Annotated in this window: 109 protein-coding genes, 1 tRNA gene and 1 pseudogene (2 of these 111 cut by a window edge); 48 read left to right on the top strand and 63 right to left on the bottom strand. The window is 72.4% G+C overall.

Annotation, left to right across the window (positions count from 1 at the left end):
- On the top strand, nucleotides 1–18 hold the final stretch of the coding sequence (locus tag AB3388_RS05850) for a hypothetical protein (RefSeq protein ID WP_495411492.1). Its footprint begins 174 nt before the window's first position; the window shows 18 of its 192 coding nt (coding positions 175–192); its start codon lies off the left edge, out of view; its stop codon occupies nucleotides 16–18.
- 113 nt (nucleotides 19–131) lie between these two features.
- Complete coding sequence (locus tag AB3388_RS05845; RefSeq protein ID WP_495409818.1) at nucleotides 132–1709, top strand: GMC family oxidoreductase; 1578 nt, start codon at nucleotides 132–134, stop codon at nucleotides 1707–1709.
- A 26-nt stretch (nucleotides 1710–1735) separates the two neighbouring features.
- Here AB3388_RS05845 and AB3388_RS05840 read toward each other — a convergent pair whose 3' ends face one another.
- On the bottom strand, nucleotides 1736–3067 hold the full coding sequence (locus tag AB3388_RS05840; protein ID WP_495409817.1) for a chloride channel protein: 1332 nt from the start codon (nucleotides 3065–3067) through the stop codon (nucleotides 1736–1738).
- 244 nt (nucleotides 3068–3311) lie between these two features.
- Nucleotides 3312–4475: a DUF3500 domain-containing protein gene (locus tag AB3388_RS05835; protein ID WP_495409816.1), complete on the bottom strand. Its 1164-nt coding sequence runs from the start codon at nucleotides 4473–4475 to the stop codon at nucleotides 3312–3314.
- A 112-nt stretch (nucleotides 4476–4587) separates the two neighbouring features.
- Between AB3388_RS05835 and AB3388_RS05830 the strand changes: the two genes are divergently transcribed.
- On the top strand, nucleotides 4588–4908 hold the full coding sequence (locus AB3388_RS05830; RefSeq protein ID WP_495409815.1) for a putative quinol monooxygenase: 321 nt from the start codon (nucleotides 4588–4590) through the stop codon (nucleotides 4906–4908).
- A gap of 150 nt (nucleotides 4909–5058) precedes the next feature.
- Here AB3388_RS05830 and AB3388_RS05825 read toward each other — a convergent pair whose 3' ends face one another.
- From AB3388_RS05825 to AB3388_RS05775, 11 genes are all read right to left on the bottom strand, one after another.
- Nucleotides 5059–5508 carry an iron chaperone gene (locus AB3388_RS05825; RefSeq protein WP_495409814.1) on the bottom strand — a complete coding sequence of 150 codons (450 nt, stop codon included), beginning with the start codon at nucleotides 5506–5508 and terminating at the stop codon, nucleotides 5059–5061.
- Nucleotides 5509–5958: 450 nt separating this feature from the next.
- Nucleotides 5959–6138 (bottom strand): hypothetical protein, encoded by a 180-nt coding sequence (locus tag AB3388_RS05820; protein ID WP_495409813.1) that lies wholly within the window; start codon nucleotides 6136–6138, stop codon nucleotides 5959–5961.
- A gap of 242 nt (nucleotides 6139–6380) precedes the next feature.
- The gene (locus AB3388_RS05815) at nucleotides 6381–7802 is read right to left on the bottom strand and encodes a protein kinase domain-containing protein (RefSeq protein ID WP_495409812.1); all 1422 of its coding nucleotides are present in this window, start codon (nucleotides 7800–7802) and stop codon (nucleotides 6381–6383) included.
- Nucleotides 7803–7950: 148 nt separating this feature from the next.
- The gene (locus tag AB3388_RS05810; RefSeq protein ID WP_495409811.1) at nucleotides 7951–9717 is read right to left on the bottom strand and encodes a glycosyltransferase family 39 protein; all 1767 of its coding nucleotides are present in this window, start codon (nucleotides 9715–9717) and stop codon (nucleotides 7951–7953) included.
- Nucleotides 9714–11006 carry a glycosyltransferase family 87 protein gene (locus AB3388_RS05805; RefSeq protein ID WP_495409810.1) on the bottom strand — a complete coding sequence of 431 codons (1293 nt, stop codon included), beginning with the start codon at nucleotides 11004–11006 and terminating at the stop codon, nucleotides 9714–9716. Before AB3388_RS05805 ends, AB3388_RS05810 begins: the two co-directional genes overlap by 4 nt.
- Nucleotides 11007–11370: 364 nt before the next feature.
- Nucleotides 11371–11598 (bottom strand): DUF1345 domain-containing protein, encoded by a 228-nt coding sequence (locus AB3388_RS05800; protein ID WP_495409809.1) that lies wholly within the window; start codon nucleotides 11596–11598, stop codon nucleotides 11371–11373.
- 171 nt (nucleotides 11599–11769) lie between these two features.
- Nucleotides 11770–12936 (bottom strand): zinc-dependent alcohol dehydrogenase, encoded by a 1167-nt coding sequence (locus AB3388_RS05795; RefSeq protein WP_495409808.1) that lies wholly within the window; start codon nucleotides 12934–12936, stop codon nucleotides 11770–11772.
- Nucleotides 12937–12941: 5 nt separating this feature from the next.
- Nucleotides 12942–13427, bottom strand: a complete 486-nt coding sequence (locus AB3388_RS05790) for a hypothetical protein (RefSeq protein WP_495409807.1) — start codon at nucleotides 13425–13427, stop codon at nucleotides 12942–12944.
- On the bottom strand, nucleotides 13424–13996 hold the full coding sequence (locus AB3388_RS05785; RefSeq protein WP_495409806.1) for a type 1 glutamine amidotransferase domain-containing protein: 573 nt from the start codon (nucleotides 13994–13996) through the stop codon (nucleotides 13424–13426). The genes AB3388_RS05790 and AB3388_RS05785 overlap by 4 nt, the downstream gene beginning before the upstream one ends.
- A 1-nt stretch (nucleotide 13997) precedes the next feature.
- Nucleotides 13998–15152 (bottom strand): glutathione-independent formaldehyde dehydrogenase, encoded by a 1155-nt coding sequence (locus AB3388_RS05780; protein WP_495409805.1) that lies wholly within the window; start codon nucleotides 15150–15152, stop codon nucleotides 13998–14000.
- A 205-nt stretch (nucleotides 15153–15357) separates the two neighbouring features.
- Complete coding sequence (locus AB3388_RS05775; RefSeq protein ID WP_495409804.1) at nucleotides 15358–15597, bottom strand: hypothetical protein; 240 nt, start codon at nucleotides 15595–15597, stop codon at nucleotides 15358–15360.
- A gap of 187 nt (nucleotides 15598–15784) precedes the next feature.
- Here AB3388_RS05775 and AB3388_RS05770 point away from each other — a divergent pair, with 187 nt between their 5' ends.
- Both AB3388_RS05770 and AB3388_RS05765 read left to right on the top strand, forming a co-directional pair.
- Nucleotides 15785–16162, top strand: coding sequence for a DUF2267 domain-containing protein (locus AB3388_RS05770; protein ID WP_495409803.1), 378 nt, complete (start codon nucleotides 15785–15787; stop codon nucleotides 16160–16162).
- A 331-nt stretch (nucleotides 16163–16493) separates the two neighbouring features.
- The gene (locus AB3388_RS05765; protein ID WP_495409802.1) at nucleotides 16494–16712 is read left to right on the top strand and encodes a hypothetical protein; all 219 of its coding nucleotides are present in this window, start codon (nucleotides 16494–16496) and stop codon (nucleotides 16710–16712) included.
- An 88-nt stretch (nucleotides 16713–16800) separates the two neighbouring features.
- Here AB3388_RS05765 and AB3388_RS05760 read toward each other — a convergent pair whose 3' ends face one another.
- Nucleotides 16801–19320, bottom strand: coding sequence for an ATP-dependent Clp protease ATP-binding subunit (locus AB3388_RS05760; RefSeq protein WP_495409801.1), 2520 nt, complete (start codon nucleotides 19318–19320; stop codon nucleotides 16801–16803).
- Between the two features lie 222 nt (nucleotides 19321–19542).
- On the opposite strand from AB3388_RS05760, the gene AB3388_RS05755 reads away from it, so the two are divergent.
- Nucleotides 19543–21144, top strand: coding sequence for a methyl-accepting chemotaxis protein (locus AB3388_RS05755; RefSeq protein ID WP_495409800.1), 1602 nt, complete (start codon nucleotides 19543–19545; stop codon nucleotides 21142–21144).
- Between the two features lie 275 nt (nucleotides 21145–21419).
- On the opposite strand, the gene AB3388_RS05750 is transcribed toward AB3388_RS05755, so the two are convergent.
- Nucleotides 21420–22094 (bottom strand): TetR/AcrR family transcriptional regulator, encoded by a 675-nt coding sequence (locus AB3388_RS05750; protein ID WP_495409799.1) that lies wholly within the window; start codon nucleotides 22092–22094, stop codon nucleotides 21420–21422.
- Between the two features lie 207 nt (nucleotides 22095–22301).
- On the opposite strand from AB3388_RS05750, the gene AB3388_RS05745 reads away from it, so the two are divergent.
- Nucleotides 22302–23228, top strand: a complete 927-nt coding sequence (locus AB3388_RS05745; protein WP_495409798.1) for a LysR family transcriptional regulator — start codon at nucleotides 22302–22304, stop codon at nucleotides 23226–23228.
- Here the strand turns inward: AB3388_RS05745 and AB3388_RS05740 are convergent.
- Nucleotides 23212–24540: a sensor domain-containing phosphodiesterase gene (locus AB3388_RS05740; protein WP_495409797.1), complete on the bottom strand. Its 1329-nt coding sequence runs from the start codon at nucleotides 24538–24540 to the stop codon at nucleotides 23212–23214. The genes AB3388_RS05745 and AB3388_RS05740 overlap by 17 nt on opposite strands.
- 123 nt (nucleotides 24541–24663) lie before the next feature.
- On the opposite strand from AB3388_RS05740, the gene AB3388_RS05735 reads away from it, so the two are divergent.
- Entirely contained in the window at nucleotides 24664–25584 is a 921-nt protein-coding gene (locus AB3388_RS05735; protein WP_495409796.1) for a LysR family transcriptional regulator, read from the top strand.
- Nucleotides 25585–26510: 926 nt separating this feature from the next.
- The gene (locus AB3388_RS05730; protein ID WP_495409795.1) at nucleotides 26511–28643 is read left to right on the top strand and encodes a putative bifunctional diguanylate cyclase/phosphodiesterase; all 2133 of its coding nucleotides are present in this window, start codon (nucleotides 26511–26513) and stop codon (nucleotides 28641–28643) included.
- Nucleotides 28644–28754: 111 nt separating this feature from the next.
- Here the strand turns inward: AB3388_RS05730 and AB3388_RS05725 are convergent, their stop codons facing one another.
- Nucleotides 28755–29702: a hypothetical protein gene (locus tag AB3388_RS05725; RefSeq protein WP_495409794.1), complete on the bottom strand. Its 948-nt coding sequence runs from the start codon at nucleotides 29700–29702 to the stop codon at nucleotides 28755–28757.
- 159 nt (nucleotides 29703–29861) lie between these two features.
- On the bottom strand, nucleotides 29862–30575 hold the full coding sequence (locus tag AB3388_RS05720; protein ID WP_495409793.1) for a DUF1345 domain-containing protein: 714 nt from the start codon (nucleotides 30573–30575) through the stop codon (nucleotides 29862–29864).
- 234 nt (nucleotides 30576–30809) lie between these two features.
- On the opposite strand from AB3388_RS05720, the gene AB3388_RS05715 reads away from it, so the two are divergent.
- From AB3388_RS05715 to AB3388_RS05705, 3 genes are all read left to right on the top strand, one after another.
- Complete coding sequence (locus AB3388_RS05715; protein WP_495409792.1) at nucleotides 30810–31100, top strand: ANTAR domain-containing protein; 291 nt, start codon at nucleotides 30810–30812, stop codon at nucleotides 31098–31100.
- A 19-nt stretch (nucleotides 31101–31119) separates the two neighbouring features.
- Nucleotides 31120–32223 (top strand): GAF domain-containing protein, encoded by a 1104-nt coding sequence (locus AB3388_RS05710; RefSeq protein ID WP_495409791.1) that lies wholly within the window; start codon nucleotides 31120–31122, stop codon nucleotides 32221–32223.
- A 127-nt stretch (nucleotides 32224–32350) separates the two neighbouring features.
- Nucleotides 32351–33466: a glycosyltransferase gene (locus AB3388_RS05705; protein ID WP_495409790.1), complete on the top strand. Its 1116-nt coding sequence runs from the start codon at nucleotides 32351–32353 to the stop codon at nucleotides 33464–33466.
- On the opposite strand, the gene AB3388_RS05700 is transcribed toward AB3388_RS05705, so the two are convergent.
- A complete protein-coding gene (locus tag AB3388_RS05700; protein ID WP_495409789.1) occupies nucleotides 33410–35608 on the bottom strand; it encodes an amylo-alpha-1,6-glucosidase in 2199 nt (732 codons plus the stop codon). The genes AB3388_RS05705 and AB3388_RS05700 overlap by 57 nt on opposite strands.
- Nucleotides 35609–35932: 324 nt before the next feature.
- Here AB3388_RS05700 and AB3388_RS05695 point away from each other — a divergent pair, with 324 nt between their 5' ends.
- Complete coding sequence (locus tag AB3388_RS05695; protein WP_495409788.1) at nucleotides 35933–36472, top strand: SRPBCC family protein; 540 nt, start codon at nucleotides 35933–35935, stop codon at nucleotides 36470–36472.
- Nucleotides 36469–37644, top strand: a complete 1176-nt coding sequence (locus AB3388_RS05690; RefSeq protein WP_495409787.1) for a zinc-dependent alcohol dehydrogenase — start codon at nucleotides 36469–36471, stop codon at nucleotides 37642–37644. Before AB3388_RS05695 ends, AB3388_RS05690 begins: the two co-directional genes overlap by 4 nt.
- On the opposite strand, the gene AB3388_RS05685 is transcribed toward AB3388_RS05690, so the two are convergent.
- Nucleotides 37634–38593, bottom strand: a complete 960-nt coding sequence (locus AB3388_RS05685) for a LysR family transcriptional regulator (RefSeq protein ID WP_495409786.1) — start codon at nucleotides 38591–38593, stop codon at nucleotides 37634–37636. The genes AB3388_RS05690 and AB3388_RS05685 overlap by 11 nt on opposite strands.
- Nucleotides 38594–38819: 226 nt before the next feature.
- Between AB3388_RS05685 and AB3388_RS05680 the strand changes: the two genes are divergently transcribed.
- Nucleotides 38820–39836, top strand: a complete 1017-nt coding sequence (locus AB3388_RS05680) for a helix-turn-helix transcriptional regulator (protein WP_495409785.1) — start codon at nucleotides 38820–38822, stop codon at nucleotides 39834–39836.
- A gap of 15 nt (nucleotides 39837–39851) precedes the next feature.
- On the opposite strand, the gene AB3388_RS05675 is transcribed toward AB3388_RS05680, so the two are convergent.
- The 16 genes from AB3388_RS05675 to AB3388_RS05600 all read right to left on the bottom strand — a co-directional run bounded on the left by AB3388_RS05675 (nucleotide 39852) and on the right by AB3388_RS05600 (nucleotide 55430).
- Nucleotides 39852–40895, bottom strand: coding sequence for a hypothetical protein (locus tag AB3388_RS05675; protein WP_495409784.1), 1044 nt, complete (start codon nucleotides 40893–40895; stop codon nucleotides 39852–39854).
- Nucleotides 40896–40910: 15 nt separating this feature from the next.
- Nucleotides 40911–41690 (bottom strand): PrsW family glutamic-type intramembrane protease, encoded by a 780-nt coding sequence (locus tag AB3388_RS05670; RefSeq protein ID WP_495409783.1) that lies wholly within the window; start codon nucleotides 41688–41690, stop codon nucleotides 40911–40913.
- A 93-nt stretch (nucleotides 41691–41783) separates the two neighbouring features.
- Complete coding sequence (locus AB3388_RS05665; protein ID WP_495409782.1) at nucleotides 41784–42140, bottom strand: hypothetical protein; 357 nt, start codon at nucleotides 42138–42140, stop codon at nucleotides 41784–41786.
- Entirely contained in the window at nucleotides 42124–43362 is a 1239-nt protein-coding gene (locus AB3388_RS05660) for a hypothetical protein (RefSeq protein ID WP_495409781.1), read from the bottom strand. The genes AB3388_RS05665 and AB3388_RS05660 overlap by 17 nt, the downstream gene beginning before the upstream one ends.
- 13 nt (nucleotides 43363–43375) lie before the next feature.
- A complete protein-coding gene (locus tag AB3388_RS05655; RefSeq protein WP_495409780.1) occupies nucleotides 43376–43819 on the bottom strand; it encodes a DUF1931 family protein in 444 nt (147 codons plus the stop codon).
- Between the two features lie 22 nt (nucleotides 43820–43841).
- Complete coding sequence (locus AB3388_RS05650) at nucleotides 43842–45560, bottom strand: FAD-dependent oxidoreductase (RefSeq protein WP_495409779.1); 1719 nt, start codon at nucleotides 45558–45560, stop codon at nucleotides 43842–43844.
- Nucleotides 45557–45829: a UBP-type zinc finger domain-containing protein gene (locus tag AB3388_RS05645; RefSeq protein WP_495409778.1), complete on the bottom strand. Its 273-nt coding sequence runs from the start codon at nucleotides 45827–45829 to the stop codon at nucleotides 45557–45559. The genes AB3388_RS05650 and AB3388_RS05645 overlap by 4 nt, the downstream gene beginning before the upstream one ends.
- Nucleotides 45826–46290, bottom strand: a complete 465-nt coding sequence (gene trxA, locus AB3388_RS05640) for a thioredoxin (RefSeq protein ID WP_495409777.1) — start codon at nucleotides 46288–46290, stop codon at nucleotides 45826–45828. Before trxA ends, AB3388_RS05645 begins: the two co-directional genes overlap by 4 nt.
- Nucleotides 46287–48911: an ATP-dependent chaperone ClpB gene (gene clpB, locus AB3388_RS05635; protein ID WP_495409776.1), complete on the bottom strand. Its 2625-nt coding sequence runs from the start codon at nucleotides 48909–48911 to the stop codon at nucleotides 46287–46289. Before clpB ends, trxA begins: the two co-directional genes overlap by 4 nt.
- Nucleotides 48902–49282, bottom strand: a complete 381-nt coding sequence (locus AB3388_RS05630) for a chaperone modulator CbpM (RefSeq protein ID WP_495409775.1) — start codon at nucleotides 49280–49282, stop codon at nucleotides 48902–48904. Before AB3388_RS05630 ends, clpB begins: the two co-directional genes overlap by 10 nt.
- On the bottom strand, nucleotides 49279–50280 hold the full coding sequence (locus AB3388_RS05625; RefSeq protein WP_495409774.1) for a DnaJ C-terminal domain-containing protein: 1002 nt from the start codon (nucleotides 50278–50280) through the stop codon (nucleotides 49279–49281). The genes AB3388_RS05630 and AB3388_RS05625 overlap by 4 nt, the downstream gene beginning before the upstream one ends.
- A gap of 3 nt (nucleotides 50281–50283) precedes the next feature.
- Nucleotides 50284–50868: a nucleotide exchange factor GrpE gene (locus AB3388_RS05620; protein ID WP_495409773.1), complete on the bottom strand. Its 585-nt coding sequence runs from the start codon at nucleotides 50866–50868 to the stop codon at nucleotides 50284–50286.
- A gap of 9 nt (nucleotides 50869–50877) precedes the next feature.
- Nucleotides 50878–52761, bottom strand: coding sequence for a molecular chaperone DnaK (gene dnaK / locus AB3388_RS05615; protein ID WP_495409772.1), 1884 nt, complete (start codon nucleotides 52759–52761; stop codon nucleotides 50878–50880).
- A 202-nt stretch (nucleotides 52762–52963) separates the two neighbouring features.
- The gene (locus AB3388_RS05610) at nucleotides 52964–53314 is read right to left on the bottom strand and encodes an Hsp20/alpha crystallin family protein (protein WP_495409771.1); all 351 of its coding nucleotides are present in this window, start codon (nucleotides 53312–53314) and stop codon (nucleotides 52964–52966) included.
- 61 nt (nucleotides 53315–53375) lie between these two features.
- Nucleotides 53376–53981, bottom strand: a complete 606-nt coding sequence (locus tag AB3388_RS05605) for an HdeD family acid-resistance protein (RefSeq protein ID WP_495409770.1) — start codon at nucleotides 53979–53981, stop codon at nucleotides 53376–53378.
- Between the two features lie 510 nt (nucleotides 53982–54491).
- Complete coding sequence (locus AB3388_RS05600) at nucleotides 54492–55430, bottom strand: AraC family transcriptional regulator (RefSeq protein ID WP_495409769.1); 939 nt, start codon at nucleotides 55428–55430, stop codon at nucleotides 54492–54494.
- 337 nt (nucleotides 55431–55767) lie between these two features.
- On the opposite strand from AB3388_RS05600, the gene AB3388_RS05595 reads away from it, so the two are divergent.
- The 6 genes from AB3388_RS05595 to AB3388_RS05570 all read left to right on the top strand — a co-directional run bounded on the left by AB3388_RS05595 (nucleotide 55768) and on the right by AB3388_RS05570 (nucleotide 60129).
- The gene (locus AB3388_RS05595; protein ID WP_495409768.1) at nucleotides 55768–56706 is read left to right on the top strand and encodes a LuxR C-terminal-related transcriptional regulator; all 939 of its coding nucleotides are present in this window, start codon (nucleotides 55768–55770) and stop codon (nucleotides 56704–56706) included.
- A gap of 192 nt (nucleotides 56707–56898) precedes the next feature.
- Nucleotides 56899–57828, top strand: a complete 930-nt coding sequence (locus AB3388_RS05590) for a LysR family transcriptional regulator (protein ID WP_495409767.1) — start codon at nucleotides 56899–56901, stop codon at nucleotides 57826–57828.
- A 38-nt stretch (nucleotides 57829–57866) separates the two neighbouring features.
- Nucleotides 57867–58385 (top strand): ATP-binding protein, encoded by a 519-nt coding sequence (locus AB3388_RS05585; protein WP_495409766.1) that lies wholly within the window; start codon nucleotides 57867–57869, stop codon nucleotides 58383–58385.
- A gap of 268 nt (nucleotides 58386–58653) precedes the next feature.
- On the top strand, nucleotides 58654–59031 hold the full coding sequence (locus AB3388_RS05580; protein WP_495409765.1) for a DUF2267 domain-containing protein: 378 nt from the start codon (nucleotides 58654–58656) through the stop codon (nucleotides 59029–59031).
- 46 nt (nucleotides 59032–59077) lie between these two features.
- Entirely contained in the window at nucleotides 59078–59794 is a 717-nt protein-coding gene (locus AB3388_RS05575; RefSeq protein WP_495409764.1) for a 4a-hydroxytetrahydrobiopterin dehydratase, read from the top strand.
- Nucleotides 59795–59844: 50 nt separating this feature from the next.
- Entirely contained in the window at nucleotides 59845–60129 is a 285-nt protein-coding gene (locus AB3388_RS05570) for a DUF2795 domain-containing protein (RefSeq protein WP_495409763.1), read from the top strand.
- A gap of 23 nt (nucleotides 60130–60152) precedes the next feature.
- Here AB3388_RS05570 and AB3388_RS05565 read toward each other — a convergent pair whose 3' ends face one another.
- From AB3388_RS05565 to AB3388_RS05550, 4 genes are all read right to left on the bottom strand, one after another.
- Nucleotides 60153–61001, bottom strand: coding sequence for an aldo/keto reductase (locus AB3388_RS05565; protein WP_495409762.1), 849 nt, complete (start codon nucleotides 60999–61001; stop codon nucleotides 60153–60155).
- A 149-nt stretch (nucleotides 61002–61150) separates the two neighbouring features.
- Nucleotides 61151–62002: an SMP-30/gluconolactonase/LRE family protein gene (locus AB3388_RS05560; protein ID WP_495409761.1), complete on the bottom strand. Its 852-nt coding sequence runs from the start codon at nucleotides 62000–62002 to the stop codon at nucleotides 61151–61153.
- Between the two features lie 151 nt (nucleotides 62003–62153).
- The gene (locus tag AB3388_RS05555; protein WP_495409760.1) at nucleotides 62154–62756 is read right to left on the bottom strand and encodes a hypothetical protein; all 603 of its coding nucleotides are present in this window, start codon (nucleotides 62754–62756) and stop codon (nucleotides 62154–62156) included.
- Nucleotides 62757–62772: 16 nt separating this feature from the next.
- Nucleotides 62773–63882 (bottom strand): zinc-dependent alcohol dehydrogenase, encoded by a 1110-nt coding sequence (locus AB3388_RS05550; RefSeq protein ID WP_495409759.1) that lies wholly within the window; start codon nucleotides 63880–63882, stop codon nucleotides 62773–62775.
- A 280-nt stretch (nucleotides 63883–64162) separates the two neighbouring features.
- Between AB3388_RS05550 and AB3388_RS05545 the strand changes: the two genes are divergently transcribed.
- Nucleotides 64163–64369 carry a hypothetical protein gene (locus tag AB3388_RS05545; protein WP_495409758.1) on the top strand — a complete coding sequence of 69 codons (207 nt, stop codon included), beginning with the start codon at nucleotides 64163–64165 and terminating at the stop codon, nucleotides 64367–64369.
- A 98-nt stretch (nucleotides 64370–64467) separates the two neighbouring features.
- Here AB3388_RS05545 and AB3388_RS05540 read toward each other — a convergent pair whose 3' ends face one another.
- On the bottom strand, nucleotides 64468–65118 hold the full coding sequence (locus AB3388_RS05540; protein ID WP_495409757.1) for an alternative oxidase: 651 nt from the start codon (nucleotides 65116–65118) through the stop codon (nucleotides 64468–64470).
- 587 nt (nucleotides 65119–65705) lie between these two features.
- Here AB3388_RS05540 and AB3388_RS05535 point away from each other — a divergent pair.
- The 4 genes from AB3388_RS05535 (at nucleotide 65706) to AB3388_RS05520 (ending at nucleotide 71154) form a co-directional block, all read left to right on the top strand.
- Entirely contained in the window at nucleotides 65706–67436 is a 1731-nt protein-coding gene (locus AB3388_RS05535) for an MFS transporter (RefSeq protein WP_495409756.1), read from the top strand.
- Nucleotides 67437–67672: 236 nt separating this feature from the next.
- Nucleotides 67673–68425, top strand: a complete 753-nt coding sequence (locus tag AB3388_RS05530) for a type 1 glutamine amidotransferase domain-containing protein (protein ID WP_495409755.1) — start codon at nucleotides 67673–67675, stop codon at nucleotides 68423–68425.
- Nucleotides 68426–68640: 215 nt separating this feature from the next.
- Nucleotides 68641–69654 (top strand): helix-turn-helix transcriptional regulator, encoded by a 1014-nt coding sequence (locus tag AB3388_RS05525; RefSeq protein ID WP_495409754.1) that lies wholly within the window; start codon nucleotides 68641–68643, stop codon nucleotides 69652–69654.
- Between the two features lie 177 nt (nucleotides 69655–69831).
- Nucleotides 69832–71154, top strand: a complete 1323-nt coding sequence (locus AB3388_RS05520) for a DUF2254 domain-containing protein (RefSeq protein WP_495409753.1) — start codon at nucleotides 69832–69834, stop codon at nucleotides 71152–71154.
- Between the two features lie 97 nt (nucleotides 71155–71251).
- On the opposite strand, the gene AB3388_RS05515 is transcribed toward AB3388_RS05520, so the two are convergent.
- The 5 genes from AB3388_RS05515 to AB3388_RS05495 all read right to left on the bottom strand — a co-directional run bounded on the left by AB3388_RS05515 (nucleotide 71252) and on the right by AB3388_RS05495 (nucleotide 75545).
- Entirely contained in the window at nucleotides 71252–72136 is an 885-nt protein-coding gene (locus tag AB3388_RS05515; protein WP_495409752.1) for an SDR family oxidoreductase, read from the bottom strand.
- 64 nt (nucleotides 72137–72200) lie between these two features.
- Nucleotides 72201–73085, bottom strand: coding sequence for an SDR family oxidoreductase (locus tag AB3388_RS05510; RefSeq protein ID WP_495409751.1), 885 nt, complete (start codon nucleotides 73083–73085; stop codon nucleotides 72201–72203).
- Nucleotides 73082–73999 carry a sugar ABC transporter substrate-binding protein gene (locus AB3388_RS05505; RefSeq protein ID WP_495409750.1) on the bottom strand — a complete coding sequence of 306 codons (918 nt, stop codon included), beginning with the start codon at nucleotides 73997–73999 and terminating at the stop codon, nucleotides 73082–73084. The genes AB3388_RS05510 and AB3388_RS05505 overlap by 4 nt, the downstream gene beginning before the upstream one ends.
- Nucleotides 74000–74038: 39 nt before the next feature.
- A complete protein-coding gene (locus AB3388_RS05500; protein WP_495409749.1) occupies nucleotides 74039–74953 on the bottom strand; it encodes a sugar ABC transporter substrate-binding protein in 915 nt (304 codons plus the stop codon).
- A gap of 166 nt (nucleotides 74954–75119) precedes the next feature.
- Nucleotides 75120–75545, bottom strand: coding sequence for an organic hydroperoxide resistance protein (locus tag AB3388_RS05495; protein WP_495409748.1), 426 nt, complete (start codon nucleotides 75543–75545; stop codon nucleotides 75120–75122).
- A gap of 151 nt (nucleotides 75546–75696) precedes the next feature.
- Between AB3388_RS05495 and AB3388_RS05490 the strand changes: the two genes are divergently transcribed.
- The 6 genes from AB3388_RS05490 (at nucleotide 75697) to AB3388_RS05465 (ending at nucleotide 81864) form a co-directional block, all read left to right on the top strand.
- A complete protein-coding gene (locus tag AB3388_RS05490) occupies nucleotides 75697–76011 on the top strand; it encodes a DMT family transporter (protein ID WP_495409747.1) in 315 nt (104 codons plus the stop codon).
- A 252-nt stretch (nucleotides 76012–76263) separates the two neighbouring features.
- Nucleotides 76264–77511: a YlbE family protein gene (locus AB3388_RS05485; RefSeq protein ID WP_495409746.1), complete on the top strand. Its 1248-nt coding sequence runs from the start codon at nucleotides 76264–76266 to the stop codon at nucleotides 77509–77511.
- A 58-nt stretch (nucleotides 77512–77569) separates the two neighbouring features.
- On the top strand, nucleotides 77570–78928 hold the full coding sequence (locus AB3388_RS05480; protein ID WP_495409745.1) for a glutamine synthetase family protein: 1359 nt from the start codon (nucleotides 77570–77572) through the stop codon (nucleotides 78926–78928).
- 14 nt (nucleotides 78929–78942) lie between these two features.
- On the top strand, nucleotides 78943–79626 hold the full coding sequence (locus tag AB3388_RS05475) for a gamma-glutamyl-gamma-aminobutyrate hydrolase family protein (RefSeq protein ID WP_495409744.1): 684 nt from the start codon (nucleotides 78943–78945) through the stop codon (nucleotides 79624–79626).
- Nucleotides 79623–81155, top strand: coding sequence for a purine-cytosine permease family protein (locus tag AB3388_RS05470; RefSeq protein ID WP_495409743.1), 1533 nt, complete (start codon nucleotides 79623–79625; stop codon nucleotides 81153–81155). The genes AB3388_RS05475 and AB3388_RS05470 overlap by 4 nt, the downstream gene beginning before the upstream one ends.
- A gap of 73 nt (nucleotides 81156–81228) precedes the next feature.
- Nucleotides 81229–81864: a flavodoxin family protein gene (locus AB3388_RS05465; protein WP_495409742.1), complete on the top strand. Its 636-nt coding sequence runs from the start codon at nucleotides 81229–81231 to the stop codon at nucleotides 81862–81864.
- Here AB3388_RS05465 and AB3388_RS05460 read toward each other — a convergent pair.
- The 6 genes from AB3388_RS05460 to AB3388_RS05435 all read right to left on the bottom strand — a co-directional run bounded on the left by AB3388_RS05460 (nucleotide 81816) and on the right by AB3388_RS05435 (nucleotide 89050).
- Entirely contained in the window at nucleotides 81816–82871 is a 1056-nt protein-coding gene (locus AB3388_RS05460; protein ID WP_495409741.1) for a LacI family DNA-binding transcriptional regulator, read from the bottom strand. The genes AB3388_RS05465 and AB3388_RS05460 overlap by 49 nt on opposite strands.
- 95 nt (nucleotides 82872–82966) lie before the next feature.
- Nucleotides 82967–83494 carry an Lrp/AsnC family transcriptional regulator gene (locus AB3388_RS05455; protein WP_495409740.1) on the bottom strand — a complete coding sequence of 176 codons (528 nt, stop codon included), beginning with the start codon at nucleotides 83492–83494 and terminating at the stop codon, nucleotides 82967–82969.
- Nucleotides 83495–83551: 57 nt separating this feature from the next.
- The gene (locus AB3388_RS05450) at nucleotides 83552–85042 is read right to left on the bottom strand and encodes an APC family permease (protein WP_495409739.1); all 1491 of its coding nucleotides are present in this window, start codon (nucleotides 85040–85042) and stop codon (nucleotides 83552–83554) included.
- Nucleotides 85043–85192: 150 nt separating this feature from the next.
- Entirely contained in the window at nucleotides 85193–86491 is a 1299-nt protein-coding gene (locus AB3388_RS05445) for a YlbE family protein (RefSeq protein ID WP_495409738.1), read from the bottom strand.
- A gap of 9 nt (nucleotides 86492–86500) precedes the next feature.
- Nucleotides 86501–87847, bottom strand: coding sequence for a glutamine synthetase family protein (locus AB3388_RS05440; RefSeq protein ID WP_495409737.1), 1347 nt, complete (start codon nucleotides 87845–87847; stop codon nucleotides 86501–86503).
- A gap of 165 nt (nucleotides 87848–88012) precedes the next feature.
- Complete coding sequence (locus tag AB3388_RS05435) at nucleotides 88013–89050, bottom strand: NAD(P)-dependent alcohol dehydrogenase (protein WP_495409736.1); 1038 nt, start codon at nucleotides 89048–89050, stop codon at nucleotides 88013–88015.
- Nucleotides 89051–89235: 185 nt separating this feature from the next.
- Between AB3388_RS05435 and AB3388_RS05430 the strand changes: the two genes are divergently transcribed.
- From AB3388_RS05430 to AB3388_RS05405, 6 genes are all read left to right on the top strand, one after another.
- The gene (locus tag AB3388_RS05430) at nucleotides 89236–90477 is read left to right on the top strand and encodes an aromatic ring-hydroxylating oxygenase subunit alpha (RefSeq protein WP_495409735.1); all 1242 of its coding nucleotides are present in this window, start codon (nucleotides 89236–89238) and stop codon (nucleotides 90475–90477) included.
- Nucleotides 90478–90675: 198 nt separating this feature from the next.
- Nucleotides 90676–91689, top strand: coding sequence for a helix-turn-helix transcriptional regulator (locus AB3388_RS05425; RefSeq protein WP_495409734.1), 1014 nt, complete (start codon nucleotides 90676–90678; stop codon nucleotides 91687–91689).
- 115 nt (nucleotides 91690–91804) lie between these two features.
- A complete protein-coding gene (locus tag AB3388_RS05420) occupies nucleotides 91805–92269 on the top strand; it encodes a hypothetical protein (RefSeq protein ID WP_495409733.1) in 465 nt (154 codons plus the stop codon).
- A gap of 22 nt (nucleotides 92270–92291) precedes the next feature.
- A complete protein-coding gene (locus AB3388_RS05415; protein WP_495409732.1) occupies nucleotides 92292–93386 on the top strand; it encodes a 2Fe-2S iron-sulfur cluster-binding protein in 1095 nt (364 codons plus the stop codon).
- Nucleotides 93387–93409: 23 nt separating this feature from the next.
- The gene (locus tag AB3388_RS05410) at nucleotides 93410–93859 is read left to right on the top strand and encodes a nuclear transport factor 2 family protein (protein ID WP_495409731.1); all 450 of its coding nucleotides are present in this window, start codon (nucleotides 93410–93412) and stop codon (nucleotides 93857–93859) included.
- Between the two features lie 194 nt (nucleotides 93860–94053).
- On the top strand, nucleotides 94054–95529 hold the full coding sequence (locus AB3388_RS05405; protein ID WP_495409730.1) for a purine-cytosine permease family protein: 1476 nt from the start codon (nucleotides 94054–94056) through the stop codon (nucleotides 95527–95529).
- 328 nt (nucleotides 95530–95857) lie between these two features.
- Here the strand turns inward: AB3388_RS05405 and AB3388_RS05400 are convergent, their stop codons facing one another.
- Nucleotides 95858–97081: an ROK family protein gene (locus tag AB3388_RS05400; protein ID WP_495409729.1), complete on the bottom strand. Its 1224-nt coding sequence runs from the start codon at nucleotides 97079–97081 to the stop codon at nucleotides 95858–95860.
- Nucleotides 97082–97220: 139 nt separating this feature from the next.
- On the opposite strand from AB3388_RS05400, the gene AB3388_RS05395 reads away from it, so the two are divergent.
- The 8 genes from AB3388_RS05395 to AB3388_RS05360 all read left to right on the top strand — a co-directional run bounded on the left by AB3388_RS05395 (nucleotide 97221) and on the right by AB3388_RS05360 (nucleotide 105360).
- A complete protein-coding gene (locus AB3388_RS05395; RefSeq protein ID WP_495409728.1) occupies nucleotides 97221–98300 on the top strand; it encodes a substrate-binding domain-containing protein in 1080 nt (359 codons plus the stop codon).
- A 56-nt stretch (nucleotides 98301–98356) separates the two neighbouring features.
- Nucleotides 98357–99397, top strand: coding sequence for an ABC transporter permease (locus AB3388_RS05390; RefSeq protein ID WP_495409727.1), 1041 nt, complete (start codon nucleotides 98357–98359; stop codon nucleotides 99395–99397).
- Complete coding sequence (locus AB3388_RS05385) at nucleotides 99394–100218, top strand: ATP-binding cassette domain-containing protein (RefSeq protein ID WP_495409726.1); 825 nt, start codon at nucleotides 99394–99396, stop codon at nucleotides 100216–100218. The genes AB3388_RS05390 and AB3388_RS05385 overlap by 4 nt, the downstream gene beginning before the upstream one ends.
- Nucleotides 100215–101186, top strand: coding sequence for a nucleoside hydrolase (locus tag AB3388_RS05380; protein ID WP_495409725.1), 972 nt, complete (start codon nucleotides 100215–100217; stop codon nucleotides 101184–101186). The genes AB3388_RS05385 and AB3388_RS05380 overlap by 4 nt, the downstream gene beginning before the upstream one ends.
- A 39-nt stretch (nucleotides 101187–101225) precedes the next feature.
- Nucleotides 101226–102107 (top strand): sugar phosphate isomerase/epimerase family protein, encoded by an 882-nt coding sequence (locus AB3388_RS05375; protein WP_495409724.1) that lies wholly within the window; start codon nucleotides 101226–101228, stop codon nucleotides 102105–102107.
- Nucleotides 102094–102768, top strand: coding sequence for a nucleoside/nucleotide kinase family protein (locus AB3388_RS05370; RefSeq protein ID WP_495409723.1), 675 nt, complete (start codon nucleotides 102094–102096; stop codon nucleotides 102766–102768). Before AB3388_RS05375 ends, AB3388_RS05370 begins: the two co-directional genes overlap by 14 nt.
- A 68-nt stretch (nucleotides 102769–102836) precedes the next feature.
- Nucleotides 102837–104273, top strand: a complete 1437-nt coding sequence (locus AB3388_RS05365; protein WP_495409722.1) for a family 43 glycosylhydrolase — start codon at nucleotides 102837–102839, stop codon at nucleotides 104271–104273.
- Between the two features lie 322 nt (nucleotides 104274–104595).
- Nucleotides 104596–105360 (top strand): esterase/lipase family protein, encoded by a 765-nt coding sequence (locus tag AB3388_RS05360; RefSeq protein WP_495409721.1) that lies wholly within the window; start codon nucleotides 104596–104598, stop codon nucleotides 105358–105360.
- Between the two features lie 5 nt (nucleotides 105361–105365).
- Here the strand turns inward: AB3388_RS05360 and AB3388_RS05355 are convergent.
- Nucleotides 105366–105452, bottom strand: a pseudogene (locus AB3388_RS05355) (IS5/IS1182 family transposase); the annotation flags it as partial.
- Between AB3388_RS05355 and AB3388_RS05350 the strand changes: the two are divergent.
- Together AB3388_RS05350 and AB3388_RS05345 are read left to right on the top strand one after the other, a co-directional pair.
- Nucleotides 105423–105701, top strand: a complete 279-nt coding sequence (locus tag AB3388_RS05350; RefSeq protein ID WP_495411491.1) for a hypothetical protein — start codon at nucleotides 105423–105425, stop codon at nucleotides 105699–105701. The pseudogene AB3388_RS05355 and the gene AB3388_RS05350 overlap by 30 nt on opposite strands.
- Before the next feature lie 705 nt (nucleotides 105702–106406).
- Nucleotides 106407–106763, top strand: a complete 357-nt coding sequence (locus AB3388_RS05345) for a tyrosine-type recombinase/integrase (RefSeq protein ID WP_495411439.1) — start codon at nucleotides 106407–106409, stop codon at nucleotides 106761–106763.
- A 147-nt stretch (nucleotides 106764–106910) separates the two neighbouring features.
- On the opposite strand, the gene AB3388_RS05340 is transcribed toward AB3388_RS05345, so the two are convergent.
- The 9 genes from AB3388_RS05340 to AB3388_RS05300 all read right to left on the bottom strand — a co-directional run.
- Nucleotides 106911–106983: transfer RNA gene (locus AB3388_RS05340), tRNA-Ala, on the bottom strand.
- Between the two features lie 112 nt (nucleotides 106984–107095).
- On the bottom strand, nucleotides 107096–107506 hold the full coding sequence (locus AB3388_RS05335; RefSeq protein WP_495409720.1) for a VOC family protein: 411 nt from the start codon (nucleotides 107504–107506) through the stop codon (nucleotides 107096–107098).
- A 20-nt stretch (nucleotides 107507–107526) separates the two neighbouring features.
- Nucleotides 107527–107940, bottom strand: coding sequence for a helix-turn-helix domain-containing protein (locus AB3388_RS05330; protein ID WP_495409719.1), 414 nt, complete (start codon nucleotides 107938–107940; stop codon nucleotides 107527–107529).
- Nucleotides 107941–107958: 18 nt separating this feature from the next.
- Nucleotides 107959–108696 carry a M23 family metallopeptidase gene (locus tag AB3388_RS05325; protein WP_495409718.1) on the bottom strand — a complete coding sequence of 246 codons (738 nt, stop codon included), beginning with the start codon at nucleotides 108694–108696 and terminating at the stop codon, nucleotides 107959–107961.
- Between the two features lie 167 nt (nucleotides 108697–108863).
- Complete coding sequence (locus tag AB3388_RS05320) at nucleotides 108864–109781, bottom strand: nucleoside hydrolase (RefSeq protein ID WP_495409717.1); 918 nt, start codon at nucleotides 109779–109781, stop codon at nucleotides 108864–108866.
- A 43-nt stretch (nucleotides 109782–109824) separates the two neighbouring features.
- Nucleotides 109825–110880: a hypothetical protein gene (locus tag AB3388_RS05315; RefSeq protein WP_495409716.1), complete on the bottom strand. Its 1056-nt coding sequence runs from the start codon at nucleotides 110878–110880 to the stop codon at nucleotides 109825–109827.
- Complete coding sequence (locus tag AB3388_RS05310) at nucleotides 110877–111548, bottom strand: SCO family protein (protein WP_495409715.1); 672 nt, start codon at nucleotides 111546–111548, stop codon at nucleotides 110877–110879. The genes AB3388_RS05315 and AB3388_RS05310 overlap by 4 nt, the downstream gene beginning before the upstream one ends.
- Nucleotides 111545–112261, bottom strand: a complete 717-nt coding sequence (locus AB3388_RS05305; RefSeq protein ID WP_495409714.1) for a YcnI family protein — start codon at nucleotides 112259–112261, stop codon at nucleotides 111545–111547. The genes AB3388_RS05310 and AB3388_RS05305 overlap by 4 nt, the downstream gene beginning before the upstream one ends.
- A 30-nt stretch (nucleotides 112262–112291) precedes the next feature.
- Nucleotides 112292–113310: the 3' portion of a copper resistance CopC/CopD family protein gene (locus AB3388_RS05300; protein WP_495409713.1), read on the bottom strand. The gene runs 742 nt beyond the window's last position; the window shows 1019 of its 1761 coding nt (coding positions 743–1761); its start codon lies beyond the right edge, outside the window; it ends in the stop codon at nucleotides 112292–112294.

The raw sequence follows: 113310 nt of genomic DNA, 5'->3' as shown, positions 1-113310 counted from the left end.
CTGATCGCGGTGCTGTGACCCCACGGCTCACCCGTCGCGGGTGAGCCGGACCGTCGCCTCGCCGAACCAGATTGGCGCCCGCGGGGCCGGCCCCTGCACGGTCGCGCCCCGAACGGACTCAGGAGGACCCCATGCCAGAGACCACCGACTTCGACGTCATCGTCATCGGGTCGGGCGCCGGCGGCGGCACGCTCACGCACCGCCTCGCCCCGTCCGGGAAGCGGGTTCTGCTGCTGGAACGCGGTGACTACCTCCCGCGCGAGCTGGACAACTGGGACTCGTCCGCGGTCTTCGTCCAGGGCAAGTACCTGGCGGCGGAGCGCTGGCTCGACCGGCACGGCAACGAGTTCCCTCCTGAGGTGAACTACTACGTCGGCGGCAACACGAAGTTCTACGGCGCCGCGCTGTTCCGGCTGCGCCCCGAGGACTTCGGCGCCATCACCCACCACGGGGGCATCTCGCCGGCCTGGCCGATCGAGTACGAGGACCTCGAGCCGTACTACACGCAGGCCGAGCACCTGTACAAGGTGCACGGCCGGCACGGCGAGGACCCGACCGAGGGCTTCGCCAGCGCCGAATACCGGTATCCGCCGGTGGAGCACGAGGCGCGCATCCAGCAGCTGAGCGACGACCTGGGCAAGCTGGGCCTGCACCCGTTCCACCTGCCCATCGGGGTGGACCTCGACCAGGACACCGCGGGCCGCGCCACCCTCCACAGCGCCTGTATCCGCTGCAACCGGGTGGACGGCTTTCCCTGCCTGCTCAAGGCGAAGTCCGACGCCGAGGTGATCTGCGTCGAGCCGGCGCTGCGACACCCGAACGTCACGCTCAGGACCGGCGCCAACGTGCTGCGCCTGGAGACCGACCCGACCGGCCGGAGCGTCAACGGCGTGGTGACCGAGCTGCCGGACGGCTCGACGGTCACCTATCGGGCGCACGTCGTGGTGGTGGCCTGCGGCGCGGTCAACTCCGCCGTCCTGTTGCTGCGGTCGGCGAACGACCAGCACCCCAACGGCCTCGCGAACGGCTCGGACGTCGTCGGCCGCAACTACATGCGGCACAACAACCTGGCCATGATGGCCGTCTCGAAGGAGCCCAACCCGACGTCGTTCCAGAAGACGATGGCGATGAACGACTGGTACCTGGGATCGGACGACTGGGACTACCCGCTGGGTGGGATCCAGATGCTGGGCAAGTCCGACGCCGTGCAGATCAAGGGCGAGGCGCCGCGGTGGGCGGGCAGCGTGTCACCGAGGATGCCGTTCGAGGTGCTGGCGCACCATGCGGTGGACTTCTGGCTGTGCGGTGAGGACCTGCCGTCGCCGGACAACCGCGTCACCCTCGAGAAGGACGGCCGGGTCCGCCTCACGCTGGACGAGAAGAACAACATCGAAGGCGTCAAGCACCTCAAGCGCAAGTTCGAGCACATGCTCGGGGACCTGGGCATGGAGCACCACCTGCTCGACCACAGCCTCTACCTGCACAAGGCGATGCCGATCGGCGCGACGGCGCACCAGGCCGGGACCGTCCGGTTCGGCACCGACCCGGCGACCTCGGCGCTCGACCCGACCTGCAAGGCGCACGAACTGGACAACCTCTACGTCACGGACACGAGCTTCTTCCCGAGCATCGGCGCGGTGAACCCCTCGCTGACGGCGATCGCGAACGCGCTGCGGGTCGGTGACCACCTGCTCGAACGGCTCGGCTGAGCAGCGGTCCCCGGCGGCCGGGGCGGTCAGGCGGGGCCGGAAGCTCCGCCGTCGGCGATCTCCGGTTTCGTCCCGCCAGCTGGTGTCGCGGCTGCCCGGGCCTGATGCCGGCTGACCAGGAGGTATTTCACGCCTTCCATGGTGAGGAAGGCGGTGACGACGGCGATGAGGACGGGGGCGGTCTGCAGGGCCCCCACCTGGGTCAGGAACGCGGCCATCAGGACCATCGCGAACGGCGCCGCGACCAGCGCCCCCGGGACGGCGGCGAGCAGGCAGGTGAACGCCAGCCCCAGCGGCACGCCGGGGATGACCTGGTGGACGACGAGCCCGGCCGTTCCGCCGATGAACAGCGACGGGAAGATGGGACCGCCCACGAAGCCGCTGCCCTGGCTGACGCCGAAGGTGAGCATCTTCGCGATGAGCGTGGTGGCGAGCAGGCCCAGGCCGAGGGTCCCCGCGTCGCCGAGCAGGGTCTTGAGCTGGTCCCCGCCACTGAACATGGTCAGCGGCAGGGTCACACCGACGACCCCGAAGATCACCCCGCCCAGCACGGATTTGGCGATGTCCGGGACCTTCAGCTGGCCGAACAGCCGCGCCGCCCCCACCGTGACACCGACCAGCACCGTCACCACCACGGCCGCGAACACGCCCAGAGGAACCGCGGCGAGCAGTTGCCAGTCCTCGAACTCGAACTGCGGCACCCGGTAGTAGTCCAGGAACACCGATCCGGCGATGGCGAAGTAGACGCCGAACGAGACGCTCGATGCCACGATCTGCGCGGCGAGGGCCTTGGCGAAGCGCTGGCCGCCCGGCCGGGCGACCTCCATGATCAGCATCACCACGATCACGGTGCTGGAGAACAACCCGCCGTAAGCGCCGGCGAAGCCGGCCAGGGTGTTCACCTGGGCGTCCTCTGTCTTGAGGCGTCTGCGCTGAGCGATCCAGCTGCCCACCCCGCCACCCATCGTCCCCAGCGCCTTCTCCGGCCCGAGGCTGGCGCCGCCGATCAGCGACACCGCGGAGACGGCGGCGACCCCAGGGACGAGCCGTCCGTCGACGTGCTGGGTCTGCAGGTCGTCGAACAAGCCGGGGGTCTTCCAGGGCAGGCGGGTCAGGCGGCGCACCAGGCCGACCGCGAGACCCGCCGCCGCGGCGACCGCCACCCACCACCACTGCCCGCCGAACCAGCCCGGGTGGGAATCGCTGTACCACTTGCCCCCGATCGTGATCACTCCGACGAAGATCAGCCCGGCGACCGCGCCGAACACCCCGAGGACCCCCGCGAAGGCCATCAGGACCCAGAACTCCCGCTTCTGCGTGACCGGTCGTGCGAGGGCTTGATCGATCGGCGCGGTCATGACCGGGACCTCGACGGGGCCGGACCTGGGTCCAGGCGCCGGCTGCCCTCATGCATCCGGTGTTCCGGACGACGCTCGTCCATGCCTGACCAGCTCCCCTCGATGTTCGGTCGTTGGTCGGGCCCTCGGCCCTGCCTCGCTCAGGCCACGCATCCGGTTCCAGGACGCCACCCGACCGCGCGCGCCCGAGGGGCGGCATCCCCCCGACCGAGGTATTGGGACGCCGCGCAGTCGCGCTGCCGCGTCAGGCGTGCATCGCGGCCCGGTGCCGGGCCAGGACGTCGAGGCCGAAGTCCGCGCTGGGGTCCCGCCACACGGAGTGCGCGTGGTTCGCGCCCCGCTGCGTGTTGTCCCACTCGAGCAGCAACCGCGGCCCCTGCAGCCGGTAGTAGCTCGGCTCGCCGGGATCGGTCGATCCGGCCCAGGCGAGGTGGACGGCGTCGAGCGCGGCGTCGTCGTCGTAGCGGGAGAGCACCGACACCTCGGCGGGGGCGCGGTCGAGGTAGGTGCCGAGCAGCGCCCGCAGCATTCCCCGTTGTTCGGCGTCCAGTTCCGCCGCGGCGACGCCCTTGGGCTCCGCCGTGTACTCCAGGGCCGCGTGCTCGGGATCGCCGTAGCCGGCGGCCTGGTCGATCCGGTCGCTCGTGGCCTGCAACTTCGCCCACTCGGCCGCGTCCTGGAACCGCTCGTCGCGCCAGATGCCCACGAGCGGGATCACCCGGTCCCCCGGCGCGACCGTCGTGCGGTTGGCCGTGACCAGGTCCGACGGCGCCGTGGGCAGCAGCACCGCGCGGGCGGCCAGCTGCGGCGGCAGCGAGCGGACGAGGTCACGCGCGAGGTCCTCCACCCGGCCCAGCGGCCGGTTGACCGCCCCGCCGAGCAACGGCGACGTGGCCGGGTCGGCGCCGAGGAAGCAGGGCGTCGTGGCGACCAGCGCGCCGTCGACGACGAGGTTGTTCAGGGAGACGTGGTGACCGCCGAACCGCCACCCCCACGGCGCGTTGCCGCCCGGCTCGCCGAACACGCGCAGGTAGTACAGGCCCGGGTCGCGGCCGCGTTCCCGGTCGAACCGGGCGACGAACCCCTCGACCTGGTCGAGCACGTTCTCCAGGCCGATGATCGTCGCCACCGTGACGTAGGCGGCCGTGGACAGGCCGGAGGAGATCAGCCGCATCGCCGCCCGCTGCTGCGTGGGCCGCTGCTCGTGGAAGGTCAGGCCGCCGTGGTCGGTCGGCGTGTAGAACCAGCGCCGGCGCTCGGCGTCGGACCCGTCGTCCCCCGGGACCGCACCGACGGCGACCTGCCGCTGCTGCGCGTCGAGGATGTCCAGCCACGCGCCGGCCGCCTCGGCCATCCGCCCGGCCACCGCGCGCGCGGCGTCGTCCGCGGGCGTCTCCGCACCTGACATGGCCGCACCGTAGTGCTCCGGCGCGCGGATGCGCCTCCCGTCCGGCGTCCGTACGGTGACCGGCACCACACCTGGCCGGCCGCCCGGCCGCGTCCTTCGAACGGGAGCCCCCGTGCAGACCCCCACCGACGACCGTCCCGAACTGCTCACGGTCATCGCCTACATGCGCGTCGCGCCGGGGAAGCGCGAGGAGCTGCTGGCCGCCCTCGAGGCGCTGATCAAGCCGACGGGCCAGGAGGACGGCTACGTCAACGACGACGTGCACCAGAGCATCGAGGACACCGACCGCTTCTTCTTCTACGAGAACTGGGAGTCCGGGGACCACCTGGACGCCCACCTGTCGGCGCCGCACCTGCAGGAGTTCGCCGCGCGGATCCCCGACCTGCTCGACGAGAGCGGCCTGTCGGTCAACCGGGTGCGCCGCATCGCCTGACCGGCACCGGAGCCCGCCGGTGCCCACCGCGAGGCCGTGAGCACGGTCCTGCCCAGACGACTCAGGCCGCTCTCCGGAAGGAGAGCGGCCTGGTCGACGGGGTGGAGCCGAGGCAACTGACCAGCGGGTCCGACTCGACTCGGGCGGGATTCAGGAGACGGCGGCCCGCACGAGTGCCGCGACCTTGTCCTCCACTGCGGGGGTCCACGTGACGAGTGCGAACCCCACGGGCCAGACGTCGCCGTCGTCGAGGTGGGCCGAGTCCTGGAACTCCAGGGTCGAGTAGCGCTGGCCGAACTTGCCGGCGTTCTTGAACGAGAGAACGACCTTGCCGTCGGCGTTCGCGTAGGCCGGCATGCCGTACCAGGTCCTGGGCGCCAGGTCGGGAGCGTTGGCGCTCACCGTGACGTGGACACGCTCGGCGATCGCGCGGTCAGCCGGATCCATCTTCGCGATGCTCTCGAGCAGCGCCTGCAGCCCCTCGGCCTTCTTCGCGCCACTGCGTCCCTCGGCGCGCAGTTCGGCCGCACGCTGCTTCATCGCGGCCCGCTCGGCGGCGCTGAAGCCATCGGTCGTCGTCGTGCTGGTGTGGGTGGACATGCTGCTCTCCCCTGCGCCGGGCGGCCTCGTCACCGTGATCCGGCGCGAGGCTCGCGGTGACTGTCGACGGAGCGTTGTGCTCCTCGATGCATTGACACGTCCCGGCCCACGTGTGTGACACCGGATCGACCGACCACCCCGCGGACGCACCCGGTCGTCCGGCCGTACCACTCCGGAGGCGTGATGGGGCGCCGCCCGGGACGCCCGACGCGGCCACTGACGTGTGTTCCGCTCATCCCCAGCTGGTTCCTTCGCCCTGGCGCGGGTCAGCGATCACCCAGGCAGATGTGTTCGGTGGAAGCGAGGAGCCCTCCTACGGCGCCTCCAGAGAACAACCGTTCCGGGGGAAGGCGATGGCGTCGGACCCGGAATTCGTGACGACGTGCCACCCGTCAGGGCAGGCCAGGTGCAGCACCTCCTCGGCGGGAGCGTCCACTCGCTCGTGGCCGGTCAGACGATGCGCAGCTCGATGTGCACTTCCTCTGGAGCGATACGGATCGTCTCGACAACCAGACCGCGAGCCACCGCCTCGAGGTCTTCGATCGTGTCAGCCTGAGTGGAACCCACACCCTGCACGTCGATCACCCAGTGATCGCCCTCGCTGATCGCGGTCGCGGTGTAGTCGGCCATCCGTCCTCCCCAGTCATGCCGCGGCAGGAAGTTGCTGAGGTGACCCGAGCGTCCCGGCCGTGAGCCCCATCGTCTCGAACTTCTTCGGCGCCTCCACTGCCAGGGCGGCTGGAAGGGGTTGGCGGATGTAGTCGGTCGTCATGTCATCTGCAGGGACGACGGTGAACCGCGGGAGGGCGGCCTGAACGACGTCCTCGAGCCGGCCGGCACGACGACGGCTGGGGGCAGTGCCGGAGCGCCGGTCAGTCGTCCTCGCCGGCGCCGCGCCCATTCCCGCGGCCGTTCCCGCGTCCGTTCCGGTTGCCCTGTACGGCGCCGTCGTTCGCGTCGGTGTGCACCGTCGGCGCGACGGAGTAGGTGACCGTGACGCTTCCGCCCTGCGCGACCGGACCGACGGGATCCACGGCGACCACCTGCCCGGCCGGGACGTCGCCGGTCGCGATCGTCCGCGGCTGCACCTGTAGCCCCCGCGCGGCCAGCCCGGTCTGCACCTCGGCCAGCGGACGGCCGACGAGCTCCCCGGCCACGACCTGGACAGCGGTGGGCGTGGCCGGCGCCGAGGACGGCGCCGGGGACGTCGCCGGGGACGTCACCGCCGGCCGCTGCTCACCGCTGCCGAACGCGCCGAGCAGGACGACGAGGACGACCAGCGTCAGCAGCGCCGCCCCGGCCACGACGAGCCACGGCCGGGCGCCCGGCGCCCGCACCGCACCGGAGAGACCCGGCCCGGCGGGGGCGTCCGGCGCCGTAGCGACCTCGACGCGCGGTAGCACGGCGGTCGCCGGCGCGGCCGCGCTCGGCAGGACCATCGTCTCGTGGCGCGGCGCGATCGGCGCGCAGTCGAGCGCATCGACGGCGTCCCGGAAGGCGGCCCCGTCCGGGAAGCGCGCGGCGGGGTCCTTGGCCATCGCCCGTTCCACGAGCCGGCGGACGTCCTCGCCGAGGCCCACCGGCAGCGGCGGCGGGGCCTCGCGGATCTGCATCGCGGCGACCTGCACGGAGTTCTCCGCCTCGAACGGCCGCCGTCCGCTGAGGCACTCGTAGGCGAGGACCCCCAGCGCGTAGACGTCGCTCGCCGGCGTGGCCTCGGCTCCCTGCGCCTGCTCGGGGGCGAGGTAGTGCGGCGTGCCGAGGACCTCGCCGGTCCTGGTCAGCCGCAGGCTGGACGCCGACCGGGCGATGCCGAAGTCGGTGATCTTCACGTCGCCGTCCGGCGTGATGAGCAGGTTGCCCGGCTTGACGTCGCGATGCACCACCCCCGCCGCGTGGGCGGCGCCCAGGGCATCGGCCGTCTGCCGCACGATCCGCAGCGCCGCGGCGACGTCCAGGCGTCCCACCCGGGCCAGCAGGTCGGACAGCGACTCCCCCGGAACCAACTCCAGGACCAGGTAGGCCACCGGAGCGCCGCTGACGGGGTCGACCGTCTCCCCGTAGTCGTGGACGGCGGCGATCGACGAGTGGGTCAACCGGGCCGCGTGCTGCGCCTCCGCGCGGAACCGGCCCAGGAACGACGGGTCGACGGTGAGCTCGGCGCGCAGCACCTTCACCGCGACCGGCCGCTGCAGCAGCGTGTCCTGCGCCCGCCAGACCCGGCCCATGCCTCCGGTGGCCAGGACCGACGCCAGCCGGTACCGGCCACCGAGCAGTCGCCCCGTCGGGTCCATCAGCTCGCTCCGTCCGTGCGCGTCACCGGGATGTCCTCTCCTACCTCGGCGCCCGGAGCCGCAACGGTGACCGCGGAAGCACCCAACGTTGCGTTTCGCGCCCCGGGGGCCGCCCGCGACGGCGTCATCCCGGCGGACGAGATCAGGGCTAGGTCTTGTCCTCGTAGGACCCGGCAGCGAGACCGGCCAGGTCGTAGATCGTGGTCGAGCCGACCCGGACCGCCGGCGCGTGCTCGCGGACCCATCGGTCGATCTCGACGGCCGGGCCGCTGCCGACCAGGCCCGGCACGTACCAGTGGATGCGGTGTGCACGCACGTCCGCCTCGAACTGGTCGAGGGTCGGTGCCGGGTCTCGGCCGAAGAAGCCGCCGATCGGCATCACCGGGACTCCCGCGGCCAGCTGGAGGTCGGCGGCGCGGCGCCCGACGGTCGCCGCCGTCCAGGTCCAGTCGTCGGTGTCCCGGCGGAGCGAGCGCACCACGGCGGCGGGGACCGACGCGCCGAGGGCGCGGCGCCCGCCCGTGGGTCCGGCGCGCACGTCGCTGCCGGTGTGCGGCGCGGCTGCCGTCACCACCGACCAGGTCGCCGGGCCCAGCTGGGCCGCGACGAGGAGGACCGCGGCGCCCATCCGGGCGACCGGGCGATTGACCGTGCCTGCCGCGGCGAGCAGGAGCACGCCGACCAGGCCGCAGAACAGCACCAGGGCGGCGACGAGACCGCCCGCCGCCATCCGGCGGTCGACCAGCGACACGGCCCAGGCGGTCGTCACCAGCGAGCCCGTCGCCAGGACGGCGAAGGCTCGCGAGGTGTGCCGGCGCCAGAGCAGCGTCGCGGCCAGCGCGGTCAGGGCGGCCACCGCCGGGGCGATCTCGACGGTGTAGTAGGTGTGCCAGGTGCCCTGCATGAAGCTGAAGACGAGGGCCGTCGGCAGGGCCCAGCCGGCCCAGAGGACCAGGGCCGCCCGCACCGGGTCGGTGCGCGGCTGTCCCCGGCGGAGCAGGAAACCGGCGATGAGCCCGACGACGGCCGCCGGCAGCAGCCACCCGAACTGGTCGGCGGCGGAACCGAACAGCCGCCACGCCGACCGCGGCCCGAGCACCTGCACGCCCGCGCCGCTCTCGTTGCCGGTGAGCCGGCCCAGGCCGTTGTAGCCGAAGGCGAGGTCGAGGGGGCTGTCGGTCCGGCTGCCCCCGACCCACGGCCGGGACGACGGCGGGACCAGCTCGACGGCGAGCACCCACCAGCCGGCTGTTGCCAGGAGCGCGCCGCCCGCCGCCAGCAGGTGCCCGATCCGGCGACGCGGCGGCCCCGGGGCGGCGAGCAGGAAGGCCCCGCCGAGGCCTGGCAGCACGAGCAGCGCGGCCAGGGACTTGGTGAGGAAGCCGCACCCGAGCAGCACGCCGGTGAGCAGGGCCCAGCGCAGCCGCCCGTCGTCGAGCGCCCGGGTGGTGCTCCAGGCCGCGGCCACCACGAGCAGGGTCAGCAGTGCATCGGGATCGTCGACGCGGGCCATCAGCGTGAACACCGGCGTGAGCGCGAGCAGCAGGCCGGCGAGCAGGCCGGCCCACGGTCCCGCGACGCGGCGGACCGCGGCCATGAGCAGGGCGACCGCGGCCACGCCCATCAGTGCCTCGGGGACGAGCAGCGACCAACTGCTCAACCCGAACAGCCGGACCGACAGGCTCATCACCCAGATCGACGCCGGGGGCTTGTCGACGGTGATCGTGCCGGCGGCGTCGGAGGCGCCGAAGAAGAACGCCCTCCAGGTCTGCGCCCCCGCCTGCGCCGCGGCGCCGTAGAACGCGTTTCCCCAACCGCTGCGGTCCAGCCCGAGCAGGTACAGCGGCGCGGTGGCGGCCAGCAGGCTCGCCGTGAGCAGCCGCTCGCGGGCGGGCGAGCGGACAGGAGCGGTCACCACAGCTGCGCTCGCGGGTGGCGGCGACCCTGGTCGTCGACGAGACGATCCAGCAGGTCGAGGTGGCGGTGTGGTTCGTGCTGCGGCACGTCCGCCCCTGCCCTCGCCGGCAGGACGACGACCAGCGCGAGCACCAGCAGCACGTAGGCGTCCTCGCCGACGATCGTCAGCGGGCCTCCCCGCGCCCCCGCGAAGAACCAGATCAGCGAGCCGGTGAACACCCCGACGACGACGAGGGCGGCCGCCGCGGCCGCCGCGCGGGTGGCCCGGGGACGTCGCCGTGCCCACGCCGCGGTGACCGGCGTCCCGGCCGCGACGTCGACGAGCACGACGACCGCGGGCAGGACCCAGAACAGGTGGTGGACCCAGGAGATCGGGCTGACCAGGCAGGCCGTCAACCCCGTGACCGTGACGCCGGCGAGATCGTCCCCGCGGTGGTGCAGACGCACCGCCCGCGTGAGTCCGCCGACCAGCGCCAGGCCGGCGAGGACCAGCCACAGCACGTGGCTGGGCGCACCGGGCGCGGCCAGGCGGGCCAACAGCCCCAGCAGCGACTGGTCGTTGGGATCGGTGGGGGGTCCCACCCGGCCGGTCTGCCAGAGCAGACGGGTCCAGTACCGCACAGACGGGTCGACCGCGAAGCCGACGAGCACGGTCAGGGCGAAGGTGCCGGCCGCCACCGCGGCGGCGCGCCACCGCCGGGTGAGCACCAGGTAGACGACGAACAGCCCCGGCGTCACCTTGATCGCCGTCGCCAGGCCGATCCCGACGCCGGCGCACGGGCGCCCGCGGCGCAGTGCGACGACGTCGGCGAGCACGAGGGCGGCGATGACCAGGTCGATCTGCCCCCAGCCGAGCGTCTCGCGGACCGGCTCCATCGTGACGGCGACCGGTAGCGCGACGCCGAGCGCGACCCATCGGGGCCAGCCGTGCCGTACGGCGACCGGCGCGACGAGCCACCACGTGGTCAGGACGACGAGCGCAACCGACACCGTCGTCATGAGGACGGTCGCGGTGGTCTCCGTCCCCAGCGCGAGGGGCAGCAGGACCAGGACGGCGAACGGCGGATAGGTGAATCCCTTCTCCGTGTGCGGCCGCAGGAAGTCGTAGACGGGATGGCCGTCGAGCCACCACCGGACCGCGCCGCGGTAGACCCGCAGGTCGAAGGTGTGGTGCCAGACCGGCCGCGGCGAGACGCGGAACGCCAGCCACCACATGCCCACGACCACCGACGCCACGACGACGCCCTGCAGGGCGCGCCGCGAAGCGGTGCAGGCGCCAGTCCTCACGAACGTGAGCGTGCTCCGCTCCGCTGAAGATCGGCTGAGAACCAGCGCCCGCGCCGCGACCAGGGCTGCGGACGGAGATGGTTGAAACGCGCAGGACGAAGAATCGAACCCCTGCCCCCCACACTCCCATGCCGTCTTGACGTGCCCGTTCGCACGGCGGCGAACAGCAAGGCACGAGGGCGAACGCCACGAACTGCACCACGCCGAGCAAGTCCGTGCAGGGTGAGAGGCACCTGCACGGCGCCGGAGGTGACCGGCCCCCGACGGCCGGTCCCAGGTGCACGGTGGCGGAGTGACCGCCCGTCAGGCTGGCACGCCTATCCCTGCGGCCCCAGGTTGGCCGTCAAGTGCAGGGCCACGGCGATCACCACGGTGCCGAACAGGTAGGACGCGTGTCCGCGAGCTGGGTATCCGGTACCGCGAGGCTCATCCCCACGGTGACCGCGAGGTAGGCGAAGTCGCTGTAGGCGGGCGGTTCCTGCTGGCCCGAAATCGATCCGTCCCCGCCGGAGTAGTAGCGGCGCGCGTACGTGACGGCGAAGACCGTGTCGACCAGCGCCCACGACAGGACCACCACCAGGACGCCGAGCACTAGGGTGGCGACCCCGACGGCGTCCCCGAGCCGGACCGGACGAGGGCCTCCACCGCCGTCCTTCCGCGCGCAACGCTCACCCGGTCGCCCCGCACCGGGCCGGCGGGGGTCCGGCGCCGGTCCACCGTCCGGCTCGGCGCCGGGGACCGGAGCGGCCTGCCCGCCGGCGCGTCACGCACCAGGACGGAACACAGCACGGACGCAACCGTCCTCCTTGTCCTTGAACATCCGGTAGCCCTTCGGCCCGTCGTCCAGCGGCATCACGTGGGTGGCGAGGTGCTCGGTCCTCACCTCGTCCCGGCTCATGCGGTCGAGGATTTCCGGGATGTAGCGGTGCCCGTGCTGCTGGGCGCCCCGCAGGGTCAGCGCCTTGTTCATCACCGCGCCGAGCGGGAACTTGTCCACGACACCCGCGAAGACGCCGAGGGTGAACACCGTTCCGCCCTTGCGGCACGCGTAGATCGCCTCGCGCACCGCCGTGGGCCGGTCGGTCTGCAGCCGCATCTGCTGCTTGACCTGGTCGTAGAGGTACTGCGGGCCCGGGCTGTGCGCCTCCATGCCCACCGCCTCGATGCAGACGTCCGGTCCCCTGCCGCCGGTCATCTCACGCAGCTCGGCGGGGACGTCGACCTCCTCGTAGTCCAGCGTCTCCGCCCCGATGTGCGTACGGACCTGTTCGAGCCGGTTGTCGAACCGGTCGATGACGACGACCCGCTCCGCGCCCATGAGCATCGCCGCGCGGGCGGCCATCTGACCCACTCCCCCGGCACCCCACACCGCGACGACGTCACCGGGCCGGACCTCGGCCTGGTCCGCCCCCGTCCAGCCGGTGGGTGCGGCGTCGGAGGCGAACAGCGCCCGCTCGTCGGACACGCCGTCGGGGATCGCGAAGGCCCCCTGGTCGGCGTACGGGACCCGGATGTAGGGGGCGTGACTGCCGGCCCAGCCGCCGAGGGCGTGCGAGTAGCCGTAGCAGCCGCCGATGGCCTGCCCCCACAGCGCCTCGGTGATCCCGGGGTTGGGATTGCCGTTGTCGCAGAGCGACCACAGGCCCTGCTTGCAGTACCAGCACTGCCCGCAGCTGGTGAAGCTCACCACGACCACGCGGTCGCCCACCTTGTGCTTCGTCACGCCGGGCCCGACCTCGGCGACCGTGCCCATGAACTCGTGCCCGAGCACGTCCCCCGCACGCATGGCGGGGATGTAGCCGCCCATCAGGTGCAGGTCCGAGCCGCAGGTCGCGGTGAGCCCCACCTCGACGATGACGTCGTGCTCGTTGAGGATCGTGGGTTCGGGGACGTCCTCGACGCCGATCTCGTTGACGCCCCGCCAGGTCACCGCCTTCACCGCACACCGGCCTTGGGCGCCACCTTGGTCCACGCCTCCAGGAGCACGCCGCCGGGGGTCGCCGTCCGCTTGCCGTGCGGCGCCGGGTCCACGGCGAGCACCTCGCCCACCTCGATGAGCTGTTTGGCCCGGCGCAGCGCGGACCGCAGGTCGGCCTGGGGATCGCTGCCGTTCAGCCGGCTGAGGGCGCTGCCCGAGGGCCGGTCGCGCAACCGGGCCGCCAGCTCGGTGCCCTTGCCGCCGGGGGCCGGGCGGACCCGGACCTCGATCCGGTCGCCGAACTCGGCCAGCGGTGCGGGCAGCTCCGCGGTGTCGATGTCGGACGGCTCGCGGAACACCGTCACCGCGAGCCACCCGGACGCAGGCTGGCCCGCGCCGGCCGGCCGGGCCGCGGACGGGTCGATGGCCGACCGCACCTGGCGGACGACGGTTCCGCCGGCGCGCGCGGCGAGGGACGCCACGCTCCCGATGGAGGAGGTCATGCCTGACCTGCCGCGGCGCCCTGCGGCGCCCGCGCGAACTCCTGCACGATCCGCTCGCAGAACGCCGGCAGGTCGTCCGGCGACCGGCTCGTGGTGATGTTGCCGTCGGTGACGACCTGCTCGTCGACCACCTCCGCGCCCGCGTTGCGCAGGTCGGTGCGCACGCTCGGCCACGAGGTCAGCCGGCGGCCGCGCGCGACGTCGGCCTCGACGAAGTTCCACGGGCCGTGGCAGATCGAGGCGACCGGCTTGCCCGACTGGACGAAGTCGCGGACGAACTGCACCGCGGCGGGCTGCATCCGCAGCTTGTCCGGGTTCACCGTCCCCCCGGGCAACAACAGCGCGTCGTACTCGTCGACCGAAGCGGCGCCGACCAGGCGATCGACGGCGAAGGTGCCGGCGTCCTCCAGGTCATGGTCGCGCGCCAGGATCTCGCCGTCGTGGATCGAGAGCAGGTCGGTCCGCGCACCCGCGTCGTCCAGAGCCCGGCGCGGCTCCTCGAGCTCGACCCGCTCCACTCCGTCGGCCGCCAGGATCGCGACCCGCCGTCCGTTCAGCTCTCCTGCCACGTCACGCACCCGCCATCGCCGGGTGCAGGACGACCTTGGTCCAGCCCTCGTCCCGGGCGTCGAAGTGCTTGTAGGCCTCCGGCGCCTGGTCCAGCGGCAGCTCGTGGCTGACGATGAACGACGGCTCCGCCTTGCCCCCGGCGATGAGGTCGCGCAGCTGCCGGTTGTACTTCTTGACCGGCGCCTGGCCGCTGCCGATGTGCTGGCCCTTGAACCAGAACATGCCGTAGTCGAAGGCGAGCTTGCCCTGCTTCGCCAGCTCGTCGCTGGCCCCGGGGTCCTGCGGCACGAAGACGCCGACGTTGCCGATCTTCCCGGTGAAGCGCACCGAGGCGACCAGCCGGTTCATCGTCAGGTTGGCCTGCTCCTGGCCGTCGGGCTCGTGCGCCTGGTAGCCGACGCACTCGCAGCCGTTGTCCGCACCCAGCCCCATCGTCTGGTCGAGAACGGCCTGCACCGGGTCGACCTTCGAGTCGTCGATGGCGATCGCGCCGATCGACTCGGCCAGCCGCAGCCGGTCGGGCTGCCGGTCGACGACCATGACCTTGCTGGCGCCGCGGATGGTGGCCGAGAGGGCGGCCATCAGCCCGACCGGGCCGGCGCCGTAGATGACCGTCTGGTCGCCGGGCTTCACCCCGGCCAGCTCGGTGGCGTGGTAGCCGGTCGGGAAGATGTCGGCGAGCATCACGTAGTCGGTCTGGCGCTGCTCGGCGTCCTCGCCCAGCCGCAGGCAGTTGAAGTCACCCCAGGGCACGCGCAGCAGCTCGGCCTGTCCCCCGCCGTACGGGCCCATGTCGGCGAAGCCGTAGGCCGCGCCGGCCCACTCCTTCTTGGGTTGCGCAGTCAGGCAGTAGTTCGTGAGCTGCTGCTCGCAGTTCTTGCAGTGTCCGCAGGCGATGTTGAACGGCAGGACGACGTACTCCCCCACCTGGACCTTGTCGACCCCGTCGCCGACCTCGATCACCTGGCCCAGGTTCTCGTGCCCGAACCAGCGGCCGGGCTCGAAGTCGGTGCGGCCCTCGTACATGTGCAGGTCCGAGCCGCAGATGTTCGCCGAGGTGATCCGCACCAGCACGTCGGTCGGCCGCTCGATCCGCGCGTCCGGTACGTCCTTGACGCTGACCTGCCGCGGACCCTCGTAGACCACTGCCTTCACGCTGCCTCCTCGTCCAGGGGTCTGCCCGACTCCGGATCCGGCGCCGGTGCCTCGATTGCACCCGGCGGCGCGGGGCGGCCGGTATCGGCAGACATGCCGATACCGGGCCGGTCGAGTTCACCTGGGGGAGTTCGACGCACCGGGGCGCAGGGCGCGGCTGCCCGGGCTCCCCGACGCAGGCGTGCGTGGAATCAGGTGCGCAGGGTCAGGTGCGGGGCGCCAGTTCGTACACCGGTCCCAGATCCGTGCGGCTGGTGTCGGGGACCTCGTGCAGGATCTTCGGCTCGGTGTGCAGCAACCGGTGGACGGCGGCCCGCGCCTGCTCGAGGTCCAGACCGGCACCACGAGCGATGTCCTGCAGGTGTGGAGCGCCGGCACCGACTTCCGCCTCGGCCACGGCCCGGTAGACCGTGGCGTCGTCCCCCGACAGGTCTTCGACTCGCATGGTGGTCCTCCCCGGGACGGCGGCTCGACACCGCGGTGGCGTCGCAGGAGGCCTACCCGGCTTCCGCACCGGTACCCGGCCGGCGGCCCGCACATCGGCAGGTCTGCCGATGGTGTTCCCCGGCGGCATCCCCCAGGTTGGGAGCACCGGCCGGCGTCTGACGCGTCCGTTCCCCGGAGGAGGAGCAGTGCAGTACGACGACTTCGTCTCGTCCGTGCAAACTCGCGGCGGCCACCCCCGCGACGAGACCGAGACGCTCGTCCATGCGACGTTGCGCGTTCTGGCCGAGCGGCTCACCGCCGGTGAGGCCGACGACCTGCGAGCCCAGCTGCCCGGGGAGCTGCAGGCCGACCTCATCCCGCCGGAACCGGAGGCGCAGCCCTTCGGGCCCGACGAGTTCGCCCAGCGGGTGGCCCGGATGGCGCGACTGCCCGAGGCAGAGGCTCGGGAGGGGATGGTCGCCGTGCTCGCCACGACCCGCGACGCGGTCGAGCCGGGCGAGTTCGACGACGTGCTCGCCCAGCTCGGCGGGGAGTTCGCCCGGCTCGTGTCCGGATCGACGTAGGCCCGACGGTGAAGTCCCCCGACACGAACCGAACCGCAGCGCACGCGGGCCGGCCGGCGTCCTCCCGCAGTCCGCGTCGGACCACCACCCGACCAGGTCGTGGTCGTGGCCGCTGTGCGCGTCGGCGGGCCGGCCTCGGCGGCCGGGACGCCGCGGTTCCACCGACGGCTCGGCGGGCCCAGCCCGTGCCCCCGGCTGGGCCTCGGGCCTGCTCTTCGCGACCTCGGACGCCTTGCGGTTCTGGACGCGGCCCCCGCGGGCCTGCCGGGAACCGTCGTCCGGTCCGCCACTGCGTGATCACCGGCACCCAACAACACCGGATGGAGGAGTTGTGAGCGAGTCAGAGCTGGAGGAGACCGGGACGGGGCAAGCCGCCAAGCGCATCGGCCAGGCGCCGACGACCACGGACGTGACCGATCCGGAGCGATCTTCCCGGAACACCGCCGCCGGCTCCGGTTCCGAGCCGGGCGAGGGCCCTGTCCGGCCGGACGCCGACGAGGGGGTGGATCCCTCGGCCAGCATCGAGCCCCACAACGAAGGGCTCGTCTGAGCACGGCCGCCCCCCACGACGGCCCCGCAGCCGCTGGCTGCGGGGCCGTCGCCGTGCGGAGCGCAGGCCGAGCACCGGGACCGACCGCTCACGCCTGCGCCGTCGCGACCTCCCGCGCGTCCTCGACCTCGAGGTCCAGGTCGCCGTCCCGGACCACGACACGCACCCGCTGGCCGCTGCGCAACCGGCCGTCGAGCATCAACCGCGACAGCCGGTTGTCCACCTCCCGCTGGATGGCCCGGCGCAGCGGGCGGGCGCCGAACTGGGGCTCGTAGCCCCGTTGGGCGAGCCAGCCGACCGCCTCCGGGGTGAACTCGACGTCGATGCCCTGGGCCCGCAGCCGCCGTCGGGTCTCCTCGAGCATCAGGTCGGTGATCCGCTCCAGCTGGGTGTCGTCCAGCTGCTGGAACACCACGATCTCGTCGATCCGGTTGAGGAACTCCGGCCGGAAGGACTCCCGCAGCCGGCGCATGACCTGGCTGCGCAGGTCGTCGCCGGCGTTGCCGTTGGCGGTGAACCCGAGCGGGCCGCGGCCGGCGTTGACGATCGCCTCCGACCCGAGGTTGCTGGTCATGATGACCACGGTGTTGCGGAAGTCGACGGTGCGGCCCTGGGAGTCGGTCAGCCGGCCGTCCTCGAGCACCTGCAGCAGGGCGTTGAAGACGTCGGGGTGGGCCTTCTCGATCTCGTCGAAGAGCACCACGGAGTACGGCCGGCGGCGGACCGCCTCGGTCAGCTGCCCGGCGTCCTCGTAGCCGACGTAGCCGGGCGGGGACCCGACCAGCCGGCTGACCGTGTGCCGCTCCTGGAACTCGCTCATGTCCAGCCGGATCATCCGGTCCTCGTCGCCGAACAGTGCCTCGGCGAGTGCCCGCGCCAACTCGGTCTTGCCCACGCCGGTCGGCCCGAGGAAGAGGAAGCTGCCGATCGGCCGGTCCGGGTCGCCGAGGCCGACACGGGAGCGGCGCACCGCCTCGGCGACGACCTCGACCGCCTCCTCCTGCCCGATCACCCGTTCGTGCAGGCGCTGCTCGAGGTGCAGCAGCCGCTCCATCTCCTCCTCCGTGAGCTGGCTGACCGGGATCCCGGTGGCCCGGGACACCACCTCGGCGATGTCCTCGACGCCGACCTCGGGGACGCCCGCCCCCTCGCCGCCGCCGGCTCGGGCCTGCGCGAGCCGCCCCTGCGCCTCAGCGAGCTGGTCGCGCAGCTCGGAGGCCCGCTCGTACTGCTCGCCCGCGACCGCCTGGTCCTTCTCCCGCTGCAGCCGCTCGACCTCCTGCTCCAGGCCGCGCAGGTCGGTCGGGGGCGTCTTCACCCGGCGGCGCACTCGTGCCCCCGCCTGGTCGATGAGGTCGATCGCCTTGTCGGGCAGGTGCCGGTCGGTGATGTAGCGGTCGGAGAGCTCCACGGCCGCGACGACGGCCTCGTCGGTGAACCGCACCTGGTGGTGCGCCTCGTAGCGGTCGCGCAGCCCGCAGAGGATCTGCACGGTGTCCTCGACGCTCGGTTCGGCCACCAGGATCGGCTGGAACCGGCGCTCCAGCGCGGCGTCCTTCTCGATGTTGCGGCGGTACTCGTCCAGGGTCGTGGCGCCGATGATGTGCAGGTCCCCGCGGGCGAGGGCCGGCTTGAGCATGTTGCCCGCCCCGCCGGACCCCTCGGAGGCGCCGGCCCCGACGACGGTGTGCAACTCGTCGATGAAGACGATGACCTCGTCGCTGTGCTCGCGGATCTCGTCGATGACCTTCTTCAGCCGCTCCTCGAAGTCGCCGCGGTAGCGGGTGCCGGCGACCAGGCCGGTCAGGTCGAGCTCCACCAGCCGGCGGCCGCGGAGGGTCTCCGGGACGTCGCCCTCGACGATCTGGGCGGCGATGCCCTCGACGATCGCGGTCTTCCCGACCCCGGCCTCGCCGATGAGCACGGGGTTGTTCTTGCGCCGCCGAGACAGCACCTCGACGGTCTGCTCGATCTCCTGCTCCCGGCCGATCACCGGGTCGATCTCCCCGTTGCGGGCCATCGCGGTCAGGTCGCGGCCGTACTCGTCCAGCGTCGGGGTGCTCGACGGGGGTCGGCCGGCCCCGCCCTGCCCGCCGCCTGCACCGCTGACGGCGGCCTGCTGCAGCGTCTCCGGTGTCACGCCGGCCGCGCGCAGGATTCGGCCGCCCGGCGACTCGGGGTTGAGCGCCAGGGCGAACAGCAGGTGCTCCGGGCCGATGTAGGTCGAGCCCAGCGCCCGCGAGATCTGGTGGGCGTCGAGCAGCGCCCGCTTGGCCGCCGGGGTGAGCGACGGCGGCTCGTTGTGCGGCTCGCCGCGCCGGAGCGCGGCCTCCAGCTGCTCGCGCAGCTGAGCGGTGTCGGCGCCGGTGCGGCCGAGGAACTGCCGCGTGGAGTCCTCCTCCAGCATCGCCCACAGCAGGTGGTCGGTGTCGAGATCCGCGCTGCCCGTCTCGGCCGCCCGGCGGGCGGCCGCGTTCACCAATCCCCGCGCCTGCTCGCTGAGGAACTGCGTGATGTCCACGCGCTGCCGGGGCTGGCCTCCCTGGTATCGCCGGAAGAAGTCGTCGAAGGGGCTGCCGTAGGGGCCTGGGAAGTATCCGCTGGTCATCGCTCGTCCGTCCCGGGAGTGGCGTGGTCCCCTACTGCCCTACTCGTCCTCGGTCGGGATCTCCATCGGTCATCCTGCCGAGACGGCCGCCTGGCGGGCATCGGTCGCCTCGATGGAGGCCATCGGAATCAGGCCGCGGGGGAACCGGGTCCTCACCTTGTCCGACGGCCGATGGCCGCCGAAGACGACGTCGGAACATCGTCGACCGAACGGACATGGCGCGTGCGCACCACTCTGACCCGCTTCTCCTCTCTTCCCCTGCGCGTCAAGGTGCTCTCCGCCGTGGCGCTGTCGTGCGCGGTGGCCCTCCTCATCGGGGTGCTCGGCCTGACCCGGCTCGCGGCGCTGGACCAGCGGAGCCAGGACATCGAAGGCCAGGCGCTCGTCCCCTCCATGCAGCTCGCGGAGATCCGGCGGGCCTTCCTGCAGACCCGAATCGACGCGCTCGCCGATGAGCTGCTGCCGAAGGCGGGCGGGCAGGACACCGCCCACCAGGCCTACCTCGCGGACGTCGATGCCTTGAACGCCGCCATCCGGACGTACTCGCGCAGCAGCCTGACGGCGACCCAGGAGAAGGACCTCGCCGCGCTCACCGACTCCTGGCGGGAATACGAGCGCCTGGTCAGCGGGCCGTACCTGCAGGCCGCGCGGGAGGGGCGGATGGCTGACTTCATGGCCATGCGCACCAGCACCGTCGGGCCGACGTCGAAGACCCTGGGCGACGCCCTCGACCGGCTGGCGGCCGCCGAGGCCACCGAGGCCCGCGCCTCCGTCCGGGCGGCCAGCGACACGTACGACTCCGCACGGACGCTCATCCTGGTCGTCCTGGCCCTCGGGGTGACCGGGTCACTCGGCCTCGGCCTGCTGGTGGCCCGGCTCGTGGCCCGGCCGGTGGCCGCCGTGCGCGACGGGCTGACGGCCATGGCCTCGGGGGACCTCACCGTCCGGGTGGATGTCTCCTCCGGCGATGAGATCGGCCACATGGCCGGGGCGCTCAACCAGGCCGCCGAGAACCTGCAGACCATGGTCCGGTCCACGGCGGAGTCGACGCAGGCACTGGCCGCGGCGGCCGACGAGCTGTCCAGATCCGCGGAGGCCATCTCCTCCAGCGCCGAGGAGACGGCAGCCCAGGCCGGCTCCGTCGCCGCGGCCGCGGAGCAGATCTCGCGCAACGTCCAGACGGTCGCCGCGGGCTCCGAGCAGATGGGCGCCTCGATCGACGAGATCTCGAAGAACGCCGCCGAAGCGGCTCAGGTGGCCGGGACCGCGGTGGGGGTCGCAGGGGCCACCACGCGCACGGTGTCCAGTCTCGGGACCTCGTCCCAGCAGATCGGCGAAGTGGTCCAGACGATCACGACGATCGCCGAGCAGACCAACCTGCTGGCCCTGAACGCGACCATCGAAGCCGCCCGGGCCGGCGAGGCCGGCAAGGGTTTCGCCGTCGTGGCCAACGAGGTCAAGGAACTGGCGCAGGAGACGGCCCGGGCCACTGGGGACATCGCGCGACGCGTGGAGGCCATCCAGCAGGACGCGTCCGGCGCCACCGCCGCGATCGACGAGATCACCTCGATCATCGGCCGGATCGACGACTTCCAGACCACGATCGCCTCGGCGGTCGAGGAGCAGAGCGCCACGACGGCGGAGATGAACCGCAGCGTGGTCGAGGCCGCCACCGGCAGCGGCGCGATCGCCAGCACGATCGGCGGGGTGGCGACCGCGGCGGCCATGACCACCGAGGGAGTCGGCCAGACCAGGCTGGCCGCGGGGGAACTGGCGCGCATATCCAGCGAGCTGCAGGCGCTCGTGGAGCGCTTCCGCTACTGACCATTCCCGTGCCATCGGAACGGTCGATGCCGGCCAGCGAGAAGGCGTGCTTTACCTGGCGCAGCAACCGGACAGAACCTGGGGCCTGGACGGCGGCTGTCGGCCACCTCGACCGGCCACCGGCGCCGCAGTCGGAAGGACCATCGGTGAGTGAGCACGTGACGTGGGAGACCTGCCCGGGCTGCGGGCGGTCTGCCGCCGTGGGCTGGCTCGACGGAGAGCCGGTCGAGTTCGACTGTCCTCGCGGCTGCCGGCTGGCGACAGACCGCGTCTCCTCAACCTTCGGACGACGGCGTCCCGGGCGTCGGTACGTCCGATAGGCGACCCCCGCCGCGGTCCCGCAGGAGGGGCAGCATCACGTCGTCCACCACGACCGTCACCAGTTCCTCGTCGATGTGGGCTCCCAGCAGCAGCCAGCGCTGCACGAGGATCGCCGCGCCGGCTTCCGCAGCGAGGGACGAGTCGACGGTGGGCCCGATCTCCCCTCGTCCGACAGCGCGACCGAGGACCTCTCCGAAGGCCGCGGCCCACTGGGCCACGGGCCCGGAGTGATAGGCGGCTGCCAACGTCGGGTCGTCGTGCACCGCGCTGAGCAGGGCTCGGTTGGCGTGTCCTGCCGGGCCGTTGAAGTGGGCGACCGCCGAGGTGAGCAGCACGATGAGGTCGTTCCTCAGCGAACCGGTGTCCGAGACGTCGAGGGTGCCCTCGATCGACCCCTCGGTGTAGCTGGCCAGCAGGTCGGTCTTGCTGGCCCACCGCCGGTAGATGGCTGCCTTGCCGACGCCCGCGGTCAGCGCGACCTCGTCCATGGTGAAGCCGCTGAAGCCCAACCGGGCCAGCACGTCGACCACCGCCGCCGTGATCGCCTGGTCCTTCCTTCGGTCCAGGCGGCGGCTGGACCTCCGAGCCGGCCCCCGCGCCGGTGACGGCCCGACGTCCCCCGATGCCATGGCCCGACTGTAGGTCGGAACCGGCCGGACGACCGCGGAGCGATTCCGGCAGCCGAGCCGTGACACGGCACCCGCGAGTTCCGCCCCGGCTCTCTACCGTCCGGCACTCGGCCGCCGGGCGACGCAGACGTCAGGCGCCACGGTGCACGAAGAGGAACGGATGAAGACCACGTTGATGCCCGCGCCCGGCCACAGGATCAGCCAGCCGTGGAACTGAGGCAGCTGGAGTACTTCCTGGCCGTCGTCGAGGAGGGCTCCTTCACCGCCGCCGCGGCCCGGCTCTACATGGTCCAGTCCAGCCTGTCGGCGTCCCTGCTGTCCCTGGAACGGGAACTGGGCACCGAGCTGTTCATCCGCGGCCGCCGCGGCACCGAGCTGACCGACGCCGGACGGGCCCTGCTCCACCCTGCCCGTGCCGCCCTGGCCGAGACCGAGCGCGCCCGCGACGCCGTCGCCGAGGTCACCGGCCTGCTCCGCGGCTCGGTCCGCATCGCCGCCATGGCCGTTCCCCGGGTCGTCGACGTCGCGGACACCATCCGCGGGTTCCAGTCGGACCACCCTGGTGTCGACGTGCACGTCCTCCCCGCGGGCGCCCAGGCCATGGTCGACCTGGTGGTCGAGGGCCAGGTGGACTTCGCCATCGGACCGCGGACCCCGCACCTCAGCCCTGCGCTCCGCTTCACCCCCCTCATCAGCACCCCGCTGACCGTGATGTGCCCGGTCGGCCACCGGCTCGCCGGGGCGCGGGACGTGGACCCCGCGGAGGTCGTCGACGAAGCGATCATCGATCTGGCTCGCGGATGGTGGTCCCGGGCTCTCTTCGACACCTGGCTCCAGGAGCGCAAGCTGCGGCGTCGGGTCCGGCTCGAGATCAACGAGTGGCTGGCCCTGCTGAACATGGTGCAACGCGGCATGGGTATCTCCTACGGCCCCGACGCCTGCATCGACCACGAGACCTTCGCCGGCGTCACGACGGCAGCGCTGGCCGGCGCGCCCCTGTGGGAACTCGGCGTCATCACCCGGGACGAGACCCTCCGCGGTGCCGCGGGGCGCGCCTTCCTCGCCGCCTATCTCGACCGATGCCGGCCGGTCTGCACGGGCCAGGGCGCCGCAGCGGTCACGCCCTCGCGCTGAGCAGCCCCGTGGGGGGCAGCTGCGGGCGTCCTGGACGGTGCCAGTCGTGCCAGTCGCGTTCGTCGGTGCTCGGTCGGCCGAACAGGTATCCCTGGCCGGCGTCGACCCCGAGGGCCAGCAGGACGGCCAGTTCGGTCGACCGCTCGATCCCTTCCGCGACGACGACGCCCCGCATCTCCCGGGCGAGGGCCACGACGGCGCCCGCGAGCGCCCGTCGCGCGGGATCGCCGTCGATGCCGCTGATGAGGCTGCGGTCGAGCTTGATGAGGTCCGGTGCGAGCCGGAGGATGTGCCGGAAGGTGGCGTGGCCGGCGCCGGCGTCGTCCACGGCGATCCGGAGCCCGGCCCGGCGCAGCGGTCGCAGCGCCCGGTCGAGGGCGTCGTAGTCCTCCACCGCGGAGTGCTCGGTGAGCTCCACGACGATCCGGGACAGCGGGATGGGAGCCTTCCCCAGTGCCTCGGGGAGCCCAGGCCACAGCAGGGTCTCCGGGGAGAGGTTCACCGACACGTACGCGTCCTCGGGCAGAGCCGCGGCCCGGCGCAGCGCGTGCAGGGCGGCGTGGATCTCGAGGTCGACGCCGAGCCCGACCCGCGCGGCGTCGGTGAACCAGTCCTCGGCGGTGCGTCCCTCGTCGTCCACGGCGAACCGGGACAGCGCCTCGGCCCCGAGCACCCGACCGTCGACCAGCGAGACGATCGGCTGGAACGCCGTCCGCAGCACATCGTCCGCGAGCACCCGGACGATCGCCGCGGACGTTCTCGCCGGCTCGCCAGGTGGAGCCTCCCAGACCGGGTGGGACGCGCCGAGCAACCCGGTGAACCGTCCCTGACCGTCGGCCTGTGCGATGGCGGTGCTGCGCAGCCACACCGGTGCGCCGTTCTTGGTGACGCACCGGAACGAACGGCGCCGCCACCCCCGCCCGGTCGAGAGCAGATGGGTCACCACGGCGTGCTCGTCGGGATGGGTGACGTCGAAGATCGAGAGCGACCCCGCCTCCTCGGGGGCGTACCCGAGGAGCTCCAGGCACTGCGGGCTGGCATGTGTGAACCGGCCGGCCGCGTCGCACTCCCAGACGACCTCCTCGCCGACCTCGTCACGGGCGGCCGAACGCCGGCCCGGATCGGCGACGGACCGGAAGAATCGACCGGTTGCCCACGCCGCAGCGACGACCACGATCAGCGTCGCGTCGCGGACGAGCACCGCGGGTCCGCCGAGGATGCCCGAGTGCGTCCCCGCGGAGACCACCGCGCCCAGGGTGGCGCAGAGCGCGAGGCCCAGGACGGCGCCACCGGTGAAATACTTTCCGCGCACGAGAGCTCCTCGCGATCCCCCACGGCGCTCCCCCAACAGGAACTCCTACCCGAGTGTCGGCGGAACGATCCCGAGAATTGATCACGCGTCCCCGATGGGCACCATCGACGGAGGCGATGGGGCGTGGAACTGAGGCAGCTGGAGTACTTCCTGGCCGTCGTCGAGGAGGGCTCCTTCACCGCCGCCGCGGCCCGGCTCTACATGGTCCAGTCCAGCCTGTCGGCGTCCCTGCTGTCCCTGGAACGGGAACTGGGCACCGAGCTGTTCATCCGCGGCCGCCGCGGCACCGAGCTGACCGACGCCGGACGGGCCCTGCTCCACCCTGCCCGTGCCGCCCTGGCCGAGACCGAGCGCGCCCGCGACGCCGTCGCCGAGGTCGCCGGCCTGCTCCGCGGCTCGGTCCGCATCGCCACCGTCGCCGTCCCCCGCAGCCTGAACGTGATCGAGACGATCCGCCGCTTCCAGCAGCAGCACCCCGACGTGGAGATCGACCTCCTCCACGACGGCGCTCGAGACCTCGTCGGGCTGGTCGCCGACGGCGACGTCGACTTCGCCATCACGCCCCTCACGCACCGCACCGGTCCGGCGCTGCGCTTCGAGCCGCTGGCCAGCACCCCGATCGTCATCGTCTGCCCGGCGGACCACCGGCTGGCCGGTGCGCTCGACGTGGACCCGGCCGAGGTGGCCCACGAGCAGGTCATCGATCTGCCCCGCGGCTGGTGGGTCCGCGACCTCTTCGACCGGCTGATGGCCGAACGGAGCATTTCCCGGCGGGTCCGGTTGGAGGTCGACGAGTGGTTCGGCGTGCTGACCATGGTGCAGCGCGGCCTGGGCATCACCTACGGCCCGCAGGCGTGCCTGGACGACACCATCTTCGGCGACATCGCCGTCGCCACGATCGCCGGCGCACCGTTGTGGCAGCTCGGCATCGTGAGCCGGGACGAGGTGCTCCGCGGCGCGGCCGGCCGCGCCGTTCTCGCCGCCTACCGCTCGCAGTGCCTCGGGCCCGTCGACAACCAGGACCGCGGACCTGTCGAGGTCTAGGTAACCGAGCCGGATCATCGAGCGGCGGATCCCGGAGCTGCGGGTTACCCGCTGCCGGGGACCGGCGCGGATCGCCTTCCAGCTCGGGCTGGTGATCTCCGCCGTCGGCCGGGTGCTGGCGACGGCGGCGGGCACCGGGTGCACGGCCGGGCCGCCGCCCGAGCGATCAGGGGCAGCACCGAGCCCAGCTATGCCCACCTGCACCACGCCGGCGAATGACGCGGTTCGTTCGTCGACTGTCTGGTCCAGTTCATGCCGACAAGAGCCGCCGATCGACGTGCTCTCGGCCCACGCCGAACTCCTACCCGCTGATGCGTTCCGCCGGTCCGGCGAGGAGCCCCGCTCCGGCCCCCCGTGATCGCGCGGACGCGCCCCCGGCGATATCGGCAGTTATCCCGATGGACCCGGCTCGTGTCCGCGGCTTTCGATGGCCGACGCCATGCAGTCGAGTTCCCGAGGAGGGCTCCCGTGCCGCCCCTTACGGATGGGTGGGTCCACGCGACAAGAACACCGGGTGGGTAGGACCCGGTTGTCCACCAGGGCAGCAGCGCGTCGCGACCCTGAACCCCCGCGCAAGATCGCGGACCCTGGGCGAACCGGCTGCCCCAGTGCCGACGGTGCCGCCCCACCTGCCGGCCATGCATCGCCGGGAGGGGACGCCCAGGACGGCGGCGGCCGCCGAGAGGCCGTAGGACGTCGCGTCGCTCATGGCGGTCCGATCCGGGCGGGCGCGATCGGCGCCCACCTCTCCGTGGCAGGTCGCGCACCACCGGGCACTGCCCGCGTGGCCCGCTGCGAGGCGCCGCGCATGCTCGCGCGCCGCGGAACGCCGCCGTCGGCGCGGCGGACCGGCCCGACATTTCGGTCGCCACCGTCTCTTGCCGGCGAGCCCGGGCAGATTTCCGGATGGGACAAGGAGCTCGCACATGCCCTCACCCCCGGACGGCCCAGGACCCGCGACCGACGCGACGTGGGGCACCCGCGTGACCGAGGCCCTCTCGTCGATCAGCGACGCGGTCTACTTCCTGGACCGCGACGACCGGTTCACCTGGGTGAACGCTGCGGCGGAGCGGCTGCTCGCCCACCCGGCGGCCGATCTGCTGGGCCGGACCGTGTGGGAGGTGTTCCCCGACCTGCGCGGCAGCGAGCTGGAGCACGCCTACCACCGGGCCAGGGAGACGGGAACGATGCAGGAGGCGGAGATCTTCTCCGCACCGCTGGACCGGTGGCTCGGCGGCTGGGTCCACCCCGATCGCGACGCCGAACTGGTCGTCTTCTTCCGCGACGTGCACGAGCGGCGCACCCTCGACGAGGAGCGAGCGGCGGAGTCCTCGCTCATCCGTGCCGTCCTCAACGCGCTGCCGGCCCGCATCGCGATCCTGGACGGCGACGGCACGATCCTGACGACGAACGCGGCGTGGGCGGCCGGCACCGCCGCCGCGGGGCGACCGTTCGCCAGGCGCGGGGGCGAGAACTACCTCGCGGCCGTCCGGGCGGCGGCCGACGCGGGCGACCGGGATGCCCGGCTGGCCGCCGAGGGGATGGCGGCGGTGTTCGCCCGCCGCGAGCCGTCGTTCTCGCTGGACTACGCCGTGCCGTCGCCCGAGGGCCGGGGCGCGGGCCCCAGCTGGTGGCACATGCAGGCTTTCCCGATCGACGAGCTGCCGCGGGTGGTCGTCACGCACACCGACATCACCGACCGGGTCACCGCGGAGCAACGGGCGGCGTGGCAGGCGCGGCACGACCATCTCACCGCGCTGCCCAACCGTGCCGCGCTGCACGAGATCCTCGGTGAGGCGCTCCTCGAGGACGACGGTGGCGGCCGGGTCACCGTCCTCTACATGGACGTCGACGGCTTCAAGCAGGTCAACGACTCCCTGGGGCACTCCACCGGTGACCTCCTGCTGCGTGAGCTGGCGTCCCGGCTGGCGCACCGCACCCGCCCGACCGACGTGGTCGGCCGGCTGGGAGGTGACGAGTTCGTGGTGGTGGCCCGCGACTGCGACGCCACGGGCGGGGAGGCCCTGGCCCGGCGGTTCCGCGCCGTCTTCGACGAGCCGTTCGAGCTGGCCGGCAACCTGTTGCCGCTCACCGTGAGCATCGGCATCGCCGCCTCCGACCCGGCGCACGCCCGTCCCGAGGAGCTCCTCCGGGATGCCGACGTCGCGATGTACGCCGCGAAAGCCGGCGGCCGCAACCGTCACGCGGTGTTCACGCCCGATCTGCGCACGGCTCTCGACGACCGCTGGCAGATCTCCAGCCGGTTGCGCGACGCGGCCTCGCTCGGCGAGCTCCGGCTGGGCTGGCAGCCGGTGGTCGACCTCTCGAGTGGGGAGGTCACCGGTTCGGAGGCGCTGCTGCGGTGGGACCACCCGCACCGGGGGGTGGTCCCACCCTCCGACTTCATCCCCGTCGCCGAGGAGAACGGGTTGATCGTGCCGATCACCCGCTGGCTGCTGCAGGTCACCACCGCCCAGGGCGCGGCCTGGGCGCGGGACGGCCTCGAACTGGGGATCGCCGTCAACATCAGCGCCATGCACCTCGCGACCGGGACGCTCGTGGACGACGTGCTCGGCGCTCTCGACGAGAGCGCGCTCGACCCCCGGCGCCTGGTGCTCGAGCTGACGGAGACGAGCGTCGCCCGCAACCCGGGCCAGGCCGCGGAGCAGTTCTCCCGGCTGCGGGAGCACGGCATCCGGATCGCCATCGACGACTTCGGCGCCGGCTACAGCTCGCTGTCGATGGTGGCGGCGCTGCCCGTCGACATCCTCAAGGTGGACCGCACCCTGGTGGCCGGGCTGTCGCCGCTGGGCCCCACCGCACCTGAGGCGGTCCTCGGTGCGGTGACTGCGCTCGGTTCGGCGCTGCGGATGCAGGTGGTCGCCGAGGGGATCGAGACGCCGACACAGCTCGACCTGGTCCGCCGCGTGGGGTGCACGCACGCGCAGGGGTTCCGGTTGTGGCCGCCGGTGCCGGCGGAGCAGCTGGGTGCGCTGCTGGTGGAGAGCCGGCGGCGGACAGGAGAACAGCGGCTCCCCCCGCCCACCGCACCGGCGTGAGGCGAGCTGCCTGCCCTCAGCTGTCGGGCCGGGCGGTGGGCCGACCGGTCCGGCCCCGTCTGCTGGCCCGCTGCCGACGTCGCCTCGCGGCTGGGCGGGAGCTGGATGTCCTCATGGCTCGGAGACGTCAGGGCATGTGCCCTGCTGCGAGCGGGCACGCTGCCGAGCTCCGTACGCGGCCCGCCGCACCGTGTCGGCGTCCTCCGCCCCGGACCCGAGAGCGCCCCCGACCGTCGCCAGCGAGGCGATGAACCAGCTGATGTCCAGGTAGTCCATCCAGCTCGACGGGTGCCCCAGATTGCTCTCGAGGACGGCGCCGTCGACGAGGAAGGCGACGGTGATCGTCATGACGGCGAGCAGGACGGCGTAGAACACCAGGACGCCGAGGGCGAGCGTCGCCGCGGTGGTGACGTTGTAGAGGCGGGCCAGCCGCCGCTGCCGCGCGTCCTCAGGGCGCTCCCAGAGGCCGTGCTGCACGATCAGGTAGACGACCATCGCAGCGATCGACAGCCCCGTGATGACCGACAACCGAACCGGACCGAGCCGGTCGGCCAGGAGCCAGAGCGTCGCCGTGAACACCCCGAAGACGCTCGCGGCGAAGGCGGCCAGCAGGGCACCGGAGAGGGCCCCGACCAGCCGCCACGGCCGGTTGGCGCGCACCATGCCGGCGAACAGCCGCCAACCGCCCAGAAGCGCGGGCAGGACCAGGCGCCGGCCCGATGGCGCCTCGTCCCCGAGAACGGCCAGCCCCGCGGTGGCAGCGGGCGACGCGGCCGACGTGCCGAGCAGTTCCAGCACGAGCCGGACGACGACGTCCCGGGCCCGGTGCGGCAGACGGAGCACTCCCAGGGCCGGCACGGAGGTCAGGGCCACGCCGCGCTCGAGATCGAGATCGGCGACCACTGCGCGGGTCCCCGCCCGTCGCGGCAGGTCCGTCAGTCCGACGGCCACGTCCCACCCCTCGGTGGCCTTCCGCTCGAAGATCGCCCGCAGGAGCGGTTCCTCGTCGCCGACGTGGCCGGCCACGAGGGGGACGACGCGGGCGGTCGCGCGCCACACCCGCGCACCGTCGGCCTCCGAGAGCGCCTCTGGCAGGGCGTCCGCGAGATGCTTCGCCAGTTCTCCCGGCAGATCAGGATCCGCCAGCAGGCCGATCACGACCGGGGGCTGCGGCGTTCTGGGTCGTCGCTGGGGTTCGGGCACCACGGATCGCGACCGTCAGACGTTGGTCAGCAGGCTGACGGAGACGGCTATCAGCACGGTGCCGAACAGGTACGACAGCAGCGCATGCCCCAGGCCGACCTTGCGGATCTGCGTGCTCGCCAGCCCGGTGTCGGACACCGCGAAGGACATGCCGACGGTGAAGGCCAGGTAGGCGAAGTCGCTGTAGGCGGGGCGCTGGTCATCCTCGAAGAGGATGCCGCCGTCGCCGCCCGCGTAGTACAGGCGCGCGTACTTGAGGGCGAAGACCGTGTTCACCAGAGCCCAGGAAAGGATCGTGTCCACGACGGCGAGGACCACCGCCGCGACAGCGACGGCGTCGTGGCGGCTCGTGCTGAGCACGCCGTCGAGCACTGCGACCAGGCTGGCCACGGCGGCGACGAGGACCGCCGTGTCCGTGACGTGGGATCGTCCCTCCTCCTCCGCCAGGCGTTTGGTGCCCCCGTAGTCCTGCGGCCAGCTGATCCGCCAGACCCACCCGAGGACGGCCGACGCGGCCACGGTCCAGCCGACGAGGATGCTCAGGCGGACCGACCCGACCAGCGCCACGGCGATCGCGGCCGCCGCCCCTGCGGCGAGAGAGACCAGCAGACGGCGCCACGAGATGATCCGGCGTTCCCGGCCAACGGTCGCCGACCTGACCTCGTCCACGCCGTCGCCGATCTCGATGACCTCACCCGGCTTCGCGTGCCCGGACCAGCGGCCGGGCACGAATTCATCCGGCGACGCCGGACCCCCCTCCATCCGACACCGATCAGGGAGCCCGCGGTATCGGCAGACATGCCTATTCCTGCTCGGGGTGGTGCAGATCGGTCGCTCTGCCGATGCCGGATGACGGAACGCGCCCGCACTCTGGTCGTCCGTGGCAGGAAGCCCACGGGGAACCGGCGGCAACGGCGCACCGGTCGATTCGCACACCGGTCGGACGAGGAGGACCCGGAAACCATGACCGTCGGCTTGTCGGTGGAGGTGCCGGCCGCGCCGGCGCAGCGGTTCGACGTCCTCACCGTGCTCGACGAGCTGCAGGCGCGGATCCGGTCCGCGGAGGACAGGGCGGCCGGCCTGGAGCGCGCGCTGGCCAGCAACCGGCGGATCGGCATGGCGATCGGCATCCTGATGTGCCAGCGCCAGCTCACGGAGGACCAGGCCATCGCGCTGCTCAAGACGCACAGTCAGCACCGCAACGTCAAGGTGCGCGAGCTGGCCGAGACGGTGATCTTCACGGGGACCCTGTGAGACTCCCGAGCGCAGGATCGTGGCCGCCGACGCCCGTGCGCTCGAGCGCGCCAGGTGTGTACGTCCATCCACGCGTGCGGGAAGGTCGGCGGTGATGAGCGGGCGAGAACCGGAGCTCCCTCACCTGCGGCTGGAGCTCGCGCGGCTCGCCGCCTCGTCCGCGACCGTGCACGAACGGGCGGAAGGGATCCTGCAGTGTCTCGAGCGGCTCCTGCCGTTCGACGCCGGCTGGCTCGCGGTGCGCGACCCCGAGCAGCACCGTCACGTCCCGCTGGCCACCACGGGAGCGGCCGACCCTCTCCGTGACTACTTCGGCCGTCCTGAGGCCGACGAGGAAGTGGAGCTGCTCGGCCTCAACCGGCGCCGGCCACCGATGCTGGCCAGCGAGATTCCCGGCCCCCTGTCCGAGGTCGGCGCATGGGCCGACCACCTGCTCCCGGCGGGTTTCCGCGAGGGTCTGGCAGCTCCCCTGTTCACGGCGGGCGGGCGGCACGTCGGTTTCCTCAGCCTGCTCTCCGCCGATCCCTCGCGGCCGAGCGAGGCCGACCGCAGGGTCGTCGCGGGCATCATCACGGTGATCGCCGACGAGCTGGACCGGACCCGAGAGGTCGCCGAGACCGCCCGGATCCTCGCCGGCGCCAGCGCCGGCGTCGTGCTCACCCGCGCAGGCGCGGTCCTGCCGCTGCCAGGTCTGCCTGACGACCGCCTGTTGTCGCCGGGCTCACCGATCCTCCGGGTCGCCGCCGCCGAGTTGGCCGACAGCGGCGCGTACATCTCGTTCCTCGCTCCTACGCCCGGCACCGACGGCGAGCAGCTGATCCGTGTCGTCGCACTCGACGTCGCCCGGCCGGACCTCGACCACCTCTCCGCCGCGGTGCTCCTGTCCCCACCGGGCGACCTGCACGGCCTCACCCCTCTGGATCTCCGGGTCCTGGGCCTCCTGATCGAGGGGGTCACCGACGTCCCCGCCCTCGCGACGTCGCTCCACGTGGCCAGGGAGGCGGTGGCCACCTCCCTGGGGCGAAGCCTGGTCGCCCTGCGGACCAGCGACCTCACGGCGGCCACGGTGCGCGCTCTGCGTGGCGGGATGCGCATCCCCCCGAGGGCGACGGGACCGACCTGAGCGGGTCCGGCGCCGGCCGGGAATCGGTCGCTCTGCCGATGGTTGCCGACCGATCCGTCGGCTGTCATTGCAGACAGTCCCGTTCCACTCGCGACGCCCCTGCGGCGCACACTTCCCAGGACGTTCCATGCGCATCGGCCTCATCGCCCCTCCGTGGATTCCCGTGCCGCCCCCGGCTTACGGCGGCACCGAATCGGTCATCGACCGGCTGGCCCGCGGCCTGGTCCGAGCAGGTCACGACGTGCTGCTCGGCGCCGCGGCCAACAGCACGTGTCCGGTGGGTCGGGTGCCCGGGACGGACGAAGCCGCCGACGGAGCACCGGCGAACGGGGGTACGGCGACCGAAGTCGGCCACGTCGTCGCGAGCTACGCGGCCATGTCGGACGTCGACGTCGTCCACGACCACACGATGTGCGGCCCCGTGTACCGCCACCGCCCGGTGGGCGTTCCCGTCGTGACCACCAACCACGGCCCGTTCGACGCCACGCTCAACGCGATCTACCGCTCCTTGCGTGACGTCCCGGTGATCGCCATCTCGCGCTCCCAGGCCTCGACCGCTGACGGCGTCCACATCGCCGCTGTGATCCATCACGGCATCGACGTCGCGGCCGTGCCGGAGGGCCGAGGGCGTGGCGGGTTCGCCGGCTTCCTCGGACGGATGAGCCCGGACAAGGGTCCGCGAGAAGCGGTGCTGATCGCCCGCACGGCGGGTGTCCCCCTGCGCATCGCGGCGAAGCTTCGTGAGCCCGCCGAGCGGCAGTACTTCGAGGCCGAGGTGAAACCGCTGCTCGGGGGCGACATCGAGTACGTGGGTGAACTCGGGGAGAAGGACAAGCTGGAACTCGTCGGCGATTCCGTCGCCCTCCTCAATCCCATGCAGTGGCCGGAACCGTTCGGCCTGGTGATGATCGAGGCGCTGGCCGCGGGAACCCCGGTCGTGGCCACCCCGGCAGGCGCGGCCCCGGAGATCGTGGACGACGGGATCACCGGGTACCTGCGGAAGGACCGGGCGGCGCTGGCCGAGGCGCTGGTGGCGGCCGCGGCCCTCGACCGCTCCGCCTGCCGCGCGGCGGCCGTGGCGCGCTTCGACACCGACCGCATGGTCGGCGAGCACGTTCAGCTGTACACCGATCTCCTCGTCTCCGATCGGAGGCCGGCGCGTCCACGGCTGGTCGAGCACCCGACGTCACGCAGGGAACGAGCCCTCCAGCAGATAGGGCTCGCAGCGCAGCTCGACGCCTGAGGGCACGCCCGCCACCAGCGCCTCATCACCGGTCACCTCGACGCTGACGCGGCCGGCCCCGAGGGCCACCCCCTCGACCCGGAGCGGGGCGAAGGCCGGGGGCAGCACGGGGTCGACCCACAGCCGCCCCCGAGGAAGCTCCGGGTCGAACCGCAGCAACGTCCGGATGAGCTGGATCGGGGCGGCCGAGGCCCACGCCTGCGGCGAGCAGGAGGTCGGGTAGGGCACCGGCTCGGGGAACTCACCGCGGTCGAAGCCGCAGAAGAGCTCGGGCAGCCGGCCCCCGAAGTGTTCCGCCGCCTCGAGGAGCGCCTCCGCGATGCGCTGCGCCGGCGCCACGAAGCCGTAGCGCATGAGCCCGGCGACGACGAAGGCGTTGTCGTGCGGCCAGACGGAGCCGTTGTGGTAGCTGACCGGGTCGTAGGCGCCCATGGCGCTGCTGAGCGTGCGCACCCCCCAGCCCGTGAACATCGCCGGGGAGAGCAGGTGCTCGGCAACCAGGGGGGCCTTGTCGGTGTCGACGATGCCGCTCCACAGGCAGTGACCCATGTTGGACGCGCAGGCGTCGACCGGGTTCTTGTCACGGTCCAGGGCCAGGGCGTACCAGCCGCGCTCCGGCAGCCAGAACCGCTCGTTGAAGGCCGTCTTGAGTGCCGACGCCCGCTCGGACCACCGCCGCGCCCCCGCGTCGTCGTCCAGCCAGCGGGCCAGCTCGGCGCGGGCGCGGAAGGCGTCGTAGGCGTAACCCTGGACCTCGCACAGTGCGATCGGCGCCTCGGCCGGGCGGCCGTCGGCGAACGTGATCCCGTCCCAGGAGTCCTTCCAGCCCTGGTTCTGCAGCCCGCGGTCGGTCGCCCGGCGGTATTCGATGAACCCGTCCCCGTCGCGGTCACCGTGGCGCTCCATCCACGCCAGCGCCCGGTCCGCGTGCGGCAGCAGCTCCTCCACGGCACGCCGCTCGGCCCCCCACCGGGCGAACTCGCCGAGAAGCACCACGAACAGCGGGGTGGCATCCACCGTCCCGTAGTAGACGCTGCCGCCGCCCAGCGACAGGCCGGAGTCCACTCCCAACCGCACCTCGTGCAGGATCCGGCCGGGCTCCTCCTCGGTCACCGGGTCGGTGGTGCGCCCCTGGTGGCGTGCGAGCGTCCGCAGCGTGCCGAGCGCCAGACTCCGGTCGACCGGCAGCGCCATGTAAGCGGTCAGCAACGAGTCCCGCCCGAACAGCGCCATGAACCAGGGAGCACCCGCGGCGACCGCGGCGAGATCGGGGTCCTCGGGGTCGAAGATGCGCAGCGCCCCCACGTCCTCCTGGCTGCGCCGCAGCGTCCGCTGCAGGCTGTCGTCCCCGGTCGTGGCGATCGGGGTGGTCTCCCGCCATCGCTGCAACCGCAGAGCCGGCAGGGATTCCCGTTCCGGCCGGTCCAGCGGGAAGGAGGGTTCGACCGCCTCGCCGTCCACGACCGGACGCACCAGCAGCGACGTCGACCACTGACCGCGCGCGGGGACGAGGGCCTCGTACCGGATGCTCCCCGCTCCCGCGCCGGGGCCCGCGGATGCCACCACCGTGCCGCCGGGCGCCTCGACCACCGCGCCGCGGTGGGTCTCCCGCCAGTGCAGGTCCAGGTAGAGACGGTCGTCCTGAGCCCGTGCCCGCGGCTCTCCGCGCGGTTGGACGCGCTCCTCCTTGACCTCGAACAGGTCCGCGAAGTCCGCCCCCACGGCGACGGTGACGGTGCAGGTCGTCGGCTCGGCTCCCGGGTTGCGCAGGACCAGGTCCTCCCGGAGCCCGTTGCCGATCCGCCGCTCACGCTGCACCAGCAGGTTGGTGTCGGTCCGGCCGAACCGGCGGGAGAGCCGGCCGAGGAAGGTCGCACGGTACGGGTCGGGGATCATCGCCGCCAGCGGGTCGGGGATCTCGCCGTCGACCCGCAGGTCCCAGCGGGACAGGATGCGGGTGTCACGGAAGAAGACGCCGTTCGGCCCGGTGCCGCCGATGTCCCCGCCGGGTGTGCAGATGCAGAAGGACGAACCCTCGACCAGCGTCACGGTGCCCGCGCCGACGCGTGCCGGTTCGTTCTCCGGATTCCACTTCTCGGGCAGCGAGGCGCCCATCGTCACCGCCCTCGGTCGTCCCTGCACCAGACCGTTCCACGTTCGTTGCGGCGGGCGATACCGGCAATGGGTCGTTCTGCCGATGGCGCGGCCCGCGCTCGACGGGTCTGCTGACCTCGGACGACGTCTTCCCGGAGCGTGTGATGACCCCTGCCCTCATGGCCCCTGCCCTCATGGCCCCTGCCCGGCGGCCGGCTCCAGCTTCGTCCCGGAGACCCACGCCCCGCTGACTCGCGGGCTCGGCCGGGCCGGTGCGGCACCGCCCTCGCCGCGGCCGGCCTCGTCGTGATCACCACCGTCGATGTCCACGCAGCCGTTTCCCGCACGATCCGAGAGGAGCCCGCGGCACCCATGGAACTCACGTCCGCCACGACCGTCACCAGGCAACCGGAGGAGGTGTACGCCTTCTGGCAGCAGCTCGACCGGCTCCCGACGTTCATGGCGCACCTCGACGAGGTGCGCGAGACGGGAGCGGGCCGCAGCCACTGGAAGGCCAGCGCACCGTTCGGCCAGTCGGTCGAGTGGGACGCCGAGACGACCGACGACGTTCCCGGGCAGCGCATCGCCTGGCGCTCGGTCGACGGCGCCGACGTGCCCAACTCCGGGGAGGTCCGCTTCCTGTCCGCTCCGGGCGGGCGCGGCACCGAGGTGCACGTGGCCCTGAGCTACGAGATGCCCGGCGGGGCGCTCGGAAAGGCCGCGGCCAAGTACTTCGGCGAGGAGCCCTCCCAGCAGCTCGACGACGACCTGCGCCGGTTCAAGCAGGTTCTGGAGATCGGCGAGGTGATCCGGTCCGACGGCGCACCGCGGGGAAAGCAGGCGCGGGAGGAGTTCCCGCAACATCCCGCCCGCCCCCTGACCGACGAGGAGCTCGAGGAGGTGCTGGCGTGAGGGCGAACACCTGGATCAGCCCGAACAAGGTCGAGGTCACCGACGTCCCGGACCCGTCCATCCTCAACAGCCGGGACGCGATCGTGAAGATCACCTCGACGGCGATCTGCGGCTCCGACCTGCACCTGCTCGACGGCTACGTGCCGACGATGCAGAAGGGCGACGTCATGGGCCACGAGTTCATGGGCGAGGTGGTCGAGATCGGTCCCGGCGTCGACCGCGACAAGCTGCGGGTCGGCGACCGCGTCGTCGTTCCCTTCCCCATCGGCTGCGGCGCCTGCTCCGCCTGCCAGAACCAGCTGTGGTCCTGCTGCGAGAACACCAACCCCAACGCCGGCCTGGCCGAGAAGATGTTCGGCCACCCGGTCGCCGGCATCTACGGCTACTCCCATCTGACCGGCGGCTTCGCCGGTGGGCAGGCCGAGTACGCCCGCGTGGTGCTCGCCGACGTCAACCCGCTCAAGATCGAGTCCGACCTCGCCGACGAGCAGGTGCTCTTCCTCTCCGACATCCTGCCCACCGGCTACATGGGCGCCGAGATGTGCGAGATCACCGACGGCGACGTCGTCGCCGTCTGGGGCGCCGGGCCGGTCGGGCAGTTCGCGATGGACAGCGCGCGCGTGCTCGGCGCGGCGAAGGTGATCGCGATCGACGACGTCCCGTACCGGCTGGAGATGGCCGCCTCGCAGGGCTACGCGACGATCGACTACTCCGACACCGACGTCCGGTCGACCCTGCTCGAGCTGACCGGCGGCCGCGGCCCGGACAAGTGCATCGACGCCGTCGGCATGGAGGCCACCCACGGCGCCGCCCACGTGCAGCTCTACGACCGGGCCAAGCAGGCCGTCCGCTCCGAGACCGACCGGCCGCACGCCCTGCGCCAGGCGATCACGTCCTGCCGCAGCGGAGGCATCGTCTCGGTCATCGGCGTCTACGGCGGGTTCATCGACAAGTTCCCGGCCGGCTCCTGGATGAACCGCGCCCTGACCCTGAAGACCGGGCAGTGCCACGTCCAGCGGTACATGCGCCCGTTGCTCGAGCGCATCGAGCGTGGCGAGATCGATCCCACGCGGGTGATCACCCACCGCCTGCCGCTGGCCGAGGCGCCGCACGGCTACGACATCTTCAAGCACAAGCAGGATGGTTGCGAGAAGGTGGTCCTCAAGCCCTGACCGTGCCCTGCCGGTGGCCGTCGCGGGGACGGCGGACCGGCTCGATGAGCGTCTGCGGGTCCCGGGACGACTCGACGAGGAAGTCGACGAGCTTGCGGACGGCGGGGGTGGCCGGCGCCCGCCAGACCACTTCCAGGTCCCACGTCAACGCCGGAACGAGAGGTCGGACCGCAATCCCCGCGACCCCCAGGTGATCGGCGGTCCCGAGGATGCAGACCGCCACGCCCGCGCCACCGGCGACGGCGCGCAGCACGCCGTCCGGCGCGTTCAGCAGGTCGGGCTCGACGACGACCTGGTGGTGCGCGGCCCCAGCGGGGAACACGTGATCAACGACGCGGTCCCATATCCCGGCGAACGCCCCCCGCGGGAACATGATCAACACCTCGCCGGCGAGCGCGGCCACCGGCACCGTGACCGCGCTGCTCAACGCGTGGCCGAGAGGCAGCACGACGCCGAAGACGACCGAGCCCAACACCAGGCCGGCGAGATCCCGCTGCGGATAGGACCGGCTCCACACGATCGCCGCGTCCGCCCTGCCCTGGCGGACGGCCTCGAGGGCGTCGTCCCCACGGGCAGAACTCACCGACACCTCGACCCCGTCGATGGCCAGCGCGGCCAGCCGCAGCGGGCCGGCGAGGGCGAGGTCGGCCATGGTGGCCACCCGCAGGGTGAGCGGCTCCCGGGAGTCGGTCCCGGCGATGCGCGCGTCCGCCGCGGCCCGCTCCACCTCGGCCAGGATGATCCGGGCCCGCTCGACCAGGACGACGCCGGCAGAGGTCAGCCGGGCCGCTTGCGGAGTGCGTTCGAACAACGAGACCCGGAGTTCCCGTTCCAGCGCACGGATCTGCTGCGAGAGCGACGGAGCTGCGATGTGAAGTCGTTTCGCCGCCCGACTGAAGCGCCCCTCCTCGGCCACGGCCAGGAAGTAGCGCAGTTGGCGCAACTCCACCCCCTATGTCTACCGCGGAACGTTCACCGCGGAACACTGCCGTCCGCGGGCCATCCCGGCGTGTGCCAAATGACTCATGCCACCAAGGTTCCCGGTCACGGAAACACGGGTTGCTCCCCCGTCGGCGCGGTATCCACATGGCTGCAGCCCGGTTGCCCCTAGTCCAGGGGCGCCATTGTCATCGGCCGCTCCGTCGGGCCGCGCACCTCTGAGTTGGTGAAGCGACTTGACCGAAGCCCCGGCTGTCCGCCTTGCCGAGATCGCCGCCACTCCGGGACGGCTCCCTGAACGCGCGCAGGCGCTGCTGCACGAGCTGGGCCGTCACATCCCCTTCGACGCCTCGTGGATGGCGCTGGCCGAACCACTGGGCAACGGCTACTCATCCTTGGCCAGCACCTCGCTGGACCAGAGCACCATCCACTACCTCAGCGGTCGCGAGATGGCGCACGACATCGAGGTGACCGGGACCAATCGCGCCCGCCCACCACTGAGCCCGTCAGACCTCCCCTATCCCGCCCGTGACCTGCCGACGTGGGCCGAGTGCCTCATTCCCGCCGGCTACCACGAGGCCCTCGCCGTAGCGCTGTTCGTACCGGGGCAGCGCCACGTCGGGTTCCTGGCGCTGCTCTCCGCCAGCACACGGCCTCCCACGGACGCCATGCGGCGCCGCCTGGCGCAGCTGGTCCCGATCCTCGCCCGCGGCATCGACCCGATGCAGCAACTGCTCACCGCCGCACGCGTGGTCCAGGGTGCCGTGGCCGGCGTGGTGCTCTGCAGGGACGGTGGCACCGCGCCGATTCCTGGCCTTGGCGACGACGCGCTGCTCGCGGGAGGGTCGCCCGTCCTGGTCGCCGCCCGCGAGGCCATCCGGAGCGGCCAGGTGTACACGGCCTTCCTGTGGCCGCGCGGCGGCCGGCACGCGCCGGGCGGCCACGCCCGCGTGACGGTCCTGACGGGCCCAGACGACGTCTGCCGCGTGCTCCCCGGGATGGTGCTGCTCTCCGCCGCCGGCGACCTGCGCGGGCTCACGCCCCGGGAGCTGGAGGTCCTCGGGCTGGTGATCGAGGGATACGCCAACCAGGAGATCGCCCGGGCCCTCGTGGTGGCGTCGCGGACCGTGGCCGCGCACCTGGAGCACATCCTCGTCAAGCTGAGGGCCCCCTCCAGGACGCTCGCCGCCGTGCGCGCGGAGAGGGCGGGCCTCTACGTCCCGGCGGAAACGGGCGCGTCCGGCCCGCGCTGAACCTCGGCGGACGACTCACGGCCACAGCGCCGGCGGGACGTAGTGGCCGGCCCGCGCGACGCCGAGCAGCAGCGCGGGAACCGTGCCGAACCCCACCCGGTGGGCCTGTTCCTCGGCCCGCGCGGCGTCCCAGGCAACGCCGCAGCACGCGCTGATCCGCTCGTCGTCCCAGCCCTCCAACTGAGCGCCCAGGATCCGCAGCTCCACGGGTCGCAGCCCCCACGTGTCCTCGACCGGTCGGACCAGGACGAGTGCGGACAGGTGATCGGTCGACTCGTCGCGGCAGTCGAGGACGGTGATCCGGGCCAGGCCGCCGTTCGCGGGGCAGAGGAACGTGGAGCGTGCCCCCGGGCCGACCGCGCACGCGCGTGCCACGGTCAGGACCGGCGAGTCCGGAACGAGAAGCGGGTGCCGAGGCAGGCCTGGAACGGGCAGGCATCGTCCCCCGCGGGTCAGGACGACCGCCCCGAGTGCGTCACCCGTGAGCCGGCCCAGCGCCGTCAGCGACGGCAGGCGGTCGAGCGCGCGGGCCAGCAGGGGGCGCAGCCGCCCGAGGATGTCGCTGTGCTCGGGGGTCAGTACGGCCGGGTCGCCGCTGAGCAGGGTGATGAACCCGAGGTGACGGCCGTCCTCCGCGAAGACGCCCATCGCGACGGCGTTCCGGTAGCCCGCCGGTAGGAGGTACTCGCCCCACGCGAGCGTCTCCGGCAGCGGCACGGGCACGTCGCTGGCCCGGACGGCCGTTCGCCACCGGTTCATCCCGAACTGCCGCAGTTCCTCGTCCGCGTCGGGCAGAGCGAAGTACCGCGCGACGGCCTCGGTGTCCCCGTACCGGCCGACGGGGCGGTGCCGGCCGGTCTCGGGGTCGCGTACGGCGATCCACGCCGCGGCACAGGGCACCGCGCGGCGCAGCGGCTCGAGCATCGCGGCCGCTCGCTCCTCGACGGTTCCCGCGGAGCGGGCCATGCCGGCGAGCTGGAACCACAGCGGCGGCTGCCGGCCCGACGTGTTCACCGAGGGGCCGCCCCCGTGCGCCCCCTGCGGGCCTCGCCCTGCCATGCCGCCTCCTGACCGTCAGAGCCGGGCCACTCCCCGTCGGGTCTGCCTCACCGCCGGCGCCCCCCGCCTGTCTTCCCGGGCGAGGTGGTGCGTCGTGGCGATGAGCAGCCCGAGGCCGATGCAGGCGAGCACGATGTAGGCGACGCCGGTGTGGACCGTGTCCCAGGTCGCGTGCAGGCCTACGGCGACGAGGTAGACGAGGACGAAGCGCAACAGCGCTCTGGCCTGCCATCCGCGTGCGGCCGCCTCCCAGAGAGCCGCGGCGGTCAGCCCGGTCCACGCCATGTGGGCGGCCGGGGCGAAGAGCCCGCGCACGAGCAGGAGGCCGTCGACGGTCCCGAGGTCGCCGCGGGTCTGGATGAGCGTCACGAAGGCGTAGCCCATGGTCTCGAGTGCGGCGAAGCCGGCCCCGCTGGCGACGCCCAGCAGCAGCCCGTTCGCCGGGCGCCGGTACCCGACGAACAGCAGCACCGCGGCCGGGACGATCAGCTTGGCCGTCTCCTCGGCGAAGCCCACCGCCAGCGTGGGCACGCTCCCGAGGCCGACCAGGGTGTGGTACTCCCAGACACCGGCCAGCACCACCCCCACCACGCCGCCGACCAGGGCGGTGAAGGCCAGCAGCACCCCGGAGACGTCGTAGGCCAGGCGCCGGCCGTAGACGAACGCGACGAACGCGGCGGGGATCACGGCGGCGCCGAGCAGGATGAGCGCGGGCAGGAAGTTCGGGTTCCCGGTATCCACCAGGGCGCCACGCACCAGTTCGAACAGTCCGCCTCCGACCAGCAGGGTGGGCAACCACGCCCACCGCCGGGGGGCGGTTCTCCGCGCGCCGTCCGCAGGCCCGACGCTGGCCTCTGAGCCGGTGATGCTCACCTGGGTGACCTCCAGTCAGCCGCCGAGCCGGAGTTCGTGCGGGCCCCGCACGCCCGTCCCGCTGGGCGGGATCCGGTCGACGTGGTCGGCACGCATGCGGTCGAGCCACTCGGCCTCGCTGATCCGGGTCGCGGCGACCAGGTAGGCGAGCAGGACGTGGGCGTGAGTGAGCAGGGTGAGGAACAGGGCCTCGCCGGCCTCCTCCCCCGCCAGGGAACGCGCACGCTCCCGGTACTCGTCACCGGAGCGCTCGTCGACCCGATCCCCGGCGGGAGTGGCCGCCTGCATCCTGAGCAGGGAGAACGCCAGCTGGGCCAGCTGCTTCTGCGCGGCATACGAGGTCCTGAACGAGAGATCAGTGTTCCTGGTCACGCGCGATCTCCCGTCCGTCTCGACGATGAGCCCCTACCTCGTCCATTGCAGGCTCGCCTGGGCCCGGTGCGATATCGGTAGACGTGCCGATCCCCGGCCACCCGGCCGCCTCCGATTCGGTGGCCGTGCTGGTGCGGTACGTGTAAGCGGCGCGGCGGACGGCCTCGTCGCTCTCCAGGCCGGCTCCCAGAGCGCCGCCGACCGTGGCCAGGGATGACGTCAGCCACGCGACGGCGAGGTAGTCCCAGAGAGCGACCGGATGGCCGAGCTTGTCGGTCAGCAGCCGGGGGACCACGAGCAGCAGCGCGGCCAGCAGCGACAGGGTGAGCAGCGCCGCGTAGAGGGCCACCACCCCGGTGAGCACGGTCGCGCTCGTCGCGAGATTGAACAGCACCACCTGCTGACGCACCTCGCGGCGATCGGCGCGCTCCCAGAGCCGCGCGCCGAGCACCAACGTGACGGTCAGGGCCGTGGCCGACAGCACGGCCAGCGCGCCCAGCCGCCGCCACCCCAACGCGTCGGCGATCCGCCACACGTCCGGCGTGACCAGGGCAAAGGTGCCCGCCGCACCGGCCGCGACGAGGGCCCTGGAGAGGCCCCTCGCCAGTTGCCACGGCCGGTTCGCGCGCACCATGCCCAGCAGCAGGCCGAGGTGGCCGGTGAGCACCCGGGTGGTGAACAGGACCGACTGTGCCTGCTCGTCGACATCGGAGGCCAGTTCGCGCAGCCGCCGCGTGATCCGGTCCGCTCGTGCCCTGGCCGCGCGGGGGCCCGGGCCGGCGTCGCGCGCCTCGCCCAGCAGCACACCGACGAGGCGGAGCAGCGCATCGCGCGCCCGGTGCCGCAACGCGACCGTGCCCAGCGCCGGCACGGACAGGACGGCGACCCCGTGCACCGGGCTCGCGTGCGCCACGACCGGCCGCAGGGCCCCCCCGAGGGGCAGGTCGGTCAGGACGATCACGAGATCCCAGTCGCCGTCGAGCAGCCGCCTGCGGGCTGCGGCGACGATCTCGCCGTCGTCGGTCGGCGGTGCCACGAGCGCGTCGCGAACCAGCCGGAGGTGCCAGTGCACCTCCGGGTGACGGGCTCCCAGTTCCCGGCGCAGGTCCCGGGCGCACTCGGCTGTCAGGCCATCCGGCAGGTCGGGGGCGGCGACGACCCCCAGCGTGACGTGCGGCACCACCACCCCGGGGCCCGTACCGCTCGTCTCGCCCTCCGCCACGGGGGACTCGGAGTCAGACCAGCAGCCGGAACAGTTCGAAGGCCCGGTCCCAGTGTTCGGTCGTCGGGTTCGTCACGCGCTCGTCGAGGATCCGGAAGGAACGGGCCAGCGCGACGCCGAGGCCGCCGAACACCTCGATGAGCACGTCCTCGGTCTCGTCGCCGAACGTGACGTCTCCCGGCGGCCGGCGGACCGTGCCGCGCAGGAACTGGCGGAGCTCGTCGGCTTCCTCGAGCTTGCCGAACGCGCGCATCTGCTCCTGAAGCCCCGCGGTGATCGGCAGGTCCTGCGGAGCGATGACGTCCCGGCCGTTCCACCGGGCGGCGTCGCGCCCGGCGACGGCGAGGGCGTCCACGCGCTCGTCGACGAACTCCCGGAAGCGCTGCACGTCGGCCTTGTCCACGTCGACGCTGCCCGCCGCGCGGAAGAATCGCTTCAGCTCCGGAATCCCGGCCATGTCCCCTCCTCGTCCTGGTCGGTCATCGCGTGGCCGCCAAGTGCTCGTGCACCATCCGCACCGCCATCGCGCCCTCCCCGGCCGCCGAGGCGACCCGCTTCACCGAGCCACTGCGCACGTCGCCCGCTGCGAAGACGCCGGGGAGGCTGGTCTCGAGCAGCAGCGGGTCGGGACCGTGGGACTCCCCCCGGTCCGACGCCCGGCGCGCGTCCGGCCCGGTCAGCACGTAGCCACCGGAGTCCAGGGCGACCGTGTCCGGCAACCACGACGTGCTCGGCACCCCCCCGATGAACACCATGAGGTCGCGCGCGGGCAGGCATTGCCGCTCACCGGTCACCGTGTCCTTCACGACGACGGCCTCGAGGCGGCCATCCCCGCCCTCCAGGGCCTCCACCGTGGTGTGCAGGTGCACCTCGATGCGCGGGTCCTGGGTGATCCGGTCGGCGAGGTAGCGCGACATGTTCTCGTCGAGGCTGTGCTCTAGGACCACCAGGCTGACCGCGGCGGCGTGGTCGGCGAGGAAGACCGCGGCCTGGCCGCCCGAGTTGCCCCCACCCACGACCACCACCGGGTCGCCGACGCACTGCTGGGCCTCCATCGGCGTGGCCGCGTAGTACACGCAGGTGCTCTCGAACTGCTCCAGCCCGGGGACCGGGAGCCGGCGGACCCGCACGCCGGACGCGACGATCACCGTGCGGGTGGCCAGCTCACCGCCGTCGGCGAACCGCAGCACGTGGTTCCCGTCGCGCTCCTCCATCCCCACCACCTCCGACGGGACGGACCGTCGCGCCCCGAACTTCTCCACCTGCAGAGTGGCGCGCTCGGCCAGCTCGCCCCCGGAGATCCCCGAGGGAAAGCCGAGGTAGTTCTCGATGCACGACGTCCGCGCCGCCTGCCCCCCCGGCGCGACGGCGTCGAGCACCGCGGTGTCCAGGCCCTCCGAGGCGCCGTACACAGCCGCCGCGAGCCCGGCCGGGCCGGCTCCCACGACCACGAGATCGCAGATCTCCCGGCCGTCGCCGAGGTCGCGCAGGCCGAACGCCGTGGCGAGTTCGGCGGTCGAAGGGTTGCGCAGCAGCCGGTCCCGGTACAGCACGATCGGCGTGTCGTCGGGCCCGAGCCCGAGGGAGCGGAGCAGCTGCTCGGCCATCGGGTCGGTCTCCAGGTCCAGGAACCGGTGCGGCAGCCGGTTGCGGGCGGCGAACTCGCGCAGCTGCCGGGTGGCGGCCGAGTACCTGGAGCCGATGATCCGGAACCCGATGCCCTCGCCCAGCGCCAGCCAGCGCCGGACGAGGTAGGCCCGCAGCACGAGATCGCCGAACGCGTGGTCGCGCGCCGCGAGGGCGCGCAGCCGGTCGGCCGGAACCGCCAGGACCTCCCCCTGGTCGACGACGACGTCGCTCAGGAAGGCCGGCTGCGCCGTGAGGACACCGAGCTCGCCGAGAAAGCGGCCCGGCCCGTGCAGCCGGGCCACCCGCTGGTCGGGCGTCCCGAGCGCTTCGACGACGGCGACGCGGCCGGAGAGCAACACGAAGAAGGTGTCCTCCGGCTCGCCCTCGGCGGTGAGCACGTCCCCGCGCGTCGTGGGCCGACGCTCCCCCCACCCCTCGAGCTCCCGGAGGCGCGCCTCCTCGAGGCGGGGGAAGGCCCCGGACAGATCCGGCGTCTCGCCGGGCGGCACGTCGGCCAGCAGTTGCTCGACGCCGTGGCTCTTCTCGGCAGCCGTCGCCCGGGTGGTCACACCGGTGCCTCGTCGACGAAGCACCACCGCCAGTCCTCGCCCGGCTGGAACGACCGGATGATCGGATGGCCGACCAGACCGGCGTGCCGGCGGGCATGCCTGCCCGGGGACTGGTCGCAGCAGCCGACGTGCCCGCAGGTCAGGCACAGCCGCAGATGGACCCACGGCGACCCGATCCGCAGGCACTCCTCACATCCCTCGGGAGTCCGGGGCTCGACGTCGTCACGGGCGAAGGCCAGATGCGGGTCCAGCCCGAGCGGAACGGTCATCGGTCGTCGGTTCCCTTCGATCGCAGAGACTGGTCCAGCCAGTTCCGCAACGCCGGCTCCGGAGCGGCCCCGGGCTGGCGGGCGAGCACCTCGCCGTCCCGCAGGACCATCAGCGTGGGGACGGCGCGCACCTCGAACCGCTGGGAGAGCCGGGGCGCCGTGTCGACGTCGACCTTGACCAGCTTCAGCTCACCGGCACGCTCGGTGGCCAGCCGTTCGAGGACGGGACTCACCATCCGGCACGGGCCGCACCAGGTCGCCCACAGATCCACGAGCACCGGGACCGGAGCCCGCTCCGCGACCTCGGCGAAGTCGTCGTCGCCCGCGTCGGCGATCCAGGGCAGGCGCTGGTGGCAGTTGCCGCACTTCGGGATGCTGCCCGCCGCCGTCGGCACCCGGTTCTTCTTCGAGCAGTGCGGGCAGGTGACGATGCTCGTCCGCGCGGTCGCGGGGGCGCTCATGCCTGCGCTCCCACCGTCTCGTGGGTGACGACCAGCCGGTCGCCGTCCACGTCGACCCGCACGGTGGACCCCTCGATGGCCCCGTCGCGCAGCAACGCGCGGGCGACCTGGGTCTCGACCTCCCGGGCGATGAACCGGCGCAGCGGGCGGGCACCGTAGACCGGGTCGTAGCCCTCCCTGCCGATGAAGCGCTTGGCCTCCTCGGTGATCTCCACCGTGATGCTGCGCTCGGCGAGACGGACGCGGAGGTCGGCGAGCATCAGCTCGACGATGTTCTCGATCTGGCCCGGGTTGAGCGGCGTGAACAGTACGGTGTCGTCGACGCGGTTGAGGAACTCCGGCCGGAAGTGTCCTCGCAGCTCGGCCATCACGAGGTCACGTGCCTCGGGCTTGAGCTGCCCGTCGTCGGTGACGCCGTCGAGCAGGTACTGCGACCCGATGTTCGACGTCATGATGATGACGGTGTTGCGGAAGTCGACGGTGCGGCCCTGCGCGTCGGTGAGCCGGCCGTCGTCGAGGACCTGCAGCAGGGTGTTGAAGACGTCCGGGTGCGCCTTCTCGATCTCGTCGAAGAGGACGACGGCGTACGGGCGGCGGCGCACGGCCTCGGTGAGCTGCCCGCCCTCCTCGTAGCCGACGTAGCCGGGCGGGGCACCGACCAGCCGCGACACCGTGTGCCGCTCCTGGTACTCGCTCATGTCGATCCGGACGATGTTGTCCTCGGAGTCGAACAGCGCCTCGGCGAGCGCCTTGGCCAGTTCCGTCTTCCCGACGCCGGTCGGGCCGAGGAAGATGAACGAACCGGTCGGCCGGCGCGGGTCCTTGACCCCGGACCGGGCCCGGATGATCGCGTCCGCGACCGCCTGCACCGCCTCGTCCTGGCCGACGACGCGCCGGTGCAGCACCTCGTCGAGGCGCAGCAGCTTCTCCCGCTCGCCCTCGGTCAGCCGCGACACCGGGATGCCGGTCCACACCGAGACGATCTCGGCGATCTCCTCGGCGGTGACCACCTCGCGCAGCAGGCTGTGCTCGCCCTGCTTCTCGGCGAGCCGTCGCTCCTCCACCTCCAGCCTGCGTTCGAGATCGGCCAGCCGGCTGAACCGGAGCTCGGCGGCGCGGTTGAGGTCGTAGGCGCGCTCGGCCTCCTGGATCTCGTGGCGGACCTGTTCCAGTTCCGCCCGCAGGTCCTGGACACGCTTGATCGCCTGCCGCTCCGCGTTCCACTGCGCCCGCATGGCGTCCGCCTCGCCGCGCAGGTCGGCCAGTTCGCGGCGGAGCTGGTCCAGGCGGGCCAGCGAGGCGGGATCGTCCTCCTGCGCCAGCGCGGCCTCCTCGATCTCCAGCCGCATCACCCGGCGGGTGATCTCGTCGAGCTCGGCGGGCATGGAGTCGATCTCGGTGCGCAGCCGCGCGCACGCCTCGTCGACGAGGTCGATGGCCTTGTCGGGCAGGAACCGGTCGGTCAGGTAGCGATGGCTCAGGGTGGCCGCCGCGATCAGCGAGCCGTCGAGGATCCGGACGCCGTGGAACACCTCGAACCGCTCGCGCAGCCCGCGCAGGATGGAGACCGCGTCCTCGACCGACGGCTCGTCGACGAAGACGGGCTGGAAGCGGCGCTCGAGCGCGGCGTCCTTCTCGATGTACTTCCGGTACTCGGCGAGCGTGGTCGCGCCGATCATGTGCAGCTCGCCCCGGGCGAGCATGGGCTTGAGCATGTTGCCTGCGTCCATCGAGCCCTCGGTGGCACCGGCCCCGACCACGTTGTGCAGTTCGTCGATGAACAGCAGGATCCGGCCCTCGGCGGCCTTCACCTCGGTGAGCACCGCCTGGAGCCGTTCCTCGAACTCCCCGCGGTACTTCGCGCCCGCGATCAGCAGGCCCATGTCCAGGGAGAAGACGGTGCGGTCCCGCAGGCCCTCGGGAACGTCCCCGTTGAGGATCCGCTGGGCCAGCCCCTCGACGATGGCGGTCTTGCCGACACCGGGCTCACCGAGCAGCACGGGGTTGTTCTTCGACTTCCGGGACAGGATCTGGATGACGCGCCGGATCTCGGCGTCGCGTCCGATCACCGGGTCCAGGCGCCCGGACCGCGCCGACTCCACCAGATCCATGCCGTACTTCGTGAGCGCCTCGTAGGAGCCTTCCGGGGTCGCGGAGGTGACGCGCTGATTGCCACGCACCTGCGTCAGGGCGGAGAGGAAGGCATCACGGGTGACGCCGTGCCGCGCCAGCACCCGTCCGGCCCCGGTGGCCGAGCCGGTCTCCGCCAGCGCAACGAGCAGGTGCTCGACCGAGACGTACTCGTCCTTCATGCGCCTGGCCTCGCGGTCGGCGGCCTCGAGCACCTGGGCCACCCGCTGCGTGAGCGAGACCTGCCCCGGTTGAGGGGCCGTGCCGGTGGTCCGTGGCTTGCGGGAGAGTTCCCCCTCCATGTCCCTGCGCAGGGCCGCTGGGTCGGCGCCCATCGCCGAGATCAGCCGCGGCACGAGTCCCTCGGGCTGGTCGAGGAGCGCCATCAGCAGGTGCTCGACGTCGACCTCGGTGTGGCCGTGCTGGATCGCCAGGCTCTGCGCGGCGGCGAGCGCCTCCTGGGACTTCTGGGTCAGGCGGTTCAGGTCCATCGCTCACTCCGCTCGGGTGGGTCGGCGGCCGGCTGGTGGGTGGAGGTGCGTCGTCGCACCGGTTCGGTGCGCCCGCGAACGCGCAGCGCGGTCTCGAGCTCGGTGATCCGGTCGAGGAGGTCGCACACGAGTCCGAGGGCGGCGTAGTTGAGCGGCATGGCGGCGTGCAGGCGCTGCAACCGCGCGACGGCCGCCACCTGCGCCGGGCTGAACCACAGCGACTCGTCGGCGTGATGGTCGGCCGGGATCAACCCCAGCGCCCAGAACCGGCGCACCAGTTCGGGGTGAAGGCCACAGCGCCGGGCGAACTCCTCGTCGTCCAGCAGGGCGGACGACGATCTCGGGACCAGCGGGTAGCGGACCGGACTCATCGGCGTCCTCCCCGGTCGTCGGTCGTGGCGCGGCGCGGGTCGAAGGTCGACGCCGCGGCGAGTTCGGAGAAGAGCTCGCGCTCGCGATCGCCGAGCCGCGGCGGCACCATGATCTTGATCTCGGCGAACAGATCGCCCGGGTGCCCGGCCGGGTCCGGCATGCCCTGCCCACGCAGCCGGAGCCGTCGTCCGGACGAGGAGCCGGGCGGCACGGTCACCTTGTTCTCGCCCCCGGGCGTGGAGACCGGGACGGTGGCGCCGAGCGCCGCCTCCCAGGGGGCGAGCTTCAGGTCGACGTGGATGTTCCGGCCCTGCACGCGGAACAGCGGGTGCGGCAGCAGCCGCACCACCAGGTAGAGGTCTCCGGCCGGGCCGTCGCCGAACCCGCGCCCGCCCTCGCCGGCCAACCTGATCCGCCGGCCGTCGGTCACCCCGGGAGGGATGGTGACGGTGTAGCTGCGCGGGCCGTCCGGACCGTTGAGGGTGATCTCCTTGCGGCCGCCCCGGTAGGCCTCCTCGACGGTGAGCGGGAGCTCGGCCTCCTGATCCGCACCCGCAGCGCGGGCCGCACGCGCGCCTCGGCCGCGGCCGCCGAACATGCCGCCCAGGAGGTCGTCGATGTCGATGCCCTCGAAGCCCCCGCCACCGAATCCCCCGCCACCGAAGCCCGCGCCGACGTCGGGGCCGTCGCCGGTCCACGTCGTGCGGGGACCCCGACCGGCCCGGCCCCGGAATCCGCCGGCCCCGGCCCCGACCCGCTCCTCCCAGTCCTCGGGAACCCGCCGGAAGTCCTCCCCGAACCGGTCGTAGCGCTTGCGCAGCTCCGGGTCCGACAGCGCGGAGTAGGCCTCGTTGATCTCCTTGAACCGCTCCTCCGCCCCCGGATCCTTGTTCACGTCCGGATGGTTCTGCCGTGCCAGCCGCCGGTACGCCTGCTGCAGCTCCTCCTGGCCCGCGTCGCGCGACACCCCGAGAACCTCGTAGAAGTCGCGAGCCATCGGTCAGCTCTCCTGGTGCTGCGCGACGGTGACGGCCGCCGGCCGGAGCTGCCGTCCGGGGGCGCCGTAGCCCGGCCGTAGCACCGCGGCCACCGACCCGGGCGGCACCCCGGCCCCGTCGGCGTCCACGACCCCGACCACCTCGTGCCGCGCCGGATCGAACGGCACGCCGGGCTCGTCCTCCCGTCCGTAACCGAGGCCGGAGACGACGGTGAGGGCCTGTTCACGGAGGCTGCGGATGCCCTCGACGATGGATCCCGGGTCCGCCGCGGCATGTTCGAGCGCGCGATCGATGGTGTCCAGCACCGGCAGGAACGCCGACGTGACCAGCTCCCGCTCGTTCTGGCGCTCGCGCGCCACCTCCCGCGCGTATCGCTTGCGCAGGTTGTCCAGGTCGGCGGCGGCGCGCCGCCAGCGGTCCTCGGCGGCGTCGAGCGCTTGCTGGGTGGGGCCGGCCGCCGCGCCGTTCGCCGGGGCGGGCGCCGCCGGCGGAGGTCCACCCGACGCCTGGACCTCCGCCGCTCCCCCGCCGGCCCCCGGTGGACCCGGCGGCCGGTCGGGCGGCGTGTTCGCTGCGGGCTCAGCCATGAGAGAGGCTCAGCTCCGGTCGAACTGCGCGTCGATGACGTCGTCGTCGGCGGCCACCGAGCCACCGTCGGTACCGTCGCCGACGTCCGCGGCGTAGTTGGTGGAGGCCGCCTGGAGCCCGGCCAGCACCTGCTGCAGCTCGCTGGTCAGCTCGCGCACACGGTCCATCGGCGCCTGGTCGGCCACCGCCTGCCGGGCGTCGGTCACCAGCATCTCGGCACGGGCGCGCTCGTGCGGAGGTGCGGAGTCGCCGAGATCCTCCAGCCGGCGCTCCACCTGGTAGGCGATGCTGTCCAGCGCGTTGCGTGCGTCCACCTCCTGGCGCAGCTGCTCGTCGGCGGTCCGGTTGCGCTCGGCCTCCTGCAGCATGCGCTCGACCTCGGACTGGTCGAGGTTGGTGCTCTCGGAGATGGTGATGCCCTGCTCGGCGCCGGTGTCCTTGTCCCGGGCAGTGACGTTGAGGATGCCGTTGGCATCGATGTCGAACGTGACCTCGATCTGCGGCTCCCCGCGCGGCGCCGGCCGGATCCCGGTGAGCTGGAACCGGCCGAGTACCCGGTTGTCGGCCGCCCGCTCGCGCTCGCCCTGCAGCACCACGACGTCGACGGCGGGCTGGTTGTCCACCGCCGTCGAGAACGTCTCGCTGCGCCGGACCGGGATGGTGGTGTTGCGTTCGATGATCTTGGTCATCACGCCACCCATCGTCTCCAGCCCCAGCGACAGCGGCGTGACATCGAGCAGGAGGACGTCGGAGACCTCGCCCTTGAGCACCCCCGCCTGGATGGCGGCGCCGACCGCCACGACCTCGTCGGGGTTGACGGTCATGTTCGGGTCCTTGCCACCGGTGAGCCGGCGCACGAGTGCCTGCACCGCCGGGATCCGGGTGGACCCGCCGACCAGGATCACCTCGTCGATGTCGTCGGCGGCGACCTTGGCGTCCGACATGGCCTGACGGACAGGCCCCATGGTCCGCTCGACGAGATCCGCCGTGAGCTGCTCGAACTTCGAGCGCATCAGCGTCATGGTGAGGTGCTTGGGCCCGTTCGCGTCGGCGGTGACGAAGGGCAGGTTGACCTGGGTCTGCGTGACCGAGCTCAGCTCCACCTTCGCCTTCTCGGCGGCCTCGTAGAGCCGCTGCAGCGCCTGCGGGTCCTTCCGCAGGTCGATGCCGTTCTCCTTCTGGAACTCCTCGGCCAGGTGGTCGACGATCCGCCGGTCGAAGTCGTCCCCGCCCAGGTGGGTGTCGCCCGCCGTGGCCCGGACCTCGACCACACCGTCCCCCACGTCCAGGACGCTGACGTCGAAGGTCCCGCCGCCGAGGTCGAACACCAGCACCGTCTCCTGCTGACCCTTGTCCATCCCGTAGGCCAGCGCCGCGGCGGTCGGCTCGTTGATGATCCGCAGGACCTCGAGACCGGCTATCTTCCCCGCGTCCCGGGTGGCGGTCCGCTGCGCGTCGTTGAAGTAGGCCGGGACGGTGATCACCGCCTCGGTGACGCGCTCGCCGAGGTGCCGTCCGGCGTCCTCGGCGAGCTTGCGCAGGATCAGCGCGGAGATCTCCTCCGGCGCGTACAGCTTGTCCCGCACCTTGACCCGGGCGAGCCCGTTCGCATCCGGGACCACGTCATAGGTGACCTGACCGGCCTCTGCCTCGACCTCCTCGAACCGGCGGCCGATGAACCGCTTGACCGAGTAGATCGTGCCTTTGGCGTTCAGGATCGCTTGCCGGCGTGCCAGCTGGCCGACCAGTCGCTCGCCGCTGTCGGTGAAGGCCACCACGGACGGCGTCGTCCGTGAACCCTCGGCGTTCGGGATGACGGAGGCCTGCCCGCCTTCCCACGCCGCGATGACGGAGTTCGTCGTACCGAGGTCGATGCCCACTGCACGGGCCATGTCACACGCCTTTCGTTGCGGGTGGCCGAGCTAGGCGCTCGCCGGTTGTCGTGTCTGGGGTCGCCGGTGATGTGGTCGGGAGCAGCCTGGTCCGGCGCCGGTGACCGGCGGTATCGGCAGACCTGCCGATACCGGCTCACCGCCCGCTGCGCCGCAGGCAGAGCCGGGGGGCGAGGTGGGCCCCGCCCCCGGCCCGTCGGTCTCAGCCGTCTTCTCCGCCGACCGACACCGGCTGCTGGTCACCGCCCTGCCGCACCTCGATCCGGCGCGGCTGGGCCGTGGCCGACACGGGGACGGTCACGTGCAGCACCCCGTTGTGGTAGGTGGCCGCCACGTCGCCGGAGTCGAGGGCATCGCCCACCTGCAGTTGCCGCGTGTCCTGTCCCTGCGGCCGTTCGGCAACGAGGACCCTGTCGTTCTCGCCCGTATCCGGGCGACGCTCCGCCCGGATGGTGGGCACGTTCCGCTCCGAGGTGATCTCGACGCTTCCCGGGTCCACGCCGGGCCGGTCCAGCGCGACGTGGTAGCACTCCCCGCTCTGCCAGGCATCCATCGGGGTCCGCGCTCCCGACATCCGGTTGTCACGCGTGTCGCGTGGCGCTGGGCGCATCGCCTCACGCGCCGAGGGCGACGACAGGCGCCCGGCGCACCTGCCAGGCCGCCCAGAGGAAGGACACCCCGGCCGCCAGGGCGTAGATGCCGAGCACGGTCGCCAGGGCGAGGGCCCCGATCCCGGGCCAGACGAGGATGAGCAGGCCCGCCACGACCGAGAGGACGCCCGCCAGGGCCATGAGCCACCGACCGGACCCCTCCCCGCGCACGGCGGCAGCGATCTCGAGGACGCCCGTGACCACCGCCCAGGCCCCGGCCCACAGGACCAGCACCAGCACGGTGACCTCCGGCCAGAACGCCGCGGCGACGCCGGCGATCACCCCCACGACGCCGGCGAGCACGTACCACCACCGCCGGCCCCCCCGAGCTTCGACACCGCTGACGATGAGCCCGATCCCGTCCACGAACACGTAGGCGGCGAAGACGAAGGCCAGCGCCAGGATCGTGATGCCGGGCCAGACCAGCACCAGCACCCCGAAGATCACGGCGAGCAGTCCCCGGATCCCCAACAGGACGGCCAGCCGCCGGCCCAACTCCGTCCCGGCCGGCTGCGCCCGGTCCCTGTCCGAGTCGATGGCGGCGGTCGCGTTCTCATGTCCTCCGTGCATCAGTTGCTCCTCGAAGGTCGGCTCTCGCCGATCCGCACGCATCCACGGCTACTGCGGGGTCACGGTCGGCCATTCCGCTCGATGCGCTGTACCGACGACTGGAGGGGTCCGATTCCAGTCCGCCGGGCGACCGAAGGGCATCGGCAGGTCTGCCGATCTTGCGTAGCGGCTCCGGTTCGGGGTGGCGGCCCGGGTAATGCCAGGAAATGGACGGCGGAACCATCCCTCCGCAGGACGACGCACCCCTGACGGCTGCTGGTGACGGGGCCGAGATCCAGCTCCCCGACGACCCGCGCGTACCGCAGCCCGACGACGCCGATCCGACGGTGAGCAAGGAACTCGGGGGCGCGGCTCCGGCCGTCGGGCCGGGCAGCTCGGGACAGGACGCCCCGGCCCCCCGCAGTCGTCCTCGATGACGGCGAGGCCGGGCGCCCGATCGCGTCCTGGGGGCATGCCGCGTGAGCGGACGCCGGCGCGCGGCTGAGCTCGAGAGGGGGCGTCGTCCGCCCCTCAGCGTTGCGAGATCCGGTCCGGTGAGGACCCGTAGACCTGCTGATGGGCCGTCACGAACGCGCTCGGTGCGGGGAAACCCCAGCGAGCAGCGACGGCAGGCATGTTGTCGCGGTCGGCCGGATCGCTGTCCACCAGCTCCCTGTGCGCCCGGTCCAGTCGCACCCGCCTGACGTAGGCGGTCGGCGTCGAGTCCCGGTGACGCAGGAACGCCGCCTGCAGCCCGCGCGGCCCGATCCCCGCGGCAGCGGCGACGTCGCTCGCCGTCAGGTCGCGCTCGGCGTTGGCGTCGATGAAGTCGACGGCACGACGCACCACGGCGGGCGTCGCGTGGTCGGGCGGAAGACGGCGACGGGTGGCCAGCCGGGTGCTGGGGAAGGTGTCCAGGACGGCCTCGGCCAGCCGCTGGACCAGTTGCCCGGTCAGCACGGGGCCGGCCGTGGTGCGCCGGTTGCGGAGCACCGCACGCGTCACGGCCTGCACCGTGTCCTTCCAACGCTGGTCGAGGCCTGGGAGCATCGGCCGCGGCCCGGTGAACCGGAGCGCCAGGTCGTCGAGACCACTGCTCTCGACCGCGACCCGCTCGACGTCGTCCGCGTTCAGGCAGACGCAGGCGGCCTCCGTATCGGCCCACAGGATGCTCACCGGCTGGCGCGCCGGCAGGAGCACCGGCGCGCCCGGAGGGACGGCGAACTCCTCCCGGCCGAGCCGAACCAACATGGCGCCGGCCGAGGGGCGCACGACGAGCAGCACCTCCGGGGTGACGTTGTTGTCCGCGGTCGTCGAGTACCTGAGACGGGAGATCCCGATGCGGCCCGCCTGCTCGTGCACCGCCTGGAACAGGAAGCTCCTGCGGCTGTTGGTCTCCTCCGGCGCGTAGCCGGGATACGTGGTTCGAAGCCAGGCGTGCGCCACGCCCGGATCCGACGAAACCAGCATGGCCCCTCCTCGTCTCGAGCGGTCAGGACGCCCTTCGTCCAGTCGCGATGGCAGGTCGACGTCGAGACCAGCGTGGTGCCGGGAGCGGGGTGGCGGTATCGGCAGCCCTGCCGACACCGGTCGGCGGCTGGGCACCTGATCGGCACGCCGCGTCGCGGGACGTCCAGGCGCCGTCGAAGGGAACGGCCGGGGTTGCGGCCCAGCGCTACGGTCCGACGCGGGGTGGTGTGCCGTGCCGGAGATCCTGGACCGACTCCCGCGGCCGGCGGCAGCCGGCCCGCCGTCGGAAGTGCTTCACGTCGTGGCCCGCTGCCCCTTGCCGACGTTGCTCCTGGCCGTGCCATCGGGGCAGATCCTGGCCGCGAGCCCCGTGGCCGAGCAGCTGCTGTGTCCCGACGGCGATGCTGTGGTCGGGAAGAGCTTCGAGGACTTCACCGCGGACCCGCAGAGCGACGCGCTGCACATGGTCGCGGCCGGTCTGCTCGACGGCTACGAAGCACGGCGCAGCATCCGACGGGGCGGCCGGGCGGTCTCGATGACCGTGTGGATCCGCGCCGTCGACGGCGGGGAGCGCCACAGCTTCGCGCTGGCGAAGCTCCTGCCCGACGCGGCCACGCTGGGCGAGGCGCTGCGGCGACCGGAGGGCACGCGCGCGGAGGCGGTCGTCGGCTCGACCGACGCACACCTCGTCATCGACCGGATGAGCGCGGACGCCGCCGCACTGTTCGACCATCGAGCGGCCGACGTCGTGGGCCAGTCGTTGTTCCGGCTCGTCGCTGCCCCGGACGTGACTCCGCTGCTGAGGGACCTGGCGCGAAGCGTGGACACCGGCCTGGGTACCAGCCTCCAGGTTCGGGCGGAGCTGGTCGGACTCCGCACGAGCCGCTGCCAGCTGCTGCTGTTGCCGATGCAACCGCCACCGAGCTTCGCCTTCGCGCTGCTGGACGAGGAATCCGCAGACGCGCTGGCGTCCGCGGCCGGCATGCAGCAGACGTTGTGGCAGTTCGACCACGCCCTGCGGTCGGCCACCGCCTCGAGGATGGCCGCGGCCCTGCCTACGGACGCCGCACTGGGCCGTCTGTCCTCCCGGGAGCTGGAGATCGTGCTGCGGCTGATGAACGGCGACCGCGTCCCGGCGATCGCCCGCGCGCTGTTCCTGAGCCCCAGTACCGTGCGCAACCATCTGTCCAGCGTGTTCCGCAAGCTCGGGGTCGGCTCGCAGCAGGAACTCATCCACCTGCTACGAGGAACGGACACTCCGTCCGGTACGTCGTGACACTCCGTCCATGTCCACGGGCCGTCGGGACGACGATCCTCGAGGTGTGACCGGCGGACCGACCCCTGGCGAGCACGCTGCGCAGCGCGTGCCTGCCGGTCGACGGCGGCCGCCGGTCACACGTCGTGTCGGTCGATGCTCTGGAACGTCGCAGGAGTTGATGCACAGCGACCCGCGCCGACCCCTCCGGCTGTGGAACTGAGGCAACTCGAGCACTTCCTCGCCGTCGCGAAGGAGGGCTCGTTCACGCATGCCGCAGCCAGGCTCTACATGGTGCAGTCGAGCCTCTCGGCGTCCCTGCTCGCTTTGGAGCGCGAGCTCGGCACCCAGCTCTTCACGCGCGGGTCGCGTGGGGCCGAGCTCACCGAGGCCGGGCGGGCCTTCCTCGGTCACGCCCGCGCGGTGATCGCGGAGGCCGAACAGGCCCGGAACGCCGTCGCGGCGGTCGAGGGGCTGCTCCGTGGCTCGGTTCGTGTGGCGACCGTGGCCCTGCCCCGCGGCCTGGATCTGGCCGACACCATCCGCTGGTTCCGCGACGAGCACCCCGGCGTGAGTCTGCACATGCTCCCCACCTCCGCGGGCCAGGCCGCGCGACTGGTGGCCGAGGGTGAGGTCGACTTCGCCGTCGCCCCCCTTCCCCCGGGTGCGCGGCCGGCGCTCCGCTTCGACCGTCTCGCCAGCACGCCGCTCGCCGTGGCTTGTCCTGCGGGTCACCGGCTGGCCGGGGCGCACGCCGTCGACCCGCGGGAACTGCTCGACGAGTTCGTCGTCGACCTGCCCCGCGGATGGTGGGCCCGGGAGCTCTTCGACCAGATGACGGAGGAGCGTGGACTGCAGCGCCGGGTCGGCCTGGAGGTCACCGACCTGTCCTCTGTCCTCGCTCTCGTCCAGCGCGGAGTCGGCATCGCGTACGCCCCGCTCGGGTGCATCGACCGCGAGACCTTCGCCGGCATCGGCACGGCCACGCTGGCCGACGCCCCGCTCTGGGAGCTGGGCGTCGTGACCAGGGCCGACGGCCCCCGCGGCCCCGCCGCCCGGGCGTTCCTCACCGACTATCTCCAGCGGTGCCGAAGCCGGCCGGGAACCGGGTCGGCTGAGGGCCACGCCCCAGCCGCCCGGTAACTTGCCGCACCCGAGCTGTGCAGTCGGAGGGATCGTCGGTGGACGCGGAACTGTGGGGACGACGCCCGCCCCCGGTCGCCGGCCCCGGCGCCGTGACCATCGCCCGGTTCGAGCCGACCAGCCTCGCCGACCTGACGGGCTGTCGGCGGCGGATCGCCGCAGCGCTGCACGCGGAGTCGCGACCGCCGGATGCCGACGAGGGCGCGGTCGAACGGCTCCTGCTGACCCTCGAGGAGCTCGCCTCCAACGCACTGCGACATGGTGGCGCGCCCGTCCGCCTGGCGATCACCGCCTACGACACCTACTGGCTGCTCGAGGTGAGCGACGCCGCGCCCAACCGGCCGCCGACGCCGGCAGTCGGTCGCGACGCCGCCCTCGGCGGCCTCGGCCTGTATCTGGTCGCCCGTGTGACCGGTGCACACGGCTGGGTCGTCGACGGCCGACGGAAGACCACGTGGGCGCGCATCGACTACACCCGCGCCGAAGCCCCGCCCGAGGAGCGGCACGGCGTTCCTCGACCCCGCGGAGGCCCGCGGACTCCAGCCCCCGAGCACTGAGTCGACTGCGTCTTGCGGCCGTGGCCGGCGTGACTGCCGAGGATGGTCGGGCGCGCGTGGTTCTCGGCCCATGTCCGGCGGGAGGTGCCTGATCTGGTCGAGACGGAGCGCTCGGTCGCTGACATCGCGGCCGTGCGCAGACCCCGGGACCGGAGGGGATCGGTCGATCGACCGATGTCCACGCGCCGTGCCCGGTCCTAGCGTCGGAGCCGCGCTCGAACGACGGAATCCCTACGACCGGCGCCGGACGGCGCCTCCGGGAGCGGAGATGGACTACGCGACGTTCACGCGGACGACGGCCGAGCGGGCCGGCATGCCCGAGGAGACGGCGGAGCGGATCGAGCACGCCACGCTGCGGACCCTCGCCGACCGCATCAGCGGCGGCGAAGCCCAGGACCTCGCCGCGCAGCTGCCGGCCCGGCTCCAGGACGACCTGCGTCCCCCGCGCGAAGAGGCGGAGGCCTTCGGCGTCGACGAGTTCGTGCGCCGGATCGCGGAACGCGGGGACGTCGGTCCGGACGAGGCCCGGACCGGGGCCGCCGCCGTCCTGACCACGGTGCGGGAGGCGGTCACACCCGGGGAGTTCGACGACGTCCTCTCCCAGCTGCCGCAGGAATACCGGGAGCTGGTCGGGCCGATGGCCTGAACTTCCGGCGCCACCAGGCATCGGCCGACGACCGGAGAGGAGTCCGGTGATCCAGTACGCGACGTTCATCGAGGCAGCGGGAGCGCAGGCCGGCGCGGCCGACACCGGGGAGGCCCGGCGGGCGGTGGAGGCGGTGATCGCCGCCGCGGCCGCCTCGCTGGAGGAGTCCGACCGCGACCGGCTGGCCGCGGTCCTGCCCGGCTCCCTCCGGGGTGCCGCCGAGATCCGGGGCCCGGGTCTGCACCCCGAGAGCGGCGCCGCCCTGATCTCCGCGGTGACTGCCAGGTGCGGATGCCCGGCCGAGCGGGCCCGGTTCTACACCCAGGCGGTCCTGTCGACGCTGGCCGACTCCGAGCCAGAGGTGGCCGGCGTCCTCGCCCGGCGACTGCCGGACGGTGAGGAGCTGTTCTCACCGATCGACCAAGGGGTGCCGCCGCGCGGGTCCGGGGTGCCGATCGAGCTGACCCCGCGACTGCTCGAGCGGGAGGAGATCGATCGCGAGCTCGCCGCCCTGGAGGGCTGGGAAGGCGACGAACACCGGCTGCGGCGCACCGTCGTCCTCCCGCCCGAGCGCCACCGCCCCCTGCGCGACGCCGTCGCCCGCGCCGAGCAGGACATGACCCACCACGCGCACGTCGAGCAGCTGCAGGACACGGTCACCTTCGAGGTCTGGACGCATTCGCTCGACCGCGTGACCGACATGGACGTCGAGCTCGCCCGGCGGATCGACGCGGCGATCGCCGCGGTCGGGTCCCACGGCTGAGCCCCCACGAGCGCCGGACACCCACGACCACCACTCGGAAGGCGACCACCGTGACCGATCCGCTCACCCCCGAGGATGTCCTGCGGTACCTGCAGGACATCGACTATCCGGCCGGCAAGGAGGCGCTGGTCGCCGCCGCCGAGCGGGCGGGCGCCCCCGAGGCGGTGGTCCGCAGCCTCCGGGCCGTCCCGCCGGTCGACTACCGCAGCCGTGCGGAGGTGGTTCGGTCGGTTGCCGTCGACCCCGGAGCCGGCCGATCGGCGAGCCGGGCGGCCGAGCAGGCCCGCACTCGTGCCCCCAGCGGGGTGGCCGAGCACATGCGCGAGCCCCGCTAGGACCGGCGCGAGACCGGCCGGTCCTACAGGACGTCGAGCGGGACCTTGCCGGACGGCGGGGGGAAGAGCCGGTCGAGCTGGTCCAGCTCCGCCTGGCTGAAGCCGATCTCCAGCGCCGCGCGGTTCTCGATGACGTGTGCGCGGGTCGATGCCTTGGCGACGGCGAACACGTCGGGCAGCCGCAGCACCCACGCGATGGCCAGCTGGGCCGGGGTGACCCCCTTCTCCGCGGCGAGGTCCCGCACGGCCCGGTGCTCGACGAGCCGGCCGTGGTCGACGGGCGAGTACACCATCGGGGGCATGCGCCGGGCGCGGCACCAGGGGATCAGGTCGTACTCGGGGCCGCGCCGGGACAGGTTGTAGAGCACCTGGTCGGTCTGGACCCGGTTGCCGCCCGGAAGCCCGACCAGATTGTCGAGGTCGGGGACGTCGAAGTTGCTCACGCCCCAGGAACGGATGAGCCCGCGGGAGGCCAGCGACTCGAAGGCGGCGACGGTCTCCTCGACCGGGACCCGGCCGCGCCAGTGCAGCAGGTACAGGTCCAGGCGGTCGGTGCCCAGTCGGCGCAGGCTCCGCTGGCAGGCGTCCACCGTGCCCTGGCGCGTGGCGTGGTGCGGCAACACCTTGCTGACCAGGAAGACGTCGTCCCGCCGGCCGGCGATCGCCCGGCCGACGAGCTCCTCGGCGGCGCCGTCGCCGTACATCTCGGCGGTGTCGACCAGCGTCAGGCCGATGTCGATGCCGGTGCGCAGGGCATCCAGCTGGATGTCGCTCCTGCCGGGGTCCTCGCCCAGGTACCAGGTGCCCATGCCGAGGGCCGGGGCGACGGTGCCGTCGGGCAGGGTCACGGCGCGCATCGTGGATGCGGTCATGCGGGGGCTCCTCCATGGGCGGTCCTGCCGATCTCGCCCGGCTGGCGGCGACCGAGCGACCCGCCGAGCGGCACGGCGCCGTGCGCGGGGTTCCAGGACCTGGTGAAGCGGCTGCTGAATCGCCTGGAGGGGGCGTGAGGCCGGCCGGGTCAGGCGTTCGTCAGGCTGCGCAGCGGGCCGCGGTAGCGGAAGGCGCCCCGGCCGGCGACATCGGACCTGCGCACGGTGAACAGCCGGCCGGCATCGGGCTGGGCGATCCCCTCTGGATCCGGCAGTCCCTCGGCCGACGTCGTCACGACCAGGATGTCGAGATCGGGGCCGGCGAAAGTGCACCCGGACGTCTGTGTCGCCGGCACGCGCACCGCCTCCTCGGGCCGCCCCGCGGAGCTGTACCGGCGCACCTGACCACCGCCTTCCAGCGCGACCCAGAGATGGCCGGCCCGGTCGACGGTCAGGCCGGCGGGGATCGCGGGCTCGTCGACGGGAAAGTCGAGCACGACCCGCGGCCGATCCAGCGCGCCGAGGTCCACGTCGTAGTCATAGGCGGTCACCGTCCGCGCGCCGGAGTCGGCGAGGTAGAGGATGTCGTCGTCCGGCGACCAGGCGATCCCGACGGGATCGATCAGACCGGTCGCGGCGGTGCTGACCAGTCCGTCGAGGTCCACCCGATACAGGGCTCCCGGCCCGATCTCCTCGTGCGCGCGCGGGCCGGTCACGCCGGCGAAGAACCGGCCGGCGCGGTCGCAGGCGCCGCCGCACATCCGGCCGGCCCCCTCGAGGTCCAGCAGGACGCTCACCCCGCCGTCCGGGCTGAGCACGCGGAAACCGCTCCCGGCCGCCACGAGCCAGCCGGAACTCGTGGTCAGGGCCACGGCCGCGACCGGTTCACCGACCGGGCGCACCGCCACGTCGCGCACGCCGCCGGCCCCGTCGACCCGGCCCCACCGGACCTGCCCGGCGGTGTCCGCCCAGAGCAGTTCGCCGGCCCCGTCGTCCCACACCGGTCCCACCCCGCGTCGCGCGGGGCGTACCGGGGAGGGCGCGGCCTCGAGAACCGCGGGGTGGGGCCGCCCGTTCGACACCTCGTCCGACGGCATGCTGTTCCCCCAGGTTGCGCTGGTCCGTCTGTGTCCCGAGCGAGCCGTTACCGGCTCAGTGCACCGGCAGCTGTCCGTTGGAGCCGGCGTGCGCCAGCGACTTCGCCACGCTCCGGGCGCCGGCGTAGACCGCCCCGGCCGCGGCGATCCACGGGCCCGCGACGATCACCGGGTCGAGCGGCTGGTGCTTGAGGTCCGTGCGGTGCTGCCCGACCCGCGACCGCAGGCCGTGATGCGTGAACTCGGCCTTCACCCCGGTCTGGGTGATCGGGTTGTCCGGGTGGAGCGTGAGGAACGACTTCAGGTGGTGCTCCCACGCATCCACCCGGTCGGCGAAGATGAGCAGCAGCCAGTGCGCCGTGCGCCCCTCGCTGTAGCGGTAGGCGTAGCGACGGATGGCACCCGAGACGCCCGACGGCGGCTGGGCGGTGCCGAAGACCGGGGTGAGCATCCCGTGCTCGACCGAGCGCTCCCGCGGATACCTCTCCGGCTGCCGCTCCGGGAACTCCCAGTGCGCGCCGGTGAAGTCCTCCTGGAACTGCAGCTTCGGCACCGACGGCCGGACCTTGGGGTCGAGGTCGACGCCCCAGCCCGGGATGCGCTTCCTCAGCTCGTCGGGCGACTCGGCGATCGGCGGCTTGTGCGGTGTGTAGGTCATCGGGCTCTCCTGTCGCTCACGCCGCGGTCGGGACGACGAGGGGCTTGATGCAGCCGTCGAGCTTGGCCGAGAAGATGTGGTACCCCTCGGCGATGTCCTCGAGGGGCACCCGGTGGGTGGCCAGCTCGCTGGGCTTGAGGTAGCCGTTGCGCACGTGCTCGAACAGCCGGGGCCACTGCCGTTTGACCGGGCACTGGTTGGTGTGGATCGTCAACCCCTTGTTCATCGCGTCGCCGAACTTGACGGCGCTGAAGAGCGGCCCGTAGGCGCCCATCACCGAGATGGTCGCGCCCTTGCGCACGGAGTCGATCGCCCAGTTCAGCGCGACCGGGGAGCCGCCGTGCAGCTTGAGCTTGGACGAGGTGACGTGCTGGATGAAGTTGCCGTCCGCCTCGGCGCCCACGCAGTCGATGGCGACGTCTGCGCCGAGGTAGTCGGTGGCCTTCTTCATCTCGAGGACGATGTCGCCGTACTCCGTGAAGTTGTAGGTCTCGGCGTGGGCGAAGGTGCGCGCCTTCTCCAGCCGGTGGTCCAGGTGGTCGATGACGATGACCCGGCCGGCCCCCATCAGCCAGGCCGACTTCGCCGCCACCAGTCCCACGGGCCCGGCGCCGAAGACGATGACGACGTCGCCCTCGACGATGTCGCCGAGCTGCGCTCCGAAGTAGCCGGTCGCCGTCATGTCGGTCAGCAGGACCGCGTCCTCGTCGGCCATCCAGTCCGGGATCTTCGACGGGCCGACGTCGGCGAACGGCACCCGCACGTACTCCGCCTGGCCGCCGTCGTAGCCCCCGGTCGTGTGCGAGTAGCCGTAGATGCCGCCGACGGCGGTGGCGTTCGGGTTGACGTTGTGGCAGTTGGAGTACAGACCGCGCGCGCAGTACCAGCAGGTGCCGCAGAAGATGTTGAACGGCACCATCACCCGGTCCCCGACCTGCACGTTCTGCACGGACGACCCCACCTCGTCGACCACACCGATGATCTCGTGGCCGAAGGTGTGACCGATCCGGGTGTCCGGAATCATCCCGTGGTAGAGGTGGAGGTCCGAGCCGCAGATCGCGGCCAGCTGCACCCGGACGATGGCGTCGTTGGGGTGCTCGATCCTCGGCCGCTCCTTCTCCTCCATCCTGACCTTGTAGGGACCTCGGTACACCATCGCTCGCAACTGATCGCCTCCTGGGGCGCGGGCCCCGAGGCTCGGGAGAGCACCACGGGGAGCCAACCGGCCGGCTCTGCTCACCGGCCCCCTGACTCTGCGCCGGCTCCCCGAAGGCGGCCACCCCACATCCGGCCTCACCGCGCGGCTCCGCCGAAAGATCGGCAGATCTACCGATGGGCCGCGCCCCCGGTCCGGCTGTGATCGGCTTCGACGTTCAGACTGCCGAGAGCGGCACCACTGCCCGGGCATGCCGGCCGGGGGCGGCGTCGGAGCTGGTGCCGGCACACTGGCGGTCGTCCTGGCCGGCCCGCCTGCTCCGCGGCCTGGCCCCCGCACGCTCGGCCTGGCGTCGGCCAGGACCGCGCCCGGCCTCGCCACCTACGCCCCGCCGGCCGCGGCGCGGGTGTTCGCGGCGGGCGGTGAGCTGCTGGACTCCCGGCTGATGGAGCGCTGATCGGGCCTGATCCGGGGGGGGCTACGAGCACGGAGCCGTGGCACACCGCCGGCGCGCTTCCGAGCGGCTGACCGCCGCGGGACTGGCCGTCAGCGTGCTCACCGCGCGCGGGCCAGGCGATCGAGGCTGATCCGCTTGTGCACCCCTTCGTCGTTGCCGATCTGACGGAGAACGTCGGCAAGGGAGTCGTACCTGCCGTACTCCGGCGCGGCCAGGGACCGGAACGGCGTGGCGTCCCACTCCGGATGCTCCGCGACGAACCGGGCGTACTCGTGCTCGGCATGGTCTTCGATGTCGGCGTTGAACCGGTAGGCCCAGGCCGGCCTCAGCACGCGCATCAGCCAGAACTGCTGGTAGACGGCGAAGGCGACCAGCTGCGGGAGGAGCCGGAAGCGCAACCAGCTCTCCCGCGTTCCCTCGGCGGCCTCCAGCTCATCGAGGATCAGCACGTGCCACTTCTCGTTGTCCTGTTCCGCCCGATCGACCTCGACGGTGTCGTGCAGCTGGCGGGCGCGGGCACTGCGCTCCCGCAACCTGCCGGCGAGGTAGTAGGCAGCCTGTTCCCAGGCCTGGTACGCGACCCGGTTGATGATCTCCAGGGCCCGGAACTTCGGCACGCTGCGACCCCGGCCGAAGACGACGTCCTCCAGCCGGAACAGCAGCCGGGCGGGGAGGCCGTACCGGAGGCCGGGCGAGTGGAGGGCCTCCTCCTGCCACTGACGGCGCTGCGCGGGGCTCAGCAGTTGCATGGCGCCGCACCGGCCGCCTTCGGCGGGTGTGGACTCCGACACGGCCGACCTCCTCTGGCTGGATCCGCGGTCGCGCCACCGGGGAGCCCGGCGCCGTGGCCGTGATCCGCCGCTCCGCCGGTGGCGGCCGCCTCCCCCAACATTTCTCGGTCGGCTGATGGACGCACTCGGTAGAACGACCAATCTCGGCGGCCGGACGGCGCCACAACGGAACCCTCGCGCAGTGAGCCGACGTGGAGCCCCAGCACCTCGACGTCCATGTGGACGCAGGTCACCACGGCCATCTCCCGGGAACCGGTGCGAGGTCAGCAGTCCGAGGGACACCCGCGGCACCGTCGCCCGCAGAACGCCCAGGGCTCCCGGGTCGAACGAGGAGACCATCAGGGGGAGGCCGTACGACTGCGGCCGGTGCCGCTGCACGGCTGGCGGGACATGCTCGATGCCGAGGGTCATCTGCTTCCCGTGGTCCGGACCGCCGGGCCGCCGGCGAGACCGCGGTCCAGCGCGGGCTCGCCGCGATCAGCTGCGTGGACCGCGGGAGCGCCCGATCGGGGCGTGAGCTCGGACCCGGCGGGTACAGCCCGGGGATGGCCGACGTCGTCGACGTCCGCCGGGACACCCCTGCTCCCGAACCCTCCCGGGCGGCCGTCCCGTCCGCCTGGGCGCCGCTGCGGCACCCTTGGTTCCGCGCTCTGTGGATCGCCCAGTTCGTGGCCAACACGGGCACCTGGGCCCAGACGGTGGGCGCGCAGTGGCTCATGGGGGATCTCGGCGGCAGCGCCCTGCAGATCGCTCTCGTGCAGACGGCGGCCACGCTGCCCGTCTTTCTCCTCGTCATTCCCGCCGGAGCGCTCGGGGACATCCTCGACCGTCGGCGGCTGCTGCTGCTCAGCCAGACGCTGATGCTGCTGGCCTCCGCCGCGCTGGCCGTGCTGACGGCGGCGGGTGGGGTGACGCCGAACCGGCTGCTCGCCCTCACCGCTGTCCTGGCGGTCGGGCAGGCGCTCGCCGCGCCCTGCTTCCAAGCGGTCCAGCCCGAACTGGTGCCCCGGGAGGAGCTCCCGCTCGCGGCGCTGCTCAACGGCGCCAACGCCAACGTCGCCCGCGCCGTCGGGCCGGCGATCGGCGGGCTGCTGGTCGCTGCGGCCGGTCCCGCCGCCGCGTTCGCGCTGAACTCCGCGTCCTTCCTCGGGGTGCTCGGAGTCCTGTACCGGTGGCCGCGACCGGTCACCCGGCGGCTGCTGGGCACCGAGAGGGTCGGCCAGGCCATCCGAGCGGGGCTGCGGTACGTCCGCAGTGCGCCCGCGTTCAGCAGCGTGCTCGCCCGTTCGGCCCTCTTCATGGTGTTCGCCAGCGGTCTCTGGGCTCTGCTGCCGGCCGTGGCCCGCGGGCCCCTGGGCATGGGGCCGAACGGGTACGGGGGGCTGCTGGTCGCGGTGGGGGCGGGGGCGGTCCTCGGCACCGCGGTGCTGCCGCGGCTGCGCGCCCGGCGGGGCCCGGGCGTGGTCGTGACCGTCGCGATGCTGGCCTACGCGGCGGCCGTGGCCGTGGTGGGCGTGCACCCCTCACCGGTGCTGGTCGTGGCCGCCCTGGTGCTGGCCGGCCTCAGCTGGATCGCCGTCCAGTCCACGCTCAACGCGACCGCCCAGTTGCTGCTCCCCACCTGGGCCCGGGCCCGGGCGCTGGCCTACTTCCAGCTCGTGTTCATGGGCGGGCAGGCGCTCGGGGCGGTGATGTGGGGCACGGTCGCGGACATCCTCGGACTGACCGCGGCGTTCCTCCTGCCGGCGGGGGGGCTGGTGCTCGCCGCGCTGCTGGGACTGCTCCTGGTGCCGCTGCAGTCCGACCACGACGTCCGGCACAGCGAACTCCCGTGGCCGCGGCCGCCGTCCCTGGACTGGGACCCGGACGCCGGGCCGGTGCTGGTCACCGTGAAGTGGCGGGTGCGGGACCCCGACGTCCCCGATTTCCTGGACGTGATGCGCGACCTCGCCCGTGCCCGGCGCCGCACCGGTGCCTTCCTGTGGGGCGTGTTCCAGGACGCCGAGGATCCCGAGCTGTTCCTGGAGACGTTCACCGTGAGCACGTGGCGTGAACACCTGCGCCAGCACGTCGAACGGGGCACGGTCGCCGACGCCGCCCTGGAGGAGCGGGCACGGGCCTACCTCGCCGAGGACCTGGCGGGCCCGACCGTGGGGCACCTCGTCTGGGCCTACGCGGTGCCCGCGGCGCGGGCCGACACCGAGCCGGACGTCGTCCCGAACGCGCTTCCCGAGCCTGCTCCGACGGCCGCACCGGCTGCGGCGGACCCGCCGTGAGGCCGGTCGGCCGTGCCCCACGTGGCCGGCGGTGAGTTCGGACGGGCTCGCCGGACAACGGGCTGGTCACGCGTCAGTCCGACCAGGAACGTGTGTCCTGCTGTCGGGGGCGGGTACCCCGCTCAGCGCTGAGCCGCCGGCCAGCTGAGAACAACTGTCTGTGGCGCGCCGGTCGGGGCTTCCCCTGCCAGGGGAAGTGCCGCCATGTGTGCGCCGTGGAGCGACAGGGGGACGACATGCCCACCAGACGCCGGCTCAAGGGCCGCACGATCGCTGCCGTGGCGGCCGACGGCTTCGAGAAGGTCGAGCTGGTCGTTCCGCTGCGAGCCCTGAAGGCGGCCGGCGCCACGGTGGACGTCGTGTCCCTACGGCGCGGACGGATCCGCGGGGTGAACCTGCACATGCCGGCAAGCCGGGTCCGCGTGGACAAGACGATCGGCGAAGCCGATCCCGGCGACTACGACGGCCTGCTGTTGCCCGGTGGATTCATCAATCCCGACCTCCTCCGGCAGTCCGCCCCGGCACGGGAGTTCGTTCGCGCGTTCGCCGCAAGTGGCCGGCCGATCGCCACCCTCTGTCATGGACCGTGGGTGCTCGCATCGGCGGGTCTCGTGGACGGACGGACCCTCACCTCCTGGCCCGGCATCCGCGACGATCTGGTGAACGCGGGTGCCACCTGGCTCGATCAGGAGCTCGTCCGGGACGGGAACCTCACCACGAGCAGGGGGCCCCAGGACATGGCCGCCTTCGTCCCCGGGATGATCGATGCCTTCGCGACGACGTCGCCCGAGCCGGCGACAGCACCGCGTCGTGAGTCCGATCGGCAACGCGAGGCCCCCGTCGGCTGGGCCATCGCCGCGCTGCGCTGGTCGCCGAAACCGTCGGCCGCCGCCGTTGTGGGCATCGGCGTGGCCGCTGCCGCCCAGCGGGCCCTGCGTGGCCCGGCCGCGCAGAGCTGGAGGACCCGCGCAGCGGGTCGTGCCGGGTGATGTCCGCGGTCGCGGCGGCCTGACCGACCGCCTCCACGGCGACGCCCGCCAGCCGTGTCGCTGGCACCGTTAGCCGGTACCTCCGGACACTGCGGTTTTTCCTCACCGGGTACGGGACTACTCCGGCCGTTTCCGCGGTAACCGGGCACGCGGGGTCCGGAGTCGGCACCGTTGAACAGACAGCGTGCTCGCTGACCTGCGCCCCTGGAGCGCCCATGGACGAGGCCGCGTGCCTTGAACTGGCCGAGGTCGCCGCCTCGACCAGTCCTCTTCCCCAACGCTCGCGGGAGATGTTGCAGAACCTCCGCCGCCTCGTGCCCTTCGACGCCGCGTGGCTGGCCCTCGCCGACCCGACGAACAGCAGCTACACCGCCCTGGCCGGCGCCGACCTCGACCACGGCACCCTGCAGTACCTGAGTAGTCCCAAGATGGCGCACGACATCGAGGTGACAGGGACCGACCGTGCCCGCCCTCCGCTGAGCCCGTCCGACCTGCCATACCCGGCCGGAGACCTGCCGACATGGGCGGAGTGCCTCATCCCCGCCGGCATCCACGAAGCTCTGGCCGTTGCACTGTTCGACAGCGGCCGGCGCCACGTCGGGTTCCTCGCGCTGCTCTACGGCAGCCAGGAGCCACCGTCCTCCGTCGCGCGGCGCCGGTTGCACCAGCTCACCCTTGTTCTGGCACGTGGGATCGACCCGTTGCGCTCGCTGGCCGCGGCAGCGCGGGTGGTGCGGGGGGCCACCGCCGGTGCGGTGTTGTGCCGCGACAGCGCCACCCGGCCGCTCCCCGGCCTCGACGGCGACGCACTGCTCGCCCAAGGATCGCCCGTCGTCGCCATCGCCGGCTCGTACATCGACGACGGCCAGGTCTTCGCATCCTTCCTCTGGCCGCGCGGAGGCCGCCATGCCCCGGACGGGCACGTCCGCGTGACCGTCCTGGCCAGTCCCGGGGAGGCACCGGCACGCCTGCTCGGAGCCGTGGTCCTCTCCCCCGTGACCGACCTGCGGGGGCTGACGCCGCGCGAACTGGAGGTGCTCGGGTTGCTCATCGACGGGTGTTCCAACCAGCAGATCGCCCGCGCGCTGGTCGTGACGCCGCGAACCGTCGCTGCCCACCTCGAGCACATCCTCGTCAAGCTCGATGCGCCCTCGCGGACGCTCGCCGCGGTGCGGGCCGAGCGCGAAGGCCTCTACGTGCCTCTGTCCGCGTCGCCCTGCCGGACCTGAATAGGTCGTTCTGCCGATGGTGCTGCCCACTCGGCATCGGTTACATGGGGCGCCCGGGCGCTCCACGAGGTCGCCAGGTCGAGCCCGTCCGCACGAGCGCATCCGTCCTCACGGAGGGGAGACCATGACCGAGCACGAGTCGTCCACCCAGGCGGCGGGGCCGCGGGCCTTCCGCGCATGAGCTGGCTGCGGGTCCAGCGCTTCGTCCGCACCAGCCTCTGGCTGCTGCCGCTCGGCTGCCTTGCCGTGGGCGCCCTCCTCGCAGTCGGCACGCTCGCCGTGGACCGGGCGACGGACTACCGGCTCGTGCCGCAGAGCCTGACCGGGACGCCGTCCGACGCCCAGACGATCCTGTCCTCGTTCGCCACCGCGATGGTGTCGCTGACCACCCTCGTCCTGACGGTCACCCTGGTCGCGGTCCAGCTGGCGATGGGCCAGTTCTCACCCCGCATCGTGGGGGCGCTGCTCACCGACCGGTGGAGCCAGATGGCGATCGGCTTGTTCGGCGGCAGCTTCCTGGTCGCGGTGCTGACCCTCCGCGAGATCCGGGGCTCAGACACCGGCACCGTGCCCGGACTGTCGATGCTGCTGTCCTACGTCCTGATGCTCGCCAGCATCGTCGTGCTCGTCCTGTTCGTGCACCACGCCGGCCAGGGCCTGCGGGTCGCCGGGCTGATCGACCTCGTCGGCGACCGCAGCCGCGAGTTCATCGTCCGCGAGCACGGAGACTCGCCCGTCGTCACCGCCGGACCGGACGAGATGGTCGCCGCCGAGCCCGGCAACGTGATCCGCGTCGACCGCCCCGCCCTGGTCGCCGCAGCCCGGCAGGCGGACTGCGTGCTGGAGCTGGTCCCCGTCGTCGGGGACTTCGTCGTCGGCGGTGCGCCGCTGTTCCGGGTGCATCCGGGCACCCGGTCGTCGGTGAGCGAGGACGGGGGCCCGGCCCATCGGTTGCAGGCCACCGACATCACCCGCCACCTCCTGCTGGGCCCGGAACGCGTGCACACCGAGGACCTGGCCTACGGCTTCCGCAAGCTCGTCGACATCGCCGTGCGATCGATCGCACAGCCGTTCAACGACCCCACGACGGCCGTCCAGGCGCTGCACCGGCTGCACGACCTGCTGCGCCAGATCTCCGCCCGCCCCCTCCCCTGCGGGGAACACCGCGACGAGGACGGCGTGGTTCGCCTGATCGAGCGGACCGTCAGCTGGGACGGCTACGTCCGGCTGGCCTTCGACGAGATCCGCCTCGCCGGGGCGTCGGAGCCGCAGGTGACCCGGAAGCTGTGCGCGGCCCTGGCCGATCTCAAGAGCGTGGCACCGCCCGACCGACAGGAACCGCTGGACCGCCAGCTCCGACTGCTGGACGCCGCCGTCCGACGCGCCCACGAGGACGAGGAGGACGTCCTCGCAGCGCTCACACCGGACACCGAGGGCATCGGATCCGGCGCCGACGTCACCGCCGCTCCACCACCTCGGTCCCCTGCCGGACAGTCGTGAAGGCCGAATGCCGTCCTACCCATCATCGGACCTGCCCGCCCTCGCTTCCTCCCTGCGGGAGAGCTGAGGGGGGCGACGGCGGCGTGGGCGCGGACCGTCAGCCGCGGATCACGTGAGCGTGGTCGGCGGCGAAGTCGGCGAAGGAGCGGGGCGCACGGCCCAGCAGGTCCTCGATCGTCGTCGTCACGAAGCTGCTGCCGCCGGCCCGGTAGAAGCCGCGGCCGTAGATCGAGGCGAACTCGACGGCGACCCACTCCGGCCAGCCGGTCGCGACGAGGTGGGCCTCGTACTCGTCAGCGGTCAGGTCCACGTACTCGATCCGCCGGCCGAGCGCCTCGCTGAGCACGTCGGCCATCTCCGTGTAGGTCACCGCGGCCGGTCCGGTCAGCTCGTAGACCCGGTTCTCGTGCCCCGGGTCGGTCAGGACGATGGCGACCACCTCACCGATGTCCCGGGTGTCGAGCTTGGCCACCCGGGCATCGCCGAGCGGGGCGTAGAACCGGCCCTCGTCTCGCAGGGACGGGACGTCGAGCAGGAGCACGTTCTGGAAGAAGGAGCTGGGGCGGATGTGCGTCCAGGCCATCCCCGACCGCTCGACGTCCTGCTCGCCCTTCCAGTGGAAGCTCAGGCTCATCGAGGGCTCGTCGGCAGCGACCCCGATCGCGGACATCTTCACGAAGTGCCGGACACCGGCGTCGGCCGCCAGCGCCACGGTTGCCGACTGCACGACGTCCCAGCCCGGGAGGGTAGGCGGGACGTAGTAGACCTTGTCGACGTCCGCGAGCGCGGGCGCCAGCGTCTCCGGCACCGAGGAGTCGCCCGCGACCACCTCGGCGCCTGCGAGCGCGGGCAGTGTGCGGGCCCGCTCGGGATCACGGGTGGCCACGCGCACCTCCGCGCCACGCCGCAGCAGCTGCTGCACCGCCTCGCTGCCGGTGCCGCCGGTGCCGCCGATGACCAGGACGCGCGGGGTCGTCGTCATTGACCGTCCCTTCGAGGAGTGCCGGCGGGCCGCAGCACGCAGGCAGGAGCGACGAGGTGGGGACTCAGGCCGCGCGGAGCACGTCGGCGTGCTCCCGGGCCCAGTCGGCGAACGACCGGGGCGGCCGCCCGAGGAGGTCCTCGACCGTGCTGGTGACACGGGCACTGGCGCCGGCTCGCTGCTTGCCGCGCCCGTAGAGGGTCGCGAACTCCTCGGCCAGCCACTGCGGGACGCCGACCGAGCTCAGCAGAGCGGCGTAGTCGTCCGGCGGCATGTCCACGTACCGGATCTCGCGCTCGAGCGCACGGCTGAGTTCGGCCGCGATGTCGTCGTAGGTCAGCGGGTCGGGCCCGGTGAGCTCGTAGGTCCGGTTCTCGTGACCCGGCTCGCTGAGCACCGTCGCCACCACCTCGCCGATGTCGCGGGCGTCGACCTTGGCGAACCGGGCATCGCCCACGCAGGAGTAGAAGGCGGACTGGGCCTTGATCGCCGGGGCGTCGAGCAGCAGCACGTTCTGGAAGAAGGAGTTCGCCCGGATGTGGGTGAACGCGATCCCCAGACGCTCGATCTCCTGCTCGCCGCGGTGGTGGAAACGCAGGATCAACGACGGCTCGGTGGGGTCGGCCTCGAAGACCGAGAGCTTGACCACGTGCCGCACACCTGCAGCGGCCGCCATGTCGATCATCGCGGACTGCGTCTCGTCCCAGCCCGGGTGCGTGGGCGGGACCAGGTAGAGCTTCTCGACGTCCCGGAAGGCCTCGGCCAGCGTCTCCGGCCGGGAGGAGTCGCCGGCCACGAACTCTGCACCCCGCAGCGCCGGGTTCTCCGCCGCTCGCGACGGGTCGCGGGTGACGACCCGCACCGGGAGGCCCCGCCGCACGAGATGGCGGACCGCCTCGCTGCCGGTGGCTCCGGTGCCGCCGATCACCAGGATCCGACTGTCGCTCACGCGTCGAGCTCCTTGAGCTCGTTGTAGGTGACCCGCTGCTCCCACGGAACCCAGGCATCGATCGTGTCGGCCGTGATCATGCGGCCGATCGGGCTGACGAAGACCTGGCCGTCCAGCGGCTCGCCGTGCACCAGGTGCCGGGCGAGTAGGTCGCCGACGGTCGTACCGATGCCCGGGATGTCGGGGTCCCAGGTGCCGTGGTGGACGCCGCGGCGGATGAGGTCGACCGCCTTCGGGGTGCCGTTGCGGGAGACCATCGTGACCTCGCCGAGCCGACCGGCCTCCTCGAGCGCCTGGACGGCGCCGAGCATGGTTTCGTCGTTGTACGGGATGAGCCCGTCGAGCTTCGGGAAGTCGGCGAGGATGTTCGCCGTCTTCTCCCGGCCGCCCTCGGCGACATCGGTGATGTTCTTGTAGCGCGGGTCCTCGGGGTCGTTGACCAGCCGCAGCCCCGCCCACTGCACGCCGTGGGTGATGCCGAGCATGAGCTCGATGTCGTCGACGACGTCCGGGCCGCCGACGACGGCCACCTCGGCCCCGGGGTGCAGCATCCCGGCCAGGGACTCGGCCATGTAGACGCCGTGGTTGAAGTTGGGGTAGACGACCGAGGCGTCCACCGGGTACCGCGGCTTCTCGAGGGTGACGACCGTGACGCCCTTGCCGCGGGCGTAGGCGACCGCCTCGGCGGGCTCCGCCGCGTCGATCACCCAGACCACGATGGCGTCGACCCCGGCGTCCGCGCCGGCCCGAACCGCCCGGCCGTAGCCCTCGATCCAGTTCTCCCCGCGGAAGTCCGGGAAGCTCAGCCGGCACTCGATGCCGTCGGCGGCGAGCCGGCTCTCCAGGCCGTGGCCCAGCGCGTCCACGGCCTGGTTCGACCCGTAGGCCATGGGACTGACGAACAACACGCGCACTTGTCTGCTCCTTCGTCGCAAGCCGGCTCGGGCGCGGCTTCAGTCCAGGCCGTGGACCAGCGGGCGCCAGGCCACCCGCTGCTCCCACGGCTGCCAGGTGCCGAGGTTCCCGGCGTGCACCATCCGGCCGACGGGGCTCATCGCCAGCTCCCCCGGTGCGGCGTCGCCGGTCACGACCCGGGCGGCGAGCGCACCCGCGGCCCAGCCGATGCCCGTGGGCTCGATGTCCCAGGTGCCCGAGGTGAGGCCGTCCCGGACGGCCTGGACGGCCTTCGGGGCGGCGTTGCGGGACACCATCGGCAGCCGGCCCCAGCGCGGGTCGCCCTCCAGCGCCCGCAACGCACCCAGCATCGATTCGTCGTTGTAGGGCACCAGCGCGGTGATCTCGGGGTGCTCCGCCAGCAGCCGGACCGCGACCTCGTGACCGCCGTCGGCGACGTCGGTCATGTTGCGCCACTCGTCCAGGCCCGGATCGTTGACGACCGGGATCCCGGCCCGGCGGAAGCCGAAGAGCAGGCCGGCGACCTCCTCGTTGTCGTCCGGCGTCCCGGGGCCGCCGATGATCCCGATCCGGTCCTCGCCGGTCAGCCGGGCGGCGAGCCAGCCGGCCATGAACAGCCCCTGGTTGAAGTTCGGGTAGACGACCGCTCCGTCGACCTCGAAGTCGGGGCGGACCAGCGAGACCAACCGCACGCCGGCCGCACGGACCCGGGCGGCGGCCTCGGCCGGCTGGGCGGGATCGAGGGCGTACATCACGATGGCGTCGACGCCGGCCTTGATCCCGGCATCGAAGGCGTCCGCGGTCTGCTGTCCGATGTCGGGCAGGCGGAAGTCCGTCGTCAGGACCCGGGTCTCGCCGCCGGCCTGCCGCACCGCGGCGTCCAACCCGTATGCCAGCGCGTCGATGGCCGGGTTACCACCCTCGGGAAGGGGGTTCACGTAGAGGACGCGCATACGGGCTTCCTTCCTCGGTGGACGGGGTGCCGGTGCACGGCTGAGCGGCCCGGACGCTAGGGCCGCGTTCGTTCGAAAGTCAATAGTTCGCGGTCGCTCCGGGTCGAAGTGAGCCCGGTTGGCACGAATAGCCGTCGATATCCGTCTCAGGCATGCCAGCGAGCGGTCAGACCAGTGATGCGACCTGGAGCGTGACCTCGACGTTGCCCCGGGTGGCCCGGGAGTACGGGCACATCTGGTGCGCCGCCTCCAGCAGCTCCCCGGCCTGCCCTGCATCGACCGAGGAGGGGAAGTCGACCACCAGGGTGACGGCCAGGTCGGACACACCGCTCTCGTGGGCCAGCCCGACCTGCGCGGTCACCTCGAGCCCGGTCACGTCGAGGCCGCGCTGACCGGCGAGGTGCTGCACGGTGGAGGAGAAGCACGCGGCGTAACCGGCAGCGAACAGCTGCTCGGGATTGGTCCGGTCGCCACCCGGTCCACCGAGCTCCACAGGCGTGGCCAGGTCGAGGTCGAGGACGCCGTCGTCGCTGACCACCTCGCCGTCGCGGCCGCCGCGGGCGGTTGCTGCCGTGGAGTAGAGGATGCGCACGTGGCTCTCCCGGATCGCAGGCGCCCCCCGAACGGGAACGACTTTCGAACCCGAACATAGGTTGCGAGTCCGGATACAGCAAGAACCTTCCTGCTTGGCGCCGGGATACGACCCTCACGCCGTTGCGTTGACAGCCGCTAACCTGCGCACCATGGCATGGGTCGCGCTGGTGGTCTCGGGCTTGTTCGAGACGGTCTGGGCCGCCGCGCTGGCGGAGTCGAAGGGCTTCTCGCGCCCGATCCCCGTGACGATCTGGGCCGCGGGGATGGTCGTGAGCATGGCCGGGCTGGCCTACGCCCTCCGCGAGATCCCCGTCGGCACCGGCTACACCGTCTGGGTCGGCATCGGCGCCGTCGGGACGGCGATCTACGGCATGGTCGCGCTCTCCGAGCCGGCGACCGTCCTGCGCCTGCTCTGCCTGATGCTCATCGTCAGCGGTGTCGTCGGGCTGAAACTGCTGCACTGAGTCGCCGGCCGACGCCGGCGCTCCGGGAAACCGGTGCTTGACACACCTCTCGGACGTCGCCACGATGCCGCTACCAAAACGCTTTGGCATGTCCTGCATCACACCCGCGGAGCCTCGGCGTCCCGATCCGACGCGGTCTCCGCAGGGTCCGCGCCCGTGGCCGACGTCCGCCTCGGCGCTCCGCTCCACCCCTGAACCGCCCGGCCGGCCGACGACTGCCTGTCCTCGGCCGGCGAGAACCTGGAGGTACCCGTGCACGACTCCGACGCCCGGACCGAGGCCGCGAACCGCGACGCGGTGCAGCGGCTCTTCGACGGGGAGCCCCGGCTGGTGGACGTCCGGCCGGCGATCGACGCGCTGCCCGGGATGACCAGGGACACCGTCCTCACCTCCGGCCCGCCGCTCCCCTGGTCCGAGTACACCGGCGGGCAGCGCCAGGCCATCCTCGGCGGCGTCGTCTACGAGGGGCTCGCCCCCGACCTGGAGGGGGCCGAGAAGGCCCTCGCCAACGGCGACGTCCGGGTGGCCGGCTGCCACGACTTCGCCACCGTCGGCTCGCTGGCCGGCGTCACCACCGCCTCGATGCCGGTGCTCGTCGTCGAGGACCGCAACAGCGGCCACCGCGGGCACTGCACGCTCTTCGAGGGCGAGACCAAGGCCCGGCTCAACTACGGGCTCTACAACCAGGACGTCCAGCAGAACCTGGAGTTCCTGGCCGACGTGATCGGCCCGACGCTGGGCGAGGTCGTCCGGTCCGTCGAGGGCGGCATCCCGCTGCGGCCGCTGATCGAGCGGGCCCTGCGGCAGGGCGACGAACTGCACAGCCGTAACACGGCCGCATCGCTGCTGTTCCTGCGCGAGATCGTGCCGGCCCTGCTCGACCTGGCATCACCCCACGCACGCGCGCTCACCGACTACATGACCTCGGGGGACTACTTCTTCCTGCGCTTGTCGATGGCCGCGTCGAAGTCGATGGCCGACCGCGCCTACGACGTCCCGGGCTCCTCCGTCGTCACCGCGATGGCGTTCTCCTGCCGGGAGTTCGGCATCCGGGTGGCCGGGCTCGGGACGCGCTGGTTCCGCGGCCCGCTGCCCACCCCGGAGACCCACCAACTCTTCCCCGGGTTCACTGCCGACGACATCGAGGTCATGGGCGGCGAGAGCCCGATCACCGAGGTCAACGGCCTGGGCGGGCTGGCCCAGGCCGCGGCGTTCCCGCTGCAGGCCTACCAGGGCGGCACGCCCCAGCGGATGGTCGAGCGCAACCTCGAGATGTACGAGATCACCGTCGCCGAGCACCCGACGTTCCGCATCCCGTTCCTGGAGTACCGCGGCACTCCGGCCGGCATCGACGCCCGGCGCGTGGCCGCCACCGGCATCACCCCGGTCATGGACGTCGGCATCGCCGGGCGGGCCGGCGGTCAGATCGGTGCCGGTTGCTTCCGCGCGCCGCTCCAGCCCTTCCTCGATGCCGCCGCGGCCCTCGACGCCACCGCTTGACCCCGCATCCCATCCACTCCCCCGCACATCTGCGCAGAGCACCGACAGGAGAAACCACATGGACACCGTCAACGAGATCAGCGACGAGCACCGCAGGCTCGCCGAGGACCTGGCCGGGCAGGGCGTGAAGTACGCCCTCGCCAGCTGGATCGACGTCCTGGGCCGCCCGAAGTCCAAGACCGTCCCGATCGACCACCTGCCCAACCTGCTGGCCGGGTCGGAGCGGTACACGCCCCGCGGCATGGGCGGCATCGGCGTCATGGACCCGGTCGAGGACGAGGTCGCCGGCATCCCGGACCTCTCCAGCCTGAAGATCCTCCCCTGGGACCGGCGGGTCGCCTGGATGGTCGCGGACATGTCGTGGGGTGGCCGCGAGCCGTACGCGCTCTGCCCGCGCTCGATCCTGAAGAAGCAGGTCGCGGCGGCGGCCGAGCTCGGCTTCGTCGCCCAGCTCGGCGTCGAGCCGGAGTTCTACGCCTTCAAGCCCGAGTCGCTGCACGAGGACAGCCGCCAGCTCAAGCCGATGGCGCTGTCCGGCGAGATCAAGCCGTCGCCGGCCTACGACGTCGAGACCACCGTCGACTCGCTGCCCTTCCTCGACAAGATGGCCAGCTACATGGCCGAGCTCGACTTCGGGCTGTTCAGCTTCGACGCCGAGGGCGGCGAGGGCCAGTACGAGTTCGACTTCGCGCACGCCCCGGTGCTGCAGTCGGCCGACCGGCTGACGCTGTTCCGCTTCATGGCTCGGCAGGCGGCCAAGGAGTGCGGCCTGCTGGTCACCTTCATGCCGAAGCCTTTTGCTGATCTCTGGGGCTCCGGCGCGCACTTCAACATGAGCCTCGAGGACGCCGACACCGGGAACAACGTCTTCCGCGAGGGCACCGGCAACGAGGCCTGGACCAAGCTCGCCTACGCGTTCGTCGGCGGCGTCCTCAAGCACGCCCGCGCGCTGACCGCCCTGGCCAACCCGACGACGAACTCCTACCGGCGGCTGGTCCCCCGGCTGGCCGACGGCCAGATCTCGTGGGCGCCCACGAAGATCAGCTACGGCTACAACAACCGCTCCTGCATGCTGCGGCTGCCGGCCAACCGTCCGGCGCTCGAGAACCGCGCAGTGGACAGCTCGGCGAACACCTACCTGACCGCCGCCTACATGCTGGCCGCCGGCCTGGACGGGATCCGCAACAACATCGACCCGGGCGAGGCGCGCGACGACCTCTCCTACATGGCCCAGGTCGACAGCCTGCCGCGCAGCCTGCTGGAGGCGGTCGAGGCGTTCGAGGCCGACCCGCTCACCCACGAGGTGTTCCACCCCAACTTCATCCGCGAGTACGCCGAGATGAAGGTCGCCGAGTGGGATCGCGCCAACCTCGAGGTCACCGATCGCGAGCGCGCGGCCTACCTGCTGAACCTGTGACCGTCGTCGGCATAGTGGCGGGGTACGCGGACGGGGCGCTCTCCCTCCTGCGGGCGTACGTCGACGCCGTGCTCGCCGCGGGCGGCACCCCGGTGGTGCTGCCCGCGGCCTTCGGGCCGGGCGACGACCGCCTGGAGGAGTCGCTGCACCCGGTCGAGGCGCTCCTGCTGACCGGCGGCGGGGACATCTCCCCCGAGCGCTACGGCGCCCGGCCCAGCACCACGCTGGACCACGTCGACCCCGTGCGGGACGACATGGAGCTGCGGGCGCTGGCGTGGGCCGAGCGGACCGGCGTCCGGGTGTTCGGCATCTGCCGGGGCGCGCAGCTCATGGCGGTGGCGCACGGCGGCAGCCTGTTCCAGGACCTGCCGGCAGCGGGCTTCGACGCGCACGTCGACATCCGGCACGACCGGGGCTACGCGACGCTCCGGCACGGGCTCAAGGCCGAGCCGGAGACCCTCACCAGCGTCGTGCTCGGCGACCTGGACGAGGTCAACACCCACCACCACCAGGCGGTCCGGTCCCCCGGTGAGGGGCTGACCGCCACCGCGTGGAGCTCCGACGGCGTGATCGAGGCGATCGAGGGTCCCGACCTGCTCGGCGTGCAGTGGCACCCCGAGACCCTCTGCGCCACCGATCCCCGGCACCTACGTCCCTTCCAGTGGCTCGTCAACGGAGAACAGGGGTTGCGCACGTGAACGGAGACAGCAGCACCGCAGCACCGCCCGCCGTCAAGGACCAGGTCGGGAGGATCGAGCAGTACGGCGTCGAGTACATCCCCGAGGGCGAGCGGCGATCCGGGCCGAAGAACATCCGGGCCATCCTCTTCGGCGGCAGCCTGACCTTCAGCCTGATCATCATCGGCTGGTTCCCGATCAGCTTCGGGCTCAGCTGGTGGCAGGCCGCGAGCTCCGTGGCGGTGGGGTCCGCGTTCGGCGCGGCTCTGCTGGCGCCGATGGGCCTGATGGGACCCCGCACCGGCACCAACAACCCGGTCTCCAGCGGCGCCTACTTCGGCGTCGCCGGGCGGCTCATCGGCTCGTTCCTGGAGGCGACGGCGTCGCTCGCCTTCGCCGCGCTCAGCATCTGGACCGGGGGCGACGCGCTGGCCGGCGCGCTGCAGGCCTTCTTCGGGATCGAGGACGACACGGTGCCGCGGCTGGTGGCCTACGGCGTCCTGTCGGTGATCGTCACGGTCGTGTCGATCCTCGGGCACGCCAACATGGTCGCCGCGCAACGGTTCATGCTCCCCACGGCCGGCCTGGTCATGGTGGTCGGGCTGGTCGTGTACGGGCGCGACTTCGACGCCTCCTACGCCGGGACAGGGGAGTACGCGCTCGGCGCGGCCCTGCCCACCTGGGTGCTCTCGGCGCTGATCTGCGGCTCGACCGTCGCCTCGTACGGCGCCTACGCCGGCGACTGGACCCGGCACATCTCCACGAAGCTGCACACCAACGGGTCCATCGTGCGGTCGCTGTTCCTGGGCGGTCTGTTCGGGATGGGCGGCCCGTTCATGTGGGGCACCTTCACCTCTGCGGCCATGTTCTCCGCCGGCACCGCGGACGCCGGGACGCCGTACGTGCTCGCCCTCGTCGACGCCGCCCCGCTGTGGTTCGTCCCGGGCCTGATCTACATGGGTCTGGCCTCGGGGACGGCGCAAGCGGTGATCAACACCTACGGCACCGGCCTGGACACCTCCGCGATCATCCCGAAGCTCAACCGGGTCCAAGCCACCCTGCTGGCCTGCGTCCTGGCCACGGCGCTGGTGTACATCGGCGAGTTCAGCCAGGGCATCGAGGACGGCGTCAGCGTGTTCCTCACCCTGCTGGCCAGCTTCTCCATCCCGTGGATCGTGATGGTGACGATCGGCCACCTGCGCCGGAAGGGCTGGTACGACGTCGACGCCCTGCAGGTCTTCAACCGGGGCGAGAAGGGCGGCATCTACTGGTTCCGGCACGGGTTCCACCTGCCGGCCATGACGGTGTGGGGCCTGGCCACCGCGGCGGGGCTGCTCTGCTCCGCCAACACCTGGTTCGTCGGCCCCGGCGCCGACCTGCTCGGGGGCACCGACGTCGGCTTCCTGGTCGCCGGGATCGTCGCCGCGGTGCTCTACCCGCTCGCGCTCCGGCTGTTCCCGGAGCCGCCCGAGGTGTTCGGCCCGGCGGACGACTCGTCCGCCGGCCGCGCAGCCTGGCCGCAGCCGGCGAGCGAGACGGAGCTGGTGTGATCGGCGCCGCCCCGGCCGGCCCCGCCGCGCGGACGTCCGCGCGGCGGGGCCGGCCCCGTCCCGGGACGCCGCGGTGAGGGTCCTCGTCCTCAAGGCCAGCCCGCGCCGCGACGGCAACTCGGCCCTGCTCGCCGACGCCGCGGCCGCTGGTGCCCGGGAGGCCGGGCACGAGGTCACCGTCCTGCACCTGGACGACTTCGTGGAGGGAATGCTGCGCGACTGCCGCACCTGCCGGCGCGACGACGGCGCCTGCGGTATCCCCGACGGCTACGAGCGGCTGCTGACCGAGCACCTGGTCCCCGCCGACGCCCTCGTGCTGGCGACCCCTCTCTACTGGTACGGGATGAGCGCGCGGCTCAAGAGCACGGTGGACCGGCTCTTCTGCTTCATGTCGGAGGGCTATCCGGGCTCCGCCGCCGTGCTGGCCGGGCTGCCCGGCAAGCGGATCGCCGTGCTCATCGCCTGCGAGGAGAGTTACCGCGGCGCGACGCTGGGCCTGCAGGCGCAGTTCCAGGAGCTGACCCGGTATCTCCGGCAGGACCTGGTCGGCGTCGTCGTCGGCATCGGCAACAGCCGTGGTGACGTCCGGCACGACCCCGGCGACCCGCTGGGGGCCGCCGCCGACCTGGGCCGGCGGCTCGTCGACCTCCGGGTCACCGACTACCGGTTCGACACGCCTCGCGACCAGGCCGTCTGGTCGGCCGGCTGACGCAGGGTCGAGCCCCGCGCGCACAGCTCCACGGGGACGGCGACGTCGTGCGGGGCCGCCCGGGTGTCCTCGACGAGGTCGAGCAGGGCGCCGGCGGCCGCCCGGCCGATGTCGCGGGGGTTGAGGAACGTTCCGGTGACCTGCGGAGAGGTCAGCTGGAGCACCGAACTGTCGACGGCGCTGCAGACCCCGAGCTCCTCGGGCACGCTCAGGCCGCGTCGCTGCGCCTCGTGCAGCACGCCGAGCGCGAGGTCCTCGGAGCTGGCGTAGACGGCGTCGGGCCGGGGATCGCGGTCGAGCAGTTCGCGCAGCGCCTCGGCGGCCGCCTTCTCGGTGGGCGGTTCGTCGACCCGGACCACGAGCGGCTCGACCCCGCGCGCCCCCGTCCAGGCGGTGTAGGCCTCGAGCATGTCGGAGGTGTAGGAGCGCGCGGTGCTCGTGATCATCAGCGCCGGGCGCCGGTAACCCTGCCCGGCGAGGTGGTCCAGCATCGCGCCGGCGGCAGCCCGGTGGTCGTTGTCCACGACGGCCACGACGGGCTCGACGAGCGTCGGCCGGCCGGTGGTGACCATGCGGCGGGGGTGGTGCCACCGCTCGGCGAACAGCGGCTCGTCACCGCGCGGGTCGACGATGATCACGCCGTCGACGGCGAACTCCTCGACCGTGGCGGCGTCGGCGTTCGGTGGGGTGAGGATGAGGGCGTATCCCCGCTCTGCAGCGGCGGCCGCGGCGCCGTTGAGCAGGTCGAGGAAGTAGTCCGACCGCGGGATCAGCGCGCTGGAGCTCGTGTCCCCCGTGAAGCTGGCGACCTGGACGGCCAGCGTGCGGCTACGGCGGGTCACCAGTTGCTGGGCGTGGACGTTCGGCCGGTACCCCAGGTCGGCGACTGCCTGCTCCACCCGGCGACGCGTCGCCTCGGCGATCCGGCCGTTCCCGCTCAGCACATGGGACACCGTGGTGATCGACACGCCCGCCGCTTCCGCGACATCACGGATCGTGGTCGGCACGCCGCCCCCATCTGTCCGGGGCCAAGCCAATCGCGGAGGAGCCCACTGCCGGCGAGCTTACTGATCTGCCCACCGGGGACATCCCGTCCGCCGGCTCAGGGGATCTCCCACTCGTAGGAGAACTTCTCGATCTTCAGGATCAGCGACGTCTCGACGTCGGTGATCCCCTCCATCCGGCCGAGCACGTCCGTGGAGAACCGGACGACGTGCTCGTGGTCGGTGAAGAACGCCTCCAGGATCAGGTCGTAGCGGCCCGCCGAGACACCGCAGTAGCGCACCTCGGGCCGCTCGACCAGTGCGTCGGCGACCTTCTGCAGCGCCTTCAGCTGGACCGAGATACCCATGATCGCCGAAACCGTGAGCCCGGCGAGCCGGGGCGTCGGCACCGCGACGATCTGCACGAGGTCCGCCTCCAGCAGGGCCGCGAGCCGCTTGCGGACGGTCGTCTCGGTCACGCCGAGGCGACGGGCGATCTCGGTGTTGCTCGTCCGGCCGTCGACCTGGAGCACGCGCAGGATCTCGCGGTCGGTGTCGTCGATCGCCGCCGGGAGCGGGCCACCGGTCACCGCGGCACCCTCGGCGGTCCGGCCGTTGAACTCGGTCGGGATGCTGCGACGGGGCATGGGCGAGAGCCTAGGAGACCGCCCGGTCCACGATGGGTGGCCGAGCGGCCGGGCACGTCAAAAGACCTCCGTCCGGGTGAGGGCCGCGTAGCGGGCGGGGTCCCGGCGGCGCAGCGCCACAGTGATGACGACACCGACGGCGAAGGCGACCGGCAGGCACGCCAGCAGCAGCACGTTGACCCAGTCGGTGCGCCCGCTGAGCAGGTCGAAGTTGACGGCGACCAGCCAGGTGGCGACGACGAGGCCGACCAGGCTCGCCAGCGGAGCGACCAGGGTGGACCACACCGACATCCCGTGCCCGGCCGCGTGCCGCCGGAAGAAGACGACGATCGCCACCGCGCACAGCGCCTGCAGGACGATGACGGCCAGGATGCCCGGCCCGACCATCAGCAGGAACAGCCCCAGGTAGGCGTCGGCCCCGGCGAGCGCGAACAGGAGGACGACGACCACCGCCGCGGCCGCCTGCACGCCGCTGGCGACGAACGGCGACCCGTGCCGGGAGTGCACCGCCGCCAGCCGGCGCGGCAGCAGCCCCTCGCGGCCGAGGGTGAACAGGTACCGCGACGCCGTGTTGTGGAACGCGAGCGTCGAGGCGAACGCGCTGCTGATCAGCAGCAACTCCATGACGACGGTCGCCCAGTGCCCCACGTACTGCTCGGTGGCCAGGAAGAACAGCTCCGTCGGGTTCGCCGAGGCCGCGTCGACGATCTCGGACTGGCCGAAGGCCACGACCGCGATCCAAGCCATGAACGTGTAGAAGACCCCGAGGAAGCCGAGCGCGAGGTATGTCGCCCGGGGCACCGTGCGGGCCGGCTCGCGCGTCTCCTCCGCGTAGATGGCGGTCGACTCGAAACCGATGAAGGCACCGAAGACGACGGCGAACATGGCCCCCGTGCCGCCGCCGGCGAAGATCGCCGACGGGGAGAAGGACCCGAAGTCCAGGCCTTCCGGGCCGCCGTCGAGGAGCACCGGGACGGCGAGGACGAGCAGGATCGCGACCTCGGCAAGCAGCGCAACGCCGAGCACCTTGGCGGAGAGGGAGATCCGCCGGTGGCCGAGCACCGCCACGATGGCGATCGCGGACGCCGCGAACACCGGCCAGGGAACGTCCACGCCGGTCAGCCGGCTCACCGTGCCGTTGGCGAACGCGCCGAAGGCACCCAGCTGCCCGATCGCGATGACCGAGTACGCGCACAGCGCGAGAACCGCGGCGCCGCCTCCGATCGGCCGTCCCAGGCTGCGCCCGATGTAGGAGTAGAAGGCCCCGGGATTGCGGATCCGCAGCGCCATCCGCGTGAACCCGACGGCGAAGAGCAGCAGCACCAGCGCCGCGACCAGTTGCGCGCCGGGCGCGCCGACCCCGCCGATGAGAAAGGCCAGCGGGGCGAAGCCGGCCACGACCAGCAGCGGTCCAGCCGCGGCCACGACGAAGAACGCCAGCTCGAGGGGGCCCATCCGGGTGCGCGAGAGCCGGGCGTCCCGGACCGCTTCGGTGTCGCCGGGCGACGAGCCGGGAGTGCGCGGCCGGACGGGGTCGGACGTGGTCACGGGATCTCCTGCGGGTGCGAGCGCCGGCTGGACGGGAGTGGTGCGGGCCCACGGCGCCCGGCGGAGAAGGGGATCACTCCTCCGCCGGGCGGTGCACAGGTTGTCAGCCCGGGCGGGCGGGAGGGGCCACGGCCCGCCCGGGCGGCTCGGTCAGCCGGTGGCGTACCGGCGTCGGTAGGCGTCGGCCGCGTCGGTGAAGCAGTCGAGGTCCGGGCGCAGGACGCCGGCGCCGATCTGGCCGCCGTCCTTGCCTGCCAGACCGCCGTCGATGACCGGGACGACGCCGGTCTCCAGAACCTTGAAGACGTCGATGCCGACCGGGGAACCGCGGAAGTCCAGCGGCGGCAACCGGAAGTCCGGGTGCTCACCCACCGTGATCGCGTACATCGCCTCGTTGTTGGCGCGCATCGCCTCGTTGGTGCCGCCCTGATAGGCCTGCAGGGTCGGCGCGCAGGCCTGGGCGAAGCCGCCCAGCCCGATCGTCTCGGTCACGCAGCTCTCCCCGCCGATCCACTCGGCGTCGGCCTCGGTGAAGCCCTCGAAGAACCGGCCCGTCAGGCGCGGATGCGCCCCCCGGAACCACTCGTCGTCGAGGCCGGAGACCCGGATGCCGAACTCGCGGGAGTTCAGCGCCATCCCGGTGAGCACGCTGCTGTACGGCACCCCGTGCGCGGCGTCCGCGGTCGCCTTCGCCGCCGCCATGCCGACCCGCAGGAACGCGTACTCGTTGCGGCTGAGGAACTCGAACACCGCGCGCGCCGCCGGGGCGTGCTTGGTGGACTCCAGGTCCAGGAACGCCGGGGTGAGCTCCCGGGTGAGCAGCAGCGTCGCCGCGGTGTTCCGGCTGTGCAGCTCGTCGCCGAGGCGTAGCGCCCGGGCCATGAGCGGCTTGAGCCGGATCGGCCCACCCCGTCGCAGGCACTCGGCCAGCAGCGGGCCCATCACCTGCTCGAGCCAGCGCAGCCCGGTGACGACCTCCTCCCCGTAGGAGCCGTAGTTCAGCCGATGCCGGCTCTCGCCCTCGTAGAGGTTGCAGAAGGCGGTGTTGCCGTGGGTCTCGTCGCGGACGACGAGCACCGGCATGGAGGCGGTGTAGATGCCGGCCACCGAGCCGATGCAGGCGTGCTGCTGGGTGCTGCGCACCCGGACCCGGCCGGCCTCGATCGCCCGCTCGGCCTCCTCGAGGTCGGCGGCCAGCCCCTCGTACACGGCGGCGTAGAGGACCGCGCGGCGCTGGCCGCCGGTGTACTCGTGCCACTCCAGAGGCGCGCCCGAGGTCAGGATGGTCGAGGGCGTCATGCCGGGGACGACGTCCCCGGCCGGCGCGACGTCGACCAGCACCGGCTCGGCGGCGGTGAGCCGGGACAGGGTCTCGGCGTTGGCCGCGCGGCGCCGCTCCTCGACCTCGGCCGGCAGGTCCAGGACCGCGGTCTGCTCGTCGATGCTCATCCGGCGGCCTCAGATCCGCTGCAGGTAGGTGCGCGTCTCCCAGTCGGTGACGACCGACCGGTACTCGTGCGCCTCCTGCCGCTTGTAGGCCAGGTAGGTGGCGTGGAAATCGCCGCCGAACACGTCCTTGGCGACCTCGTCGGTCTCGAACTCGTCCAGTGCCTCGTCGAGGGTGGCCGGCAGCGCGAGGTTGCCGTACTTCGCCAGCTCCTCCTCGGTCAGCTTGTAGGTGTCGCGGTTGATCGGCTCACCGGCGTCGAGCTGGCGCTTGATGCCGTCCAGGCCGGCGGCCAGGACCATCGCGATGCCGAGGTGGTAGTTGACCGCGCTGTCGGCGGTGCGGACCTCCAGGCAGTGCCGGTTCACCGGCATCCGGCACATCAGGGTGCGGTTGTTCTCGCCCCAGGCCCGGTGCACCGGCGCCCAGGAGATCTCGTCCATGAAGCCCTTGCTGGTGAACCGCTTGTAGGAGTTCACCGTGGGGCAGATGACCGCGTTGATCGCGCCGGCGTGGGCCAGCACCCCGGCGACGAACTGCCGGGCGAGGTCGCTGTAGGCCCGGGTGCCGTCGCCGGCGGCGAAGACGTTCTCGCCGGTGTGCAGGTCGGCCAGGCTGATGTTGATGTGGGCGGCCGAGCCGAAGTCGTCCTGGAACGGCTTGGGCATGAAGGTCGCGATGCAGCCCTGCTCCCGGGCCACGTGCTTGGCCATGAGCCGGAACAGCACCATCCGGTCGGCCATGGTCAGCGCGTCGGTGTAGTCGAAGTTGAACTCGTACTGGCCGTCGCCCCCCTCGTGGTCGAAGGAGTAGACGCCCCAGCCCAGGCTGTTCATGTGCTCGACCATCGGGCCGAGGAAGGGCTCCGCCATGATCGTGGCCTCGAGGTCGTACCCGCGGGTCGGCGCGTTGACCCGGTCGTGCGGCACCAGCGGCTCCCAGCCGTCAGCGGTCTCCCGGACGACGTAGAACTCGGGCTCGATGCCTACGTTGGCGGTGAACCCGGCTGCCGCGGCGGCGTCGACCTGGCGGACCAGCGCGTTGCGCGCGTCCTGGTCGTAGGGCTCGCCGTCCAGGTGCAGGCGGGTCGGGACGAGGGCGAAGCGGGGGTCCCACGGCAGCACGGTCAGCCGGTCGAGGTCGGGGATGCCGGCGCACTCGTCCTCGTGCGGGCCCAGGTCGCCCATGCCCTCGAGCGCGCCAACGGTGTAGAGCTCCGAGCCCTTCGCCATCGAGGGCAGCGACGCGACCGGCACGCACTTGCTCTTGGGCACGCCGTGGATGTCGGTGTACCAGCCGAAGACGTACTGGACGCCTTGCTCGATGAGCTGGTCGCGCAGTTCCTGCGCCGGTGTCATGGCTCACTCCTTGATCGGATTTCGCAGCAGTCTGGCGTCTTGACGTCGAATGTCAAGCGCTTGCCGCATAGCGATAACGGTGTTTCGATTCGAAGGTGGTTTCGTGCGGACATGCCGCAGCCGTGGCCCACCCTGGGGCGGGCCACGGCGTCGGTCAGGCGGAGATCAGCGACCCGCGCCCGGGGTGAGGACGGCGCGACCGCGGATCCGGCCGTTGTCCAGGTCGTCGAGGGCGGCGACGGCGTCCTCGAGGGCGTACCGCTTGGTCTCCAGCTTCACCCGGTCGCGGACCACCAGGGCCATCAGCTCGGAGAGGTCGGCGTAGTTGCCGACCATGGTGCTGACGACCGTCAGCTCCTTGAGGATCATCTCCATCGTGGCGAAGCCCAGCTGGGCCCCGTAGCCGACGATCGAGTACGTGCCGCCCTGGCCGAGCAGCGCGATGGCCTGCTGCGGGGTGTCGCCCTCGACGACGAAGTCCAGGACGAGGTTCGCGCCGGCGCCGCCGGTCAGCTCCGCGACCCCCTCGGCCGCGTCCTCGACACCGAAGACGGCCTCGGCTCCCACCTTGGCGGCCAGGTCACGGCCGAGCTCGCTCTTGTCGACGGCGACGATCCGCGCCGGGGTCATCTCGGCGAGCAGCTGCAGGCCGATGTGCCCGAGCCCGCCGCCGGCCCCGAGCACGACGGCGGTCTGCCCGGGCTGCAGGATCTTCGAGGCCTTGCGGACCGCCCGGTAGGCGGTCAGCCCGGCGTCGGCGTAGGGCGCGACGTCGACCGGGTCGATCTCCGGCGGGAGCAGGACCAGCGCCCGCTCCGAGGTGCGCATGTACTCGGCGTAGCCGCCGTCGGCGTTCACGCCGGTGAACATGCCGGCGACGCAGTACATGTCCTCGCCGCGCCGGCAGCCGGCGCAGACGCCGCAGGTGGCCAGCGGGTGGCAGATCACGGTGTCGCCCACCTTGACGCTGGTGACCGACTCCCCCACCGCCTCGACCCAGCCGGCGTTCTCGTGGCCCAGGGTGAACGGCAGCTCCGGACCCATGACCTCCTCGAACCAGCCGTCGCGCACGTGCAGGTCGGTGCGGCAGACCCCAGCCCCCCCGATCCGCACGATCACGTCGTGCGGGCCCCGCAGGTCCGGCTGCGGAATCTCGTCGAGACGGGGCGGGACGTGGTACTCGTGGAGCCGGACGGCCTTCATCTGCTTCCTCCAGGGATGTGACAGGGGCCTCACCGTGATCGCCGGTTCCCGCGGCCGCAATTGGCGCAATGGCCAGTCCGCACCCCGTTGACCTCGAAAGATCGGCCTTTGCGCCAATGGACCCCCGCCGCAGGGCCGTCGACCATCCGGGGTGACGAGCGCCACATCCACGCGGAGGTCCCACCATGTCGCTGACGGAAGCCACGCCCCCGAACAACGCTGCGGCGCGCAGCCGGCTACGGGGCGCCGAAGAGCTCGAGGGGCTGCTCGAGGTGCTCGCTGAGCGTGCCGCCCGCCCGCTGGAGGAGGCCCGCGCCCTGCCCGGTGCCTTTTACACCAACGAGGCGCTCTACGAGCTCGAGGTCGAGCAGATCTGGCGGAAGTCGTGGATCCACGTCGGGCGGGTGGAGGAGCTGGCCAACCCCGGCGACTTCATCAAGCGCGACATCGCCGGCGAGCCGATCCTGATCACCCGCGGCCAGGACGGCGAGATCCGCGCCCTCTCCCGGGTCTGCCAGCACCGGTTCATGGACATCCTGTCCGAGTGCGACGCCCAGAAGGGCAACGCCGAGAGCTTCGCCTGCCCGTACCACAAGTGGACCTACGGCCTGGACGGCAAGCTGCAGGGCGCGGCGCACATGGGCAAGAGCAACCTCTTCCAGCGCCAGAAGGACGACATCGCGCTGCCGGTCTTCCGGACCGCGACGTGGCAGGGGTTCGTGTTCGTCAACCTCGACCCGGACGCCGCCCCGCTGAGCGACACGATGAGCCAGATCGAGCCCCGGCTCGGCCACTACGACATCAGCGAGTGGCGGCTGGTCGACCGGATCATCTGGGGCGAGTGCGAGGCCAACTGGAAGATCGTGGTGGAGAACGGCCGGGAGGCCTACCACCACATCGGCACTCACCTGAACTCGCTCGAGGCACTGTGGCCGGCCCACATGGTCGACTTCGAGGAGGTCGAGACCAACGACTTCTTCTGGGCCCGGATGTTCGTCTCCCCCGAGGCCGCCATCGGCCAGGAGGACGGGCACTACCTCAACCCGGTGCTGCTGCCGCCCGCGCCGAACCTGACGCCGTATGAGAAGTCGAACTACATCGTCGCCGGCATCTACCCGGGGTTCATCCTCGTCCCCGGCCCGGACGCCACGCTGACGATCAGCCTGGTCCCGACCGGCCCCACGTCGCACTACGTGGAGCTGGACATCCTCGCCCACGAGACCGCGCTGTCGGACCCGGAGCTGCCGGAGAAGGTGAAGGAGTACCGCGACTGGCTCGCCTCCATCCAGGGCGAGGACGCCAAGGCGCAGTGCGACGTGCAGATCGCACTGTCGACCCGGACGAACGTCGACGGCGGTCCGCTGTCGCACCTGGAGCGGGCGATCCTGATCTTCCAGCGGTACCTGGCCAAGAAGCTGGTCGGCTGAACCGGCGAAGGCCCGTCGCGTCCCCGCCCGGTGGCTGGGAACGCGACGGGCCTTCGTCGCGTCCAGGCCGGAGCAAGTCTCCGGCCTGGTTCGGATTCCGGTTTTTTCTGTTGACTCTGGGTCGAATCGCTGTACCTCTGCCCGAAAGAGGAGCACCATGCCGTCGCCGGGTGCTGCTCTGTCGACGGGAGGTATCTCATGGCCGGCATGCCGCCCTGGCAGGGCTTCGCGCTCGGCAGCGACGCGGTCGAGGTGGTCTCGCAGGTCGCCGGGATCGTCACGTCCTCCGCCTCGGTGGAGGAGCGGATGGAGGAGGTGCTCGACCAGCTCCGGCGGGTGTTCCCGTTCGACGCCGGGATCGTCACCAGCTCGGCGACGACGCCGTCGGGTGCCCGGACGCCGATCACCGTCCGGGGCTACGAGGAGAGCTTCGTCGATTACCTGCTGAGCCCCGAGTGGCAGGCCGAGCTCATCGAACCCTTCGGCATGCCCCGCACCGGGTGGCCGCTGCGGGAGCGCGACCTCCCGGTCGACCCGATGACGGTCCGCGGCATCGCCGAGTACGGCCGCGCCCAGGGGCTCTACGAGGGCATGGTCAGCGCGCTGCACACGCCCGACGGCCGGCACACCGGCTTCCTCATGCTCTCCGGCGCCAGCCCCGAGTCGCCCTCGGACGAGGCGTGCGCGGTGGTGGGCCGGCTCTCCCTCGCGCTGGCCAACATGGTCGATCCGCTGCAGTCGGCGCGCGTGCTGGCCAGGACGCTCGAGGGTGACGCCTGCTCGGTCGCCGTCCGCCCCGACGGGACGGTGCTCCCGCTGCAGCCGCCGGTGGGCGAGGACTCGCCCCTGACCGGGCTCCCCGTCCAGGAGATCGTCGCCCGCGCGCTGCCCGAGGGCCGGCGGACGGCGTCCTTCCTGTGGCCTCGCCCCAGCGGCGGCTGGCACTCCTGCCAGGCCTTCCGCTGCTCCGACGGCCTCGTCGTCCTCGCCGTCCGGGACGCCGCCCCGCTGCACGACCTGACCCCGCGCGAGCTCGAGGTGCTGACCAGCCTCACCACGGGGGACTCCAACAGCGACATCGCCGACCAGCTCTCGGTGACCACCCGGACGGTGCGCGCCCACGTCGAGCACGTCATGGCCAAGCTTCGGGTGGGATCGCGGTCGGCTGCGGTCTCCCGGGCGCTCGCGGAGGGCCTGATCCTCCCCCGCTGACCCGCGCCCCGGTCAACCCCCGTCGAAGATCGGCGTTTGCGCCAATTGTCGGCCCGCGCCTTTCGACTGTGAGATCGCCCACCAGGAGCCACTCGCACAGACAGAGGTGAGGAACGTGAAGGTCCGGATGATCGCCGCCGGCACGGCCAACTGGGAGACCCCGGTCCAGATCGGCGTGGACAAGTGGGCGGTGAACTACGAGACCTGGATGGTCACCCGCTACAGCTTCGAGAACGGCCGCGTGATCCACGTGAAGACCCGCTACGCCGGCGTGGACGACATCGACCTGGGAGCGGCCGCTCCGGTCTCCGGCGGGTTCGGCCACATCGAGGGCAACGACGAGGACGGCGACCAGCTCTTCGGGCGCGTCGACTGGGTGGTCCGCGAGGGCTACCAGGGGGGCGTCTACACGTTCCTCGGCGGCACCGGGAAGTGGAAGGACGCCAGCGGCACCGTGGAGGCGGCGGTGTGGACCGACGAGGAGGAGCACGAGCAGGTCATGCCGCCGACCGGGCCGATGCGCAACTACGGCTTCGTCGACGGCGAGGGCGAGCTGTCGGTCCCCAACCTGGGCTCCTGAGCACCGCGGCGGTCTGCGCACCATGCCCCCTCAGTCCCGGCGTGCGGACGCCCGGCCGTTCTCGCCGCTCGCGCGGCGGCGGGCGCCCGCCCTGCACCGGCTCCGGGTCGCCGACGTGCGGCGACTCACCGAGGACTCGGTGAGCATCACGTTCGAGGTGCCGGACCACCTCCGCGAGGACTTCCACTTCCGGCCGGGGCAGCACCTGGTGCTGCTCCACCCGGACGGCGAGACGCGGCGGATCTACTCCATCTGCAGTCCCGCGGGCGGCCTGCTCCGTGTGGGCGTCAAGCGGCAGGACGGCGGGGTGTTCTCCACCTGGGCGATCACGCAGCTGCGCGCCGGGGACGAGCTCGACGTCATGACCCCGATGGGCCGGTTCTGCCTGGACCTGCTCCCCACGCACCGCAAGCACTACGCCGCGATCGCCGTCGGCAGCGGGATCACCCCGCTGCTGTCGCACGTCGCGACGGCGCTCGAGGTGGAGCGGCACAGCCGGGTGACGCTCGTCTACGCGAACCGGACCCGCGCCGGCACGATGTTCGCCGACGAGATCGACGACCTGCTCGCCCGGTTCCCCGAGCGGTTCACCGTCCACCACGTGCTCTCCCGTGAGTCGGCGCCGGGCGGCTCGCCCGCCGGGCGGCTGACCACGGCCCGGCTGCGCGAGCTCCTGCCACCGGACGACGTGGACGAGTGGCTGATGTGCGGGCCGGAGGAGCTCGTCGGCGAGGTCACCGTGCTGCTGACCTCGCTCTCGGTGCCGGCGCGCACGATCCACCGGGAGCTGTTCACGTCCGGCACCGAGGAGGCCGAGGAGGCGTCGGGGGTCGTCGTCGACAGCGACGTGACGGTCATCGTGCGCGGCGAGAAGACCACCGTGCGGGTGGGTGCCGACGACCGCTCCGTCCTCGACGCAGTGCTGCCCGTTCGGACCGACCTGCCCTACTCCTGCCGGGACGGCGTCTGCGCCACCTGCCGGGCGCTGACAGTCGAGGGCTCGGTCGTCATGCGCCGCACGACCGGGCTGGACGCCGACGAACTCGGCGCCGGCTACGTCCTCACCTGCCAGGCCCGCCCCACCAGCGAGCGTGTCGTCCTCGACCTCGACGCCTGACCACCTCTGTCCAGGAGATCATCATGAGTACCGACGAGCAGTCCGTCCGCGAGGTCATCACCGGCTGGCTGCGGTCGATGAAGGCCCTCGACTTCGCCGCTGGTCAGCAGTACTGGGACCGCGACTTCGACGGGCTGGTCTACATGCCCGAGGAGCACGTCACGCCCGTCACGTCGTGGGACGACCTGCTGCGCTACTGGGACGGCGTCTTCGGGCACGTCGAGGCGGTCCCCCAGTGGGACGAGATCGCCACCGAGGTCGGCGTGCTGGGCGACGCCGCGTTCGGGTTCACCCGGCTCAGCACGCGGATCAAGCTCCGCGACGCCGAGCCCACCTTCGACGGCGAGGTCCGCTGCTCGTTCGTGCTGCGCCGCACGCCGGCCGGCTGGCGGCTCGTCCACTACCACGAGTCCCGCCTGGTCGGCGTCGACGAGGCACTGGAGTCGCTGGCGGGGGCCGCGTCGGCCGGCTGACCCACCCACGGTCGCGGGCGCGCGGTACCGGCGCTGCCCGAGCTCCACCGGGTGCGGGGATCCCGTCACGGCATCCCCGCACCCGCGCTCCGACGTGCTGCGGCACGTGTGCACCACGTCGTCCGGCCGTCCCCGGGCGGACGACCGCACGGATCGGCTGCGCGGAGACGCCGCGCTCGCTTCGAGGAGTCCCCATGTCCGACACCCAGCTCACCCCGCAGGGACACTCCGCGGCCCCGGCGACCGACGTCGCCGGCAAGGTCGAGGTGCGAGGCATCGACTTCGTCCCGCCCGAGGAACGCCACGGAGGCCCACGCGACGTGGCGTGGATCTACTTCTCCGCGAACCTGCTGTACCTGTTCTTCGTGCTCGGCGGGACGATGATCCTGCTCGGGCTGTCGCTGTGGCAGGCGATCGGCGTGGTCGTCGCCGCGAACCTCGTCTACGTCCTCGTCGGCTGGCTGGCCACCAGCGGCTTCGCAGCCGGGGTGCCCTCGGCAGTGATCACCCGGGCGGTCTTCGGCGTCCGCGGCAACCGGGTCTGCATGTCCGGCGTGATGTGGGTGATCGCCGTCGTCTACGGCGCGATCAACCTGGCGCTCGGCGCGCTGGCCGGGTTCGCGCTCGTCGGCGAGCTCGGGGTCACGGTCAATGTGCCGGTCCAGGTGGTCGTCCTGCTGGCGCTGGCCGTGGCGACGTTCACCGTCTGCATCTACGGCCACGCGACGATGGTGAAGCTCTCCCCCATCTTCGGGATCGTCATGAGCGTCGTGCTCGTCCTGCTCGGCGTCTTCGTCATCCGGGAGGCCGACTTCGGCTACGCGCCGGCGGCGCCGCTGGAGGGCGCGCCGCTGCTGGCGACGCTGCTCATCGGCTTCACACTGATCGCCGCGCCGGGGATGTCCTACGTCAACGGCGCCGATTTCGCCCGGTACCTGCCCGTCTCGTCGTCCCGGGGCAAGGTGACCCTCTGGACGGCGGTGGGCGGGATGCTCCCGTCGATCGTCATCTCGCTGCTCGGCGTGCTGGCCGGCACCCGGATCGACATGACCGACCCGCAGGTGAGCATCGCCGAGATCGTGCCCGGCTGGTTCTACCCGCTGTTCCTGCTCGTGGTCGTCGCCGGCTCGGTGTCGAACAACGTGCTGCTGGCCTACTCGGCCGGGCTCTACCAGCAGGGTCTGGGCATCAAGCTGAGCCGGGTCCGCTCGGTGCTGTTCATCGGCGTGCTGATCACCGCGGTGGCCATGTACGCGTCGTTCGCCACCGACTTCCTCGTCGCGGTGAGCAACTTCCTGCAGTTCAGCATCGTCGTGCTGGCCCCGCTGATGGCCGTGTACGCGACCGACATCGCGGTGCGCCGGAACCGCTACGACGGCCTGGCGCTGCACGACGAGACGCCCAGCGGACCGTTCTGGTACCGCGGCGGGATCAACTGGGCGGGTGCCATCGCGCTGCTGCTCGGTACCGTCACCGCTCTGCTCTGCGTCAACACGACGCTCTGGACCGCCCCGATCGCGGTGGCGCTCGACGGTGCCGACCTGTCGGTGATCGTCGGCGCGGTGGTCGCCTCGATCGCCTACCTGGCGCTGCGCCCGCTTGCCCGGCCGGACGGCGACCCGCTCCGCGAGCCCGCTCCCGCGGCGCCCCAGCGGGTGCGGGCAGAGTGAGGACAGCGGTCTGAGGCACGGGCGGCCGGACGAGGCATCGACCTCGTCCGGCCGTCTGTTTCCGCAGCTCAACGTGGTTGGCCACCATCATGGCACCACGCGTGGGCCACTGTGCACACGCGCTGAGCTCTCCCAGCGCGTAGGGACGGCGGGGAGTTCGCAAGCCAACCTCCCGGTGCCAACCCCGGAGTCCTCCCCAAACAACCGCGGGCGGCCCGGACTGACACGATTGCCAGACCGACGGCCGAGGCACCTGTCGGGCGCCGCGTAGGCCAGCGGTGAGCGCAGTGCGCGACGCCCGTGCGCGCTCCTTCTGCAGCGAGCTCCCTCAGGCTTCGACGCCGAAGCTGGCAACGATCTCGTCGACGCGGTCGGGATCGAACACGTGGTCGGCGATCAGCCAGGCCAAGCCGAGTACGCCGGGGTTGGCGACGCCGCTCGTCGTGATGGACAGCTTGCGGGTGGCCAGCGGGGGCGAGCGCCGGTAGATGACCTCCCGCACCGTCGCCAGAATGATGTCGTCGAGCTCGGCCAACTGGCCGCCGAAGACCACCATCCGCGGGTTCACCGTGTTGACCAGGTCCGCAACCGCGGCGCCGACCGTCGCCGCAGCGGCGCGGACGTGCTGGAGCGCGGCCAGGTTGCCGTTGCGGACAGCGAGGACGAGGTCGTCCATCGTCGTCACGTCGATCCCCTCCTCCGCAAGGTCGCGGAGGACCGCCCAGCCACCGGCGTAGGCCTCGACGCAGCCATCGTTGCCGCACCGGCAGAGCGGGGCGTCGGCAACCGACCCATTGACCGGGGTGTGCCCGATGTCGCCGGCGGCGCCGTCGGCGCCCCGATAGAGCTGGCCGCCGAGAACCAGCCCGGTACCGACCCCGGTACCCATCTTCACGAAGACGAGGTCGTCGACGTCCGGGTGGATGACCCGATGCTCCCCCGTCGCCATTGCGTTGACGTCGTTCTCCACGATCACGGGGCAGGAGTAGTCGGCGGCGAACCAGCCCGGGATGTCGAACTCCTGCCAGCCGGTCATGATCGGTGGGCTGACCACCCGCCCCGAGCCGTGCTCGACCGGCCCGGGGACGGAGATCGCGATCCCAAGGACGCCGGAACGCTCGAGCCCGCGGTCGGCCAGCAGCGCGGCGAACAGCTCGCTGATCTGCGTGAGGACCACCTTCGGCCCGTCAGTGATGTCGAGCCGCTCGTACCGCTCCGTCAGCACGGTGCCGATCGGGTCGCAGACCGCGGTGCGCATGCCGGTGGCGCCGGTGTCGGCCACGAGGAAGACGCCCTGCCCGAGATTCACGGTGTACCGCTCGGCGGGTCGCCCGCGCGCCCCCATGGGCGACGCGTCCGCCGGCGGCGCGGCCGGGGCGAGGAAGCCGGCGGCGACCAGCGCGTCGATGCGCTGCGATACCAGCGTCCGCGAGAGGCCGGTCATGGCGACCACGTCGCTCTTGGTCACGCCACCGTTGGCCTGGTGGCGCACGAGTTCCAGCAGCGCACCCGGCGTCAGGCGCAACCGCGGGAAGGCCGCGCGTCGGCTCATGGCCTCCACCCCCTTGCATCGTCGAGGCACGAATCTAACAGAAAATGTCGTAAAGATGTTGTTTCATGTCGTTAACCTGCTACGGTCGCGGCAACCGTCCCATCGGACGCCCCCCACTCGGGAGCTTCAAGGAGCTGACATGCGCCACACCCTCCGCCGCAGCCGCACCGTCGCCCTGGCTGCGCTGAGCATCTCTGCCTTCACCCTCGCTGCGTGTGGAGGCGGTGAGTCGGGCGGCAGCAGCGCGAGCGGGGACGAGGAGCTGTTCGTCACCCTCATCACCAAGGACCCCAACGACCCGTTCTGGGTGGCGATGATCGACGGCGCCCAGCAGAAGGCCGACGAGCTCGGAGTGGAGCTGACCACCGCGGCGGGCCGGGACCAGACCGACGCCGACAGCCAGATCCGCGCGATCGAGGACGCCATCACCCGCGGCGACGACGGCATCCTCATCGCCAACAACGGCCCGGCGGTCAACGACGCGATCCAGAAGGCCAAGGACGCCGGCCTCTTCGTCGTCGCCGTCGACACCCCGACCACCCCGGTCGACCTCGTCGACGCGACCTTCGCCTCCGACAACCGAGAGGCCGGCCGGCTCATCGGCCAGTGGACCGCCGGTGCCCTTGGCGGCGAGACCGCGAACATCGCCTTGCTCGACCTGTTCGGGGACAAGGTCGTCGGCATCGACTACGAGCGCGACCAGGGCTTCCTCGAGGGCATGGGCATCGACCTCGCCGACGAGAACAAGAACGGCGACGAGGCCCCCACCGGCACCTACTCCGGCGGCGACTACCAGATCGTCTGCAACGAGGCGACCGACGGCGCCGAGGACGGCGGCCGCACCGCCATGGAGAAGTGCCTCTCCATCAACCCCGACATCAACGTGGTGTACACGGCGAACGAGCCGTCGGCGCTAGGCGCCTTCCAGGCGCTGCAGGCGGCGGGCAACACCGACGCCCTCGTCGTGTCGATCAACGGCTCCTGCGACGGGATCGACGGCGTCGTCGAGGGTCAGTTCGGCGCGGTGTCGCAGCAGTACCCCAGCCGGATGGGTGCCATGGGTGTCGAGGCCGTCGTCCAGAACGTGCGCGAAGGCACCGTTCCGGAGGCCGACCCGGAACTGGGATTCACCAGCACGGGTATCCAGCTGGTGACCGACGAGACCGTCGACGGCGTCGAGAGCATCTCGTCCGACGAGGGCAAGAAGCTCTGCTACTGATCGCCGTCGCCGGCTGACGCCGACCGGTCGTCGTTCCCTGGTAGAGGAGAAGGCGTGTGACCACTACAGCCACCGAGGGCCACCTGACCGCTGCCGAAGCGTTCAAGAAGCGGCCCCTCACCGTCGCGCAACGAGTGCAGCGGGTGCTGCATCGCCATCCGGAGATCAGCCCGCTCGTCGTCCTCGTGGTCGCCGCGGTGGTCTTCCAGTTCGCGAACGACCGGTTCCTGCTGCCGTCGAACCTGTCGCTGATCCTGCAGCAGGTGGCGATCATCGGCGCTCTGGCCGTGGCCCAGACGCTGATCATCCTCACGGCGGGGATCGACCTGTCGGTCGGCGCCCTCATGGTCTTCGTCTCGATGGTCATGGGAACGCTGGCCGACTCCGCCGGCCTGCCGGGTCCGGCGGCCTTCCTGATCGGCTTGCTCATCGGGATGGCCGCCGGCCTGGTGAACGGCGTCCTGGTCGCCTACGTGAAGTTGCCGCCGTTCATCACCACCCTGGGGACGCTGAGCGTCTTCACCGCGCTGGCCCTTCTGATGAGCGGCGGCGTCTCGATCCAGGGCGAGAACCTCGGCTCGTTCCTCACCTGGACGGCGACGTCGTTTCCGGTGGGTCCGTTCCAGTTCACCGTCGGCGTCGTCCTGGTGCTCGCGATGTACGTGATCATGAGCACCGTCCTCGCGCACACCGCCTGGGGGCGGCACGTGTACGCGGTCGGCAGCGACGAGCCCGCCGCCCGGTTGGCCGGCGTGCAGACCCGCCGGGTGCTGCTCACCGTCTACGTCGTGGCCGGGGTGCTCGTCGCCCTCTCGGCGTGGGTGCTCATCGGGCGGAACAATGCGGCGACGACCAGCACCGCGGTCGACGCCAACCTCGACTCGATCACCGCTGTCGTCATCGGCGGCACCAGCCTCTTCGGAGGCCGCGGGCGGCTGATCGGCACGTTCCTCGGCGCCGTCATCGTGGGTGTCTTCCGCAACGGGCTCTCGCTGGCTCGCGTCGACGTGCTCTACCAGACCCTCGCGGTGGGCGTGCTCATCATCGCCGCCGTCGCCCTCGACCAGTGGATCCGGCGGCCGGGAGGCATCCGATGACCGCGGCGACGCACGAGCAGTCGATGAGCGCCAGCAACGGCCGGGCCCCGATCCTGTCCGCGCGGGGTCTGATCAAGGCGTACGGCCCGGTCATCGCCCTCGACGGCGTGGACCTGGACCTCTGCGAGGGCGAGATCCTCGCGATCATCGGCGACAACGGCGCCGGCAAGTCCACCCTCATCAAGTGCCTCACCGGAGCGGAGATCCCGGACTTCGGGACCATCTACCTCGGCGGCGAGGAGGTGCGGTTCAAGCGCCCGCAGGACGCCCGCGAGAAGGGCATCGAGACCGTCTACCAGACGCTCCCCCTCGCCCCCGAGCTCGACATCGCGACCAACCTGTTCCTCGGCCGCGAACTGCGCCGGCGCGGGCCGCTCGGCAGCATCCTGCGCCTGCTCGACCACGGCGAGATGCGCAGGCAGGCCGAGGAGAAGGTCAACGCGCTGGGCATCCGCACGCTGCAGGACATCACCCAGGTCGTCGAGACCCTCTCCGGCGGGCAGCGGCAGGCCGTGGCCATCGCCCGGGCGGTCGCGTTCGGCAGCCGCATCGTCGTGCTCGACGAGCCCACCGCGGCGCTCGGCGTCCGCGAGACCGCGCACGTGCTCGATGTCCTCCGGCAGCTACGGGACCGGGGCCTCGGTGTGATCCTCATCAGCCACAACATGCCGAACGTCTTCGAGGTGGCCGACCGGATCCAGGTCCAGCGGCTGGGGCAGTGCGCCGCCGTCATCTCGCCGAGGACGCACACCCCGGCCGACGCCGTTGCGATCATGACCGGCGCGGTCACGGTCGACGCCGATCGCGAGGGCACGGCATGAGCCCGGCCCCGCGGAAGATCCTGCTCGACACCGACCCGGGCGTGGGCATCCCAGGCACCGACGCGGATGACCCGATCGCGCTGCTCCTGGCGCTCGCCGACCCGCGGCTGGACCTGCTCGCGGTGACGACGACCTTCGGCAACTGCCCGCCGGAGCTCACCGCCCGCGGCGCCGCCGCGGTGCTCGCCGCCGCCGGCCGCAGCGACATCCCGGTCGCCATGGGCCGACCGACCCCGCTCGAGGGCGAGCTGGCCCCCGTGCTCCAGAGGGCGTACGCAGGCGAGCGCGGCCGCGAGGGCCGCATTCCGCTGCCCGGCCCGGACGCGGTCTCGGCGATGACCGCCCCTGAGCTCATCGCTCAGACCGTCCGCGCGCACCCGGGCGAGGTCACGGTGGTGACGATCGGCCCGATGACCAACCTCGCCGAGGCGCTGCTCGCCGACCCGGAGCTGGTCACCCTGATCTCTTCCGTGGTCTTCATGGGCGGCGCGCTCGGCATCGAGCCCACATACGGGCGCGGCAACATCACCCCGAACGCCGAGTGCAACATCTACTTCGACGCCGCCGCGGCGGACGTCGTCTTCCGGTCGGGGATCGACCTGACCATGGTCAGCCTCGACGTGACCAACCCGGCGACCGGCCTGGTCCTCGAGGAGGACACCGTCCGGTCGATCGAGCCGATCACGCCGGCCCGCAGGCTCTTCGCCGACGTCTCAGCCACCTACCTGGACGCCCCGATGTTCGACTGGGGTCACGGGTGCGTGCTGTACGACCCCCTCGCCGTCCTCGCCGCCGCTGAGCCCGTGGGCAAGTGGGAGGACATCCGCGTCCGCGTGGAGACCGGCGGCGGAGAGCTGCACGGCGCCACCGTCCGCGGCACTGACACCGATCCGCTCGTCCACGTCATGGTCGACGTCGACGGCCGGAGCGCGGTCGACCAGATCGTCCGCACCATCCTCACGCTCTGAGCGCCCGCTACCCCGAACCACGAGAACGAGGACTTCCTGATGCCCACCACCCCCCGCAACCCCCTCGGAGTGCACGCGCTCGTCTGGGTGGGTGACACGTCGGACGCCGCCGTCGACACCGCCGTCTCCAAGACCGCCGCCACCGGGTTCGACATCCTCGAGCTCTCGCTGCACGACCTCGACCACCTCGACGTCCCCCGGGCCGCGGCCGCCCTCAAGGCGGCCGGCCTTGAGGTGGTCTGCTCTCGCGGCCTGGCCTTCGACGCCGACGTCTCCAGCGACGACCCCGAGGTCGTGGAGCGCGGCGCGCAACTGCTGCGGAAGTCCCTGGAGGCGACGGCCGGACTCGGCGGCCGCATCTTCACCGGCGCGCTCTACAGCGCGCTCGGCAAGTACGGCCAGCCGGTGACCGCGCGGGGCCGGGCGAACGCCGCCCGCGTCATCAAGGAGCTCGCGGTGGAGGCCAAGGGCCACGGCGTCACTCTCGGCATCGAAATCTGCAACCGGTACGAGACGAACGTCGTCAACACCACCGAGCAGGCGCTGGCGCTCATCGACGACATCGGTGAGGACAACGTCATGGTCCACCTCGACACCTACCACATGAACATCGAGGAGGACGACATGGTCCGCCCGGTGCTCCTGGCCGGGGACCGGCTCGGCTACGTGCACATCGGGGAGAACCACCGCGGCTTCCTCGGCTCCGGACACATCGACTTCACCGGGTTCGTCCACGCGCTCGCGGAGGTGGGTTACACCGGCCCGCTGACGTTCGAGTCGTTCTCCTCCGCCGTGGTGGCCCCCGGTCTGTCGGCCAACCTGGCCGTGTGGCGGGACCTGTGGGAGGACGGCGAGCAGCTGGCGCGGCACGCGCACACGTACCTCTCCACGCTGCTCGAGGTCAGCGGTGTCCGTCGCTGAGCACGAGCCGGCGGATCAGGGGCAGCAGCGGCTCCGCACCGACGACGTCGACGCGTTGATCGCCCGGATCGAGGGCCTGCTCGCCGGCCGCGAGCGAGTGCTGCTCGGCATCTGCGGAGCGCCAGGCGCTGGCAAGTCGACGCTCGCCGCCTCGCTGGGCGCCGCGCTCGGCGCCCGCGGGATCCCGGTCGCCTGGGTGCCGATGGACGGCTTCCACCTCGCGGACATCGAGCTGGACCGCCTCGACCGCCGGGACCGCAAGGGCGCGATAGACACCTTCGACGGCCACGGCTACCTGGCCCTGCTGCGCCGGATCGCCGTCGAGACGGGAAACACCGTTTACGCGCCGACCTTCGAGCGTGACATCGAGCAGCCGATCGCGGGCGCCATCGCCGTCGAGCCGGGAACCCGCGTGGTCCTGACCGAGGGCAACTACCTGCTCGACGCGTCCGCCCCGTGGGACGACGTTCGCGCGGCGCTCACCGAGGTCTGGTTCTGCGAGGTGCCCGAGCTCGTCCGGCGGAAGCGGCTCGTCGCCCGGCACGTCGAGTTCGGCAAGACCCCGGACCACGCCCGGCAGTGGGTCGACCAGATCGACCAACCAAACGCCGACCGCATCGAGGCCACCCGCCCGCTGGCCGACGTCGTCATCCGCGCCTGAGCGCCGCACCGACCCGAACCACCACCGTCACCCGCAAGTGTGACGGCACTGAGCAGACTGGAGAGATCGTGCCCTTCTTCCGACGGCCCCGTGGCGCCGCTGCGGCGGGGGATGCCATCCCGTTCGCCCACGACGGGACGATGCACCTGTTCTACCTGTCCTCCCCGCACGGGCCGCTGGACTACCCCGAGAGGGTCCGTACGACGTGGCAGCACGCCGTCTCCGACGACCTCCAGGAGTGGCGGGAGCTCGCGCCGGCGGTTGCGCCGGGCCCCGAGGGCAGCTACGACGCCGGCGGCATCTGGACCGGGTCCGTCGTTGAGAAGGACGGCACCTTCTACCTCTTCTACACCGCGCACGACCCCGGCTCGGCGAACCCGCAGACGATCTGCCTCGCCACCAGCCAGGACCTGGTGACGTTCGAGAAGCACCCCGGCAACCCGCTGGTGCTTCCGACCGCCGGCTTCGAGCAGATCGACTGGCGCGACCCCTACGTCTTCTTCAACGAGGCGGAGGGGACGTGGTGGATGCTCATCGCCGCCCGGCGCAACGATGGGCCGCGGTGGACCCGCGGGTGCATCGTGCTGGCCACCTCCGACGACCTCGTCACCTGGCAGGTCGAGGAGGAACCCTTCTACGACCCGGGCGACACCTTCTGCCCCGAGTGCCCGGAACTGTGGGAGCACGAAAGTCGCTGGTACCTCGTGTACTCCCGGTTCTCCGAGAAGGTCTCGACGATGTTCCGGGTGGCCGACTCGCCGCGCGGGCCGTTCCGCATCCCCACCCGTGACGAGTTCGGCGGTCGCCGTTGGTACGCGGCGAAGTCGGCCCCGTGGCAGGGTGCCCGCGCCTTCTTCGGCTGGGTGCACGACGTCGTCGATCATCCCGACGGTGGTCGCCGGTGGCAGTGGGGCGGCGACTTCACCCTCCCCCGGATCGTCACGCCGGTGAAGACGGAGGCCGGGCCGGTGTTCTCGGTCCGCTGCGCCGTCGCGCCGGAGGTCGGTTCGCCGGTCGGCGCGCTGGACGAACGTGAGGTAGGCGCCGTGGGCGGGCACGGCACCGCGCAGGTGTCCAGCGTCCTGCCGCGGCGGGCCCTGATCGACGTGACCTTCGCGGCGGACGACGCCGCGGCCGTCGGGGTCGACCTGCTGCAGGCATCGACCGACGCCTCGGTGCGGCTGACGCTGGACCTCGCCCAGCGGCGAGCGGCATTGACACTCGAGCCGCAGCCACTCGACGACTTCTGGGCCGACCTCACCGGGCGCAGCTCCCAATACCGCGAGGTCGACGGACCCGTGCTCGCCTCGGCGGCCCTCCTGCCCGGGCGGGACAGCGCACCGTACCGGGTCCGGGCGGTGCTCGACGGTGAGATCCTCGAGGTCTACATCGACGACGACGTAGCGCTCACCCACCGCATTCGCCGGGCCGGCGACGAGCGTGTGCACGTGTTCGTCCTGGACGGCGTGGCGCAAGTCTCCGGGCAGGTCGCTGAGATGGTCTGACGGGAGAGCGCCGACGGGACCGGCGCTGACGACAAGGCCGACGTCGCCGTCGTCAGCGCCGGCCGCCACCAGCGTCGTCATCAACATCGGCGACAGCGGCCACGGGGCGATGCTCTGCAACGAATGCGAGACGACGAGGCACTAACCAGTGAGCTGGATTTCCGGCAGGGGTACGGGCGGTCTCCGGATGCTGGACACGGCCCAGGTTGGCGATCACCCCAGAGGAACCGCGTGCCTTCCCAAAGACTTCTCCCCATGCCGAGGCGGGCCGGCTGTGGACGGCCCCCAGGTGGGCACGTTCCGCGCCATGGATGCTGTCCGGGTGCCTGCCGTCAAGCGCTACCCCTCACGAGCCTCGCTGCTCAGCGAGCCGCCGCGGGCGGGTCTGGACCTCGCCGCCCTGGCGGCTGCCTGGCCGTTGCTCGCGGCTGCCCGCCGCGGTGACGGCCACCCGGTGCTGGTGCTGCCGGGGCTGATGACCGGCGACCCCGCCACCATCGTGCTCCGGACCGCGCTGCGCGCCCTGGGCCACAACGTGTCCGGCTGGAGGCTGGGCATCAACCGGGGCCCGACGGGTCGCGTCGTCGACACGTTGCGCGCCCGACTCCAGCGGTTGCACCGAACCTCGGGACGGCGGGTCAGCCTGGTCGGCTGGAGTCTCGGCGGGCTCTACGCGCAGGAACTGGCCAGAGCCGCGCCGGGCAGCGTCCGCGGACTGGTCACCCTCGGCACGCCGGTGGTGCGATCGGCGCCCTGGGTCCGCACCGCCTCGGGGATCGTCGACGGCGGCACCCGCCTGCTCCGCGCGGCGGCAGCGCTGCCTCGGCCCTGGGCCGAGCGCGGCTCCCTGCGCGTGCCCGCGACGTCGGTCTACACCCGGGCCGACGGCATCGTGCACTGGTCGTCATGTCGGTACGAGCTCCGCTCTCGGCGGGAGAACGTAGAGGTACACGGCAGCCACCTCGGCCTTGCCTACAACCCGGCAGTTCTCTGGCTGCTGGCCGACCGGCTGGCGATGGCCGAGGGCGCCTGGACACCGTTCCGCCCCCCGCCCGCACTGAGCCTGCTCTTCCCCCGCCGCCGATGACCCGGGCAGACCCGCGACCAGTCCAGCTGCCCCTGCTGGCCGAGCCGGTCGAGCATGGCCCGGTGCAACCGCTCGAAGACGCCGGTATCAGCCGGTGCCATGCCTCGCAGCGCATACAGCTGCGCGACGACACACGGGAACAGCCGTGCAGTCGAAGACAATCGCCACCCGGCCAAGTCGCGAGCCGACAGTTCGGCCGAGCCGCCGTCGAGGAGCTGGAGGGCGTCCACCTCGGCCAAGTGGTCCACGGCCTGCCCGACGCCGAGCAGCAACAAGCCGCCCCCGACGCTCTTGAGTCGACCAGCTTCGACAGGCTCCAGGTCGAGAACGGCAGCCCGTGATCGCCGGGACGCGCCGCCGTCTTCTTCATCCACTGCAGCTCAGCCAGGGTGAGCTTCGGAGGCCGCCCGCCGGCGTACTCCGGACGCGGTGAGTTAAGTCCGTCGGCGTTGATGTCGTGGATCACGTCGCGCACCCGCGGTGACGTAGTAGGTGGTCACCTGTCTGTGGCAGCACCGAACCGCTACAGCCCGAAGGCCCCAAGCGAGACTCAGCCTGGTCCTGCGGGAGGTCGAGTTTGCGATGGCGACCTGGACCCGGCCCAGCTGGAGTGGTTGCGAGAGAAACAGCGCGATCTACCCAGAAGGAGACGATGATGGCGGACGCTCCAAATATCCAGGTGGGTTCAGACACAAGGGCCAAGTCACAAGAAGAGGCTCTGAGAGATGCGCAATTCGCAATCACCGAGAGAGGCCTCCAAGTAGCCTTTACATCCGGTCCTCACATTGCAGGCGCCGGCATGCTCAACGGCGCAGGTGTTGCGGTGCTGGTCACCTGCGTATCGGTGGGCCAAAGGACATTCATCGAGGTAGTGGCTGCGAGCCTGGACTCCGTTGCAGCAGAAGAAGCCCGCAACAGGGTTCGAACCATCACGATGGGTGCGCCGAGCTGAAGAGTTCAAGCGCAATCAACCTGTTCCACGTCACCTTTCAGGAGATCCTTCGTAGGTTGACGTGGAACGTACTCGGTCCCGGCACTCCTGACGTCTGACCTCGGATTCCTCCGCAGTCCTGCGGCGCCGATACCATTCAGCGCCAGCAGTCCGACGTGCAGTCGCCAGACGTCCAGCATCATCACCCCCACGAACGGGCACAGTCGGTTCGCTCTGGCAGGAGAACGACCTGGTCTTCGTGCAGGTGAACGGGCGACCGATCGAGCGGAAGTCAGACTGGAAGGCCTGGAAGAGGCTCCTGGCCGAGGCGGGCGTGCGCGAGGTCCTACTGCACGACGGCCGGCACACCGCGGCGACGCTGCTGCTGGCCGAGGGCGTCCACCCGCGGGGCGTCATGGAGGTGCTCGGCCACGCACAGATCCGAACGACCAGGACGCCTACAGCCATGTGATGCCGGCCCTCGGCCGGGACGCGGCGCACCGGATGGGACGAGCACTGTGGGACTGAGCTGGCACTAGATCGGCTTCAGTGGCCACCACGGTGGCACCAGAACGACTCAGGCCGTCCCTCCGGAGGAGGAACGGCCTGATCAGAGGGGTGGAGCTGAGGGGACTCGAACCCCTGACCCCCACACTGCCAGTGTGGTGCGCTACCAGCTGCGCCACAGCCCCTTACGACCCGGTCTGGTGCGTCCGAGCCGTTGGCAACTGTACAGGGCCGCGGCGGCGGACCGGCGGCAGGGGTGGGTGCGCCGCGTCACGCGTTCCACCCCTGCCGTGACGGTCAGCCCTGCTTCATCTGGGCGATCCGGATGTGATTGCCGAACGGGTCGCGCAGGCCGAAGTCGATGCCGTAGGGCTGGTCGACCGGCTCCTCGGCGATGTCCACGCCCTTCTCCTTCAGCTCCGCGTACGTCTTGTGCGCGTCGTCGCAGCGGAAGAAGAGGTGGCCACCGGTCGAGCCCTTGCTGAGCAGTTCGCGGACCTGGGCGGCGGTGTCCTGGCTCATGGACGGCGGCCCGGGGACCTCGAGAAGGATTCCCCGGTCGTCGCCGGGGACCTGCACGGTGAGCCAGCGCATGAAGCCGAGGTCGACGTCCTCACGGACCTCCATGCCGAGCTTGCCGACGTAGAAGTCCAGCGCCTGGTCCTGGTCGGTGACGTAGATCTGCGAGGTGCCGAGTGAGTTCAACATGCGGGGAACGCTAGAAGCCCTCACTGACCTGGGGCTTCTCCAAAACTGCTCGGTCTGGTCCAGGCCATCGCGAAGCACGACGGGACGGGCGGCAGCGGCCCGCGCAGCCGGTAGGCGCTCGGCGGCTCGCCGACGATGTCGCGGAACACCCGGCTGAACGTGCCGAGGCTGGCGAACCCGACGTCCATGCAGATGTCGGTGACGCTCTTGTCGGTCGACCGCAGCAGCCACATCGCCCGCTCCACCCGGCGCCGCTGCAGGTAGCGGTTCGGCGTCTCCCCGAACGCGGCCCGGAACTGGCGGATGAAGTGCGCCTCCGAGACGTGCGCGATCCGTGCCAGCGTGGGGACGTCGAGCGGCTCGGCGTACGCCCGGTCCATCGCGTCGCGGGCGCGCAGCAGCCGCCGGTTGTTCTCCTCCGACGCCCGACTCACGGCGGCGATCAGATCAGATCAGACCTCGACGCCGCGGGCGTGCAGCCACGGGATCGGGTCGATCCGCTTGCCGTCGATGCCGCCCTGGTGCACCTCGAAGTGCAGGTGCGGGCCCGTGGACTGGCCGCGGTTGCCGAGCAGCGCGATCTCGTCGCCGGCCTGCACGTACTGCCCGGCCTCGACCAGGATCTTGTCCATGTGGCCGTAGACGGTGACGTCCCCGTTCTCGTGGAGGATGTAGACCGCGAGGCCGAAGCCGCTGGCCGCGCCGGCCTTGAGCACCACGCCGTCCATCGCCGCGTACTCCGGCGTGTGCATCGGCGCGGCCAGGTCGATCCCGTAGTGGAAGGTGCCCCAGCGGGCGGTGAACGTGCTGCTCAGCCGCGCGCCCTTGATCGGCAGCACCGCCTTGGGCCGTGCGGCCTCGCGGGCGGCGGCCTCGGCCTCCGCGCGCGCGGCGCGGGACGCGGCGACCTCCTCCAGCCGGGCCTGCGCCTCGGCCTCGGTGATCGAGGCCATCGGCATGAGCTCGACGTCCTCGTCGCTGGTCGCGAGCATGTCCTGGGCGGCGAGCACGGACGTCGACTCCGCGGCGGCCTCCGACGTGCCCTGGAAGCTGATGACCCCGGCGCCGAGCCCGCCCGCGACCAGCGCGGCGAGCAGCAGCATGGGACGGCGCCGGTGACCGGAGGACCGCTTCCTGGAATGCCGTGCCGGCCGCTCGAGGAGGTCGGCGTCGTCGTTCCGCGCGCTCATGCACCTGCCCGTCTCGGGGGAAGCGGCCCGGTTCTCGGGCCCGATTCGGTGATGCAGATACAAACACCGCGTGACCTTTTCGTGACCCCCCGTGCGGCGTGTCCGACCCGGACACGCCGTGTGAACCGTCTCACGAATCACACCGGTGTCATCACCGTGCGAAATTGTCAGCCCGCCACCGCCCGCTCCACGGCGGCGAACCACGCGGCGGTGAACGCGGCGCCGTCGACGTCGGTGACCACCTCGACGCGACGCTCCCGCCGATCAGCGCCCCAGTGCAGGACGCCGTCCTCGACCCACGCATGCAGGCGCTCGGTGCGGGTGCGCACGCCGTCCCAGCCGGCCGCGACCGCGCAGGCGACCGGGTCGAAGTGGAAGTTCACGAGGTCGTCCGGCAGCCCGGGGTGGGCGCGCCCCAGCTCGGCGTAGCCCGCCTCGTCGCGCCGGGCCTCGCTCTGGCGGGCCAGCAGCTCCCCCACCGGGCCCAGCGCGCGCAGCCGCGACAGATCGCGCCCGGTGAGCGGCGCGGCCAGCGTCGCCGGCAGGGGCACCAGCGTGAGCCGGCCCGCGGCTGCGGCCACGACCTCGGCGGCCCGGGTGTCCCACTGCACGTTCCAGTCCCGCTCCGGTCCCCAGGCGGGGAACCCGGACGCGGGCGGATCCACCCAGCCGCCCATCACCACGAGGTCCGCGGCGGCCAGCGCGCCCGGCCGCAGCAGCTCGAGCGCCGCGAGGTTGGTCAGCGGCCCGATCGCGGCGATCCGCACCCCGTCGGCCACGGTGCGCTCGAGCACGTCCAGCGCCGCGCCGGCCGGTGCGGGGCGGGGCGGGGCCGGCGGGAAGAGCGCCTCGTCCGGCTCGGCGAGCTGCCGGGTGGTCAGCGACATCGCCGCGCCCGCCGTCACCGGGACGTCGGCGCGGCCGAGGAGATCCAGCAGCGCGGCGACGCAGCCGGCCCGCCGCCCGCCCGGGTCGATCGTCGTGGTGATGCCGGTGAGCTCCACGCCCGGCCAACCGAGCAGCATGGTCAGCGCGCAGGCGTCGTCCGGGTCCCCGCCGAGGTCGGTGTCGAGGTGCAGCCGCATGCCGCCACCTTGGGGCCAAAATGGCCATTTTGGCCCCCAGGGCTCAGGCGGGGAGGACGGCGTCCTCGCGGGCGGCCGGGCGGACCGGATCGCGGAACCGCCGCGCGGCACCGATGCCGCCGACCACCAGACCCGCGCCCAGCGCGATGAGCACCGCGACCGCCGCCCGCGCCGGCCACTGCGGCCCGTTGGAGAGCACGTGCGCGCTCCACAGCACGTCGACGTCCGGCAGGCCCTCGATCAGCAGCAGCCAGCCGAGCAGCAGCGCCATCAGCCCGGTCATCACGCCGCGCCCGCGCACCGCCGCCCGCATGCCCAGCGCGGCGACCAGCAGCACCATGGCCGCCGGCAGCAGCGCCGAGACGATCGCGCCGACGTGCGAGCCGAGCGAGGCCGGCGGCGCCGGAGTGGCCAGCGCGTGCCACAGGGCGGCGACCGCGCCGACGGCGAGCAGCGCCCCCAGCGGCCGCGGCGAGCGGGCCAGCAGCCCGGCGAGCGCACCGGCCAGCGCCAGGACGGCGTAGACGGGCCAGACCACCCACGGCGACGGCGGCGGGCTCCAGGTCAGCTCCCCGGCGACCGTCACCTCCTGCCCGCCGTAGAACATCGGGATCTCCCACTGGAACACCCGGTGGGTGCGCGTGGGGTCGGCGGCCACCGTCGGCGGCAGCTGCCCCTGGCTCATCCAGTGCGTGCGGTGGTCGTGCCAGACGTAGGACGACTCGGTGGAGACCTGCTGCCAGTCCGGCTGGGCGGCGGGGTCGGCGTCGGCCGGCAGGGTGACCCGCCCGAAGCGGTCCAGGTTGATCCAGGTCGCCGGGCTGTGCGCGTTGCGCCAGACGCCGTCCGGACCGATGCGCAGGTACGGCTCGTCCGAGTAGCCCGGCACGAGCACCTCGGTGTTGCTCGCGTTGACCAGCTCGAACTCGTCGCCGAACTGCAGCACCCGCACCGCGACCCCGGGCATGGCCGGGGTCACCGCGAGCACCCGCCCGTCGAAGTCGCTGCCCGCGGTCCCGCCGCCGACGTGCGCCTGCGCGGGCCCGGCCACCAGCAGCGCCGCGATCGCCGCGAGGACGACGACCAGCACCCGTCTCACGAGCCGGCCACCGTCGCGAGGTCCTCGGCGATGTCGCGCGGGGTGTTGCCCGCGTCGAAGGCCACGTGCGCCTCGTCGTCCGCGCCGTAGAGCAGCAGCAGCGACGAGTGCACCTGGCCGTTCTCCTCGGCCAGCGGCACGCCGGCCGACAGCTGCGCCTGGTCGATCGCCGCCTGGTCGCCGGTCAGCCCGATGAACGAGGTCGGCAGGTCGGCGTCGAACCGGTGCAGGTACTCACCCAGCACGGCCGGCGTGTCGCGGGCCGGGTCCGTCGTCACGAAGACCACCTGGACCTGCGCCGCCGTCGCCGGGTCCATGCCGCGCAGCGCGACGGCGATGTCGGCCATCGTCGTCGGGCAGACGTCGGGGCAGTTGGTGTAGCCGAAGAACAGCAGCGTCGGGCGGCCGCTGGTGGCGGTGGTGAAGTCGTAGGCGGCGCCGCTCGCGTCGGTCAGCGTGAACGTGGGCCGCTGGTAGGGCGGGTCCAGGTCGATGCCCGCGTACGCGCCCCGGGGCCCGGACACCTCGGCCGGCGCGGAGCCGTGCTCGTGCGCCGCCCCGGCCTGCGACACCGCGGTGCCCCCGGAGTCGCCGGACCCGCCGCAGCCGGCCAGCAGGAGCCCTGCCGCGAGCACGACGGCCAGCCGGCCGCGGAGGGGGAAGGTCACGAGGACACGGTACGTCGGCGCGCGGTCCACCCCAGGACGACGCCGGCGCCACCGACGAACAGCGCGAGGATCGCGAGGAAGAGCGCCAGGCCGGCCGGCTCGTTCGCCGTCCCTCCGCCGTGGCCGGAGTCCGCGGCGGCGCCCGTGTCGCCGCTCGCGGCGTCCGACGCGGCGGCCAGCGTCAGCACCGGCGCCGGGCGCTCCGGCTCGGGCTGGCCCGCGACGGTGGGCTCGATCCACGCCGACTCGGTGCCGTCGCTGTAGGTCTGCACCGCGCTGAAGCTCACCGAGTCGACGTCGGGGAACTGGCCGAGCGAGAGCGCGAACTCCTGGAACTGGCCCGGCGCGATGCCCGCCCCCGGGTCCGCGGCGAAGTCGACCACCGACACCGCCTCGGTGATCTCGTCGCCGTCCTCCCCGGTCACCGGCGGGTCCAGCTGCGTCCGGGTGAGCGTCGCCGTCCACCCCTGCACCGGCTGGTAGCTCACGAAGGCGAACGGGGTGTCCGTGGGCAGCTGGATCCGCAGCCGCACGGTGCTCGCCGTGTCGCTCTCGTTGGGGACGCGGAAGACGACCTTGCCGAACCCCCCGGCCGCGGCGTCCGGCGAGGACACCGTCACGTGCGCCGAGGCGACGCCGATGCCGAGGGTGAGCAGGCCGGTCAGCGCGGCCAGGACGATGCCGAGCCGGGTGGCCGGGCGGGGCAGGGACACAGCTCTCCTCTGGTGCGGGGTGTCCACAGGTCAGCGGACGGTGAAGTCGGTACTGGCGGTGCGGGCGGTGAACTCATCGACGCGGACGGTCACGGTGAGCGTCCACGAGCCGGCCGCGGGGATGTTCATCCCGTCCGCGATGTAGTGGCCGGGGCCACCCGCCACGAGGGGGACGTCGATCGGGCCGAGCTGCTGCTCGGGCTCGGTGATCGTGACGCCGATGTCCGCCGGCTGGGTGAGCTGGCCGGCGTCGTCGAAGAGGTAGACGTGCAGCGTGTTCGGTCCGGGGCGCGCGGGGTCGACGGAGATCTGCACGCTGCCCTCGGCGCCGCCGCTGCCCTGCAGCGGCACGGTCACGTCGACCGGCTGGGCCAGCGCGGACTCGGCCGGCGCCGTGCCGACCAGCACCGACGTCACGCCGAGGACGACGAGGGCCAGCAGCAGCTCGACCAGGACCGAGCGGCGGAACGGCGGCAGGTCCTTGGCCGCCCCCCTGGCCTGCGCCTTGGCCCGCCGGCGGGCGGCGGGGTCCTCGGTCTCGACCGCCGACTCGGCCGCGAAGGCCTGCGCGGTCACCCGGCGGCGGGGGCCGGGCACGCCCAGGTGCTGCTGGACCCACACCCGCGAGACGCCCGCCGCGGCGAGGATCACCGCGACCAGCAGCAGCTTGGCGACCAGCAGCCAGCCGTACCTCGTCCCGACCAGGGCCGCCGGCGAGCCGACCTCGCGCACGGACTGGACGATCCCGGTGACGACCAGCGCGACCACGGAGCCGAACGCCATCCGGGAGAACCGCGGCAGCGCCGTCGCGAGCTCGCCGGCCGGCACGTCGGACCGGAGCAGGCCGGCCAGCAGGCCGGTCAGCCCGCCGAGCCAGACGGCCATTGCCGCCGCGTGCACGGCGGTCACCGGCAGCGCCAGCCCCGGCCAGGCGCCGGCGACCGGGTGGCCGACGGCGGCGGTGGTGATCACCAGGCCGACCGCGGCGGCGCCGTTGATCGCGAGCATCCGGGGCGACGGTGGCGTCCCGCGGCGCCAGGCGGGCGCCA

The sequence above is a fragment of the Geodermatophilus sp. SMS 5-13 genome (assembly GCF_059428245.1).
The sequence above is the reverse complement of the archived record's forward strand: the minus strand, read 5'-3'. Positions and strand labels throughout refer to the sequence as shown.

Bases quoted from the DNA above. Each gene is read 5' to 3' on its own strand.
- AB3388_RS05440 (WP_495409737.1), bottom strand. From the start codon at position 87,847: ATGACACCGGCGCAGGAACTGCGCGACCAGCTCATCGAGCAAGGCGTC.
- AB3388_RS05645 (WP_495409778.1), bottom strand. From the start codon at position 45,829: ATGACCGTTCCGCTCGGGCTGGACCCGCATCTGGCCTTCGCCCGTGAC.
- AB3388_RS05395 (WP_495409728.1), top strand. From the start codon at position 97,221: ATGCGCCACACCCTCCGCCGCAGCCGCACCGTCGCCCTGGCTGCGCTG.
- AB3388_RS05840 (WP_495409817.1), bottom strand. From the start codon at position 3,067: ATGACCGCGCCGATCGATCAAGCCCTCGCACGACCGGTCACGCAGAAG.
- AB3388_RS05820 (WP_495409813.1), bottom strand. From the start codon at position 6,138: ATGGCCGACTACACCGCGACCGCGATCAGCGAGGGCGATCACTGGGTG.
- AB3388_RS05380 (WP_495409725.1), top strand. From the start codon at position 100,215: ATGAGCCCGGCCCCGCGGAAGATCCTGCTCGACACCGACCCGGGCGTG.
- AB3388_RS05500 (WP_495409749.1), bottom strand. From the start codon at position 74,953: ATGCGCGTCCTCTACGTGAACCCCCTTCCCGAGGGTGGTAACCCGGCC.
- dnaK (WP_495409772.1), bottom strand. From the start codon at position 52,761: ATGGCCCGTGCAGTGGGCATCGACCTCGGTACGACGAACTCCGTCATC.
- AB3388_RS05490 (WP_495409747.1), top strand. From the start codon at position 75,697: ATGGCATGGGTCGCGCTGGTGGTCTCGGGCTTGTTCGAGACGGTCTGG.
- AB3388_RS05480 (WP_495409745.1), top strand. From the start codon at position 77,570: ATGGACACCGTCAACGAGATCAGCGACGAGCACCGCAGGCTCGCCGAG.
- AB3388_RS05520 (WP_495409753.1), top strand. From the start codon at position 69,832: ATGAGCTGGCTGCGGGTCCAGCGCTTCGTCCGCACCAGCCTCTGGCTG.
- AB3388_RS05715 (WP_495409792.1), top strand. From the start codon at position 30,810: ATGACCGTCGGCTTGTCGGTGGAGGTGCCGGCCGCGCCGGCGCAGCGG.
- AB3388_RS05530 (WP_495409755.1), top strand. From the start codon at position 67,673: ATGCCCACCAGACGCCGGCTCAAGGGCCGCACGATCGCTGCCGTGGCG.
- AB3388_RS05325 (WP_495409718.1), bottom strand. From the start codon at position 108,696: ATGAGCGCGCGGAACGACGACGCCGACCTCCTCGAGCGGCCGGCACGG.
- AB3388_RS05565 (WP_495409762.1), bottom strand. From the start codon at position 61,001: ATGACCGCATCCACGATGCGCGCCGTGACCCTGCCCGACGGCACCGTC.
- AB3388_RS05455 (WP_495409740.1), bottom strand. From the start codon at position 83,494: ATGCCCCGTCGCAGCATCCCGACCGAGTTCAACGGCCGGACCGCCGAG.
- AB3388_RS05760 (WP_495409801.1), bottom strand. From the start codon at position 19,320: ATGACCAGCGGATACTTCCCAGGCCCCTACGGCAGCCCCTTCGACGAC.
- AB3388_RS05835 (WP_495409816.1), bottom strand. From the start codon at position 4,475: ATGTCAGGTGCGGAGACGCCCGCGGACGACGCCGCGCGCGCGGTGGCC.
- AB3388_RS05375 (WP_495409724.1), top strand. From the start codon at position 101,226: ATGCCCACCACCCCCCGCAACCCCCTCGGAGTGCACGCGCTCGTCTGG.
- AB3388_RS05655 (WP_495409780.1), bottom strand. From the start codon at position 43,819: ATGGCCGGGATTCCGGAGCTGAAGCGATTCTTCCGCGCGGCGGGCAGC.
- AB3388_RS05540 (WP_495409757.1), bottom strand. From the start codon at position 65,118: ATGCAACTGCTGAGCCCCGCGCAGCGCCGTCAGTGGCAGGAGGAGGCC.
- AB3388_RS05705 (WP_495409790.1), top strand. From the start codon at position 32,351: ATGCGCATCGGCCTCATCGCCCCTCCGTGGATTCCCGTGCCGCCCCCG.
- AB3388_RS05545 (WP_495409758.1), top strand. From the start codon at position 64,163: ATGCCGGCCGGGGGCGGCGTCGGAGCTGGTGCCGGCACACTGGCGGTC.
- AB3388_RS05610 (WP_495409771.1), bottom strand. From the start codon at position 53,314: ATGGATGCCTGGCAGAGCGGGGAGTGCTACCACGTCGCGCTGGACCGG.
- clpB (WP_495409776.1), bottom strand. From the start codon at position 48,911: ATGGACCTGAACCGCCTGACCCAGAAGTCCCAGGAGGCGCTCGCCGCC.
- AB3388_RS05435 (WP_495409736.1), bottom strand. From the start codon at position 89,050: ATGAAGGCCGTCCGGCTCCACGAGTACCACGTCCCGCCCCGTCTCGAC.
- AB3388_RS05790 (WP_495409807.1), bottom strand. From the start codon at position 13,427: ATGACCTCCTCCATCGGGAGCGTGGCGTCCCTCGCCGCGCGCGCCGGC.
- AB3388_RS05405 (WP_495409730.1), top strand. From the start codon at position 94,054: ATGTCCGACACCCAGCTCACCCCGCAGGGACACTCCGCGGCCCCGGCG.
- AB3388_RS05430 (WP_495409735.1), top strand. From the start codon at position 89,236: ATGTCGCTGACGGAAGCCACGCCCCCGAACAACGCTGCGGCGCGCAGC.
- AB3388_RS05425 (WP_495409734.1), top strand. From the start codon at position 90,676: ATGGCCGGCATGCCGCCCTGGCAGGGCTTCGCGCTCGGCAGCGACGCG.
- trxA (WP_495409777.1), bottom strand. From the start codon at position 46,290: ATGAGCGCCCCCGCGACCGCGCGGACGAGCATCGTCACCTGCCCGCAC.
- AB3388_RS05415 (WP_495409732.1), top strand. From the start codon at position 92,292: ATGCCCCCTCAGTCCCGGCGTGCGGACGCCCGGCCGTTCTCGCCGCTC.
- AB3388_RS05515 (WP_495409752.1), bottom strand. From the start codon at position 72,136: ATGACGACGACCCCGCGCGTCCTGGTCATCGGCGGCACCGGCGGCACC.
- AB3388_RS05320 (WP_495409717.1), bottom strand. From the start codon at position 109,781: ATGCGGCTGCACCTCGACACCGACCTCGGCGGGGACCCGGACGACGCC.
- AB3388_RS05695 (WP_495409788.1), top strand. From the start codon at position 35,933: ATGGAACTCACGTCCGCCACGACCGTCACCAGGCAACCGGAGGAGGTG.
- AB3388_RS05750 (WP_495409799.1), bottom strand. From the start codon at position 22,094: ATGGCATCGGGGGACGTCGGGCCGTCACCGGCGCGGGGGCCGGCTCGG.
- AB3388_RS05625 (WP_495409774.1), bottom strand. From the start codon at position 50,280: ATGGCTCGCGACTTCTACGAGGTTCTCGGGGTGTCGCGCGACGCGGGC.
- AB3388_RS05815 (WP_495409812.1), bottom strand. From the start codon at position 7,802: ATGGACCCGACGGGGCGACTGCTCGGTGGCCGGTACCGGCTGGCGTCG.
- AB3388_RS05845 (WP_495409818.1), top strand. From the start codon at position 132: ATGCCAGAGACCACCGACTTCGACGTCATCGTCATCGGGTCGGGCGCC.
- AB3388_RS05550 (WP_495409759.1), bottom strand. From the start codon at position 63,882: ATGGAGGAGAAGGAGCGGCCGAGGATCGAGCACCCCAACGACGCCATC.
- AB3388_RS05675 (WP_495409784.1), bottom strand. From the start codon at position 40,895: ATGGCAGGGCGAGGCCCGCAGGGGGCGCACGGGGGCGGCCCCTCGGTG.
- AB3388_RS05335 (WP_495409720.1), bottom strand. From the start codon at position 107,506: ATGTTGAACTCACTCGGCACCTCGCAGATCTACGTCACCGACCAGGAC.
- AB3388_RS05620 (WP_495409773.1), bottom strand. From the start codon at position 50,868: ATGGCTGAGCCCGCAGCGAACACGCCGCCCGACCGGCCGCCGGGTCCA.
- AB3388_RS05605 (WP_495409770.1), bottom strand. From the start codon at position 53,981: ATGCACGGAGGACATGAGAACGCGACCGCCGCCATCGACTCGGACAGG.
- AB3388_RS05555 (WP_495409760.1), bottom strand. From the start codon at position 62,756: ATGACCTACACACCGCACAAGCCGCCGATCGCCGAGTCGCCCGACGAG.
- AB3388_RS05445 (WP_495409738.1), bottom strand. From the start codon at position 86,491: ATGAGCATCGACGAGCAGACCGCGGTCCTGGACCTGCCGGCCGAGGTC.
- AB3388_RS05730 (WP_495409795.1), top strand. From the start codon at position 26,511: ATGCCCTCACCCCCGGACGGCCCAGGACCCGCGACCGACGCGACGTGG.
- AB3388_RS05825 (WP_495409814.1), bottom strand. From the start codon at position 5,508: ATGTCCACCCACACCAGCACGACGACGACCGATGGCTTCAGCGCCGCC.
- AB3388_RS05385 (WP_495409726.1), top strand. From the start codon at position 99,394: ATGACCGCGGCGACGCACGAGCAGTCGATGAGCGCCAGCAACGGCCGG.
- AB3388_RS05535 (WP_495409756.1), top strand. From the start codon at position 65,706: ATGGCCGACGTCGTCGACGTCCGCCGGGACACCCCTGCTCCCGAACCC.
- AB3388_RS05775 (WP_495409804.1), bottom strand. From the start codon at position 15,597: ATGCGAGTCGAAGACCTGTCGGGGGACGACGCCACGGTCTACCGGGCC.
- AB3388_RS05410 (WP_495409731.1), top strand. From the start codon at position 93,410: ATGAGTACCGACGAGCAGTCCGTCCGCGAGGTCATCACCGGCTGGCTG.
- AB3388_RS05580 (WP_495409765.1), top strand. From the start codon at position 58,654: ATGGACTACGCGACGTTCACGCGGACGACGGCCGAGCGGGCCGGCATG.
- AB3388_RS05400 (WP_495409729.1), bottom strand. From the start codon at position 97,081: ATGAGCCGACGCGCGGCCTTCCCGCGGTTGCGCCTGACGCCGGGTGCG.
- AB3388_RS05600 (WP_495409769.1), bottom strand. From the start codon at position 55,430: ATGCTGGTTTCGTCGGATCCGGGCGTGGCGCACGCCTGGCTTCGAACC.
- AB3388_RS05525 (WP_495409754.1), top strand. From the start codon at position 68,641: ATGGACGAGGCCGCGTGCCTTGAACTGGCCGAGGTCGCCGCCTCGACC.
- AB3388_RS05630 (WP_495409775.1), bottom strand. From the start codon at position 49,282: ATGAGTCCGGTCCGCTACCCGCTGGTCCCGAGATCGTCGTCCGCCCTG.